General features: G+C 68.0%; 106 protein-coding genes, 1 other RNA gene and 1 pseudogene (2 of these 108 cut by a window edge). 63 read left to right on the top strand and 45 right to left on the bottom strand.

From position 1 onward, the window contains the following. The 3 genes in view from MMF98_RS12920 to MMF98_RS12910 are tightly spaced (at most 7 nt apart) and all read left to right on the top strand, a layout consistent with a single transcriptional unit that may run on beyond the window. Nucleotide 1, top strand: partial view of an ABC transporter permease gene (locus MMF98_RS12920; protein WP_243306678.1) — a 1-nt sliver only. The gene continues 773 nt to the left of window position 1, outside the view; only 1 of the gene's 774 nt is visible here; its start codon lies beyond the left edge, outside the window; its stop codon straddles the left edge of the window (only 1 of its three bases is visible, at nt 1). A gap of 7 nt (nt 2–8) precedes the next feature. After that, nucleotides 9–1,031, top strand: a complete 1,023-nt coding sequence (locus MMF98_RS12915) for an ABC transporter ATP-binding protein (RefSeq protein WP_243306677.1) — start codon at nt 9–11, stop codon at nt 1,029–1,031. Continuing rightward, nucleotides 1,031–1,975, top strand: a complete 945-nt coding sequence (locus MMF98_RS12910) for a nucleoside hydrolase (RefSeq protein ID WP_243306676.1) — start codon at nt 1,031–1,033, stop codon at nt 1,973–1,975. The genes MMF98_RS12915 and MMF98_RS12910 overlap by 1 nt, the downstream gene beginning before the upstream one ends. Before the next feature lie 36 nt (nt 1,976–2,011). On the opposite strand, the gene MMF98_RS12905 is transcribed toward MMF98_RS12910, so the two are convergent. Next, a complete protein-coding gene (locus MMF98_RS12905) occupies nt 2,012–2,926 on the bottom strand; it encodes a ribokinase (RefSeq protein ID WP_243306675.1) in 915 nt (304 codons plus the stop codon). A 139-nt stretch (nt 2,927–3,065) separates the two neighbouring features. On the opposite strand from MMF98_RS12905, the gene add reads away from it, so the two are divergent. From add to MMF98_RS12890, 3 genes are read left to right on the top strand one after another with little or no spacing between them, the layout of a single operon-like run. Then, nucleotides 3,066–4,154: an adenosine deaminase gene (add, locus tag MMF98_RS12900; protein WP_423837599.1), complete on the top strand. Its 1,089-nt coding sequence runs from the start codon at nt 3,066–3,068 to the stop codon at nt 4,152–4,154. Between the two features lie 39 nt (nt 4,155–4,193). Beyond that, nucleotides 4,194–5,165 (top strand): Bug family tripartite tricarboxylate transporter substrate binding protein, encoded by a 972-nt coding sequence (locus tag MMF98_RS12895; protein ID WP_243306674.1) that lies wholly within the window; start codon nt 4,194–4,196, stop codon nt 5,163–5,165. A 5-nt stretch (nt 5,166–5,170) separates the two neighbouring features. Further along, nucleotides 5,171–6,355, top strand: a complete 1,185-nt coding sequence (locus tag MMF98_RS12890; RefSeq protein ID WP_243306673.1) for a M20 aminoacylase family protein — start codon at nt 5,171–5,173, stop codon at nt 6,353–6,355. Here MMF98_RS12890 and MMF98_RS12885 read toward each other — a convergent pair. From MMF98_RS12885 to MMF98_RS12865, 5 genes are read right to left on the bottom strand one after another with little or no spacing between them, the layout of a single operon-like run. After that, nucleotides 6,344–7,039, bottom strand: a complete 696-nt coding sequence (locus MMF98_RS12885; protein ID WP_243306672.1) for a phosphoribosyltransferase — start codon at nt 7,037–7,039, stop codon at nt 6,344–6,346. The two genes, MMF98_RS12890 and MMF98_RS12885, sit on opposite strands and share 12 nt — an antisense overlap. Nucleotides 7,040–7,052: 13 nt before the next feature. Next, nucleotides 7,053–7,910 (bottom strand): sulfurtransferase, encoded by an 858-nt coding sequence (locus MMF98_RS12880; protein WP_243306671.1) that lies wholly within the window; start codon nt 7,908–7,910, stop codon nt 7,053–7,055. 28 nt (nt 7,911–7,938) lie between these two features. Next, entirely contained in the window at nt 7,939–8,829 is an 891-nt protein-coding gene (locus tag MMF98_RS12875; protein ID WP_243306670.1) for a DMT family transporter, read from the bottom strand. Further along, nucleotides 8,829–9,482: a 3-isopropylmalate dehydratase small subunit gene (gene leuD / locus MMF98_RS12870; protein WP_243306669.1), complete on the bottom strand. Its 654-nt coding sequence runs from the start codon at nt 9,480–9,482 to the stop codon at nt 8,829–8,831. Before leuD ends, MMF98_RS12875 begins: the two co-directional genes overlap by 1 nt. Continuing rightward, a complete protein-coding gene (locus tag MMF98_RS12865; protein ID WP_243306668.1) occupies nt 9,482–10,624 on the bottom strand; it encodes an aromatic ring-hydroxylating oxygenase subunit alpha in 1,143 nt (380 codons plus the stop codon). The genes leuD and MMF98_RS12865 overlap by 1 nt, the downstream gene beginning before the upstream one ends. A gap of 206 nt (nt 10,625–10,830) precedes the next feature. Here MMF98_RS12865 and MMF98_RS12860 point away from each other — a divergent pair, with 206 nt between their 5' ends. The 6 genes from MMF98_RS12860 (at nt 10,831) to MMF98_RS12835 (ending at nt 16,791) form a co-directional block, all read left to right on the top strand. After that, entirely contained in the window at nt 10,831–11,064 is a 234-nt protein-coding gene (locus tag MMF98_RS12860; protein WP_243306667.1) for an exodeoxyribonuclease VII small subunit, read from the top strand. Beyond that, complete coding sequence (locus tag MMF98_RS12855) at nt 11,061–11,996, top strand: polyprenyl synthetase family protein (RefSeq protein ID WP_243306666.1); 936 nt, start codon at nt 11,061–11,063, stop codon at nt 11,994–11,996. Before MMF98_RS12860 ends, MMF98_RS12855 begins: the two co-directional genes overlap by 4 nt. A gap of 74 nt (nt 11,997–12,070) precedes the next feature. Beyond that, nucleotides 12,071–13,963: a 1-deoxy-D-xylulose-5-phosphate synthase gene (dxs, locus tag MMF98_RS12850; RefSeq protein ID WP_243306665.1), complete on the top strand. Its 1,893-nt coding sequence runs from the start codon at nt 12,071–12,073 to the stop codon at nt 13,961–13,963. Beyond that, nucleotides 13,960–14,235, top strand: coding sequence for a hypothetical protein (locus MMF98_RS12845; protein ID WP_243306664.1), 276 nt, complete (start codon nt 13,960–13,962; stop codon nt 14,233–14,235). The genes dxs and MMF98_RS12845 overlap by 4 nt, the downstream gene beginning before the upstream one ends. Nucleotides 14,236–14,452: 217 nt before the next feature. Beyond that, nucleotides 14,453–15,532 carry a TRAP transporter substrate-binding protein gene (locus MMF98_RS12840; protein WP_243306663.1) on the top strand — a complete coding sequence of 360 codons (1,080 nt, stop codon included), beginning with the start codon at nt 14,453–14,455 and terminating at the stop codon, nt 15,530–15,532. 179 nt (nt 15,533–15,711) lie between these two features. Beyond that, nucleotides 15,712–16,791: a TRAP transporter substrate-binding protein gene (locus MMF98_RS12835; RefSeq protein WP_243306662.1), complete on the top strand. Its 1,080-nt coding sequence runs from the start codon at nt 15,712–15,714 to the stop codon at nt 16,789–16,791. Nucleotides 16,792–16,945: 154 nt separating this feature from the next. Here MMF98_RS12835 and MMF98_RS12830 read toward each other — a convergent pair whose 3' ends face one another. From MMF98_RS12830 to selD, 5 genes are all read right to left on the bottom strand, one after another. Continuing rightward, nucleotides 16,946–18,778: a hypothetical protein gene (locus tag MMF98_RS12830; protein WP_243306661.1), complete on the bottom strand. Its 1,833-nt coding sequence runs from the start codon at nt 18,776–18,778 to the stop codon at nt 16,946–16,948. A gap of 216 nt (nt 18,779–18,994) precedes the next feature. Beyond that, on the bottom strand, nt 18,995–19,486 hold the full coding sequence (locus MMF98_RS12825) for a hypothetical protein (RefSeq protein ID WP_243306660.1): 492 nt from the start codon (nt 19,484–19,486) through the stop codon (nt 18,995–18,997). 100 nt (nt 19,487–19,586) lie between these two features. Continuing rightward, nucleotides 19,587–21,143 (bottom strand): TRAP transporter large permease, encoded by a 1,557-nt coding sequence (locus MMF98_RS12820; protein ID WP_243306659.1) that lies wholly within the window; start codon nt 21,141–21,143, stop codon nt 19,587–19,589. Between the two features lie 70 nt (nt 21,144–21,213). Further along, nucleotides 21,214–21,753 (bottom strand): TRAP transporter small permease subunit, encoded by a 540-nt coding sequence (locus MMF98_RS12815; RefSeq protein ID WP_243306658.1) that lies wholly within the window; start codon nt 21,751–21,753, stop codon nt 21,214–21,216. Between the two features lie 150 nt (nt 21,754–21,903). Then, a complete protein-coding gene (selD, locus tag MMF98_RS12810) occupies nt 21,904–22,959 on the bottom strand; it encodes a selenide, water dikinase SelD (protein WP_243306657.1) in 1,056 nt (351 codons plus the stop codon). A 16-nt stretch (nt 22,960–22,975) separates the two neighbouring features. Between selD and senA the strand changes: the two genes are divergently transcribed. Then, on the top strand, nt 22,976–24,229 hold the full coding sequence (senA, locus tag MMF98_RS12805) for a selenoneine synthase SenA (protein ID WP_243306656.1): 1,254 nt from the start codon (nt 22,976–22,978) through the stop codon (nt 24,227–24,229). A 42-nt stretch (nt 24,230–24,271) separates the two neighbouring features. Here the strand turns inward: senA and MMF98_RS12800 are convergent, their stop codons facing one another. Then, nucleotides 24,272–25,369 (bottom strand): substrate-binding domain-containing protein, encoded by a 1,098-nt coding sequence (locus MMF98_RS12800; RefSeq protein WP_243306655.1) that lies wholly within the window; start codon nt 25,367–25,369, stop codon nt 24,272–24,274. Between the two features lie 50 nt (nt 25,370–25,419). Here MMF98_RS12800 and MMF98_RS12795 point away from each other — a divergent pair, with 50 nt between their 5' ends. The 4 genes from MMF98_RS12795 to MMF98_RS12780 all read left to right on the top strand — a co-directional run bounded on the left by MMF98_RS12795 (nt 25,420) and on the right by MMF98_RS12780 (nt 28,272). Then, nucleotides 25,420–26,154, top strand: a complete 735-nt coding sequence (locus MMF98_RS12795; protein ID WP_243306654.1) for an ABC transporter permease — start codon at nt 25,420–25,422, stop codon at nt 26,152–26,154. A gap of 55 nt (nt 26,155–26,209) precedes the next feature. Continuing rightward, nucleotides 26,210–26,929, top strand: a complete 720-nt coding sequence (locus MMF98_RS12790; protein ID WP_243306653.1) for an ABC transporter ATP-binding protein — start codon at nt 26,210–26,212, stop codon at nt 26,927–26,929. A 53-nt stretch (nt 26,930–26,982) separates the two neighbouring features. Further along, nucleotides 26,983–27,756 carry an ABC transporter substrate-binding protein gene (locus MMF98_RS12785; protein WP_243306652.1) on the top strand — a complete coding sequence of 258 codons (774 nt, stop codon included), beginning with the start codon at nt 26,983–26,985 and terminating at the stop codon, nt 27,754–27,756. A gap of 138 nt (nt 27,757–27,894) precedes the next feature. After that, the gene (locus MMF98_RS12780) at nt 27,895–28,272 is read left to right on the top strand and encodes a nuclear transport factor 2 family protein (RefSeq protein WP_243306651.1); all 378 of its coding nucleotides are present in this window, start codon (nt 27,895–27,897) and stop codon (nt 28,270–28,272) included. A 47-nt stretch (nt 28,273–28,319) separates the two neighbouring features. Here the strand turns inward: MMF98_RS12780 and MMF98_RS12775 are convergent, their stop codons facing one another. Together MMF98_RS12775 and MMF98_RS12770 are read right to left on the bottom strand one after the other, a co-directional pair. Next, nucleotides 28,320–29,153, bottom strand: coding sequence for a dienelactone hydrolase family protein (locus MMF98_RS12775; protein ID WP_243306650.1), 834 nt, complete (start codon nt 29,151–29,153; stop codon nt 28,320–28,322). A 90-nt stretch (nt 29,154–29,243) separates the two neighbouring features. After that, on the bottom strand, nt 29,244–30,392 hold the full coding sequence (locus tag MMF98_RS12770) for a helix-turn-helix domain-containing protein (RefSeq protein ID WP_243306649.1): 1,149 nt from the start codon (nt 30,390–30,392) through the stop codon (nt 29,244–29,246). A gap of 179 nt (nt 30,393–30,571) precedes the next feature. Here MMF98_RS12770 and MMF98_RS12765 point away from each other — a divergent pair, with 179 nt between their 5' ends. The 7 genes from MMF98_RS12765 (at nt 30,572) to MMF98_RS12735 (ending at nt 38,150) form a co-directional block, all read left to right on the top strand. Further along, complete coding sequence (locus MMF98_RS12765; RefSeq protein WP_243306648.1) at nt 30,572–31,045, top strand: (2Fe-2S)-binding protein; 474 nt, start codon at nt 30,572–30,574, stop codon at nt 31,043–31,045. A 21-nt stretch (nt 31,046–31,066) separates the two neighbouring features. After that, nucleotides 31,067–33,439 (top strand): xanthine dehydrogenase family protein molybdopterin-binding subunit, encoded by a 2,373-nt coding sequence (locus MMF98_RS12760; RefSeq protein WP_243306647.1) that lies wholly within the window; start codon nt 31,067–31,069, stop codon nt 33,437–33,439. Between the two features lie 22 nt (nt 33,440–33,461). After that, on the top strand, nt 33,462–34,253 hold the full coding sequence (locus MMF98_RS12755; protein ID WP_243306646.1) for an FAD binding domain-containing protein: 792 nt from the start codon (nt 33,462–33,464) through the stop codon (nt 34,251–34,253). A 10-nt stretch (nt 34,254–34,263) separates the two neighbouring features. Next, nucleotides 34,264–35,202, top strand: coding sequence for an AAA family ATPase (locus MMF98_RS12750; protein ID WP_243306645.1), 939 nt, complete (start codon nt 34,264–34,266; stop codon nt 35,200–35,202). 10 nt (nt 35,203–35,212) lie between these two features. Then, nucleotides 35,213–36,406, top strand: coding sequence for a vWA domain-containing protein (locus MMF98_RS12745; protein WP_243306644.1), 1,194 nt, complete (start codon nt 35,213–35,215; stop codon nt 36,404–36,406). 61 nt (nt 36,407–36,467) lie between these two features. After that, a complete protein-coding gene (locus MMF98_RS12740; protein ID WP_243306643.1) occupies nt 36,468–37,052 on the top strand; it encodes an SRPBCC family protein in 585 nt (194 codons plus the stop codon). A gap of 27 nt (nt 37,053–37,079) precedes the next feature. Beyond that, nucleotides 37,080–38,150: an XdhC family protein gene (locus tag MMF98_RS12735; protein WP_243306642.1), complete on the top strand. Its 1,071-nt coding sequence runs from the start codon at nt 37,080–37,082 to the stop codon at nt 38,148–38,150. A gap of 37 nt (nt 38,151–38,187) precedes the next feature. On the opposite strand, the gene MMF98_RS12730 is transcribed toward MMF98_RS12735, so the two are convergent. The 5 genes from MMF98_RS12730 to MMF98_RS12710 form a co-directional block, all read right to left on the bottom strand. Continuing rightward, complete coding sequence (locus MMF98_RS12730; protein WP_243306641.1) at nt 38,188–40,074, bottom strand: ABC transporter ATP-binding protein; 1,887 nt, start codon at nt 40,072–40,074, stop codon at nt 38,188–38,190. A 103-nt stretch (nt 40,075–40,177) separates the two neighbouring features. Then, entirely contained in the window at nt 40,178–40,552 is a 375-nt protein-coding gene (crcB, locus tag MMF98_RS12725) for a fluoride efflux transporter CrcB (RefSeq protein WP_243306640.1), read from the bottom strand. Between the two features lie 16 nt (nt 40,553–40,568). Next, complete coding sequence (locus MMF98_RS12720; protein WP_243306639.1) at nt 40,569–41,879, bottom strand: TRAP transporter large permease; 1,311 nt, start codon at nt 41,877–41,879, stop codon at nt 40,569–40,571. A 178-nt stretch (nt 41,880–42,057) separates the two neighbouring features. Beyond that, complete coding sequence (locus MMF98_RS12715; protein ID WP_243306638.1) at nt 42,058–42,591, bottom strand: TRAP transporter small permease; 534 nt, start codon at nt 42,589–42,591, stop codon at nt 42,058–42,060. Between the two features lie 9 nt (nt 42,592–42,600). Then, on the bottom strand, nt 42,601–43,566 hold the full coding sequence (locus MMF98_RS12710) for a TRAP transporter substrate-binding protein (RefSeq protein WP_243306637.1): 966 nt from the start codon (nt 43,564–43,566) through the stop codon (nt 42,601–42,603). 71 nt (nt 43,567–43,637) lie between these two features. On the opposite strand from MMF98_RS12710, the gene MMF98_RS12705 reads away from it, so the two are divergent. From MMF98_RS12705 to MMF98_RS12655, 11 genes are all read left to right on the top strand, one after another. Further along, nucleotides 43,638–44,339 (top strand): aspartate/glutamate racemase family protein, encoded by a 702-nt coding sequence (locus MMF98_RS12705; protein WP_243306636.1) that lies wholly within the window; start codon nt 43,638–43,640, stop codon nt 44,337–44,339. After that, the gene (locus MMF98_RS12700; RefSeq protein ID WP_243306635.1) at nt 44,336–45,301 is read left to right on the top strand and encodes a LysR family transcriptional regulator; all 966 of its coding nucleotides are present in this window, start codon (nt 44,336–44,338) and stop codon (nt 45,299–45,301) included. Before MMF98_RS12705 ends, MMF98_RS12700 begins: the two co-directional genes overlap by 4 nt. 93 nt (nt 45,302–45,394) lie before the next feature. Continuing rightward, nucleotides 45,395–46,660: an ABC transporter substrate-binding protein gene (locus tag MMF98_RS12695; protein ID WP_243306634.1), complete on the top strand. Its 1,266-nt coding sequence runs from the start codon at nt 45,395–45,397 to the stop codon at nt 46,658–46,660. 31 nt (nt 46,661–46,691) lie between these two features. Next, nucleotides 46,692–47,558, top strand: coding sequence for a branched-chain amino acid ABC transporter permease (locus MMF98_RS12690; protein WP_243306633.1), 867 nt, complete (start codon nt 46,692–46,694; stop codon nt 47,556–47,558). 16 nt (nt 47,559–47,574) lie between these two features. Then, complete coding sequence (locus MMF98_RS12685) at nt 47,575–48,600, top strand: branched-chain amino acid ABC transporter permease (protein ID WP_243306632.1); 1,026 nt, start codon at nt 47,575–47,577, stop codon at nt 48,598–48,600. After that, nucleotides 48,597–49,310, top strand: a complete 714-nt coding sequence (locus MMF98_RS12680) for an ABC transporter ATP-binding protein (RefSeq protein WP_243306631.1) — start codon at nt 48,597–48,599, stop codon at nt 49,308–49,310. Before MMF98_RS12685 ends, MMF98_RS12680 begins: the two co-directional genes overlap by 4 nt. Further along, nucleotides 49,310–50,014 carry an ABC transporter ATP-binding protein gene (locus MMF98_RS12675; RefSeq protein ID WP_243307392.1) on the top strand — a complete coding sequence of 235 codons (705 nt, stop codon included), beginning with the start codon at nt 49,310–49,312 and terminating at the stop codon, nt 50,012–50,014. The genes MMF98_RS12680 and MMF98_RS12675 overlap by 1 nt, the downstream gene beginning before the upstream one ends. 20 nt (nt 50,015–50,034) lie before the next feature. Further along, entirely contained in the window at nt 50,035–50,808 is a 774-nt protein-coding gene (locus tag MMF98_RS12670) for a putative hydro-lyase (RefSeq protein ID WP_243306630.1), read from the top strand. 50 nt (nt 50,809–50,858) lie between these two features. Next, a complete protein-coding gene (locus MMF98_RS12665) occupies nt 50,859–51,830 on the top strand; it encodes a TRAP transporter substrate-binding protein (protein ID WP_243306629.1) in 972 nt (323 codons plus the stop codon). Nucleotides 51,831–51,860: 30 nt separating this feature from the next. After that, a complete protein-coding gene (locus tag MMF98_RS12660) occupies nt 51,861–55,607 on the top strand; it encodes a hydantoinase B/oxoprolinase family protein (RefSeq protein WP_243306628.1) in 3,747 nt (1,248 codons plus the stop codon). A gap of 216 nt (nt 55,608–55,823) precedes the next feature. Continuing rightward, nucleotides 55,824–56,360 carry a DinB family protein gene (locus MMF98_RS12655; RefSeq protein ID WP_243306627.1) on the top strand — a complete coding sequence of 179 codons (537 nt, stop codon included), beginning with the start codon at nt 55,824–55,826 and terminating at the stop codon, nt 56,358–56,360. 228 nt (nt 56,361–56,588) lie between these two features. Here the strand turns inward: MMF98_RS12655 and MMF98_RS12650 are convergent, their stop codons facing one another. The 12 genes and pseudogenes from MMF98_RS12650 to gyrA form a co-directional block, all read right to left on the bottom strand. Beyond that, complete coding sequence (locus tag MMF98_RS12650; RefSeq protein ID WP_243306626.1) at nt 56,589–57,176, bottom strand: ComEA family DNA-binding protein; 588 nt, start codon at nt 57,174–57,176, stop codon at nt 56,589–56,591. Between the two features lie 118 nt (nt 57,177–57,294). Next, nucleotides 57,295–58,296, bottom strand: a complete 1,002-nt coding sequence (gene rfaD / locus MMF98_RS12645) for an ADP-glyceromanno-heptose 6-epimerase (RefSeq protein ID WP_243306625.1) — start codon at nt 58,294–58,296, stop codon at nt 57,295–57,297. Between the two features lie 52 nt (nt 58,297–58,348). After that, on the bottom strand, nt 58,349–59,281 hold the full coding sequence (gene rfaE1, locus MMF98_RS12640) for a D-glycero-beta-D-manno-heptose-7-phosphate kinase (protein WP_243306624.1): 933 nt from the start codon (nt 59,279–59,281) through the stop codon (nt 58,349–58,351). Nucleotides 59,282–59,351: 70 nt separating this feature from the next. After that, on the bottom strand, nt 59,352–60,488 hold the full coding sequence (lapB, locus tag MMF98_RS12635; protein WP_243306623.1) for a lipopolysaccharide assembly protein LapB: 1,137 nt from the start codon (nt 60,486–60,488) through the stop codon (nt 59,352–59,354). Then, complete coding sequence (locus tag MMF98_RS12630) at nt 60,478–60,768, bottom strand: LapA family protein (protein ID WP_243306622.1); 291 nt, start codon at nt 60,766–60,768, stop codon at nt 60,478–60,480. Before MMF98_RS12630 ends, lapB begins: the two co-directional genes overlap by 11 nt. A gap of 33 nt (nt 60,769–60,801) precedes the next feature. Continuing rightward, nucleotides 60,802–61,116: pseudogene (locus MMF98_RS12625) on the bottom strand (integration host factor subunit beta); the annotation flags it as partial. A gap of 77 nt (nt 61,117–61,193) precedes the next feature. After that, nucleotides 61,194–62,882, bottom strand: a complete 1,689-nt coding sequence (gene rpsA, locus MMF98_RS12620) for a 30S ribosomal protein S1 (protein WP_243306620.1) — start codon at nt 62,880–62,882, stop codon at nt 61,194–61,196. Between the two features lie 153 nt (nt 62,883–63,035). After that, nucleotides 63,036–65,111, bottom strand: coding sequence for a bifunctional 3-phosphoshikimate 1-carboxyvinyltransferase/cytidylate kinase (locus MMF98_RS12615; RefSeq protein ID WP_243306619.1), 2,076 nt, complete (start codon nt 65,109–65,111; stop codon nt 63,036–63,038). A 7-nt stretch (nt 65,112–65,118) separates the two neighbouring features. Next, on the bottom strand, nt 65,119–65,997 hold the full coding sequence (locus MMF98_RS12610) for a prephenate dehydrogenase (protein WP_243306618.1): 879 nt from the start codon (nt 65,995–65,997) through the stop codon (nt 65,119–65,121). Between the two features lie 6 nt (nt 65,998–66,003). Continuing rightward, the gene (pheA, locus tag MMF98_RS12605; protein WP_243306617.1) at nt 66,004–67,089 is read right to left on the bottom strand and encodes a prephenate dehydratase; all 1,086 of its coding nucleotides are present in this window, start codon (nt 67,087–67,089) and stop codon (nt 66,004–66,006) included. A 23-nt stretch (nt 67,090–67,112) separates the two neighbouring features. After that, nucleotides 67,113–68,219: a 3-phosphoserine/phosphohydroxythreonine transaminase gene (serC, locus tag MMF98_RS12600; protein ID WP_243306616.1), complete on the bottom strand. Its 1,107-nt coding sequence runs from the start codon at nt 68,217–68,219 to the stop codon at nt 67,113–67,115. A gap of 73 nt (nt 68,220–68,292) precedes the next feature. Next, nucleotides 68,293–70,938, bottom strand: coding sequence for a DNA gyrase subunit A (gene gyrA / locus MMF98_RS12595; RefSeq protein ID WP_243306615.1), 2,646 nt, complete (start codon nt 70,936–70,938; stop codon nt 68,293–68,295). A gap of 226 nt (nt 70,939–71,164) precedes the next feature. Here gyrA and ompA point away from each other — a divergent pair, with 226 nt between their 5' ends. From ompA to ssrA, 4 genes are all read left to right on the top strand, one after another. Further along, on the top strand, nt 71,165–71,809 hold the full coding sequence (gene ompA, locus MMF98_RS12590; protein WP_279343565.1) for an outer membrane protein OmpA: 645 nt from the start codon (nt 71,165–71,167) through the stop codon (nt 71,807–71,809). A gap of 72 nt (nt 71,810–71,881) precedes the next feature. Then, nucleotides 71,882–72,601 (top strand): bifunctional 2-polyprenyl-6-hydroxyphenol methylase/3-demethylubiquinol 3-O-methyltransferase UbiG, encoded by a 720-nt coding sequence (gene ubiG / locus MMF98_RS12585; RefSeq protein ID WP_243306614.1) that lies wholly within the window; start codon nt 71,882–71,884, stop codon nt 72,599–72,601. Between the two features lie 2 nt (nt 72,602–72,603). Beyond that, the gene (locus tag MMF98_RS12580) at nt 72,604–73,284 is read left to right on the top strand and encodes an HAD-IA family hydrolase (protein WP_243306613.1); all 681 of its coding nucleotides are present in this window, start codon (nt 72,604–72,606) and stop codon (nt 73,282–73,284) included. A gap of 12 nt (nt 73,285–73,296) precedes the next feature. Continuing rightward, nucleotides 73,297–73,669: a transfer-messenger RNA gene (gene ssrA, locus MMF98_RS12575) on the top strand. 171 nt (nt 73,670–73,840) lie between these two features. On the opposite strand, the gene MMF98_RS12570 is transcribed toward ssrA, so the two are convergent. Genes MMF98_RS12570 through MMF98_RS12555 form a run of 4 tightly spaced genes read right to left on the bottom strand, consistent with a single transcriptional unit; the run spans nt 73,841 to nt 78,055 of the window. Next, complete coding sequence (locus MMF98_RS12570; RefSeq protein ID WP_243306612.1) at nt 73,841–74,821, bottom strand: LysR family transcriptional regulator; 981 nt, start codon at nt 74,819–74,821, stop codon at nt 73,841–73,843. A 32-nt stretch (nt 74,822–74,853) separates the two neighbouring features. Beyond that, entirely contained in the window at nt 74,854–76,263 is a 1,410-nt protein-coding gene (locus tag MMF98_RS12565) for an aspartate ammonia-lyase (RefSeq protein WP_243306611.1), read from the bottom strand. Beyond that, the gene (locus MMF98_RS12560) at nt 76,260–77,249 is read right to left on the bottom strand and encodes a dipeptidase (protein ID WP_243306610.1); all 990 of its coding nucleotides are present in this window, start codon (nt 77,247–77,249) and stop codon (nt 76,260–76,262) included. The genes MMF98_RS12565 and MMF98_RS12560 overlap by 4 nt, the downstream gene beginning before the upstream one ends. A gap of 26 nt (nt 77,250–77,275) precedes the next feature. After that, on the bottom strand, nt 77,276–78,055 hold the full coding sequence (locus MMF98_RS12555; protein WP_243306609.1) for an alpha/beta fold hydrolase: 780 nt from the start codon (nt 78,053–78,055) through the stop codon (nt 77,276–77,278). A 249-nt stretch (nt 78,056–78,304) separates the two neighbouring features. On the opposite strand from MMF98_RS12555, the gene MMF98_RS12550 reads away from it, so the two are divergent. Beyond that, nucleotides 78,305–79,246: a Bug family tripartite tricarboxylate transporter substrate binding protein gene (locus tag MMF98_RS12550; protein WP_243306608.1), complete on the top strand. Its 942-nt coding sequence runs from the start codon at nt 78,305–78,307 to the stop codon at nt 79,244–79,246. A 24-nt stretch (nt 79,247–79,270) separates the two neighbouring features. Next, nucleotides 79,271–80,653 carry an MmgE/PrpD family protein gene (locus MMF98_RS12545; RefSeq protein ID WP_243306607.1) on the top strand — a complete coding sequence of 461 codons (1,383 nt, stop codon included), beginning with the start codon at nt 79,271–79,273 and terminating at the stop codon, nt 80,651–80,653. Between the two features lie 74 nt (nt 80,654–80,727). Here the strand turns inward: MMF98_RS12545 and MMF98_RS23730 are convergent, their stop codons facing one another. Further along, nucleotides 80,728–81,516: an IclR family transcriptional regulator gene (locus MMF98_RS23730; protein ID WP_243306606.1), complete on the bottom strand. Its 789-nt coding sequence runs from the start codon at nt 81,514–81,516 to the stop codon at nt 80,728–80,730. A 226-nt stretch (nt 81,517–81,742) separates the two neighbouring features. Between MMF98_RS23730 and MMF98_RS12535 the strand changes: the two genes are divergently transcribed. Genes MMF98_RS12535 through MMF98_RS12525 form a run of 3 tightly spaced genes read left to right on the top strand, consistent with a single transcriptional unit; the run spans nt 81,743 to nt 84,689 of the window. After that, nucleotides 81,743–82,687, top strand: coding sequence for an isocitrate lyase/PEP mutase family protein (locus MMF98_RS12535; protein ID WP_243306605.1), 945 nt, complete (start codon nt 81,743–81,745; stop codon nt 82,685–82,687). Beyond that, on the top strand, nt 82,684–83,649 hold the full coding sequence (locus MMF98_RS12530) for a Bug family tripartite tricarboxylate transporter substrate binding protein (RefSeq protein ID WP_243306604.1): 966 nt from the start codon (nt 82,684–82,686) through the stop codon (nt 83,647–83,649). Before MMF98_RS12535 ends, MMF98_RS12530 begins: the two co-directional genes overlap by 4 nt. 35 nt (nt 83,650–83,684) lie before the next feature. Continuing rightward, nucleotides 83,685–84,689 carry a dihydrodipicolinate synthase family protein gene (locus MMF98_RS12525; protein WP_243306603.1) on the top strand — a complete coding sequence of 335 codons (1,005 nt, stop codon included), beginning with the start codon at nt 83,685–83,687 and terminating at the stop codon, nt 84,687–84,689. Between the two features lie 27 nt (nt 84,690–84,716). Here the strand turns inward: MMF98_RS12525 and MMF98_RS12520 are convergent, their stop codons facing one another. Further along, a complete protein-coding gene (locus tag MMF98_RS12520) occupies nt 84,717–85,421 on the bottom strand; it encodes a LysR substrate-binding domain-containing protein (RefSeq protein ID WP_243306602.1) in 705 nt (234 codons plus the stop codon). Continuing rightward, on the bottom strand, nt 85,421–85,657 hold the full coding sequence (locus MMF98_RS12515; protein ID WP_243306601.1) for a LysR family transcriptional regulator: 237 nt from the start codon (nt 85,655–85,657) through the stop codon (nt 85,421–85,423). The genes MMF98_RS12520 and MMF98_RS12515 overlap by 1 nt, the downstream gene beginning before the upstream one ends. 83 nt (nt 85,658–85,740) lie before the next feature. Between MMF98_RS12515 and MMF98_RS12510 the strand changes: the two genes are divergently transcribed. Both MMF98_RS12510 and MMF98_RS12505 read left to right on the top strand, forming a co-directional pair. Continuing rightward, nucleotides 85,741–86,727, top strand: coding sequence for a Bug family tripartite tricarboxylate transporter substrate binding protein (locus tag MMF98_RS12510; protein WP_243306600.1), 987 nt, complete (start codon nt 85,741–85,743; stop codon nt 86,725–86,727). A 22-nt stretch (nt 86,728–86,749) separates the two neighbouring features. Then, nucleotides 86,750–88,372, top strand: coding sequence for an FAD-dependent monooxygenase (locus tag MMF98_RS12505; protein ID WP_243306599.1), 1,623 nt, complete (start codon nt 86,750–86,752; stop codon nt 88,370–88,372). Nucleotides 88,373–88,563: 191 nt separating this feature from the next. Here the strand turns inward: MMF98_RS12505 and MMF98_RS12500 are convergent, their stop codons facing one another. From MMF98_RS12500 to MMF98_RS12490, 3 genes are read right to left on the bottom strand one after another with little or no spacing between them, the layout of a single operon-like run. Then, nucleotides 88,564–89,577: a Bug family tripartite tricarboxylate transporter substrate binding protein gene (locus MMF98_RS12500; RefSeq protein WP_243306598.1), complete on the bottom strand. Its 1,014-nt coding sequence runs from the start codon at nt 89,575–89,577 to the stop codon at nt 88,564–88,566. Continuing rightward, nucleotides 89,574–89,912: a putative quinol monooxygenase gene (locus MMF98_RS12495; protein ID WP_243306597.1), complete on the bottom strand. Its 339-nt coding sequence runs from the start codon at nt 89,910–89,912 to the stop codon at nt 89,574–89,576. The genes MMF98_RS12500 and MMF98_RS12495 overlap by 4 nt, the downstream gene beginning before the upstream one ends. 31 nt (nt 89,913–89,943) lie before the next feature. Continuing rightward, nucleotides 89,944–90,294: a RidA family protein gene (locus tag MMF98_RS12490; RefSeq protein WP_243306596.1), complete on the bottom strand. Its 351-nt coding sequence runs from the start codon at nt 90,292–90,294 to the stop codon at nt 89,944–89,946. A gap of 181 nt (nt 90,295–90,475) precedes the next feature. On the opposite strand from MMF98_RS12490, the gene MMF98_RS12485 reads away from it, so the two are divergent. Then, the gene (locus tag MMF98_RS12485) at nt 90,476–91,093 is read left to right on the top strand and encodes a helix-turn-helix domain-containing protein (RefSeq protein ID WP_243306595.1); all 618 of its coding nucleotides are present in this window, start codon (nt 90,476–90,478) and stop codon (nt 91,091–91,093) included. A gap of 24 nt (nt 91,094–91,117) precedes the next feature. Here the strand turns inward: MMF98_RS12485 and MMF98_RS12480 are convergent, their stop codons facing one another. Continuing rightward, nucleotides 91,118–91,780 (bottom strand): FABP family protein, encoded by a 663-nt coding sequence (locus MMF98_RS12480; protein WP_243307390.1) that lies wholly within the window; start codon nt 91,778–91,780, stop codon nt 91,118–91,120. A 162-nt stretch (nt 91,781–91,942) separates the two neighbouring features. Between MMF98_RS12480 and MMF98_RS12475 the strand changes: the two genes are divergently transcribed. The 6 genes from MMF98_RS12475 (at nt 91,943) to amrA (ending at nt 98,291) form a co-directional block, all read left to right on the top strand. Further along, nucleotides 91,943–92,659, top strand: a complete 717-nt coding sequence (locus MMF98_RS12475; RefSeq protein WP_243306594.1) for a TetR/AcrR family transcriptional regulator — start codon at nt 91,943–91,945, stop codon at nt 92,657–92,659. A 50-nt stretch (nt 92,660–92,709) separates the two neighbouring features. Next, a complete protein-coding gene (locus tag MMF98_RS12470; RefSeq protein ID WP_243306593.1) occupies nt 92,710–93,498 on the top strand; it encodes a cyclase family protein in 789 nt (262 codons plus the stop codon). Nucleotides 93,499–93,535: 37 nt separating this feature from the next. After that, complete coding sequence (locus MMF98_RS12465) at nt 93,536–94,519, top strand: tripartite tricarboxylate transporter substrate binding protein (RefSeq protein WP_243306592.1); 984 nt, start codon at nt 93,536–93,538, stop codon at nt 94,517–94,519. Between the two features lie 6 nt (nt 94,520–94,525). Continuing rightward, nucleotides 94,526–95,812 (top strand): fumarylacetoacetase, encoded by a 1,287-nt coding sequence (gene fahA, locus MMF98_RS12460; protein ID WP_243306591.1) that lies wholly within the window; start codon nt 94,526–94,528, stop codon nt 95,810–95,812. A gap of 68 nt (nt 95,813–95,880) precedes the next feature. After that, nucleotides 95,881–96,603, top strand: coding sequence for a pseudouridine synthase (locus MMF98_RS12455; RefSeq protein WP_243306590.1), 723 nt, complete (start codon nt 95,881–95,883; stop codon nt 96,601–96,603). Continuing rightward, nucleotides 96,600–98,291 carry an AmmeMemoRadiSam system protein A gene (amrA, locus tag MMF98_RS12450; RefSeq protein WP_243306589.1) on the top strand — a complete coding sequence of 564 codons (1,692 nt, stop codon included), beginning with the start codon at nt 96,600–96,602 and terminating at the stop codon, nt 98,289–98,291. Before MMF98_RS12455 ends, amrA begins: the two co-directional genes overlap by 4 nt. Nucleotides 98,292–98,303: 12 nt before the next feature. Here the strand turns inward: amrA and MMF98_RS12445 are convergent, their stop codons facing one another. Further along, nucleotides 98,304–99,071 carry an alpha/beta fold hydrolase gene (locus MMF98_RS12445; protein ID WP_243306588.1) on the bottom strand — a complete coding sequence of 256 codons (768 nt, stop codon included), beginning with the start codon at nt 99,069–99,071 and terminating at the stop codon, nt 98,304–98,306. A gap of 78 nt (nt 99,072–99,149) precedes the next feature. Between MMF98_RS12445 and MMF98_RS12440 the strand changes: the two genes are divergently transcribed. From MMF98_RS12440 to ntrC, 9 genes are all read left to right on the top strand, one after another. Then, a complete protein-coding gene (locus MMF98_RS12440; RefSeq protein WP_423837598.1) occupies nt 99,150–100,133 on the top strand; it encodes a YncE family protein in 984 nt (327 codons plus the stop codon). After that, nucleotides 100,099–100,932, top strand: coding sequence for a polysaccharide deacetylase family protein (locus tag MMF98_RS12435; protein WP_243306587.1), 834 nt, complete (start codon nt 100,099–100,101; stop codon nt 100,930–100,932). The genes MMF98_RS12440 and MMF98_RS12435 overlap by 35 nt, the downstream gene beginning before the upstream one ends. Nucleotides 100,933–100,939: 7 nt before the next feature. Next, nucleotides 100,940–101,899 carry a sterol desaturase family protein gene (locus MMF98_RS12430; RefSeq protein WP_243306586.1) on the top strand — a complete coding sequence of 320 codons (960 nt, stop codon included), beginning with the start codon at nt 100,940–100,942 and terminating at the stop codon, nt 101,897–101,899. A 27-nt stretch (nt 101,900–101,926) separates the two neighbouring features. Next, the gene (locus MMF98_RS12425; protein ID WP_243306585.1) at nt 101,927–102,826 is read left to right on the top strand and encodes an EI24 domain-containing protein; all 900 of its coding nucleotides are present in this window, start codon (nt 101,927–101,929) and stop codon (nt 102,824–102,826) included. A gap of 21 nt (nt 102,827–102,847) precedes the next feature. Then, nucleotides 102,848–103,687 (top strand): competence/damage-inducible protein A, encoded by an 840-nt coding sequence (locus MMF98_RS12420; RefSeq protein WP_243306584.1) that lies wholly within the window; start codon nt 102,848–102,850, stop codon nt 103,685–103,687. 207 nt (nt 103,688–103,894) lie between these two features. Next, complete coding sequence (glnA, locus tag MMF98_RS12415; protein WP_243306583.1) at nt 103,895–105,310, top strand: type I glutamate--ammonia ligase; 1,416 nt, start codon at nt 103,895–103,897, stop codon at nt 105,308–105,310. Between the two features lie 142 nt (nt 105,311–105,452). Continuing rightward, on the top strand, nt 105,453–105,938 hold the full coding sequence (locus MMF98_RS12410) for a hypothetical protein (RefSeq protein WP_243306582.1): 486 nt from the start codon (nt 105,453–105,455) through the stop codon (nt 105,936–105,938). After that, nucleotides 105,935–107,014: a nitrogen regulation protein NR(II) gene (gene glnL, locus MMF98_RS12405; RefSeq protein ID WP_423837621.1), complete on the top strand. Its 1,080-nt coding sequence runs from the start codon at nt 105,935–105,937 to the stop codon at nt 107,012–107,014. The genes MMF98_RS12410 and glnL overlap by 4 nt, the downstream gene beginning before the upstream one ends. A gap of 34 nt (nt 107,015–107,048) precedes the next feature. Further along, nucleotides 107,049–108,590, top strand: coding sequence for a nitrogen regulation protein NR(I) (gene ntrC, locus MMF98_RS12400; RefSeq protein ID WP_243306580.1), 1,542 nt, complete (start codon nt 107,049–107,051; stop codon nt 108,588–108,590). Nucleotides 108,591–108,619: 29 nt separating this feature from the next. Here the strand turns inward: ntrC and xth are convergent, their stop codons facing one another. Continuing rightward, nucleotides 108,620–109,393 (bottom strand): exodeoxyribonuclease III, encoded by a 774-nt coding sequence (gene xth, locus MMF98_RS12395; protein WP_243306579.1) that lies wholly within the window; start codon nt 109,391–109,393, stop codon nt 108,620–108,622. A gap of 262 nt (nt 109,394–109,655) precedes the next feature. Beyond that, nucleotides 109,656–110,588 (bottom strand): LysR family transcriptional regulator, encoded by a 933-nt coding sequence (locus MMF98_RS12390; RefSeq protein ID WP_243306578.1) that lies wholly within the window; start codon nt 110,586–110,588, stop codon nt 109,656–109,658. A gap of 107 nt (nt 110,589–110,695) precedes the next feature. On the opposite strand from MMF98_RS12390, the gene MMF98_RS12385 reads away from it, so the two are divergent. Beyond that, nucleotides 110,696–111,499 carry the 5' portion of a Bug family tripartite tricarboxylate transporter substrate binding protein gene (locus tag MMF98_RS12385; protein WP_243306577.1) on the top strand. 183 nt of this gene lie beyond the right edge of the window, so only the first 804 of its 987 coding nucleotides appear in the window; the start codon lies at nt 110,696–110,698; its stop codon lies beyond the right edge, outside the window.

Genomic DNA, 111,499 nt, shown 5'->3' with positions numbered 1-111,499 from the left:
AACCCGCCATGTCCACACCGTTTCTTTCGCTCGACAAGCTCACGCTGGCCTATGGCGGCCAGGTGGCCGTGCCCGGCCTCGATCTGGCCATGGCCGAGGGCGAACTGCTGGCGCTGCTCGGGCCCTCGGGCTGCGGCAAGACCACCACCATGCGCGCCATCGCCGGCCTGCTGGCGCCGCAGGGCGGCAGCATCCACCTGGGCGGGCAGGACATCACCCGCGTACCGGCCAACCGGCGCGAAGTGGGGCTGGTGTTCCAGTCCTACGCGCTGTTTCCGCACCTGTCGGTGTTCGAGAACGTGGCCTTCGGCCTGCGGCTGCGCCGCGTGGGGTCGGACGAGCTGCGGCGCCGCGTGCTGGAGGCCATTGCACTGGTCGGCCTGGCCGGCTTCGAGAAGCGCCTGCCGCGCGAGCTCTCGGGCGGCCAGCAGCAGCGCGTGGCGCTGGCGCGCTCGGTGGTGGTGCGGCCGCGCCTGCTGCTGCTGGACGAGCCGCTGTCCAACCTCGACGCCCGGCTGCGCCTGGAGATGCGCAGTGAGCTGCAGCGCCTGCAGCGCGAACTCGGTGTGACCATGATGTACGTCACGCACGATCAGGTCGAGGCGCTGGCGCTGGCCGACCGCGTGGTGGTGATGCGCGCGGGCCGCATCGCCCAGCAGGGCACGCCGGCCGAGATCTACGAGCGTCCGGTCTCGGCCTTCGTCGCGCAGTTCGTCGGCATCGAGAACCTGTTCCGGGTGCGCGACGGCGCGCTGGCCGGCACCGCGGGTGCCCTGGCCCCGCAGGGCGCGGCGCTGCCCGCCGTGCATGCGCTGGCCTGGCGCCCGCGCAGCGTGGTGCTGGGGCAGGGGCCTTATGAGGGCCGGGTGGTGGGCGCGTCCTACCTCGGCGAAGCCGTGGAATACCTGATCGACTGCGCAGCCGGCCCGCTCAAGGCGCAGACGCTGCCGCAGGCGCCGCGCTTCGCGCTGCAGCAGAACCTGCGCTTCGACCTGCCGCTGGCCGAGGCGGTGCACTTGCGGGAAGACTGATGCCGCGCGTCTGGATCGACACCGACATGGGCTTCGACGACCTCGCGGCCGTGCTGACCGTGGCCGCCGCGCCGGGCTGGACGGTGGAGGGCCTGTCGCTGGTGGCCGGCAATGCGCCGATCGAGGTGGTGACCGACAACGCGCTGCGCGCCGCCGCGTTCTTCGGCTGGACCATGCCGATCCACCGGGGCCTGGACAAGCCGCTGGCCGGCGACCTGGTCACGGCACAGAACATCCTGGGCGAGGACGCGATGAAATCCGCCGGGCGTGGCCTGCCGCCCGCGCGCGCAGCGCTCGCCGCACGGGACGGCGTGAGCGCGCTGGCCGACTACCTGGCGCATGCGCCGCAGCCCGCCACCGTGCTGGCGCTCGGGCCCCTGACCAATATGGCCACCGTGCTGCGGACGCGGCCCGAGCTCGCAGCGCGCATCGGCCTGCTGATGTGGATGGGCGGCAGCGCCGGCCCCGGCAACCACACGGCGGTGGCCGAGTTCAACGCCGCGGTCGATCCCGAGGCCATCCAGCAGGTGCTGGACGCCAGCGTGCCGCTGCGCATGGTCGGGCTCGATGCCTGCCGCCAGGTGCGGGTGCATGCGGCCGATGCCGAGGCCCTGCGCGGCATCGGCACCGAACGCGCCGAGGTGCTGGCCGACCTGCTGCTGGGCTATGTGCGCATCGCCAGCCCCGACGGCAGCGCGCCGATGGCGCTGTACGACCCCACGGCCGCGGCAGCGCTGGTGGCGCCCACGGGCATGCAGTTCCGGCCGGCCCACATGGTGGCCGAACTCCAGGGCCAGCACACGCGTGGCATGACGGTGCTGGAGTGGCGCGTGCCGCGCCGCGCGGCGGCCAATGTGGAGGTGGCGAGCATCGCCGACGAGCCGCTGCTGCGCCGCGTGGTGCTCGACGCGCTGGCGCTTACGGCACGCCAGGGCGCCGCATAAGACGCACCCAAGGGTGTGTGGGGGGCGCGAGGCCCTTCAGAACGCCGGGTAGCGCTTCAACGCGGCTTCGATGTCGTCGCGGCCGGGCTGCGCGAGTTGTGCGCCGCGCTGCGTGCAGGCCAGGCCGGCAGCCACCGACGCCCGTGCCAGCGCATCGCGCAGGGGCTGCTGCTCCACCAGCGCCGCCGTGAAGACGCCGGCAAAGGTGTCGCCCGCGCCCGTGGTGTCCACCACCTCGACCTTGGTCGCGGGCAGGCGCAGCGTTTGCTCTGCCGTGCAGGCCAGCACGCCCTGGCTGCCCAGCGTCAGCACCACGGTCAGCGAGAAGCGTCGGGCCAGTTCCTGAACCCGCAGGGCGGGTTCCGGGCCAGGCGCAATGCCGGCGCCCAGCGCCGTCTGCGCGAGCTCGGATTCATTGACGATCAGCACGTCCAGTGCCTGCAGCAGCTCGGGCGGCGTGCGTTGCGCGGGCGCATTGTTGAGCACGGCCAGGCAGCCATGGCGCTTGGCGCGCGCGACCAGTGCCTGGTTCTCTGCGGGATCGGTTTCCATCTGCAGCAGCACCGCGCGCGCATCGGCCAGGGTGGGGTCTGCCACATGGCTGTGGCGCAAGGCGAGGTTGACGCCTGGCGCCACCACGATCTGGTTCTCGCCGCGTGCGTCGACCATGATGGCGGCGCAGCCGGTCTGGCCTGCCAGCCGCTGGATGCCCGTGAGGTCCACGCCAGCCGCTTCCAGGCTGGCCAGCGCGGGGGCCGCGAAGGCATCGTGGCCGACCGCGCCCACCATGCGCACCGGCAGGCCGAAGCGCCGCGCCGCGTGGGCCTGGTTGGCGCCCTTGCCGCCGGGCGAGAGCAGGTAGCCGTTGCCGAGCACGGTTTCGCCGGCGAGCGGCAGATGCCCGGCCTGGAAGGCGAGGTCGAGGTTGATCGAGCCGAAGACGAGGAGCATGGGCGCGGATGAAGAAGGCTTCGGCGCGAGTATAGGTCGCGCGTGCGGCCGGCGCGCCGTGGTTGGAGATAAATCAATTTGATCGATTTATCAAATTAATCCACTTCCCTTATGAACAGGCGGTGCCTAGGATGAGGTCATGACGCCTGATGCCGCCTCCGCCTCGTTTTCCCGCGCCGAGCCCGCGCCGGCCCTGCAGCAGTTGCTGCACGCCATGCCCAAGGTGGAGCTGCACTGCCACCTGCTGGGCACGGTGCGCCGCGAGACCTTCGCCGATCTCGCGCGGCGCGCCAAGGCGCCGCTGAGCAGCGAGGAGATCGAGGCCTTCTACACCCGCGGCGAGAAGCCGGTGGGCGTGCTGCGCGTGCTGCGCGCACTGGACGCGCATCTGCTCAAGCGCCCGGACGACCTGCACCGCATCGCCTACGAATACCTGCGGGATGCCGCGGCCCACCAGGTGCGCTATGCCGAGTTCTTCTGGAACCCGACCGGCACGGTGCGCGACTCGGGCATCCCGTACCCGCTGGCGCAGGCCGCGATCCTGCGCGCCGTCGCCGATGCTCAGGCCGATGCCGGCATCGTCGGGCGCCTCGTGCCGGCGATCGACCGTGAGGCCTCGCCCGAGGAGGCGGTGCAGATGGTGCAATGGGTGGCCGAGCACCGCAGCGACGAGGTGCCGGGCATCGGCATCGACTACCGCGAGGTGGACCGGCCGCCCGAGCTGTTCGCCGAGGCCTATGCCGTGGCGCGCCGCGCCGGGCTCAAGACCACGGCGCACGCGGGCGAGTTCGGCATGCCGTGGACCAACGTGCAGACGGCGGTGGAGCTGCTCAAGGTGGATCGCATCGACCACGGCTACACGGTGGTCGATGCGCCGGACTTCGCGCGCCGCTGCGCCGACGCCGGCATCGTGTTCACCGTGGTGCCTACCAACTCCTACTACCTGCGCACCCTCGCGCCCGAGCGCTGGGCGCTGGACCATCCGATCCGCCGCATGCCGGCGCTGGGCCTGCGCATCCACCCCAACACCGACGATCCCACGCTGCACCATGTGACGCCGACCCAGGCCTGGACCATGATGCTGCGCGACTTCGGCTTCTCGCTGGACGAGCTACGCGGCTTCATGCTCAATGGCGTGGATTCAGCCTGGGTCGACGAGGGCACGCGCCGCCTGTGGCGCGCCGAATTCAGCGCGCAGTTCGACCGGCTGCGCGCGGGACTTGTCTGACGCCCGTCTCATCCCTCACTTTCCTTTCGACCGACCTCCATGTTCAAACAACTCCTGTCCCTGGGCGCTGCCCTGGCCCTGGCCGCCGCCCATGCCCAGCCGGCCGCCTGGCCCGCAGCCAAGCCCATCACCATCATCGTGCCCTTCAGCGCGGGCGGCAACGTCGACACCACGGCCCGGCTGATCGGCCAGAAGTTGAGCGAGCGCCTCAAGCAGGCAGTGGTGATCGACAACGTGGCCGGTGCCGGCGGCGTGGTCGGCGTGACCAAGGCGGTCAATGCGGCGCCCGACGGCTACACGCTGGTGATGGCGTTCGACGGCCCGATCGGCATCACGCGGCTGGTAAGCCCCGGCGCGGTGCGCTATGACGCGGCCAAGGATCTGGTGCCCGTGGGATTGACGACCACCGCGCCGCTGGTGCTGATGGCGCGCCCCGGCCTGCCGGCCAACAGCCTGCAGGACGTGATCCGGCTGGCCAAGGCCGATCCGGGCCGCATGAGCTATGCGACGACCGGCGTCGGCACGGTGTTGCACCTGGCCATGGAGATGATCAAGGAGCGCGGCAACTTCTACGCCGTGCACGTTCCCTACCGGGGCGGCACGCAGGTTGTCACCGACGTGGTGGGCAACCAGGTGGACCTGGCGATGCTCGTGAGCCTGACGGCCACGCCGCACGTGCTGTCGGGCCGGGTCAAGGGATTGGTGGTCACGGGCGACAAGCGTTTGCCCAGTTTGCCCAACGTGCCGGCGCTTGGCGAACTGCCCGGCTTCAAGGGGCTGGACCTGGTGTCGTGGACCGGCCTGTTCGCGCCCGCCAGGACGCCGCCGGCGGTGGTGGAGCGCCTGAACCATGAGCTCGACGAGGTGCTCAAAATGGAGGATGTGCGCAACAAGCTGGCCGAGGGTGGCGCCCTGGTCGGCGGTGGCAGCACCGCGGCCTTCAGTGCCTTTTTGCAGCGCGAGAATGCCAAGTACGAGCGCATCGTGAAAGCCGCCAACATCAAGGAATGAAGCCCATGGACCACGCCGTCCTGCCCGGAATCCGCGACACCGCCGACGAGATGGTGGCGCTGCGCCGCCAGTTGCACGCCTGGCCTGAGCTTGGCTTCGAGGAATTCAAGACCAGCGAGCTGATCGCGCAGCGCCTGCAGTCCTGGGGCTACGAGGTGCACCGCGGCCTGGGCGGCACCGGCGTGGTGGGCACGCTGCGTGCGGGCAGCGGCAGCCGGCGCCTGGGCCTGCGCGCCGACATGGACGCGCTGCCGCTGACCGAGGCCACGGGCCTGCCCTATGCGAGCCAGAACCCCGGGCGCATGCATGCCTGCGGCCACGACGGCCACACCGCCACGCTGCTGGCCGCCGCGCAATTGCTGGCGCTCACGCGCGGCTTCAGCGGCACGCTGAACCTGATCTTCCAGCCCGCCGAGGAAGGCCTGGGCGGCGCGCAGCGCATGCTGGCCGATGGCCTGTTCGAGCGCTTTCCCTGCGATGCGCTGTATTCCTTCCACAACGTGCCGGGCTACCCGGCCGGGCTGCTCGGCTTTCGCCCGGGCGTGATCTACAACTCTTCGGATACGGTGATCATCACCGTGCACGGCAAGGGCGGCCACGGCGCGATGCCGCACACGGCGGTGGACCCGATCGTGGTGGCGGCGCACCTGGTGCTGGCGCTGCAGACCCTGGTGGCGCGCGAGGTCGATCCCAACGAGTTCGCGGTGGTGACGGTGGGCGCGCTGCATGCCGGCGATGCGCCGAACGTGATCCCGGCCAGCGCCGAGCTGCGCCTGTCGGTGCGTGCGCGCAGCCCGGCCACGCGAGCCCTGCTGCGCGAACGCATCACCGCCATCGCCACCGCCCAGGCCACGGTGCATGGCGCCACGGCTGCGGTGGACTACCGCTGGCGCTACCCGCCCACCATCAACGACGCCGCGGCCACCGCGTTCGCGCGCGGCGTGGCGCACGAGTGGCTGGGCGACAAGGGCCTGATCCCGGACCTGCCGCCGCTGTACGCGAGCGACGATTTTTCCTTCATGCTGGAGCAGGTGCCGGGCTGCTATTTCGTGGTCGGCAACGGCGACCTCACGGGCCGCCCCGAGAACGCCTGCACCGCGCACAACCCGGGCTACGATTTCAACGACCAGATCCTGCCGCTGACGGCGAGCTTCTTCGTCAAGCTCGCGCAGAAGTTCCTAGTCGCGTAGCACCCAGCCCTCGGGCACGGCGCGCAGCAGCGGGCTGTCGAACACGCCCACCAGCCGCGCCGCGCGCTGCGGGCCCAGCCGCTCGACCCAGCGCCGGCCCTGGCGCATGGCGACGCCGCAGGCAACCACCTCCACGCCCAGGCGTTCCAGCAGTTCCCAGGCCGCCAGCAGCGTGGTGCCGGTACTGACCGCGTCGTCCACCAGCGCCACGCGCCGGCCCGCGAGCAGTGGCAGCAGGTGCGGGTCGAGGTAGACCCGCTTGCCCGGGGTGGGCGAGGTGATCGACTGCACCGGCGCCGACAGCGCCTCGTCGTACCAGAATTTGCGCGAATAGCCCATGGGCACGAAGCGGCTGTGGCCCAACTGCCGCGCCACCGTCGCCGCCAGCGACAGGCCCAGCGTGGGTAGGCCGATCACGAGCTCGGGTTCGGCGGGCCGCAGCGCATCGGCCAGCAAGGCGCCGAGCACCTCCACCACCTCGAAGGACGCCTGGTTGACCAGCAGCGAGGCCACGGCATGGCCGGGCTCGCTGGCCAGCTCGCGGATCGGCAGCACCAGCACGCGGCCGTCGGGCAGGCGCGCCGGGTAGCCCAGGCGCCAGGGCGCCTCGGGCCGTGCAATGTCCTCGGGCTGGAGCAGTTGCTGCCAGTAGCCGGTGGTGGCTTCGGTGAAATGCGCGGCCATGGGCAATGGGCCCTCAGCCCTGGGCCGCGGGCAGGCCGGGCGTATTGCTCCATTCGCTCCAGCTGCCGGCATACAGCGCGGCCTGGCCCAGGCCGGCGAGCTCCATGGCCAGCACATTGGGCACGGCACTCACACCGCTGCCGCAGTGGTGCACCACGGTGGCCGGGTCGCGGCCCGCGAGCAGGGCCTCGAACTCGGCGCGTAGCTGGGCGGCCGGCTTGAATTTGCCGTCGGCGCCGATGTTCTGGCCGAACGGCCGGTTCAGCGCGCCGGGGATGTGGCCGGCCACCGGGTCCAGCGGCTCGACCTCGCCCTTGAAACGCGGCGTGGCGCGCGCGTCGATCAGGGTCTGGCCCGGGCGGCCCAGGTTGTCTACGATAGTTTTTGTGATGACCAGCGTGCGCAGCGCCGGGCCCAGCGTGAAGTGAGCCGGGGCAGAGGCGGGTTCTTCCCGGTCCGTGACGTCGCCGCCTGCGGCCTGCCAGGCCTGCAGGCCGCCGTCGAGCAAGGCCACCGCATCATGGCCGGCCCATTTGAGCATCCACCACAGGCGGCCGCAGTAGTTGGCGCCGTTGCGGTCATACACCACGGCCTGCATGCCGTTGGCAAAGCCCACGCTGGACAGCCAGGCGGCGAACTGCTCGCGGCTGGGCAGCGGGTGGCGGCCGCCCGAGGCCGCGTCCGGCGAACCCTTGGCGCTGAGCGCGGTGTCGAGGTTTGCATAGACCGCGCCGGGAATGTGCGCCTCGCGGTACTGCTGCCCGCCAACGGCGGGGTTCATGAGGTCGAAACTGCAGTCGAACAGCATCAGCGGCGCGCCTGCGGCCTGGAGCGCTTGCAGTTGCTCGACGGAGATCAGGGTGGTGTACATGGCAAGTCCTTCGATCGTGAACATGTTCTCAGTGGTCTTCGGCCGGCGAATGCGGGACGGCCCGCTCGCGCAGCACGGTGGCAGCGATGCCGCTGGCAATGATCAGGCCGATGCCGGCCCAGCCGGCCAGCGGCAACCGGTCGCCGAACAGCACGAGGCTGTAGATGGAGGCAAACACGATGCCCGAGTATTGCAGGTTGGCCACGACCAGGGTGGCGCCGTGGCTGTAGGCGCGGGTCATGCACAGCTGGCCCAGTGCCGCCAGCACGCCGATGGGCAGCAGCCACAGCGCGGCCGGCCAGGTCCAGGCGCTGGCGCCCGCGAACAGCATGCCCAGGGCGCCGGCCATGGTGGCGCCCAGCGAGAAATAGAACACGGTGCGCTCTTCGGGCTCGCCAGCGCGGCCCAGCGCCGTGACCTGCATGTAGGCGAAGGCCGAGGCCAGCCCCGACAGCAGGCCGATCAGCCCGGCGAACAGCTGGTTCTGTTCCAGGGTGGGCTGCAGGATCAGCACCACCCCGCCAAAGCCGGCCAGCACGGTGAGCACCACGGGGCCCTGGCGCACCAGGGTGGACGTCATATTGCCCAGCATCAGCGCGCCGCCGACCAGGAAGGCCGCGATCCAGACGCTGCTCATGTAGTTGAGCGTCATCGCGGTGGCCAGCGGCAGCTGCGCGATCGAGTAGAACCAGGCCACGAGTGCGAGCACCCCCACGATGCTGCGCCAGAAATGCATCATCGGGATCGGCGTGCGCACGCTGATGCCGCGCAGCCGCGCATACCAGGCCATGAAGCCAAGGCCGATCAGGCCGCGGTAGCAGACCATCTCGAAGGCGTTGAAATGGGCCGAGGCGTACTTGATGCACACCCCCATGGTGGCAAAGAACAGCGAGGCCAGCAGCATCCAGAGAGCCTGCATCAATCGTCCTTCAGGAGGCGGTCCAGCCACGGCTGTTGCGCAAGGTGCCGTGTTTCGAAGGCGGCAATGCGTTCGTGCTGCGCCAGCGTGGCGGCGATCCAGTCGCCGTCCCGGGTGAGCAGGTGGCGTTCGCGCGCGGACAGCGTGAAGCTAAAGCCGTGCGTGCCGGCCTGCACCCGGCCCGCGTCGAGGTCGATGTCGAGGTGCAGCACCTGGCCCGCGGCCAGCGCGAACAGCGCCTGCACGTCGGCCGCGCGCAGCGCGAGGGCGGCCACGCCGTTGAGCGGGCAGTTCTGCCGGAAGATGTCGCCGAAGCTGGGCGCGATGACGGCCCGGAATCCGTAGTCGCGCAGCGCCCAGACCGCGTGCTCGCGGCTGGAGCCGCAGCCGAAGTTGTCCAGGGCCAGCAGCACGGTGGCGCCGCGCAGCTCGGGCCGGTTGAGCACGAAGCCCGGGTCAGGGCGGCGGCGCGCATGGTCGCTGCCCAGGTCGCCCGGATCGAGGTAGCGCCAGCTGTCGAACAGCACGGGGCCGTAGCCGCTTTTGGCGGTGGAGCGGCCGTATTGCTTGGGGAATATTGCATCGGTGTCGACGTTGGCGCGCGCCAGCGGCACCACCGTGCCGCTGTGCCGGCCGGCCGGAAACGCCGGCATTAAAGCGCCGCGCCGCCGCCGTGGGCCATGCGCTGGCGATACCACTCGTGGAAGTGCTGCATGCCGTCTTCCATCGGGCTCTGGTAGGGGCCGACCTCGTTGTCGCCGCGCTGCATCAGCGCCAGCCGGCCGGCGTCCATGCGCTCGGCGATCTCGTCGTCCTCGACGCAGGTTTCCATGTAGGCGGCCTGCTGGGCCTCGATGAACTCGCGCTCGAAGGCGACGATCTCCTCGGGGTAGTAGAACTCCACCATGTTCAGCGTCTTCTGCGGGCTGATCGGGTGCAGCGTCGAGACGGTCAGCACGTGCGGATACCACTCGACCATGATGTGCGGGTAGTAGGTCAGCCAGATCGCGCCGTACTTCGGCGGCTCGCCGTTGCGGTAGGTCAGCAGCGCGTTGTGCCAGCGCTCGTAGACCGGGCTGCCGGCCTTGCCCAGGCGGTTGGCCACGCCGACGGTCTGCACCGAGTACTCGGGCTTGAACTCCCAGCGCAGGTCGTCGCAGGTCACGAACTGGCCGAGGCCCGGGTGGAACGGGCCGACGTGGTAGTCCTCGAGGTAGACCTCGATGAAGGTCTTCCAGTTGTAGTTGCACTCGTGCAGCTCCACGCGGTCGAACGCGTAGCCGCTGAAATCGAGTTCGGCGCGCGGGCCCATGCCGGCCAGGTCGGCGGCGATGTCGCGGCCGTTGTCCTCGAACAGCAGGCCGTTCCACTCGCGTAGCGGGTAGTTGTGCAGGTTCAGGCAGGGGTCTTCGGCGAAATGCGGCGCGCCCAGCAGGGTGCCGGCCGGCTGCGGCCCGCGCGCGCTGTAGGTCCAGCGGTGCAGCGGGCAGACGATGTTGCCGCCCGAGCCCGCGGCCAGCGCGCCCCGGTCCTTGAGGATCAGCGCCTGGCGGTGCCGGCAGACGTTGGAGACGAGCTCCACGCCCTGGTCGGTGCGCACCAGCGCGCGGCCCTGGTGCTCCTGCGGCAGCGTGTGGAAATCGCCCGCCTGGGGCACGGCCAGCTGGTGCCCCACGTAGCGGGGTCCTTGCCGGAACAGGGTCTCCATTTCGCGCTGGTACAGCGCGGCATCGAAATAGCTCGAAACGGGAAGTTGGCTGAAAGCCTGCTGAAATTGAAGACTTAAATCAGACATGGAAGACCTGACCTAAAGACTCCCCCTATGAAGGGACAGTGCTGGTAAACGCCATAGCGCGGGAAGTTGCCGGAGTGCGGCGAGGAAGGAGGGCCATTGTACCCCGGAGCGCCTGGTTTCCCCTGATGAATGTCAATTCCCCGCGGTTTTGCGGCGGGGGTCCGGCCACGTCCTAAAATCAAGGGTTGCAACAAAGAAGCCGTTCCATGCCCAAGGCCCCCGTTTCCCCCGCCGCACCGGCCAGCTATGAAGCTGCGCTGGAAGAGCTCGAACAGCTGGTGAGTCGGCTGGAGTCGGGCCAGATGCCGCTGGAACAGCTGCTCTCGGGCTACCAGCGCGGGGCCGAACTGCTCAAGTTCTGCCGCGACCGGCTGGAGGCCGTGGAAAACCAGATCAAGGTGCTGGACGAAGGCAGCTTCAAACCGTGGACGCAAGAGTGAATTCGAGTGACGCCGTGCTGCCCCGGGGGGCGCAGGTCCCTGCGGGGCCGTGGGACCTGGAGGCGTGGAGCACCAGGCATCTGGAGCGGGTCGAGCAGGCCCTCTCGCACTGGGTGGCGCAGGAGGCGCCGGCCGGCCTCGGCGACGCCATGCGCTATGCCGTGCTCGGCGGTGGCAAGCGGCTGCGCCCGCTGCTCGCGCTGGCGGCCTGCGAGGCGGTGCACGGCAACGGCGAGGCCGCGCTGCGCGCCGCCTGCGCCGTGGAGCTGATCCATGCCTACTCGCTGGTGCACGACGACATGCCCTGCATGGACAACGACGTGCTGCGCCGTGGCAAGCCCACCGTGCACGTGAAGTTCGGCCAGGCCCAGGCCCTGCTGGCGGGCGACGCGCTGCAGGCGCTGGCGTTCGAGCTGCTGGCGCCCGAGGATGCCGGCGTGCCGCCCGCGGTGCAGGCCGCGCTGTGCCGACTGCTGGCGAGGGCCGCAGGCTATGAAGGCATGGCCGGCGGCCAGGCGATCGATCTCGCCAGTGTCGGGCGCGCCCTCACGGAGGATGAGCTGCGCGCCATGCACCGCCTCAAGACCGGCGCGCTGCTGCAGGGCAGCGTGCTGATGGGCGCCGTCTGCGGCACCGTGCCGGCGCCGGCGCTGGAAGCCCTGAAGGCCTATGGCGCCGCGCTGGGGCTGGCGTTCCAGGTGGTGGACGATATCCTGGACGTGACGGCCGACTCCGTGACGCTGGGCAAGACGGCCGGCAAGGATGCGGTCCAGGACAAGCCCACCTATGTGTCACTGCTCGGGCTGGAGCGCTCGCAGGCCTATGCGCAGGAACTGCTGGCCCAGGCCTTGGCCGCGCTGGCGGCCAGCGGCCTGCCCGACACGCGCGCTCTGCGCGCGCTGGCGGACATGGTGGTGAACCGGGCGAATTGAGGGTTTTTTAAGGGAAAATGGCCAGAGGTCCGCGTGTGGTGGACCTGGCCAGCTATCAAAAGCGTAGCAAAATCATGTCATACCCACTGCTGCAGACGATCAACGATCCCGCCGAGCTGCGCCGGCTTCCGCGCGCCGAGCTCAAGGCCCTGGCCGACGAGTTGCGCGCCTATGTGCTGGACAGCGTCTCCAAGACCGGCGGGCACCTGAGCTCCAACCTCGGCACGGTGGAGCTCACCGTGGCGCTGCACTACGTGTTCAACACCCCGCACGACCGGCTGGTGTGGGACGTGGGCCACCAGACCTATCCGCACAAGATCCTGACCGGGCGGCGCGACCGCATGGCCACGCTGCGCCAGCTCGGCGGCCTGTCGGGCTTCCCGCAGCGCGCCGAGAGCGAGTACGACACCTTCGGCACCGCGCATTCCAGCACCAGCATCTCGGCCGCGCTCGGCATGGCGCTGGCGGCCCGGCAGAAGGGCGAGGACCGCCATGCGGTCGCCATCATCGGCGACGGCGCCCTGAGCGCGGGCATGGCGTTCGAGGCGCTCAACAATGCGGGCGTGCAGCACGACTGCAAGCTGCTGGTGATCCTGAACGACAACGACATGAGCATCAGCCCGCCGGTGGGCGCGCTCAACCGCTACCTGGCCCAGCTCATGAGCGGCCAGTTCTATGCCGCGGCCAAGAACGTGGGCAAGACCGTGCTCAAGCCGGTGCCGCCGCTGTTCGAGCTGGCCAAGCGCTTCGAGCAGCAGGCCAAAGGCATGGTGGTGCCGGCCACGCTGTTCGAGAAGTTCGGCTTCAACTACATCGGCCCGATCGACGGCCACGACCTCGACTCGCTGATCCCCACGCTGGAGAACCTCAAGCACCTGCAGGGCCCGCAGTTCCTGCACGTGGTCACCAAGAAGGGCCAGGGCTACAAGCTGGCCGAGGCCGACCCGGTGGCCTACCACGGCCCGGGCAAATTCGACCCGGCTGTTGGCCTGCAAAAGCCCAGCGCACCCCCGAAGCCCACCTTCACCCAGGTGTTCGGCCAGTGGCTGTGCGACATGGCGGCGCAGGACGAGCGCCTGGTCGGCATCACGCCGGCCATGCGCGAAGGCTCGGGCCTGGTGGAGTTCGAGAAGCGCTTTCCTGGCCGCTACTACGACGTCGGCATCGCCGAGCAGCACGCGGTGACCTTCGCCGCGGGCCTCGCCTGCGAGGGCCTGAAGCCGGTGGTGGCGATCTACTCCACCTTCCTGCAGCGCGCCTACGACCAGCTGATCCACGACGTGGCGATCCAGAACCTGCCCGTGGTGTTCGCGCTCGACCGCGCCGGCCTCGTCGGCGCCGACGGCGCCACCCATGCGGGCGCCTACGACATCCCGTACCTGCGCTGCATCCCGAATGTGAGCATCGCCTGCCCGGCCGACGAGAACGAATGCCGCCGGCTGCTGACCACGGCCTTCGGGCAGAGCCACCCGGTGGCCGTGCGCTACCCGCGCGGCGCCGGCGTCGGCACCGCGATGGACACCGATCTGCAGGCCCTGCCGTTCGGCAAGGGCGAAGTGCGGCGCGAGGGCAGCACCATCGCGATCCTGGCCTTCGGCACGCTGCTGTACCCGGCCTTGCAGGTGGCCGAGCGGCTCAACGCCAGCGTGGTCAACATGCGCTGGGCCAAGCCGCTGGACACCGCGCTGCTGCTGGACGTGGCTGAGCGCCACGACGTGCTGGTAACCCTGGAAGAGGGCGCCGTCATGGGCGGCGCCGGCAGCGCCGTGAGCGAGGCGCTGCAGGCCGCGGGCGTGGCCAAGCCCCTGCTGCAGCTCGGTTTGCCCGACCAGTTCATCGAGCATGGCGACCCGGCCAAGCTGCTGTCCCTGCAGGGGCTGGACGCCGCCGGCATCGAGGCCGCGATCCGGCAGCGCTTCGCGGCCCAGGTGGATCGGGCGCGCCCCGTTCTCAAAGTGGTGGCATGACCCTTGACGCCGCCGGCGCGGGCATGCCCGCCGTGCAGGCGCGCCGCGACCTGCGCGAGCTGGCCATCCAGCGCGTCGGCCTCACTTCGCTGCGCTATCCCTTGAGCGTGGTGGTGGGCGGGCAGGTGCAGCCCTCCGTGGGGCGGTGGACGCTCGATGTGGCGCTGGCGCTCGATACCGATGCCCGCATCGGCAGCTATGGCGTGGACGTGGCCAACCACGAGTCGATCCACGCGCACGACGTGTTCGCCAACCTGAGCGTCGAACGCTAGCCCGGCGTTTCTCCCCCGATTGCGCTGCCGTGCCGGCCTGGTGCGGCCGGCTTTCCGACGCGGCCCGGCCCCGTGGCTAGGGGTATTCCGCAAGGGAAAACCCCCGAAAGCCAAAGTGTTCGTTTTTCTAGAATCGCCCCTGGCTCTTCAATACGAAAGTGTTGATAACGAGCCAAAAAGCCTCGTGCATTTCTACTAAATGATTAGGAGCGAACTGATGGACCGTCGATCTCTCATCCAACAAGCCGGGGTCGCCGGTATCCTCGCCGCCGGGGTGGCTCCCGCGGTGCACGCACAGGCCACAGTGCGCTGGCGCCTGGCCTCGAGCTTCCCCAAGTCGCTCGACACCATCTTCGGTGCGGCGGATGTGTTCTCCCAGCAGGTCAAGGCCATGTCGGGCGGCAAGTTCGAGGTGTCGGTGCATGCGGCCGGCGAACTGATGCCGGCCTTCGGCGTGGTGGACGGCGTGCAGCAGGGCTCGATCGAGGCCTGCCACACCGCGCCGTACTACTTCTTCGGCAAGGACGAGTGCTTTGCACTGGGCTGCGCCATTCCGTTCGGCCTCAACAGCCGCCAGATGAGCGCCTGGATGTACGAGGGCAACGGCCGCAAGCTCATGAACGAGTTCTATGCCAAGTACAACATGGTCAGCTTTGCCGGCGGCAACACGGGCTCGCAGATGGGCGGCTGGTATCGCAAGGAAATCAAGACGGTCAAGGACATCAAGGGCCTGAAGATGCGCATCGGCGGCTTCGCAGGCAAGGTGCTGGAGCGCCTGGGCGGCGTGCCGCAGAACCTGCCGGGCGGCGACATCTACCCGGCGCTGGAGAAGGGCACGATCGATGCGGCCGAGTGGGTGGGTCCGTACGACGACCAGAAGCTGGGCTTCAACAAGGTGGCGCCGTACTACTACTACCCCGGCTGGTGGGAAGGCGGCCCCGAGCTGGACTTCTTCATCAACCAGAAGGCCTACGATGCGCTGTCGCCCGAGAACAAGGCCATCGTCGAAGCGGCCAGTGCCAGTGCCCACGTCAGCATGCAGGCCAAGTACGACGCGCGCAACCCGGCGGCGCTCAAGCAACTGGTGGGCGCGGGCACCAAGCTGCGCCCGTTCCCGGCCGACGTGATGACGGCCGCGTTCAAGGAATCGATGGCGCTCTATGAGGAGCTGTCGGCCAAGAACGAGAGCTGGAAAAAGATCTACGCCGACTACGACAAGTTCCGCGCCGACCAGAACCTGTGGTTCCGCTTCACCGAGGCCACGTTCGACAAATTCATGCAGGCACAGAAGCTGTAAGAGGCCTTTTGACTCAGCCGCAAACCGCGCTCCGGCGCGGTTTGCGGTTTTTGGTTCTAGATAGAAGTCCTAGGCCTTGCTGCAAGGAATATGAAAGCAACAGTATTCTTTTGAAAAGGAGTGAAAGCTATCATTCTTAAGTTGTATTTTCCAACAACACTTCATAGGAGATAGCTTTCATGGATCGTCGTTCCCTTATCAAGAATGCCGGCATCGCCGGTGTCCTGGCCGCCGGAGTTGCTCCCGCGGTGCACGCACAGGCCACGGTGCGCTGGCGCCTGGCCTCGAGCTTCCCCAAGTCGCTCGACACCATCTTCGGCGCAGCGGAGGTGTTCTCCCAGCAGGTCAAGTCCATGTCGGGCGGCAAGTTCGAGGTGTCGGTGCATGCGGCCGGCGAACTGATGCCGGCCTTCGGTGTGGTGGACGGCGTGCAGCAGGGCTCGATCGAGGCCGCGCACACGGTGCCCTACTACTTCTTCGGCAAGGATGAATGCTTCGCCATCGGCGGCGCCATTCCGTTCGGCCTCAACAGCCGCCAGATGAGCGCCTGGACCTATGAAGGCAACGGCCTGAAGCTGATGCGCGAGTTCTACGCCAAGTACAACATGATCAGCTTCCCCTGCGGCAACACCGGTTCGCAGATGGGCGGCTGGTTCCGCAAGGAAATCAAGACGGTCAAGGACATCAAGGGCCTGAAGATGCGCATCGGCGGTTTCGCGGGCAAGGTGCTGGAGCGCCTGGGCGGTGTGCCGCAGAACCTGCCGGGCGGCGACATCTACCCGGCGCTGGAGAAGGGCACGATCGATGCGGCCGAGTGGGTGGGCCCGTACGACGACCAGAAGCTGGGCTTCAACAAGGTGGCGCCGTACTACTACTACCCCGGCTGGTGGGAAGGCGGCCCGCAGGTCGACCTGTTCGTGAACCAGAAGGCCTACGACGCGCTGTCGCCCGAGAACAAGGCCATCGTCGAGGCCGCCAGTGCCTACGCCCACGTCAACATGCAGGCCAAGTACGACGCGCGCAACCCGGCGGCGCTCAAGCAACTGGTGGGTGCCGGTGCCAAGCTGCGCCCGTTCCCGGCCGACGTGATGGCGGCCGCGTTCAAGGAATCGATGTCGCTGTACGACGAGCTGTCGGCCAAGAACGAGAGCTGGAAGAAGATCTACGCGGACTATTCCAAGTTCCGCGCCGACCAGAACCTGTGGTTCCGCTTCACCGAGGCCACGTTCGACAAGTTCATGCAGTCGCAGAAGCTGTAAGTACGATTTCGCGCACCGGCACAGAGGGCTTGGAGGCCCCAGCCGGTGGCCCGCCGCATGGAACCCCCGAGGTTGAGCCTCGGGGGTTTTCTTCTTTTGCGTTACCGCGAGTGCCTACCGTGCGTGGCGTACGGGGGCGGCGCGGTGTCTCCAGTCACGGGAGACTCGGACTGGAAAAGAGCGTCAAGGAGAGGGAGGACGAACGCCTCGACGCCGAGGTGATGGCCACGCGACCCGGCAACCCAGTCGTCAATTGGCCGACGTCGGTGTAAAGATCGGACGAGCCGTAGCGCAGCGCCGACACCTCGCTCAATGTGGCGGGGTCTACGACGACGAGCAGGTTGCTCAATTCGTAGTTCCCAGCGGCCTCCAGGCGAAGGCACAGGATTCGAGAGCCAGCCGCACGGCAGTGGAAGCCCGGCAACTGACCCAACAGTCTCAGATCGGCAGAGGCATAGGCCGCAGACGAAGTCACCACCTGCCCGTTTGCCACGTCCATGGTGACGGATGCGGCGTCGCGCACGACCTGGACTTCCTGGAGCCCGTTGGCGAGCACCGCAATGCGCCTCAGCCCCGACTCCGTTGTCTCTGTATTGGATCCGACGAGCTCAACGCCATTGGGAGCAAAGGTAATCACATTGCTGCCGGTATGAGTCTGAGTGCGAACCGGCTGCTCGACCATGTTGCGGTAGAGCAGCACGCCCATGTGCCTGGGCGAGCAGCACCTGTTGGCAAGGGAGACGGCCACGACTGAAGCATCGACGGGCGAGACGGCGATGGACTCGGCATCAAGGGCACCTAAAAAGCTATCTGTTGGCAGCGTCACCCGACTCACTTCAGTGAGGGCCGGCAGACGGTAGCGAACCAGGGTACCTGACCCCGCCACATACAGTGTCGAACCATCGCCGGAGATCGCAATGGACCGTGGATTCAGGTTGAGCTTTGCCGTATAGGAAACTGTGCCGGAATTCGCATTGACTGTGGCAATCGAGTCTGCGCCGGTCTCGGCAAATGCCGGAACGGTTGCGTAGTACACCCCTCGAAGTGGGTCTGCGACGATGGCATTGTGTTCGAGGGATACGACGAAGGTGGTCGTGGCTTGATCCCTGAGCGCGTTGAGGTGGTCGCTCCACAGTTTTCCGGCCACCGTTGCCGATGTCAGCTTCAGGGTGTGGCGGGCCGTGATGACCTTGCCATTGCCATCATGGGCTTCGCGAACGGCCTGCACCATGCCGAACTGGCTTGCGAAATAGGTTTCTTCCGTTGCAATGATGGGCGGCGCGACGGGCACTGCCGCATTGGACGACACGATCGCGAGGGTGAGCGTGTTGCTGAAATGGGCGGTGGAAAGGTTCTTTCCTGAAAAGGTCAGTGTTTCGAAACCTCGGAAGATTTGTGTGAAGGTCAGCCGGAATCCTTCGGGGACGCCGTCGCCGTTGAGGTCGGCTCCCCAGGAGCCCTCCCGACGGATGGTGCGCAAGGAGCCTTCCGGGTACAGCACGTCGGGGTATTCGGTGATGGTGCGGATAACGTTGCGGGCGGCAGCCGGAATGCTCGTGTCGGGGAGTCCGACGATGGTCAGGCCGGAGCTTGACTTCGAGTAATGGGTGACATTGCTGCCTTCGCCGTCGGTTTCGGTGACCGTGACATAGCTGGGGTTCGATGTCGCAGCTGGCTGAGCAAACTCTCGAACGCCGGTGGGTGCACTGGTATCGAAGGCTACGGATCGGATGACCGTATCGAAGGTATTCCCGTTCGCCGCCAACTTGGCATAGATCCATTGGTCTCCATGCGCCAGTGGAAACAAGTTCAGGGAGCGGACATCGGTGGTCGGGCCCGCGGGGTTGTTGTCTTCGTACAGCGTGGCCACCGGGCTTTGCGTGGCATTTGGAGTCGATGCGCCTCCACCGCCTCCCCCGCATGCCGCGAGGCCAATACTCAGGGCGGTCGCGAAGATGCCCGCCAGTTTTCTGATGATTCCCTTCATGGGTTCCCTCTTGTTGATATAGATGTGGATCGAGGCACGGCGTCGCGGTTCTGCGGCGAATGACCTGGCGCACCGCTCCATCGATGCGTTGGGTCCAAGGCGAGCTGTGCCGTCCGGGATTCTCGAATCACGCGTGGTGCGTGAAATCCATTGATGCATGCCCGTGGATGTTCAGGCAAAGTCTCCTTTCCTGATGGTTGACCAATTGGGGCCGGCCTACTTCAGGCCGCGGAACGCCTTCAGCTCCTGGATCAGGCGTTCGAACTCCATCAGCATGACGGGGTCGGCGGCGTAGAAGACCGCGAACTTGCCCATCAGCGTGCGCACGTAGAGGCGCGGTGCGATCAGCCAGTCGAGTCCGCGCACACGCACCATTTTTCCGTAGGCCAGCTCGCGCAGCTCCATCTTCTTGTCCCAGACCCAGGACTGGTGCAGCGCGCCGGCGTCCAGCCGCGTGGTGCTGCGCAGGATGTGCCACCACGTGTACAGCATGAGCGCCAGTCCGGCGAGGAACCAGGTCATGAGCGGCCGGCTTCCGGCCTGGCCCTGCAGCCACAGGTTGATGAACCAGCCCGCCGTGCCGAACACCACCAGCGTGGCCAGCAGCTTGAAGAAGGGCGAGAAGGCCGGTCCGTGCAGCGAGGCGCCCAGCGCGGGGGTGAAACGGAACGGCGGCGGCCCGAGGGATTCGATCGGGGAAGGATTCATGTCGCGTGGCGGCCGCAGGGGCTTCCAATCAAAAAAGCCCCGCGCAGGCGCCTTGGGCGCTGCGCAGGGGCCTGGGCCCGGCGTGGTGGACGGGGGTGGCTTATTTCTTTTCCTTGAACAGGTCGTCTATTTTCTTCTGCTCGTCATCTTCGGCCTTGGCGGCAGCCTTTTCCTGGTCGGCGGCGCTGGGCGCTGCTTCGCCGGGCTTGAGGTCTGCGTCGGGCTTGGGGGCATCGGCCGGGTCTTCGGGCATCTCGATCTTGACCTTGTCGATGTCGATCTTCTGCTCCTTGTCCAGGAACATGGTGACCGACTGGGGCACGAAGATCACGATCACCACCAGGATGAGCTGCATCAGCACCCAGGGGATCGAGCCGAGGTAGATGTCGTTGGACTTGACCGGCTTCTCGATGCGTCCTTCCTTGAACAGCGTGTCGGCGATGCCGCGCAGGTAGAACAGCGCGAAGCCGAACGGCGGGTGCATGAAGCTGGTCTGCATGTTCACGCACAGCAGCACGCCGAACCAGATCAGGTCGATGCCCATCTTGTCGGCCACCGGCCCGAGCATCGGCAGGATGATGAAGGCGATCTCGAAGAAGTCGAGGAAGAAGGCCAGGAAGAAGATGAAGATGTTGACGACGATCAGGAAGCCCGTCTGGCCGCCCGGCAGGCCCGTGAGCATGTGCTCGACCCACTTGGCGCCGTCCACGCCCTGGAACACCATCGAGAACACGCGCGAGCCGATCAGGATGAACACCACCATGGCCGTCAGGCGCATGGTGCCCACCATGGCCTCCCACAGCAGTTGGAGGCTCAGGCGGCGGTGGATGGCGGCCAGCACCAGCGCGCCCACGCAGCCCATGGCGCCGGCCTCGGTCGGCGTGGCGATGGCGGTGTCGATGCCGGGCAGGCCGCCCATGGAGCCGAGCACCGCGAAGATCAGGATGGCCGAGGGGATGATGCCGCGCAGGCACTTGACCCACAGCGCCCAGCCGCTCATGGTGCGGGCTTCCTTGGGCACGCCGGGCACGTGGTGCGGCTTGACGATGCTGAGCGCGAAGGTGTAGAGCGCGAAGATCAGCACCTGCAGGATCGACGGGCCCCAGGCGCCCTTGTACATGTCGCCCACCGAGCGGCCGAGCTGGTCGGCCAGCACCACCAGGATCAGCGAGGGCGGCACCAGCTGCGTGATGGTGCCCGAGGCCGCCAGCACGCCGGTGGCGTAGCGCATGTTGTAGCCATAGCGGATCATCACCGGCAGCGAGATCAGCGCCATCGCGATCACCTGGCCGGCCACCGTGCCGGTGATGGCGCCGAGGATGAAGCCCACGATGATCACCGAGTAGCCCAGGCCGCCGCGCACCGGACCGAACAGCTGGCCCATGGAGTCGAGCATGTCCTCGGCCAGGCCGCACTTCTCGAGGATGGCGCCCATGAAGGTGAAGAACGGGATCGCCAGCAGCAGGTCGTTGCTCAGGATGCCGAACACGTTGAGCGGCAGGTTGGCCATGAAGCTGGGCGGAAACCAGCCCATCTCGATGGCGAAGAAGCCGGAGGCCAGGCCCAGCGCGGCCAGGGAGAACGCGACCGGGAAGCCGATCAGCATGATGAACACGAGCGCGCCGAACATGAACGGCGCAAAGTTTTCCATTTGCATTTTTATTGTTCCGGAAAGCGGTGAGGGGGCAGGAGGCGGGATGCGGGGGCGGCGTCAGCGGGGGCGCGGCTCACTGCACCGGCTTTTCGTAGTGGGTGTCCATCTGGAACCTGCCCTGCAGGTAGGCGATGCGCTTGACGATCTCGCTCAGCCCCTGCAGGAACATCAGGCCGAAGCCCAGCGGCAGCAGCAGCATCGCGGGCCAGCGGATCAGGCCGCCGGCGTTGCTGGACATCTCGTGCGTGAGGAACATCTTCACCAGCAGCGGCCAGCTCAGCCAGGCCAGCAGCCCCATCACCGGCATCAGGAAGAAGATCAGGCCGAACAGGTCCACGTAGACCGGACCATTGCCCTTGAGCTTGCCGTAGAAGATGTCGACCCGCACGTGCTCGTTGAGCTTGAGCACCACCGGGGCGCCCAGCATCACCGTGGCGGCAAACAGGTACCACTGGATTTCGAGCCAGCCATTGGAGCTCATGTCCATGAGGTAGCGGACGAAGGCGTTGCCCGCGGAAATGAGGGCGGCCATGAGCACGGTGACGGCGGCGATCCGTCCGAACTTGTCGTTGATCCAGTCGACGCCCAACGCGAATTTGAGTAATCCTGACACGGTGTGTCTCCGAGGTGTTTTTGACTCTGCGGGAAAAGAGGACAGGCGCCTTCTGATGCGCCCGTCATCCTGTCAGGAATGTTACCTTTCGACTACTGAATTTACCCTGACAGAGCAGGTCCGGGATTACCCTTAAGCCCGCGGCGGTGCCTACCGCAGTTCCAGGCCGCGGCCTTCGGTGAGATCGCCGATCCGGGCCGCATCGGCGAAGCCGCCCTGGCGGAACAGGGCCAGCACCTCATCGGCTTTCCCGGGCGCGCAGGCCACCAGCAGGCCGCCGCTGGTCTGCGGGTCGGTCAGCAGCGCGCGGTCGGCGTCGCTCCAACGGGCGGGCAGCTCGATGTCGTGGCCGTAGCTGGTCCAGTTGCGGCCCGAGGCGCCGGTCACGAGGCCTTGCTCCGCCATCGCGCGCACCCCCGGCACCAGCGGCACGCGATCCCACTGGATGCGGGCCTTCAGGCCGGCGCCGCGCGCCATCTCCAGCGCATGGCCGGCCAGGCCGAAACCCGTCACGTCGGTCAGCGCATGCACCTCGGGCAGCGCGGCCAGCGCGATGCCGGGCTTGTTCAGGCGCGTGGTGTGCTCCATCAGCGCGGCATAGCCCGCGGCGTCGAGTTGGTTCTTCTTCAGCGCCGCCGACAGCACGCCCACGCCCAGCGGCTTGCCCAGGATCAGCGCATCGCCGGCGCGCGCGCCGCTGTTGCGCTTGATGCGCGAGGGATGCACCAGCCCCATCACCACCAGGCCGTAGATCGGCTCGACCGAATCGATGGTGTGGCCGCCCGCGATCGGAATGCCCGCGTCGCGGCACACGTCCTGGCCGCCGCGCAGGATCGCGCCGATGGTTTCCAGGGGCAGCACGTTGATGGGCATGCCGACCAGGCCCAGCGCCATGATGGGCGTGCCGCCCATGGCGTAGACGTCGCTGATGGCATTGGTGGCGGCGATGCGGCCGAAGTCGTACGGGTCGTCGACGATGGGCATGAAGAAATCGGTGGTGGCGATCAGCGCCTGCTCGTCGTTGAGCAGGTAGACCGCCGCGTCGTCCGAGGTCTCGATGCCGACCAGCAGCTCGGGCGGCACCGGGAACGCGGCCGTGGACTGGAGGATCTGGCTGAGCACGCCGGGCGCGATCTTGCAGCCGCAGCCGCCGCCATGCGACAGCGAGGTCAGGCGCGGGACAGGGGAAGGAGTGGGTTCGGACATGGGTGAATAATAAGCAATGCCCTCGGTTTCCCCTTCCGTCACGCCCGCCGACATCGATTCGCCCGACATGCGCCATGCCGGGCGCGACCTGCTGTCGCTGGCGCTGATGGACGCGCGCAACCACACGCTGCACCTGCTGGGCCAGTACGAAAGCGCCCTGGCGCAGACCCGCTTCGCCGTGCCCGTGCTGCCCGAGGTCGAGCCGCCGCTGTGGCTGGCCGGCCACGTGGGCTGGTTTGCCGAGTTCTGGATCGGCCGCAACACCCAGCGCGCGCTGGGGCCGCGCTGCGGCCCCGAGCCGACCCGGCTGGCTTCCATCGAGCCGGAGGCCGACCGCTGGTGGAACCCGGCCCTGCTGCCGCATGCGCAGCGCTGGATGCCGGCATTGCCCGGCCTCGACGCCACCCGCGCCTACATGCTGGAAACACTCGAGGGCACGCTCGAGCTGCTGGAGAAAACCCCCGACGGCGACGACGCGCTGTACTTCTACCGGCTGGCGCTGTTCCATGAAGACCTGCGCGGCGAGCAGCTGGTGGCGATGGCGCAGACGCTGGGCCTGCCGCTGCCCCTGGGCCTGCCCGGTGCCGTGGCGCCGCGCGAGCCGCTGCCGATGCCTGCCACGCGCTGGCTGCTGGGCTCGCCGGCGGGCGGCTTCGTGTTCGACAACGAAAAGTGGACGCACGAAGTGGCGGTGCCCGAGTTCGAGATCGACGCTCAGCCCGTGAGCTGGGCGCAGTTCGTCGAGTTCGTCGACGACGGCGGCTACGACCGTCCCGAACTGTGGCAGCCCGAGGGCTGGCAATGGCTGCAGGACAAGGCCGGCAGCGAGGGCCGCCGCGGCCCGCGCCACGTGGAGCAGATCGGCGTGGCCAGCGGCGCGGTGCTGCAGACCCATTTCGGCCAGGCGGTGCGCATGGCCGGCAGCCAGCCGGCCATGCACCTGAGCTGGTGGGAGGCCGAGGCCTGGGCCCGCTGGGCCGGGCGGCGGCTGGCCACCGAGGTGGAGTGGGAGATCGCGGCCCACACCGCCGTGCGGCGCGGCTTCCGCTGGGGCGACGTGCAGGAATGGATGGCCGGCACGCTGCGGCCCTGGCCCGGTTTCAGCCCCGACCCGTGGGCCGCGTACTCCCAGCCGTGGTTCGGCCAGGCCCGGGTGCTGCGCGGCGCCTCGTTCGCGGCACGGGCGCGCATGAAGCATCCGAAATTCCGCGGCTTCGCGCTGCCCGGGCGCGACGACGGCTTCGTGGGCTTTCGCACCTGCGCACTCTAGGTGCTATGAAAATAAGAGCAGCCAATGACCGTGGGACACGGACTATGGCCTCTTTTTGGGCCTGAAATCCCACCAGGGCAGCAATTTGCTCAGCGACAGCACTTCGCCGCACTGCGCCGGCGCATAGCCGGCCACGCGGGCCAGTTGCTGCTGCCAGGCCGGGCTGCGCAGCAGGCGCGTCAGGGCCTGCGTGGCGGGTTGCTCCAGCATCGACTTGAGGCACACCAGGTGGTAGCGCTCCTGCACCAGCGGCACGAAATGCAGGCCCCGCGCCACCGCCGCGGCCTCGGTGCCCAGGCCCGCATCGGCCTGGCCGCTGGCCACGGCCTGCGCCACCGCGGCGTGCGAGGGCTCGGTGCGCTGGTAGCCCGCGATGCGGTCGCCCGGCAGCCCTTGCTGCGCCAGCATCTCGTCGAGCAGCACGCGCGTGCCGGTGCCCAGGTCGCGGTTGACGAAGCGCACGCCGGGCCGGGCCAGGTCCGCCAGCGACGCGATGCCATGCGGGTTGGCCGGCGCCGTCATCAGGCCCTGGGTGCGCCGGGCGTAGCCGATGATCTTGTGCAGGCCCGGTTCGAGCAGCGGCTTGTAGGTGCGCGCGGCCAGCGTGCCGGGCCCGGGCTGCTCCAGCGTGTGAAAGCCCGCCATTTCGCAGCGGCCCTCGTTGAGCGCGCTGATCGCGTCCACGCTGCCTGTGAAGCGGATGTCCAGGTGCAGCCGGGCGTGCTGGGCCGCGTAGCCGCGCAGCGCGGCCAGGCCGTCGTCATGGCTGGCGTACAGGCCCAGCACATGGGCCCCGTCGTCGAACGCCACGGCGAAGACGCGCTCCAGGTCGGCGCGCAGCGATTCGATCTGCGGTGCCAGCCGCGCCTGCGCCTGGCGCTCGGCCCACAGCAGCTTGGCCCCGAATTCGGTGAGCCGGGCCGATTGGCCTTTTTCCCAGACGATCAGCTCGTGGCCAAGCTCCTGCTCCCAGCGCTTGAGCTCGCCCCACACATGGCGGTAGGACAGCGACAGCGCGCGCGCCGCGGCCGAGATCGAGCCCCCGGCGGCTACCGCCTGAAGCAGGTCGAGCAGCGGGTTGCGGATCAGGTTGGCATCGTTGTCGCGGGCCAGCGAATAGTTGAGCTGGACCTTATGCACTGGAATTCATATGGCGGTGATCAAGGGGCTTGCCTACGATACCCGAACTTATGAATTCCTTTGCCGAGAGCGCGGCCACCGCGCTGGCCCTCATCACCTCGCTGGACGCCGGCCTGTGGGCCATCGTGGCGCGCTCGCTGCAGGTCAGCGCGCTGGCCTGTGCGCTGGCCTGCGGCCTGGGCGTGCTGCTGGGCGGCTGGCTCGCGGTGGCGCGCTTTGCCGGGCGCGGCGCGGTGCTGGCGCTGCTCAACACGCTGTTGGCCCTGCCCTCGGTGGTGGTGGGGCTGGTGGTCTACCTGCTGCTGTCGCGCAGCGGCCCGCTCGGCTTCCTGGGCTGGCTGTTTTCCTTCAAGGCCATGGTGCTGGCGCAGGCCGTGCTGGTGCTGCCGGTGGTGACGGCGCTGGTGCGCCAGACGATCGAGGACGCCGACCGCGCCCATGGCGAGCAATTGCAATCGCTGGGCGCGGGCGCGCTGCTGCGCAGCCTGCTGCTGGCCTGGGACGAGCGCTACGCGCTGCTCACGGTGCTGATCGCCGCTTTCGGCCGCGCCGTGTCGGAGGTGGGCGCGGTGATGATCGTGGGCGGCAACATCGACGGCTTCACGCGCGTGATGACCACCGCCATCGCGCTGGAAACCAGCAAGGGCGACCTGCCGCTGGCGCTGGCGCTCGGGCTGGTGCTGCTGGGCGTGGTGCTGGGGCTCAACGTGCTGATCGCATTGATCGGCCGCTGGCGCGAAAGCGCCCTGGACGGCCGGCCCCTGATGCGGGCGGCCGCGGCATGAGGCCTGCAGGCACGCCCATCCGCCGACCGGCGGCCCGCAGGCCGGAGCCGGCGCCGTGAGCGGCCTGGTGCAGCTCAGCGCGGTGGGCGTGCGCTTCGGCCGCCTGCAGGCGCTGCAGGACATCAGCCTCAAGGTGTCGGCGGGTGAGCGGCTGGCGCTGATCGGCGCCAACGGCAGCGGCAAGAGCACGCTGCTGCGCGTGCTCCACGGCCTGGTCCGGCCCGACAGCGGCTCGGTGCTGCGCGACGTGGCGGCGCGCCAGGCCATGCTGTTCCAGCGGCCGCACATGCTGCGCGCCAGCGCGCTGGCCAATGTGGCACTGGGCCTGTGGTTGCAGCAGGGCCTGCGCTGGCGCGAGGCGCGGCGCCAGGCGCTGCGGGCGCTCGAGCGCGTGGGCCTGGCCGAGGAGGCGCAGCGCAACGCGCGCGCGCTGTCGGGCGGCCAGCAGCAGCGGCTGGCGCTGGCGCGGGCCTGGGCCGTGCGGCCCGACATGCTGCTGCTCGACGAGCCCACGGCCAGCCTGGACCCGCATGCCAAGCGCGAGGTCGAGGCGCTGATGGCCGAGTTCGCCCGGCCGGGCGAGCTTGGCGGCGCGATGACGCTGGTGTTCGCCAGCCACAACCTCGGCCAGGTCAAGCGCCTGGCCACGCGCGTGGTGTACCTGGAGCACGGGCGGGTGCTGGCCGATTTGCCCGTGCATGAGTTTTTCAACGGTCCGACGCTGGGCGCCGTCTCGCGCGAGGCCGATCTGTTCGTCAAAGGAGAGCTGGCATGAGGTTTTTGAAGCGTTTTCGGGCGGGGGTCCTTGTCGTATGGACATCGGCTGCTATGAATTTGGTAGCGTCCGCGCCGGTGGCGGCACAGTCCATCACCATGGCTTCGACCACCTCGACCGAGCAGTCGGGCCTGTTCGGGCACCTGCTGCCCGAGTTCAGGAAGGCCAGCGGCATCGACATCAAGGTGGTGGCCGTGGGCACCGGCCAGGCCATCGACATGGCGCGCCGCGGCGACGCCGACGTGCTGTTCGTGCACGACCAGGCGGCCGAGGAGAAATTCGTGGCCGAGGGCGGCGCGGTCAAACGCTATCCGGTGATGTACAACGACTTCGTGCTGGTCGGCCCCAAGGCCGATCCGGCCGGCGCGCGCGGCAGCGACATCGTGGAGGCGCTCAGGAAGCTGGCCGCCGCCAACGGTGCCTTCATTTCGCGCGGCGACAAGAGCGGCACGCACGCGGCCGAGCTGCGCTACTGGGCCCAGGCCGGCCTGGCGGACAGGAAGGGCGGCGGCTACAAGGAATGCGGTTGCGGCATGGGGCCGGCGCTGAACATCGGCTCGTCGGCCAACGCCTACGTGCTGACCGACCGCGGCACCTGGCTGAGCTTCAAGAACCGAGGTGACCTCGTGATCCTGGTGGAAGGCGACAAGCGGCTGTTCAACCAGTACGGCGTGATGGTGGTCAACCCCGCGAAGTTTCCGCACGTGAAAGCGGCCGAAGCCCAGAAGTTCGTGGACTGGGTGATTTCACCGGCCGGGCAGGGCGCGATCGCGGCCTACAAGATCGGCGGCGAGCAACTGTTCTTTCCCAACGCCGGCAGCCAGTGAGCGGTCCCGGTCGGCGCTGCTGCAAAGGCGCCCGGTGAGCGCCGCGATGACCTCCCGCGTCATGGACGCGCCGCCGGTGGGTGCCGATCATGGCCATACCCGCGATCGGCGGGTGAGCCAAGACCCAAGGAGCCGACCATGACCATCCCCGCCTTCGATGCCACCACCGTGGCCGAACACTACATCACCGCCTGGAACGAGACCGATGCCGCACGCCGCGAAGCGCTGCTGGCGGCAAGCTGGACCGATGACGCGACCTACGTGGACCCGCTGATGCAGGGCCGCGGCCGCGAGCAGATCAGCGCGCTGATCGGCGCCGTGCACGCGCGCTACCCGGGCTTTCGCTTTGTGCGCGATGGCCAGGCCGACGGCCACGGCGAGCACCTGCGTTTCTCGTGGACGCTGGGGCCGCAGGCCCAGCCCGACCTGATCAAGGGCACCAACTATGCGCGGCTGTCGGGCAGGCGCCTGCAGGCCGTCACGGGCTTTCTGGACCGGGTGCCGGCCGGCGCGTGAAGCGCAGGCGGGCCGCCCGTTTCGGCGGGCAGAGGCCCTGGCGCCGCTCAGGGGCCGATGTGCTGCGCCAGGAACGCGCGCAGCCGGTCGATCGACTGCCTGGCCGCCTCGGGCTGGTAGGCCATCAGGTAGCCGGCGACGCGCCGCGGCGGCTGCAGGTCGATCCAGTCGAAGCCATGGTGGGCGTCGGGGTAGACCACCAGTTCCAGCGGCGCGCCGCGGCCGGCGCGGCGCTCCAGCATCTGCTGGCAGCGGCTGGCCGGCGTCCAGTCGTCGCGCTCGCCGGTCATGATCAGGGTGGGCATGTCGACTTCGCTGAAATAGGCCCGGCAATCGGGGTAGTAGGCGGCAGCGGCCTTGAAGCGCAGCGGCGGAGGAAGCGCGAACGCGGGTGTCGCGCGCGACTGCGCCAGCTCCAGCGCAACCCAGGCGCCTTGCGAATAGCCCAGCAGCGCAACGCGCTTGGGGTCCACGTCGGCCCGCGTCGCCAGGTAGCGCAGGCCGCTCACGGCATCGGCGGGGCGCTGGTCGGCACGGCTGCGGGCGCGGTCGGCGCCGCAGGCGGACTTGACGTCCTGGTAGGCAAAGCTGTCGATCACCAGCACCGCGTAGCCCCAGGCCGTGAGGCGGTCGGTCATCTCCTGCAGGAAGCGCGGCGACATGCCGCCGCAGCCGTGCAGGGCCACGACGGCGCCGAACGGGCCGGGGCCCCGCGGTTTGGCGAAGTAGGCCTTGATGTCGTCGCCGGCCACCGAGGGCGTGGCGGCTGGCGAGGCCGCTCGCAGGGTCACGGTCTCGACATCGGTGGCGGCGAGGCCCGGCCGCAGGGCCAGCACCATGGCGGCAATGGCCAGCAGCGGCCGGAAGCGGGGAAGCAGCATGCGTGGTCTCCTTGGGGATCTCAGGCGATGCGGCATCGTAGGACGAAAGTATGGCGGCAAGCCTGAAGCCGCGCTGACGGCGCTGCGGCTTCAGCGCGGCGGCTGGCGGCCCAGCTTGCGGTAGACGGTGGCCCGGCTGATGCCCAGGGCGCGGGCGGCCTTCATCACGTTGCCGCGGGCATCGTCCACGGCCTTGCGGATCAACGCGATCTCCACGTCCTTGAGCGGCAGGCTGTCGGCGGTGGCGGGGGGTGGCGTGCGCGGCAGCGGAGCGGCCTGTCCCGGGCGCAGCGGCAGGGCCTGCAGCCGCAGGCCGGACCACAGCGGCAGCTCCAGCGGCGGCGGCGCGCCGCCGCCGTGGCGCCGCGCGGTATCGAACAGTAGCTCGTGCGGCGCGGCGAACAGCTCGCTGCAATGCAGCGGGGCGGTGCCGGCGACGAGCTGGGCGATCATCTGCCGCGCCATCTGGTTGGCGCCGGTGACCCAGCCGTCGGCATTGAGGCAGACCAGGCCATCGGCCTCGTCGCCCAGCAGGTGGCCGGGCCAGTTCAGGCGCACCAGCAGGCTGTGCGGCCGGCTGAGCGTGAGCGCGTTCTCGATGCTGCGCGCCGATTGCATGACCAGGTGCTGGAGCTCGGGGCGCTCCGCGGCCTCGATGCCGGTGAGGTCGAGCATGCCCACGCAGTGGCCGTCGGGGCCGAACAGCGGGGCGCCGGCGCAGCTGTAGACCGCGGTGTCGGCAAAGAAGTGCTCGCCGCGGTGCAGCCACACCGGCCGCAGCTCGGTGAGGGCGGCGCTGATGGCCGAGGTGCCGATGCTGCGCTCGGAGAGGTCGACGCCGATGCGGGCGATGGCCTGGGCGCGCCGGTCGGAGTGATCGACGGGCCCGCCCACGTCGATCACGGTGCCCTCGGCGTCGGTCAGGATGGCGAAGTAGCGCGTGCTGGCGATGGCGCGGCCCAGCCGGTCCAGCACCGGCTTGGCCGCCTGCACCAGCGAATGGCTGGCCTCGCGGGTGCGGCGCATCGCCTCGGCGGGAATCACGTCGAACGCCACATGCTGCTCGGGGCGCTGGCCCTGGGCCAGGCAGCGGCGCCAGGAGCGCTCGATCCAGGAGCGCTCGAACCAGGCGTCCACCAGGGTGTCGGTGAGCGAACGCCCTTCCTGCATCACAGTCTCGCGGGCCTGCTCGATCTGCTGCAGTCGTTGCTCCGCGAAGGCGGTCGGTACCGGTTTCATGGCTTGCCCGGATCGTGGTTCGTGGGGGTGGCGTCATGATGACAGCCACAATGTTGCATTTTGAGAATTTCAGGGGCTTGACGCAACCGAACTAGGGTTTAGCCTAGGTAAGTGGGGGAGGGCGGGGTCAACAATTTCATCACCCCCAGACACGGCCTTGCGGCTACAGGAGACCCGCCATGCAAGTTCAGTTCAAGGTCAACGGCCAGCCCGCGAGCGTTGACGTCCCCCCCAACACGCTGCTGGTGCACGCCCTGCGCGAGCACCTCCAGCTCACCGGCACCCACGTCGGCTGCGACACGGCGCAGTGCGGCGCCTGCACCATCCTGCTGAACGGCCGCGCCATCAAGTCGTGCAACACGCTGGCCGTGCAGCACCACGGCGCCGAGATCACCACCATCGAGGGCCTGGCTCAGCCCGACGGCACCATGCACCCGATGCAGGCCGCGTTCAAGGAATGCCATGGCCTGCAGTGCGGCTTCTGCACCACCGGCATGGTCATGAGCGCGGTGGATCTGTGCAACCAGCGCCCCAAGGCCGGCGAGGCCGAGATCCGCGAGCTGCTCGAAGGCAACCTGTGCCGCTGCACGGGCTACCAGAACATCGTCAAGGCCGTGCAGCAGGGCCAGGCCGCCATGGCCGCGGCCTCCTGAACGAAGCGAAGGAGACAGAACATGGGTGCTTCCGATTTTTCCAGGCTGCCGCACATCGGCGAGGCGGTCCGCCGCAAGGAGGACTACCGCTTCCTCACCGGCGCCGGCCAGTACACCGACGACGTGACGCTGGCCCACCAGGCCCATGCGGTGTTCGTGCGCTCGCCGCATGCGCATGCGGCCATCAAGGGCATCGACACGGCGCGGGCCGCCGCCATGCCCGGCGTGCTCAGGGTCTTCACCGGCAAGGACGTGGAGGGCAAGATGGGCGGCCTGCCCTGCGGCTGGCTCATCACCAGCACCGACGGCCAGCCGATGAAGGAGCCGCCGCACCCGATCCTGGCCCAGGGCAAGGCGCGCTATGTCGGCGACCACGTGGCCATGGTGGTGGCCGAGTCGCTGCAGCAGGCCAAGGATGCGGCCGAGGCGGTGGAGGTCGACTACGACGTGCTGGCGCCCGTGGTGGGCGTGAGCGATGCGAAGAACGGCCCGGCGCTGCATGATGCGGCGCCCGACAACCATTGCTACAAATGGGCCATCGGCGACAAGTCGCAGGTGGACGCGGCCTTCGCCAAGGCCGCGCACGTCACCCGGCTCGACCTCGTGAACAACCGCCTGATCCCCAACGCCATGGAGCCGCGCGCGGCCATCGGCTCGTACAACCGCGCCAGCGACGAGTACACGCTCTATGTGGCCAACCAGAACCCGCACGTCGAGCGCCTGCTGATGACAGCCTTCGTGCTCGGCCTGCCCGAGCACAAGGTGCGCGTGATCGCACCCGACGTGGGCGGCGGCTTCGGCTCCAAAATCTTTCTGTATGCCGAGGACGTGGCGTTGACCTGGGCCGCCAAGCAGCTCAACCGCAACATCAAGTGGACGGCCGAGCGCAGCGAATCCTTCCTGTCCGACGCCCATGGCCGCGACCATGTGAGCCATGCCGAGATGGCGATGGACAAGGACGGCAAGTTCCTCGCGATGCGCGTGCATACCGACGCCAACATGGGGGCCTACCTGTCCACCTTCTCGACGGCCGTGCCCACCATCCTCTATGCCACGCTGCTGGCGGGGCAGTACACCTGCCCGCAGATCTACGTGGAAGTGGACGCCTGGTTCACCAGCACCGCGCCGGTGGATGCCTACCGCGGCGCCGGCCGGCCCGAGGCCACCTACCTGCTGGAGCGCCTGGTCAGCCGCTGCGGCTGGGAGATGGGCCTGGGCCAGGACGAGATCCGCCAGCGCAACTTCATCACCAGCTTCCCCTACCAGACGCCGGTGGCGTTGCAGTACGACGTGGGCGACTACCACGCCTGCATGGACAAGGCCAGGGCGCTGGCCGACGTGGCCGGCTTCGACACACGCAGGAAGGCGAGCGAGGCCCGGGGCCTCAGGCGCGGCATCGGCTACAGCAGCTACATCGAGGCCTGCGGCATCGCGCCCTCCAACATCGCGGGCGCGCTGGGCGCGCGCGCCGGCCTGTTCGAGTGCGGCGAGGTGCGCGTGCACCCCACGGGCAGCGTGACGGTGTTCACCGGCTCGCACAGCCATGGCCAGGGCCATGAAACCACTTTCGCGCAGGTGGTGGCGGCGCGGCTGGGCATCCCGGTGGAGAACGTGGACGTGGTGCACGGCGACACCGGCCGCGTGCCGTTCGGCATGGGCACCTACGGCTCGCGCTCGATCTCGGTCGGCGGCGCGGCCATCATGAAGGCGCTCGACAAGATCGAGACCAAGGCCAAGAAGATCGCGGCGCACCTGATGGAGGCGAGCGATGCCGACGTCGAGTTCGCCAACGGCGAGTTCACCGTCAAGGGCACCGACAAGAAGATCACCTTCGGCCAGGTGGCGCTCACGGCCTACGTGCCGCACAACTACCCGCTGGACAAGCTCGAGCCGGGCCTGAACGAAACCGCGTTCTACGACCCGACCAATTTCACCTTCCCCGCAGGCACCTACATCTGCGAAGTGGAGATCGACCCCGCCACCGGCAGCACGCGGGTGGACCGCTTCACCGCGGTGGACGATTTCGGCACCATCATCAACCCGATGATCGTCGAGGGCCAGGTGCACGGCGGCCTGGTGCAGGGCATCGGCCAGGCGCTGCTGGAGAACTGCGTCTACGACAAGGAAACCGGCCAGCTGCTGACCGGCAGCTTCATGGACTACGCCATGCCGCGCGCCGACGATTTCCCGCAGTTCAAGCTCGACACCGTGTGCACGCCGTGCAGCCACAACCCGCTGGGCACCAAGGGCTGCGGCGAGGCCGGCGCCATCGGCTCGCCGCCGGCCGTCATCAACGCGGTGCTCGACGCACTCCACCCGCTGGGCGTGAAAGAGTTCGACATGCCGGCCTCTCCCAGCCGGGTCTGGGAAGCCATTCAAACCGCCAAGGCCTGACCGACCCGAGGAGATATCCACCATGTATGCATTCACCTTCGAACGTCCCGCCACCACGGCCGATGCGGCGAAGCTCGCCGCCGGGGGCGCCAAGGTCCTGGCCGGCGGCCAGACCCTGCTGGCCTCGATGAAGCTGCGCCTCTCCAACCCCGAGGCGCTGGCCGACCTGGGCGGCATCAAGGAGCTGGTCGGCATCCGCCAGGAGGGCAGCGCCCTCGTGATCGGGGCCATGACCTGCCATGCCGACGTGGCAGCCAGCGCCGTGGTCCAGGCCGCGATTCCCGCGCTGGCCGACCTTGCCGCCCACATCGGTGACAAGCAGGTACGTGCCATGGGCACGCTGGGCGGCTCGGTGGCCAACAACGATCCCGCGGCCTGCTACCCGAGCGCGGTGCTGGCGCTGGGCGCCACGGTCCAGACCACGAAGCGCAAGATCGCCGCCGACGATTTCTTCCAGGGCATGTTCGCCACCGCGCTGGAAGACGGCGAGCTGATCACCGCGATCAGCTTCCCGGTTCCGAAGCGCGCGGCCTACATGAAGTTCAAGCAGCCGGCCTCGCGCTTTGCGCTGGTCGGCGTGTTCGTGGCCCAGACCGATGGCGGCGTGCGCGTGGCGGTGACCGGCGCGGGTAACGGCGTGTTCCGCCACCCCGGGCTGGAGGTCGCACTCGGCAAGAGCTTCACGCCCGAGGCCGCGGCGGCCGTCAAGATCGACGCGACCGACCTCAACAGCGACATCCATGCCTCGGCCGCCTACCGGGCCAACCTGATCAGCGTGCAGGCCCAGCGCGCGGTGGCCAAGGCGCTGGGTTAGCCTTCGCTTCATGACGACCCTCCCTGCAGTCCCCACCTTCTCAACGATCGATGCTGTCACGCAAGCCCTGGAACAAGGCGGCTACTTTGCCGATCGCCGGCTGGCCGCCGCCGTGTTCCTGGCGCTGCGGCTGCAGCGCCCGCTGCTGCTGGAGGGCGAGCCGGGCGTAGGCAAGACAGAGCTGGCCAAGGCGCTCGCGGCGGCATTGCAGCGCCCGCTGCTGCGGCTGCAGTGCTACGACGGGCTGGAGCTGCGCGAAGCGCTCTACGAATGGAACTACGCGGCGCAGCTGCTGCACATGCGGGCCGCCGAGCTGCGCGCGCAGGGGCAGGGCCCCGATGACGCGGCAGAGGTCGAGCGCGAGGTCTACCAGGACCGCTACCTGATCCGCCGCCCGCTGCTGCAGGCGCTGCAGGCGCCCGCGCCCGGCGCCGTGCTGCTGATCGACGAGGTGGACCGCGCCGACGAGCCGTTCGAGGCCTTCCTGCTCGAATACCTGGGCGAATACCAGGTCAGCATTCCCGAGATCGGCACCGTGCGCGCCGAGGCGGCGCCCGTGACCATCCTCACCAGCAACCGCACGCGCGAGCTCAACGACGCCGTCAAGCGCCGCTGCCTCTACCACTGGCTCGACTACCCCGAGCGCGAGCGCGAGCTGGCCATCGTGCGCGCCCGCGTGCCGCAGGCCGGCGAAGCGCTGTCGGCCCAGGTGGCCGAGTTCGTCGGGCGGCTGCGCAGCCAGCCCTTTGCCAACGCCTTCCAGCGCGCGCCCGGCATCGCCGAGAGCGTGGAATGGGCCAAGGCGCTGGTGGCGCTGGACACGCTGGCGGTCGACCCCGAGGTGGTGGCCGACACGGCAGGCGTGCTGTTCAAGCAGCGCGAGGACGTGGCCGCGCTCACGCGCGACCTGGCCGAGCAGCTGCTCAAGCCCGAAGAAGCCGCGTCCTGAAGGGGCAACGATGCTGCTCGGAGATGCACGCACCGGCAAGCTGGCCGACAACATCGCGGGCTTCGGCCGCGCGCTGCGCCGCGCCGGCGTGCGCATGGACAGCTCGCGCCTTGCGCTGGCCTGCGATGCCGCGCTGGCCGTGGGTGTGCACGACCGCGCCGACCTCGGCGCCGCGCTGGAGGCCGTGATGGTCAGCCGCGAGCAGGACCGCGGGGTGTTCCGCGAACTGTTCGACGCCTATTTCCGCAACCCCGACGTGGCCCACAAGCTGCTGGCCCAGATGCTGCCGAGCGCCGAAGGCAAGGCCGAGCCGTCCCGGCGCCGCCCGCGCGTGCGCGAGGCGCTGTCGCCGCAGCAGGGCTTCGGCCGCCAGGCGCCGAAGCCGGCCGAAGACACCGTGGATTTCGACGCCGCCATGACCGCCAGCGACCTGCAGCGCCTCAGGCACGCCGACTTCAACGCCCTGGGCGCCAGCGAATACCGCCTGGTCGAGCGCCTGGCGCGCGACATTGCGCTGCCCGTGCCGCAGGTGGCGGCGCGCCGCACGCGGCCCGGCGCGGCCGGCGCCCGCATGCACTGGCCCGGCGTGATGCGCCACGCGGCGCGCACCGGTGGCGAACTGCTGCGCCTGCCCCGGCTGACGCGGCGCGAACAGCCGCTGCCGCTGCTGGTGCTGGTGGACGTGTCGGGCTCGATGGAGCGCTACGCGCGGCTGCTGCTGGCCTTCCTGCACGCGGCCACGCGCAGCCTGGGCGGGCACCGGGGCCGGCGCGACGTGTTCGCCTTCGGCACCCACCTGACCGATCTCACGCCGGCCTTCCGGCTGGCCGACACCGACGACATGCTGCGCGCCGCCGGCGCGCTGATCGAGGACTTCGCAGGCGGCACGCGGCTGGGCGAGTCGCTGGCCAGCCTGCGCACCCAGCATGCGCGCCGGCTGGTGGGGCGGCGCACGCTGGTGCTGGTCATCAGCGACGGGCTGGACACCGGCGAGCCCGCGCAATTGGAGGCCGAACTCGCCTGGCTGGGCCGGCGCAGCCGCCGCCTGCTGTGGCTCAACCCGCTGCTGCGCTTTGACGGCTACGCGCCCGTGGCGCGCGGCGCGGCCGTGCTGCACCGCCATGCGCAGGGCATGCTGGCGGTTCACAATCTGAGCCGGCTCGAGGAGCTGGCAGCCGGCCTCGCGGCCCTGATGAAACACTGAGGCGCGCGCTTCCACGCTGCGCGATCGTTCCCGACACCACCGAAACACAAGGACTCACAACATGGACATGCAAGGCAGCCGCCAGCTCGCGGTGACGCAACAACAGGCCTGGGACGCGTTGAACGACCCCGAGGTGCTCAAGGCCTGCATCCCGGGCTGCGACAAGGTCGAAGCCACGGGCGAGAACCAGTACGCGGTGGGCATGGCGCTGAAGATCGGGCCGGTGTCGGCGAAGTTCGCGGGCAAGATCACGCTGTCCGACATCCAGCCGCCGAGCAGCTACACGCTGGCCTTCGACGGGCAGGGCGGCGCGGCCGGCTTCGGCAAGGGCAGTGCCAAGGTCGCGCTCACGCCCGGCGAGGGCGGCTGCGAGCTGGCCTACAGCGTCAACGCCCAGGTCGGCGGCAAGGTGGCGCAGCTCGGCCAGCGGCTGATCGACGGCGCCGCCAAATCGATGGCCGAAGACTTCTTCAAGCGCTTCGACCAGGAAATGCAGCGCCGCCACCCGGCACCGGATGCTATTGAATCGATAGCATCCAATGACCAGCCGACAAGGACCTCCGCCGGAAATGATGCAAAAATTCCGGTCTGGATCTGGATTGTGGTGGCGATCGCGCTGGCAGCAGGGATTTTGCTGCTGCGCTAAGGTCGGTCCGGGCTGCAAGGAGCGTTCATGGAAAACCTCGACGTCATGGTGCTGCGCACGCTGCGCGACTGGCGGCTGGCGGGCCGGCGCGCGCTGCTGGCCACGGTGGTGCGCACCTGGGGCTCGTCGCCGCGCCCGATCGGCTCCATCATGGCGCTGTGCGAGGACGGCGCGGTGGTCGGCTCGGTCTCGGGCGGCTGCATCGAGGACGACCTGATCTACCGCTTCACCCAGGCCTATGCCGGCAAGGACGGGGAGCACCGCATTCCCTCGGGCGCGCCGGGCTTCGTCAAGTACGGCATCACGGCCGACGAGGCGCACCGCTTCGGCCTGCCCTGCGGCGGCACGCTGGAGCTGCTGCTCGAATACGACCCGGACGGCGCCGGCCTGGCCGAGCTGGTGGGCCAGCTGGAGGCCGGGCGGCTGGTGCAGCGCACGGTGCGGCTGGCCGACGGCGCCGCGCAGCTGGCCGAGGCGCTGCTGCCGGCGGAACTCGCGCTGAGCGACGACGAGCTGGTCAACACCTTCGGCCCGGAGTACCGCATGCTGCTGATCGGCGCCGGCCAGCTCACCGAGTACCTGGCCACCATGGCGCTGTTCAGCGGCTTCGCGGTCACGGTGTGCGACCCGCGCGAGGAATACCGCGGCGTCTGGAGCGTGCCGGGCGCCACCGTGGTGAGCGACATGCCCGACGACGTGGTGATCGCCTTCAACCCCGACCGCCGCAGCTGCGTGGTGGCGCTCACGCACGACCCCAAGCTCGACGACCTGGCCCTGCTGGAGGCGCTCAAGACCGAGGCCTTCTATGTCGGCGCCATCGGTTCGCGCCGCAACAACGAGGCGCGCCACGCGCGCATGATCGAGCACTTCGAGCAGACCACGGAGAGCCTGGCGCGCCTGCGCGGGCCGATCGGCATCTACATCGGCAGCAAGACGCCGTCCGAGATCGCGGTGAGCGTGATGGCCGAGATCCTGGCCGTGAAGAACGGCGTGGCCCTGCCGCACGACGTGGACGTGGCCCAGGCCAAGAACGAGCGCGACCTGCCGGCCAACGACCCGGGCGTGCTGGTGTGCGGCGTGCCGCGCACGGCGGCCTGAGAGCCTGTGAGCAGGCTCTGAGACGTGCCGCGCGGGCTCAGGCCGCGACGGCTTCGGGCGCCTCGTCCTCGCCGAGGTCGGTGGCCAGGAAGCCGCCGGACTGGCGGCGCCACAGCTTCGCGTAGTGGCCGCCAAGCTGCAGCAGTTCCTGGTGCGTTCCCTGCTCGACGATGCGCCCCGCGTCCATGACCACCAGGCGCTCCATGCGCGCAATGGTGCTCAGGCGATGGGCGATGGCGATCACGGTCTTGCCCTGCATCAGCGACGTCAGCTGCTCCTGGATCGCGGCCTCGACCTCGCTGTCCAGCGCCGAGGTGGCCTCGTCCAGGATCAGGATGGGCGCGTCCTTGAGCACGACGCGCGCCAGTGCCACCCGCTGGCGCTGGCCGCCCGAGAGCTTCACCCCGCGTTCGCCCGCATGGGCCTCGTAGCCGGTGCGGCCTTTCCAGTCGTTCAGCTCCTCGATGAACTCGTGCGCATGGGCGCGCGCGGCCGCGGCCTGCACCTGGGCCAGCGTGGCCTCGGGGCGGCCATAGCGGATGTTGGCGGCGATGGAGCGGTGCAACAGCGAGGTGTCCTGCGTCACCGTGCCGATGGCCGCGCGCAGGCTCTCCTGCGTCACCTCGCGCAGGTCCTGGCCGTCGATGCGGATGTGCCCGCCCTCGACGTCATGAAACCGCAGCAGCAGGTTCATCAGCGTGGACTTGCCCGCGCCCGAGCGGCCCACCAGCCCGACGCGCTCGCCTGCGCGGATGTGCAGGTTCAGGCCGTCGATCACCGGCCGCCCGCTGCCGGCCTGGCGGCCGTAGCTGAAGCGCACGTTCTCGAAGCGGATGTCGCCATGCGGCACGCGCAGCGCGCCGGCCTGCGGCGCGTCCACCAGGCTGTGCGGCACGGCGATGGATTCGATGCCCTCCTGCACCACGCCGACGTTCTCGAAGATGCCCGAGACTTCCCAACTGACCCAGCCGGCCATGTTGGCGATCTGCCAGACCAGCGGCAGCGCCGTGGCCACCACCGCGGGGCTGATCAGGTGGCTGGCCCACAGCCACAGGCCGATGCCGGCGGTCGACACCAGCAGCAGTGCATTGAGCAGCGTGAGCGTGAACATGAAGCCCGTGGTCATGCGCATGTGGGCGGCGATCTTGCCGCGGTGGTCGTCGATGGCTTCGCGCACGTAGGCATCCTCGGCCTGCGCGCGCGAGAACAGCTTGACCGTCAGGATGTTGGTGTAGCTGTCCACCACGCGGCCCATGACCAGCGAGCGGGCCTCGCTGCTGACGCGCGACAGGTCGCGCATGCGCGGCACGAAATGGCGCAGGAATAGCAGGTAGCCGAGGATCCAGGCCAGGGTGGGCAGGGCCAGCCGCCAGTCGAAGGCCAACATCAGCGACATCGCGCCGAGGCCGTACACCATGATGTACCAGACGGCGCGCACCGCCGCCACCACGCTCTCGCGCAGCGAGTTGGCGGTGTTCATCACGCGGTTGGCGATGCGCCCGGCGAAGTCGTTCTGGAAGAACGGCGCCCCCTGGCGCACCACGTGCCAGTGGCTCTGCCAGCGGATCAGCGTCGTCACGCCGGGGATGACGGCGTTGTTGCGCACCAGGCTGTCCAGCAGGATCACCAGCGGCCGCCCCAGCAGCAGGACCAGCGCGATGCCCGCCAGCACGTGGGCCTGGGCCTGCAGTGCCTGCGCCGGATCGGCCGCGGTCATCAGGCCCACCAGCTTGCCGATGAACACCGGGATCAGGGTGTCGATCAGCGCCACGCACAGGCCGGTGGCCAGCATCGCGAGGTACAGGCCCCGGGTCTGGCGGATGAAGTGCCAGTAGAAGGCCAGCAGATCCCGGGGCGGTCCGCTGTCGGCGACGCCAGGCGGTGCGGTGACGTCGGCGACGCGGGTTTCGAAAAACTTGAACATGGCGGGCGAATCCGGAGGAAGGCGGCCCCCGATGCTAGCAAGCGCAGGCCGCTGCCGTGCGGCGGCGGCCGCCCTATGCCGATCCGAAACCCGGCCCGTCTGGTCAGTGGATCACCAGCATCGTGGACCGCATGCCCACGATGGTCAGCAGCAGCGAGCCGCCGACATGCAGCAGGGCTGTGCCCAGCGCCAGGCCGTAGCGCTGCTGCTGCAGCATGGCCACGACCTCGGCCGAGAAGCTCGAGAAGGTGGTCAGGCCACCGAGAAAGCCCGTGATGATGGCCAGCCGCCAGGCCGGGTCGAGCTGGGGCAGGGCCTGGAACACGGCCACCGACACGCCGACGAGGTAGCCCCCGATCAGGTTGGCCGCGAGCGTGCCCCAGGGCAGGACGCCGCCGGGGCTGAGCCACAGGCCGAGCCCCCAGCGGGCGAGGGCGCCCACGCTGGCACCGATGCAGATGGCGAGAACGGCAAGCATGGCGTGATCCTGGCGGCTATTTGTCCTTGCCCATCACCAGATCGGGCAGGATGGTCACGATCTGCGGAAAGACCGTGATCAGCACGATGCACACCACCAGGCAGGCGAAGAACGGAATCGCGGCGCGCGCGATGGTGTTGCTGTCCTTGCCCGTCATGTTCTGCAGCACGAACAGGTTGAAGCCCACCGGCGGCGTGACCTCGGCGATCTCGACCAGCAGCACGATGAAGATGCCGAACCACACCAGGTCGAAGCCGGCCTTCTGGATCATGGGCAACACCACCGCGCTGGTCAGCACGATCATCGAGATGCCGTCCAGCGCCGTGCCGAGCACCAGGTAGACCAGGGTCAGCACCGTGATCAGCGCGAACGGCGACAGGTGCATGTGGTCCACCCATTCGGCCAGCTCGCGCGGGATGCCGGTGAAGGCCATGGTCTTGGTCAGGAAGGCCGCGCCGGCCAGGATGAACATGATCATGCAACTGGTGCGCGTGGTGCCCATCAGGCCCTCGCAGAAGTTCTTCCAGGTCAGCGTGCGGCTCCACAGCGCCAGGCCGAGCGAGCCGACCACGCCGTAGGCCGCGCACTCGGTGGCGGTGGCGTAGCCGGCCACCAGCACCCAGACGATGAAGACGATCAGCGCCGCGCAGGGGATCAGGTTGCCCGACTGGCGCACCTTCTGCACGAAGCTGCTCGGCGGATCGGCCGCGGGCACCTGCTCGGGGTGGCGCAGGCTCCACCAGATGATGTAGCCGCTGAAGAGCGCCATCAGCAGGAAGCCCGGCAGGAAGCCCGCGAGGAAGATGCGGATGATGGAGGCGTCGGCCGCCACCGCATACACCACCATGGTGATCGAGGGCGGGATCAGGATGCCCAGCGTGCCGGCCGTGGCCAGCGAGCCGAGCGCGATCTTCTCGCTGTAGCCGCGCTTGAGCAGCTCGGGTAGCGCCACCTTGCTGATGGTGGCGCAGGTGGCCGCCGACGAGCCCGAGACCGAGCCGAAGATGCCGCAGCCCAGGATGGTGGTGTGCATGAGCCGGCCCGGCACGCGGTTGAGCCAGGGGCGCAGGCCCTCGAACATCTCCTCGCTGAGCTTGGTGCGGAACAGGATCTCACCCATCCAGATGAACAGCGGCAGCGCCGCCAGCTCCCAGCTCGCGTTGCTTTCCCAGAACGCCGAGAACAGGTTGTTGCCCGGCGAGGTGGTGGTGAAGAAGGCCTGGCCGACCCAGCCGCAGATCGCCAGCGTCATCGCGATCCAGACGCCGCCCGAGAGCAGCACCATCATGATCAGCAGCAGCAGGCCGCCGACAAGCAGGATATCCATGTTGTTATATGTTGAGTTGTTGGGGGAAAGGGGTCAGTCGCCTAGCCGAACGCATTGCAGCCAGCCCCGCACCCAGGCGAGGCCCGTTCCAGGGCCACCGCGGAGCCGGCTTTGCCGGGCCGCTGGTGGCACCCCCTGGAGGGGGAGGCGCCGCAGGCGCTTCGGAGGTGGGCCCATCTCATACGTCAGAGGAGAAGTCGCCCTTGGCGTGCCGTTCCTCGACGGCGACGACATAGCTCGGCTTGCCGCCGCGCAGCACGATGATGAGTTCGTCGGCCACGGCCACCAGCAGCAGCAGCGAGCCGAGCGCGAAGCTGGCCTGCGGAATCCAGATCGGGATCGGCAGCAGGCCCTGGGCCATTTCGTGGAACATGTAGCTCTCGTAGGTGAACTTGTTGGCCCACCAGGCCAGGTAGCCCACGCAGACGGTGCCGATGGCCAGGCAGGCGATCTCGAGCGTGCGGCGCCAGCGCGCGGGCACCGCCTCCAGCAGCAGCGTGACGCGCACGAAGTCGCCATGCTTGAAGGCATGCGCCATCGCGAAGAACGAGGCGGCGGCGCAGCTCCAGGCCACCAGGTCGTTGACCGCGCCGGTGCGCACGCCGAACTCGCGCAGCACGCTCTGCGCGATCATCAGCACGCAGATCAGCGCAACAAAAAGGGCGCCGACGGCGCCCGAAGCCAGGTAGAGACGGTCCAGGAACCGGCGCATGGGGCTTCCTTACTTCCTGAAGGCGTTGATCACCGCCGCGCCGTCGGCGCCGGCCTTCTTCTGCCAGTCGGCCAGCATCACGCTGCCGACCTGCTTCAGGTCGGCCACCAGCTTGGGCGGGGGCACCATGATCTTCATGCCCTTGTCGGCCAGCGCCTTCTTGTACCACTCGTTCTTCTCTTCGCTGAGCTTCCAGCCGCGTGTCTCGGCCTCGGCCGCGGCCTTGAGCAGGGCGTCCTGCGTGGGCTTGTCGAGCGCCTCGAAGGACTTCTGGTTCACCAGCACGGCGTTCTTGGGCAGCCAGGCCTGGGTGTCGTACCAGTACTTGATGCTTTCATAGGTCTTGGAGTCGTAGCCGGTGGAGCCCGAGCTCATGTAGCTGTTGACCACGCCGGTGGCCAGCGCCTGCGACAGCTCGGCGGCCTGGATGGTGACCGGCTGGGCGTCCACCAGCTCGGCGATCTTGGCGGTGGCCGGGCTGTAGGCGCGCCACTTGAGGCCGCGCATGTCGGCCACGGCCGTGAGCTCCTTGTTCACATAGATGCCCTGCGGCGGCCAGGCCACCGTGAACAGCAGCTTCATGCCCTGGGCGCCCAGCAGCTTGTCGAGCGCGGGCTTCTGGGCGGCGGCGAGCTTCTTCGACTCGGCGTAGCTGGTGGCGAGAAAGGGGATGCCGTCGACGCCGTAGAGCGGGCTCTCGTTCTCGAAGTTGACCAGCAGTACTTCGCCGATCTGGGCCTGGCCGCTCTGCACCGCGCGCTTGATCTCGTTGGCCTTGAACAGCGAGGCATTGGCGTGCACCGTGATCTTGAGCTTGCCGCCGGTGGCCTTGTCCACGTCGCTGGCGAACTGAGCCAGGTTCTCGGTGTGGAAGTTGGTGGCGGGGTAGGCGGCCGGAAGGTCCCATTTGGTCTGGGCGAAAGCCGTGCTACCGAGCGCCAGGACGGCAACCGTCAATCCATGTTTGAGTTTCATGTGCTCTCCAGGACAATAGAAAAATGAGTGAGAAATCGAGGATAAATGCAATTAGCGGGCCAGCACCCTCGGTGTTTCCCTTCCCCGGCTTCCTCGGCATCGTCATGCTGGACACCCGCTTCCCCCGGCCCCTGGGCGACATCGGCAACCCGGAAACGTTCCGGGTGCCGAGCCGGCGCGTCGTGATCGAGGGCGCCTGGCCCGAGAAGGTGGTGCAGACCGCCGCGGGCCTGCGCGCCAACAGGCTGCAGGTGGCGTTTGCCCGCGTGGTGCAGCAGCTCGAGCGCGACGGCGCGGCGGCCATCACCACCAGTTGCGGCTTCCTGGTGCTGCTGCAGCGCGAGCTCCAGTCGGTGGTCAAGGTGCCCGTGGTGACCTCCAGCCTGCTGCTGCTGCCCGGCCTGCTGGCCCGGGAGCCCCGGGTGGGCGTGCTGACCATCAGTGCGAGCCGGCTGGAGCCGGCGCACCTGCGCAGCGCCGGCGTGCCGCGCGACCGGCTGAAGGACGTGGTGGTGCAAGGCGTCGACCCGAAGGGCGAATTTGCCTTGTCGATCCTGGGCAACCGGGCCGAGATGGACCTTGCGCGGGCCCAGGCCGAGGTCGTGGCCGCCGCCCAGGCGCTCAAGGCGCGCGCCCCCGCGTTGCGCACCGTGGTGCTGGAATGCACCAATATGCCGCCCTATGCACCGGCGATCGAGCAGGCCACCGGGCTGCATCCCCTGTCGCTGCTGGACTCGGCCGCCCTGTTCAAGCCATTTGGAGCCGCGCCATGAACCTGCGCTTCGTCGAGGCGTTCTACTGGGTGGTGTCGCTCAAGAGCGTCACACGCGCGGCGGAAAAGCTCTTTCTCACGCAGTCCGCCATGTCCAGCCGCATCGCCGCGCTCGAGGAGGAGCTGGGCGTGCTGCTGCTGGACCGGCGCGACAAGCAGTTCCGCCTCACGGTGGCGGGCCTGCGCTTCTTCACCTACGCGCAGCGGCTGCTGGAGCTGCAGCGCGAGGTCAAGGCCGAGATCGGAGCCGGCGGGCCGCAGCCGATGTCGCTGCGCATCGGCTCGATCGAGTCGGTGCTGCATTCCTGGCTGATTCCGATGGTGGAAAAACTGCGCAACGACTACCCGGAACTGGAGCTCGAGCTCAACGTCGAAACCACGCCGGTGCTGATCGACCAGGCGCGCCGCGGCACGCTCGACCTGGTGTTCGCCGCGCTGCCGGCGTCGGCCGACGGGCTGCGCAGCCGTGCGCTGCCGCCGATGGAGATGGTGTTCGTCGGCAATGCGCGGTTGCACCGGCGGCGGCTGTACAGCCTGGCCGACCTGGGCGAGCTCGACCTGCTGACCTTCCAGCGCGGCTCGCAGCCACATGTCGCGCTGCTGGACATGTTTCGCCAGGAGCAGCTCGAACCCCGGCGCGTGCACACGATCTCCTCGATCTCGGCGATGACGCAGCTCGTGGAAGGCGGCTTCGGCGTTGCCACCCTGCCGCGGGCCGCCGCGCAGCGCCTGCTGCAGCACCGCGAGCTCAAGCTGCTGCAGTGCGGCGCCACGCTGCCGCCGCTGCCGGTGTTCGCCAGTTTCCGTAGCGACCCGACCTCGTCCGCCGTGGAGACCGTGGTCAAGGAGGTGTTCAGTTTCATCGGCCAGCAGGAGCCGCTGGCGGCGCGCAGGCGCGGCGTGCGCCGGCTTCAGGGTAAACCAGGGGTCTCCCTCGGAGCATCGAAAAAATCGATGAGCTGAGTGAAATATTTTCTGTTTGATTCGCGTGGGCGGAGCAAACACAATTCCTCACATGTCATCGCGGTGACGCCTTTTTTTGTGAGGAGACCTGGTATGAAACTGTTTTCGAAGGCCGGACTGGCCGCCATCTTGATAGGCCTGGGCCTGGGTGCTTCGGCGCAGGCGCAGCAGGAAATCAAGGTCGGGGTGATCTATCCCCTGACCGGCCCCGGGGCCGCCGTGGGCGCCGAGCTGCGCAATGCGCTGGAGCTGGCGGCCGACATCATCAACAACGGCGCCAAGGACATCCCGGAGCTGCCGTTCTCGGCCGGCAAGGGGCTGCCCAACCTCAAGGGCGCCAGGATCAAGCTGGTGTTCGCCGACCACCAGGCCAATCCGCAGGTGGGCGCCACCGAGGCCGAGCGCCTGATCACGCAGGAGAAGGTGGTGGCCCTGGTCGGCGCGTACAACAGCGCCGTGACCGCCACCGCCAGCCAGATCGCCGAGCGCGCCGGCATCCCGTTCCTGAACCCCGAGTCGTCCTCGGCCTCGCTGACGCAGCGCAACTTCAAGTGGTTCTTCCGCACCACGCCGCATGACGACCTGTTCGTGCACAACGCGTTCGAGTTCCTCAAGGAACTGGAAGCGAAGAAGGGCATCAAGCCCGGCACCATCGCCACCTTCAACGAGAACGGCCTGTGGGGCACCGAGACCACCAAGCTGCAGGCCAAGCTGGCGCCCGAGTTCAAGTACAGCCTGGTCAAGCAGGTCATCTACCCGGCCAAGACCACGCAGCTCACCTCCGAGGTGCAGACGCTCAAGGCGGCCAACCCCAGCCTGGTGCTGCAGTCGTCCTACACGCCCGACGCCATCCTGTCGATGAAGACCTACAAGGAGCTCGGCTTCAGCCCCGACATGATCCTGGCCAACAACGCCGGCTTCACCGACACCGACTTCATCCGCACGCTGGGCAAGGACGCCGAGTACGTCATCACCCGCGAGGTGTGGGCGCTCGACCTGGCCTCGCGCAACCCGCTGATCAAGCAGGTCAACGACCTGTTCAACAGCCGCTACAAGATCAACTTCACCGGCAATTCCTCGCGCACCTTCACCGGCCTGATGGTGATGGCCGACGCGATCAACCGCGCCGGCTCGACCGAGCCCGAGGCGATCCGCAAGGCGCTGGCGGCCACCGACATCCCGGGCAGCCAGCTCATCATGCCGTGGAAGGGCGTGAAGTTCGACGCATCGGGCCAGAACACGCTGGGCTCGGGCATCCTGGTGCAGATCGTGGACGGCAAGTACAACACCGTCTGGCCCTTCAACATGGCCTCGCGCGACGTGATCTGGCCGATGCCCAAATGGGACCTGCGCAAGTAAGCGCCGCGCGCCTCACGTCCAGAGAACGACCATGACCACGGAAATTCTGCTTCAGACACTCGCCTCGGGTGTGCTGATCGGGCTGATCTACGCGCTGGTGGCCATCGGCCTGACCATGATTTTCGGCGTCATGGACATCGTGAACTTCGCGCACGGCGAGTTCCTGATGCTCGGCATGTACTCGACCTTCTGGCTGTTCGCGCTGTATGCGCTGGACCCGATGCTGACCCTGCCGCTCACGGTGCTGATGCTGTTCGCCTTCGGCGTGCTGCTGTACCGGCTGGTGATCGTGCGCATCATCAATGCGCCCATGCTGTCGCAGATCTTCACGACCTTCGGCCTCATGATCCTGCTGCGCGGCGTGGCCCAGTTCCTCTGGAAGCCCGACTTCCGCTCGATCGAGAATTCGGCCGTCAGCGGCAGCGTCAAGCTCGCGGGCCTGCAGCTCGGCAAGCCGCAGCTGGTGGCGGGCCTGGGCGCCATCGTCGTCACGGCCATCATCTACTTCTTCCTGAACCGCACCCGGCTCGGCGCGGCGCTGGAGGCCACGGCCTCGGACAAGGAGGCGGCGCGCCTCATGGGCATCGACTCGAACCGCATGTTCTCGCTGGCCTGGGGCATCGGCGCGGCCTGCGCCGGCGCGGCCGGGGTGCTGCTGTCCACCTTCTTCCCGATCTTTCCCGACGTCGGCGCCAACTTCATCCTGCTGGCCTTCGTGGTGGTGAACCTGGGCGGCTTCGGCAGCGTGACGGGCGCGTTCTGGGCCGGCATCCTGGTTGGCGTGATCGAGGTCATGGGCGGGTTGCTGCTCGGGCCGCAGTACAAGACGGCCATCGTGCTGGTGCTGTTCCTCGGCGTGCTGATGTTCCGCCCGCAGGGCCTGATGGGCAAGGCCTGAACCGCAGGACGCTTTCATGAACCACAAGAACCTCTATTTCTCCGTGCTCGCGCTGGCCGCCGCCCTGGTGGTGCCGATGGTGACGGATGCCTCGCACCTCAACCTGGTGATCCTGGTGCTGCTGGCGGCCCAGACCGGCGTGGCCTGGAACATCGTCGGGGGCTACGCAGGCCAGGTGTCGCTCGGCCACGCCGCGTTCTATGGCCTGGGTGCTTACGCCTCTACGCTGCTGCTGCTCAAGTTCGGCGTCAACCCCTGGATCGGCATGCTGGCCGGCGGCTTGGTCGCCGCGCTGCTGAGTCTGGCCTTCGGCTGGTCGTGCTTCCGGCTCAAGGGCCATTACTTCGCGATGGCCACCATCGCCGTGGCCGAGCTGGTGCAGATCTTCTTCACCGAATGGGACTACGCGGGCGCGGCCGTCGGCCTGTACGTGCCGATGGACCGGCAGGGCTGGCTGTGGGTGAACTTCCCCACCAAGCAGCCCTACTACTGGATCGCCCTGGCGCTGCTGGCCCTCACGCTCGCGGCCAATGCCTGGATCGAGCGCAGCTTCCTGGGCTACTACTTCCGCGCCATCAAGGACGAGCCGGATGCCGCGCGCAGCATCGGCGTCAACATTGCGCGCTACAAGCAGGTGGCGCTGTCGGTCAGCGCCTTCTTCACGGCCCTGGGCGGCAGCCTCTATGCGCAGAAGGAGCTGTACATCGACCCGGGCTCGGTGCTGTCCACGGCGCTGTCGATCAAGATGGCGCTGGTCTCCATCCTCGGCGGTGTGGGCACGCTGTTCGGGCCGGTGGTGGGCTCGGTGGTGCTGACCAGCATCGAGGAGTTCACGCGCATCCTGTTCGGCGGCACCGGGCGCGGCACCGACACCATCATCTATGCCGGCCTCATCATCGTGATCGCGGTGTTCTACCCGAGCGGCGTCATGGGCTGGTTCAACAACTGGACCCGGCGCCGGCGCGAGGCGCGCCAGCCGGCGTCCGACGCCGCGGCGCAGCGCCCGGCCGTGGCCCAGGCACCTGCCGGAGAAGCGTCATGAGCCTGCTGCAAGTCAACCAGGTCAGCAAGCGCTTCGGCGGGCTGACGGCCAACGAGAACGTGTCGTTCAGCGTCGGCACCGGCCAGATCGTGGGGCTGATCGGCCCCAACGGCGCGGGCAAGACCACGCTGTTCAACTGCGTGGCCGGCTTCTTCGCGCCCTCGGCCGGCACCATCACGCTGGGCGGCCGCTCCATCGCGGGCCTGCCGCCCGAGGCCTGCGCCCGGGCTGGCGTGGGGCGCACCTTCCAGATCGCGCGCACCTTCGGCAGCATGACGGCCTGCGAGAACGTGATGACGGCGGCCATGCTGTCGCAGCGCCATGTGGGCCGGGCCCGGGAGCGGGCGATGGACTGGCTGGCCTTCGTGAACCTGGACCGCTTTGCCGACAAGCCCGCGGCCAGCATGACGATCAGCGAGCAGCGCCGCCTGGCGGTGGCGCGGGCCCTGGCGATCCAGCCCAAGATCCTGCTGATGGATGAGGTCATGGCCGGGCTCAATCCGTCCGAGGTACGCGAGGCCGTGGACGTGGTGCTGCGCATCCGCGAGTACGGCATCGCCTGCCTGATCGTGGAGCATGTGCTGGAGGGCATCATGCCGATCGCCGACAAGATCGTGGTGCTGGACCGCGGCAGCAAGATCGCCGAGGGCACGCCCGCCGAAGTCTCGAACGATCCGCACGTGATCGCCGCCTACCTGGGAGACGCATGATGCTGGAAGTCAGCCAACTCAAAGTCAGCTACGACCGCGTGCTGGCGCTGTCCGACGTGAGCCTCAAGGTGCCGCAGGGCCAGATCGTGGCGCTGGTCGGCGGCAACGGCAACGGCAAGTCCACCACGCTGCGCGCCATCGCGGGGCTCAACGGCGCGGATGCCGGCCGGATCCTGTTCAACGGCGAGCCGATCCATGCCAAGCCGGCGCACCACCGCGTGCCGCTGGGCCTGTCACTGGTGCCCGAGGGCCGGCGGCTGTTCCCGCGCCTGAGCGTGCGGCGCAATCTCGAGCTCGGCGCCTTCACGCGGCGCGATGCGCACGAGGTGGCGGCGGGCATTGACGAGATGTTCGGCCTGTTTCCCATCCTCAAGGAGCGCGCGTCGCAGCTGGCCGGCACCATGAGCGGCGGCGAGCAGCAGATGCTGGCGATCGCGCGCGGCCTGATGGCGCGGCCGAAGCTGCTGATGCTGGACGAGCCCTCCTGGGGCATCGCGCCGAAGTTCGTGGCCAAGGTGCTGGAGGTGATCCAGCAGGTCAACCAGGCCGGCGTATCCATCCTGCTGGTCGAACAGAACCTGCAGAAGGCGCTGGGCATCGCCCACTACGGCTACGTGATCCAGACCGGCCGCATCGTCATGGAAGGCACGGGCCAGGACCTGCTGCATGACGACCAGATCAAGAAGGCCTATCTCGGGCTTTGACATTCGGAACCGACCACACCATGATCCTCACAAGCTACCACCAGCAGCCGCAGGCGCTGCGCCAGGCCGCCCGCTCGGGCCGCTTCACGCAGCCCACGGCCGGGCACGCCCCGGGCTACCTGCAGGCCAACCTGATGATCGTGCCGCAGGCGCAGGCCTTCGACTTCCTGCTGTTCTGCCAGCGCAACCCCAAGGCCTGCCCGCTGATCGAGGTGCTGGAGCCCGGCGCCACCGCGCCGGCCTGCGCGAGCGGCGCCAGCATCGCCACCGACATCCCGGGCTACCGGGTCTACCGCGACGGTGAGTTTTCCGAGGAGCGGGCCGAGGTGGCCGCCCTCTGGCAGCCGGACTTCGTGAGCTTCCTGATCGGCTGCAGCTTCTCGTTCGAGGCCGCGCTGGCGCAGGCCGGCATTGCGCTGCGCCATGTGGTGCAGGGCCGCAACGTGGCCATGTACCGCACCAACCTGCCTTGCGTGCCGGCCGGCCCGTTCAGCGGCGAGACGGTGGTCAGCATGCGCCCGATCCGCAGCCGCGATGTGGCGAAGGTGGCCGAGATCTCCGGCCGCTTTCCGCTGGCGCACGGCGCGCCGCTGCATGTGGGCAACCCGCAGGCCCTTGGCATCGCCGACCTGTCGCGGCCCGACTACGGCGATGCGGTGGAGATCCTGGACGACGAAGTGCCGGTCTTCTGGGCCTGCGGCGTCACGCCCCAGTGGGTGGCCCAGCGCAGCCGGCTGCCGCTGTGCATCACGCATGCGCCGGGCAAGATGTTCGTGACCGATCTCATGGGATGAGGCCCATGCATCCGCCGGACTGACTTTTCCTCAACTCGCAGGAGCTCATCATGAAGCATTGGTGGTTCGCCGTGCTGTGCACGGCGCTGTCGGCGCACGCCCAAACGGACTGGAAACTGGCCACGGGCTACCGCGCGGAGTCGTTCCACACCGAGAACATCGTGCAGTTCGCCCGGGAGGTGGATCAGGCGACCGCGGGCCAGCTGCGCATCGAGGTGCACCCGAACAACACGCTGTTCAAGCTCGGCGAGATCGGGCAGGCCGTGCGCGACGGCAAGGCCCAGGCCGGCGAGAGCATCATGACCAGCCTGGTCAAGGACATTCCGATCGCCGGCGCGGACTCGGTGCCCTTCGTGGTCAACAGCTATGCCGACGCGCGGCGCCTGTGGGGGCTGCAGCGCCCGCTGATCGAGAAGCACTTCGCGCAGCGCGGCCTCAAGATGCTGTACTCGGTGCCCTGGCCGCCGCAGGGCCTGTTCGCGTCGCGCCCGATCCGCAGCCCGGCCGATTTCAAGGGCAGCCGCATGCGCACCTACAACCCGACCACCGAGCGCATCGCCGAACTGGTGGGCGCGCAGGCGGTGGACGTGCCGATGGTGGACGTCAACAAGGCGCTGGCCGAAGGCCGGATCGACAGCATGATCACCTCGGCGGTGACCGGCGTGGAGAACCAGGTCTGGGGGCAGATCAAGTACTACTACGAGATCAACGCCTGGTTCCCGAAGAACGTCGTGTACGTCAACCGCAAGGCGTTCGACGCACTGCGGCCGCCGCTGCAGAAGGCCGTGCTGGAGGCCGCCCAGGCGGCAGAGGCCCGGGGCTGGACGAAAAGCGAGGCCGTGATGCAGGACTCCACGCGCGAGCTGCGGGCCCACGGCATGAAGGTGGAGCAGGCCTCGGCCGAATTCGACAGCGAGTTCAAGCGGCTGGGCGAGCGCTTCTCTCGGGAATGGGTACGATTGACGGGCAATGAAGCCAACGACATCTTCGTGCCGTACTACACCCGCAACAGCACCCGGTAAACACAAGCATTCACTACCTCATTGAATACCATGCAAGACAACATTTCACAGGCAGGCGGCGGTCGTTGGCAGTTCTGGATCGACCGCGGCGGCACCTTCACCGACATCGTGGCGAAGCGGCCCGACGGCTCGCTCGCCACCCACAAGCTGCTGAGCGAAAACCCCGAGCAGTACCGCGATGCTGCCGTGGCCGGCATCCGCCATCTGCTGGGCCTGCGGGCCGGCGAGCCGGTCACGCCGGCGCTGGTGGAGTGCGTGAAGATGGGCACCACGGTGGCCACCAATGCGCTGCTCGAGCGCAAGGGCGAGCCCACGCTGCTGGTGACCACGCGCGGCTTTCGCGATGCGCTGCGCATCGCCTACCAGAACCGCCCGCGCCTGTTCGACCGCAACATCGTGCTGCCCGAGCTGCTGTACAGCGAGGTGGTGGAAGCCCGCGAGCGCCTGGGCGCGCACGGCGAGGTGCTGCAGCCGCTCGAGGAGGCGCCGCTGAAGGCGGCGCTGGAGGCGGCCCATGCGCGCGGGCTGCGCAGCGTGGCCATTGTCTTCATGCACGGCTACCGCTACGTCGAGCACGAGAAGGCCGCGAAGCGGCTGGCGCTGGAAGCCGGCTTCACGCAGGTCAGCACCTCGCACGAAACCAGCCCGATGATGAAGTTCGTGAGCCGCGGCGACACGACGGTGGTCGATGCCTACCTGTCGCCCATCCTGCGCCGCTATGTGGAGCAGGTGGCCGGCGAGATGCCGGGCGTCAAGCTGTTCTTCATGCAGTCGTCGGGCGGGCTGACCGACGCGCGCGCGTTCCAGGGCAAGGACGCCATCCTCTCCGGCCCGGCTGGCGGCATCGTCGGCATGGCGCGCACCGCGGCGCTGGCGGGGCAGGAGAAGGTGATCGGCTTCGACATGGGCGGCACCTCGACCGACGTGTCGCACTATGCGGGCGAGTTCGAGCGCGAGTTCGAGACCCAGGTGGCCGGCGTGCGCATGCGCGCCCCGATGATGAGCATCCACACCGTGGCGGCCGGCGGCGGCTCGGTGCTGGCGTTCGACGGCGCGCGCTTTCGCGTCGGCCCGGAGAGTGCCGGCGCCAACCCGGGCCCGGCCTGCTACCGCCGCGGCGGGCCGCTGGCCGTGACCGACGCGAACGTGATGGTGGGCAAGATCCAGCCGCGCCACTTTCCCCGGGTGTTCGGCCCGCGCGCCGACGAGGCGCTGAGCTACGAGGCGGCGCAGGCCCTGTTCAACGAGATGGCCGGCCGCACCGGGCGCAGCGCGGAGGTGGTGGCCGAGGGCTTCATCAACATCGCGGTGCAGCAGATGGCCAACGCCATCAAGAAGATTTCGGTGGCGCGCGGCTACGACGTCACGCGCTACACGCTGCAGTGCTTCGGCGGGGCCGGCGGCCAGCACGCCTGCCTGGTGGCCGATGCCCTGGGCATGACGCGGGTGTTCGTGCACCCGCTGGCCGGCGTGCTCAGCGCCTACGGCATGGGCCTGGCCGACCAGAACGTGATCCGCGAACAGGCGGTGGAAATGCCGCTGGCCGCGGCCTCGCTGCCGCTGGTGGCCGAGAAACTCGACGCGCTGGGCGCGGCGGCCCACGCGGAGCTGGAGCGCCAGCAGGTGAGCACCGGCGCCGTCGTGGTGCACCCGCGCGTGCATGTGCGCTACGAGGGCAGCGATTCGGCGCTGGTGGTGCCGTATCCGCAGGCCGGCGTCGCTGCGTCGGCGGGTGATCTGATCGCGGCCATCACCGCGGGCTTCGAGGCGGCCTACCGCCAGCGCTTTGCCTTCCTGATGCAGGGCAAGGGCCTGGTGGTGGAGGCCGTGTCGGTGGAGGCGGTGGTGGCGGGCGATGCCCCGGCCGAGCAGCGCCACGCCACCCACGAGCCGCGCGAGGTGCCGCGCCGCGAGACGGTGCGCATGTACTCAGGCGGCCAGTGGCACGAGGCGGCGCTGGTGGTGCGCGAGGACCTGCGCCCCGGCGACGTGATCCCGGGCCCGGCCATCATCGCCGAGAAGAACGCCACCACGGTGGTGGAACCCGGCTGGGAGGCCGCGCTGACCGCGCTCGACCACCTGGTGCTGGACCGCCGCATCCCGCGCGCCGTCAAGTTCGCCGCGGGCACCACGGTGGACCCGGTGCTGCTGGAGGTGTTCAACAACCTGTTCATGAACATCGCCGAGCAGATGGGCCTGCAGCTGCAGAACACGGCCTACTCGGTCAACATCAAGGAACGGCTCGATTTCTCGTGCGCGCTGTTCGACGCCGGCGGCAACCTGATCGCCAATGCGCCGCACATGCCGGTGCACCTGGGCTCGATGGGCGAGAGCATCAAGACGGTGATCCGCGAGAACGCCGGCCGCATGCAGCCGGGCGACGTCTACGTGCTCAACGACCCCTACCACGGCGGCACGCACCTGCCCGACGTGACCGTGATCACGCCGGTCTACCTGGGCAGCGGCGCCAGCGACACGCCGCTGTTCTACGTGGGCAGCCGCGGCCACCATGCCGATATCGGCGGCACCACGCCGGGCTCGATGCCGCCGTTCTCCACGCGCATCGAGGAGGAGGGCGTGCAGATCAACAACGTCAAGCTGGTGGACCGCGGCGTGCTGCGCGAGGCCGAGATGATTGCCCTGCTGAGTGGTCGTGCCGTCGCCGGGCCGCCCCAAGACGGCACAGCCCCCTCGGGGGGCAGCGCAGCACACGAAGTGGCAAGCGTGGGGGCCAAATACCCGAGCCGCAACCCGCAGCAGAACATGGCCGACCTCAAAGCCCAGATCGCGGCCAACGAGAAAGGCGTGCAGGAACTGCGCAAGATGGTCGAGCACTTCGGGCTGGAGGTGGTGCAGGCCTACATGGGCCATGTGCAGGACAACGCCGAGGAGTCGGTGCGCCGCGTCATCACGCGGCTGAAGGACGGCGCCTTCACGCTGCCGCTGGACAATGGCGCGCAGATCCAGGTGGCGATCCGCGTCGATGCGAAGGCGCGCAGCGCCGAGATCGACTTCACCGGCACCTCGGCCCAGCAGACCAACAACTTCAACGCGCCCACGGCCGTGTGCATGGCCGCCGTGCTCTACGTGTTCCGCACCCTGGTGGACGACGACATCCCGCTCAACGCGGGCTGCCTCAAGCCGCTCAAGGTCATCATCCCGGCGGGCTCGATGCTCAACCCGAACCCGCCGGCCTCGGTGGTGGCGGGCAACGTGGAAACCTCGAGTTGCATCACCAATGCGCTGTACGGCGCGCTGGGGGTGATGGCGGCCAGCCAGTGCACCATGAACAACTTCACCTTCGGCAACGCACGGCACCAGTACTACGAGACGATCTCGGGCGGCAGCGGCGCGGGCGCCGTGATCGACGCCGCGGGCTGGGTGGTGGGCGGCTTCCACGGCACGAGCGTGGTGCAGACCCACATGACCAACTCGCGCCTGACCGATCCCGAGGTGCTGGAGTTCCGCTTCCCCGTGCAGCTTGAGAGCTACGAGATCCGCCAGGGTTCGGGCGGCGCGGGGCGCTGGCACGGCGGCGACGGCGGCGTGCGGCGCGTGAAGTTCCTGGAGGCCATGACGGCCAGCATCCTGTCGAACGGGCGCAGGCATGGCGCCTTCGGCATGGCCGGCGGCCAGCCGGGGCAGGTGGGCGTCAACCGCGTGGTGCGCAGCGACGGCCGCAGCGAGGAGCTGGGCCACATCGGGCAGGCCGACATGCAGCCGGGCGACGTGTTCGAGATCCACACGCCGGGCGGCGGGGGCTATGGTTCTACCTGAAATGAAACACCCCCGAAGCGCCTGCGGCACTTCCCGCTCCAGGGGGCGCACCAGCGGTCCGGCAATGCCGGTTCCGCGGTGGCCCTGGCCTGGGCCGCGCCGGCTTTCATGTGTTGCGGGCGGTGCATGCACCATGAAGAACTGATTTCTGAGTGAAAATGCCCGTATGTCCGCGTCCCGTGGACATAGGTTGCTATCAATTCAGGAGTCAAGGCGATGGCGCAGGCGTTTCTCGACAACTACCGCTTTCTGGCGCGCTACAACCGCTGGTTCAACGAGCGGCTCTACGCGGCCTGCGCCGGCCTGAGCGACGAGGAGCGCCGGCGCGAGCGCGGCGCGTTCTTCGGCTCGATCCATGGCACGCTCAACCACCTGGTCTGGGCCGATGCGATGTGGCTCGGGCGCTTCGCGCAGCAAGGCGAGGGCTTTGCCGCGCTCACGCCCGAGCTGCTGGCGCTGCCGGCCGGCGCCAGCTATGGAACCCCGGTGTGCGAAGACTTCGCGGTCCTGCGCGGGCGCCGCGAGGCCATGGACGCCGCGATCGAGGCCTGGCTGGCGCAGATGGCGCCGGAGTTTCCGCTCTGCACCATGCGCTACAGCAACACCAAGGGCGTGCGGCGCGAGCACCCGGCCTGGCAGGCCCTGACGCATTTCTTCAACCACCAGACCCACCATCGCGGCCAGACCACCACGCTGCTGATGCAGGCGGGCGTGGATGTGGGTGTGACCGACCTGATCGCCCTGGTGGGTTAGCGCCCCTGCCGAAGCGCCCAGGCCCGTTCCCGGGGCGCGCGTCTTCACCCGCTCGGGAAACTCGCCGCGACGGGCGGCCCTTCTGCCGTCCTTTCCGAGTCGCTCTCATTTTGATAGCAAGCTATGTCCGCAGGGCAAGGACCTCCGTCTGAAAAGGCATGAAAAAACCCGCCGAAGCGGGTTGTGGGCATGGAGGGCGGGCGGAGGCCCGCGCCACGGCCGGCGGGCTTACTTCTTGGGGGCGCTGGCCGCGCTGGCGGCGGGCTTGGCGGCATCGGCGGCCTTGGCCTTCTTGGCGTCGTCCTTGGCTTTCTTGTCAGCTTCCTTCTTCGCCTTGGCGTCTTCCGCCTTCTTGGCCGCGGCTTCTTCCTTGGCCTTCTTGTCGGCATCCTTCTTGGCCTTGGCTTCCGCCTTCGCGTCCTTCTTGTCGTCCTTGGCGGCCGGTGCGGAGGCTACGGCGGCGGCAGGCTTGGCCATATCGGCTTTCTTGTCGTCGGCCTTGGCGGCGGGCTTGTCGTCCTTCTTGGCAGCCGGTGCGGCAGCGGCGGCGCCCTTCATGCTCGTGCCGTTGACCGTCAGGCCTTCGGCGGAGAACTTGCCGGCGGTGATTTCACCGACGCCCTTGACGCGCGAGATGAAGTCGTTCCAGTCCTTGAAATCGCCTTTCTTGCGCTCGTCGACGATGCGGTTCGAGATGCCGGGGCCGATGCCCTTGAGGGCGTCGAGTTCGGCGGCGGTGGCCTTGTTGACTTCGACGGCAGCGAACGACAGGCTCGCGTACAGCATGACCAGGATGGCCAGAATCTTCTTCAGCATGGAGAATCTCCTCAAGGGCGTATGAAGCCCGGCGGGATGCCGGGCGGGCCCGTCTATAACGGCGGCCGCCCGGCCGCCGTTGACCGGCCGCGCGCGGGGCGGGCCGCGCGGGCCGGCGTCAGCCCTGTAACAGGCGCGTCACATACTGCGCCACGCCGGTCTGCACGTCGGCGAAGGCATGCTCGCAGCCGGCGGCGCGCAGGGCCGTGAGGTCGGCCTGGGTGTAGCACTGGTACTTGCCGCGCAGCGCGTCGGGGAAGGGGGTGTATTCGACCAGGCCCTGCGCGTGCAGTTCGGCGATGCTCTGCCGCGACGTGCCCGGCTGGACGGCGAGCGCGTTCAGCACCGCCTCGGCCACGTCGTTGAAGGGCTGGGCGCGCCCGCTGCCCAGGTTGAAGATGCCCGATTTCTCGGGATGGTCGAAGAACCACAGGTTGACCGCCACCACGTCGTCGATGAAGACGAAGTCGCGCATCTGCTGGCCCGGCCCGTAGCCGCCGTAGTCGCCGAACAGCTTGACCTTGCCCTCGGCCCGGAACTGGTTGAACTGGTGGAAGGCGACGCTGGCCATGCGGCCCTTGTGCTGCTCGCGCGGGCCGTAGACGTTGAAGTAGCGAAAGCCGGCCACCTGGCGCTTGGTGCGCTTGAAGTCGGCGCCGCATTCGCGCCGCATGCGCTGGTCGAACAGCAGCTTGGAGTAGCCGTAGACGTTGAGCGGGCGCTCGAACGCGGGTTCCTCGCGGAAGGTGTCGGAGCCGCCGTAGGTGGCGGCCGAGGAGGCGTAGAGCAGCCGCGTGCCGCGCTGCTGGCAGGCGTTGAACAGGCCACACGAGAGCGTGTAGTTGTTGTCCATCATGTACTTGCCGTCGGGCTCCATGGTGTCGCTGCAGGCGCCTTCATGGAACACGGCCTCGACCTTGCCGAACGCACCCTCGGCGAACAGCTCGTAGAACGCATCGGCGTCCAGGTAGTCCGCGATGGCGAGGTCGGCCAGGTTGCGGAATTTGTCGCCCTGGGTGAGGTCGTCGACCGCGATGATGTTGTCGATGCCGCGCGCGTTCAGGCCGCGCACGAGGTTGGAGCCGATGAAGCCTGCGGCACCGGTCACGACGACTCTCATGTCAAACTCCTTGTGCAGCCCCGTTCGGTGGCTGGGGTGGCGGCGAGGCGGGTCATGCGAACAGCTCCTCGTAGGACACGGTGGCGGTGCCGAACTTGCCCACCACGATGCCGCCGGCACGGTTGGCCAGCGGCAGGGCCTCGCGCAGCGAGAGGCCGGCGGCCACCAGCGCGGCGAGGGTGGCGATCACGGTGTCGCCGGCGCCGGTGACGTCGAACACCTCGCGCGCCTGCGCGCTCACATGCAGGTGCCCCTGGGCGTCGAACAGCGTCATGCCTTCCTCGCTGCGCGTGAGCAGCAGGGCGTCCAGGCCGAGCTGCGTGCGCAGGTTCTGCGCGCGGGCCTGCAGGTCGTCCTCGTCGCGCCAGGCGCCGATCACCTGCTGCAGCTCGGCGCGGTTGGGCGTGATGACGCTGGCATTGCGATAGCGCGAGTAATCGCTGCCCTTGGGGTCGATCAGCACGGGCTTGCCGGCCGCGCGGGCGGCGCCGATCATCTGTCCCACGTGGGCCAGGCCGCCCTTGCCGTAGTCGGAGAACAGCACGGCCTGGTGCTGCGGCAGCAGGGCGGCGAAGGCGGCCGACTGCGAGGCCAGCACCTCGTTCTGCGGGGCGTTCTCGAAATCGACGCGCAGCAGCTGCTGCTGGCGGCCGATCACGCGCAGCTTGACGGTGGTCTGCAGCAGCGCGTCACGCCCGAAATGCGGCGAGATGCCGGTCTGCGCCACCAGCGCTTCCAGCTTGTGGCTGGCGTCGTCGTCGCCCACCACCGTGAGCAGCGAGGCGCGCGCGCCCAGCGTGACCACGTTGTAGGCCACGTTGGCGGCCGCGCCGATGCGCTCTTCCTCGCGCGTGACGCGCACCACGGGCACCGGCGCTTCCGGGCTGATGCGGTCCACCGCGCCGTACCAGTAGCGGTCCAGCATGGCGTCGCCGACCACCAGCACCTGGGCCAGCGCGAGTTGTTGTTTGCTGAGAACGATCATCTGAAATGCTCCGCTGCGCACCGCGCAGCCCGTACCTTGGCTCGCGCCCACCGGCCGCCTGGGCAAAGGCTCATAGCTCTTCCACCCGCCGCGCCGGGTAACTGTCCCAGGCCTGGCAGCCCGGGCATTGCCAGAAATGCTGCTGGGCCTCGAAGCCGCAGGCCGCGCAGCGGTAGCGCAGCAGCGGCCGGGCCGCATGCTCGAGCGCGCGCTGCACCTGGGGGTGGAACTGTTCGCGCTCGAATTTCTCGCCCTCGATCCAGCGGGCGGCGGCCACCAGCGAGGGCTCGTGCTCCAGATGCCGCACATAGCCGTCGCGCGGCGTGGCCGAGCTGGCGTCGAGCGCCACGATGGCGTCCAGCACATCGAGCGAAGGGGCCTGCGCGTAGCTGGCCTGCAGCACCTGCAGCGCGCGCTGCGGCTGCTGGCTGGCGCGCGCCGCCTCCAGCAGCGGCCGGGCGATCAGGGGCACGGCCAGGGGCGCGCGGTCCATCAGGGCGACCAGGGTGTCCAGCGCGCCGGCCGGCTCGCCGCAGCGGTGCTGCAGGGCCGCCAGGTCGAGGCCGGGGCGCGCCGCCTGCGGGGCCAGTTCGAGGGCCTGGCGCAGCAGGCGCTCGGCCTCCTGCGGCTCGGCACCGATCGCCTGCTCGCAAAGGTAGTGCGCGAGCCGGCCGCTGAAATCGCCCTGGCCGGCGGTCTGCAGCTTGCGGCTGATCTCGGAGGCCTGCAGCCAGTCGCGCGAGCGCTCGTAGATGGCCAGCAGCGCCAGCCGGGCCTGGGCTTCGAAGGGCGTGCCTTCGAGCTTGCGCAGCGCGTCTTCGGCGCGGTCGAGCAGGCCGGCCTTGAGGAAGTCCAGCGCCAGCGCGTGCTGGGCGCGCTCGCGGTCGACGCGGCCGAGGTCGCCGCGCGACAGCAGGTGCTCGTGCACCCGCACGGCGCGCTCGTACTCGCCGCGGCGGCGAAACAGGTTGCCCAGGGCGAAGTGCAGCTCGGAGGTGTCGGGGTCGTTCTGCACGGCCTCGATGAAGGCATCGATGGCCTGGTCCTGCTGCTCGTTGAGCAGGAAGTTCAGGCCCTTGAAGTAGGCCTTGGGGGCCTGGCGGTTCTCGATGCGCAGCTGGCGCAGGTCCAGCCGCGAGGCGATCCAGCCCAGCACGAAGGCCAGCGGCAGGCCCAGCAGAATCCAGCTGAAATAGTCAAAGTCCATGGTGCGAGGTGTCGGGCGCGCTGCCAGCCGGGAGGACGGACGCGTCCGTGCCCTGGCGGGCCTTCTGCGCGGCGCTGCGGTGCTTCCACCAGCGCGGCACCATGCCCAGGGCGCCGATGGCCACGCCGAGCGCGAAGGCCGCCAGCACCACCAGCACCAGCGGAGCCTGCCACCGGGTGCCGAAGAAGAAGTGCACCGTGGTGTCCTGCTGGTTGTTCAGGGCGAATGCGAACAGGGTAAAAAAAATGGCTGCCTTGAGCAGCCACATGAGGTATTTCATGCATCTCCTCAGTGACGAGGAGGATTCTAAACGTCAAGCTTTGGCTTTCGCCTCGATTTCCGCGGTGCGCTTGTCCACGGCTTCGCGCAGGGCCTTGCCCGGCTTGAAGTGCGGCACGCGTTTTTCGGGGATCGCGACGCTTTCGCCGGAGCGCGGGTTGCGTCCCATGCGCGGCGGGCGGCGGTTGATCGAGAAGCTGCCGAAGCCGCGGATCTCGATGCGATGCCCGCGCACCAGGGCGTCGCTCATCGCGTCAAGAATGGTCTTGACGGCGTATTCGGCATCGCGGTGCGTGAGCTGGCTGAAACGGGCTGCCAGTTCTTCAACGAGGTCGGAACGTGTCATCTTGCCTGAAGCGAAGCGGGAAGCGGGGCCCGGGAAGGCAGCCTGGCCGCCGCCCCGGAACCCGCCCCCGCCGGGGCAGCTTAATTGTTATTGTTGTTGTCCAGCTTGGCGCGCAGCAGGGCGCCCAGGCTGGTCGTGCCGGCGTTCTCGCGCGCGGACTGCTGGCTCAGGCTCGACATGGCTTCCTGCTGGTCGGCCATGTCCTTGGCCTTGATCGACAGCTGGATGTTGCGGGTCTTGCGGTCGATGTTGACGACCACGGCCGTGACTTCGTCGCCTTCCTTGAGCACGTTGCGGGCATCTTCCACGCGGTCGCGGGAGATTTCGCTGGCGCGCAGGTAGCCGACGATGTCGTCGCCCAGGTCGATTTCAGCGCCCTTGGGGTCGACCGACTTGACCTTGCCGGTCACGGTCTGGCCCTTGTCGTTGACCGACACGAAGGTGGTGAACGGGTCGCTGTCGAGCTGCTTGATGCCCAGGCTGATGCGCTCGCGGTCCACGTCGACGGCCAGCACGATGGCTTCGACTTCCTGGCCCTTCTTGTAGTTGCGCACGGCGGCTTCGCCGGTTTCGTTCCAGGACAGGTCGGACAGGTGCACCAGGCCGTCGATGCCGGCTGCCAGGCCGACGAACACGCCGAAGTCGGTGATTGACTTGATCGGGCCCTTGACGCGGTCGCCGCGCTTGGTGTTCTGCGCGAATTCCTGCCACGGGTTGGCCTTGCACTGCTTCATGCCCAGGCTGATGCGGCGCTTGTCTTCGTCGATCTCGAGGACCATGACTTCGACTTCGTCACCCAGCGACACGATCTTGGAAGGCGCCACGTTCTTGTTGGTCCAGTCCATTTCGGAGACGTGCACCAGGCCTTCGATGCCGGGCTCGAGTTCCACGAACGCGCCGTAGTCGGCGATGTTGGTGATCTTGCCGAACATGCGCGTGCCTTGCGGGTAGCGGCGGTTGACGCCCATCCAGGGGTCGTCGCCCATCTGCTTGAGACCCAGCGAGACACGGTTCTTCTCGGTGTCGAACTTGAGGATCTTGGCGGTGATTTCCTGGCCAGCCTGCACCACTTCGCTCGGGTGGCGCACGCGGCGCCAGGCCATGTCGGTGATGTGCAGCAGGCCGTCGATGCCGCCCAGGTCCACGAACGCACCGTATTCGGTGATGTTCTTGACCACGCCGCGCACGACGGAGCCTTCCTTCAGGGTTTCCATCAGCTTGGCGCGCTCTTCGCCCATGGAGGCTTCGACCACGGCGCGGCGGCTCAGCACCACGTTGTTGCGCTTGCGGTCGAGCTTGATGACCTTGAATTCGAGGGTCTTGTTCTCGTAGGGCGTCAGGTCCTTGATCGGACGGGTGTCGATCAGCGAGCCGGGCAGGAAGGCGCGGATGCCGTTCACGAGCACCGTGAGGCCGCCCTTGACCTTGCCGCTGGTCGTGCCGGTGACGAATTCGCCGGATTCCAGGGCCTTTTCCAGGGCCAGCCAGGAGGCCAGGCGCTTGGCCTTGTCGCGCGACAGGATGGTGTCGCCGTAGCCGTTTTCGATGGCGTCGATGGCCACCGACACGAAGTCGCCGACCTGGACTTCGACTTCGCCCTTGTCGTTCTTGAACTCTTCGATGGGCACGTAGGCTTCGGACTTGAGGCCGGCATTCACGACCACGAAGCTGTGCTCGATGCGCACGACTTCGGCGGTGATCACTTCGCCTGCGCGCATTTCGGAGCGTTGCAGCGATTCTTCAAACAGGGCGGCAAAAGATTCAGACATGTGGGTTCCTTGCACGTCAATAGGGTTCCAGCAGCACCATTGCTACTGTTTTTATAGCTAGAGACGGCGATTGGGTGCGGACTTAGCCGCGGTTAAGTTATAGAACCACGCTGCCGGCCGCGCTTTGCGCGCGAAGGGGGCGGCGTGGGCCCGTCAGTCGTGCGGGACGGCCCCGAACGGCTGTTTGTCCTGCCACCAGCTCAACACCAGATCGACGGATTGGTCGACCGTGAGGTCCGAGTTGTCCAGCAGCAGGGCATCCTGCGCCGGCTTCAGAGGCGCCACGCTGCGGGACGAGTCCCGTGCGTCGCGCGCCTCCAGGTCGGCGCGAAGACTTTCCATTGTAGTCGAAAAACCCTTTGAAATCAACTGCTTATGGCGCCGCTCCGCACGGTGGGCGGCGCTTGCCGTGAGGTAGACCTTGAGCCGGGCGCCGGGGAAGATCACCGTGCCCATGTCGCGCCCGTCGGCCACCAGGCCGGGCAGGGTGCGGCAGCTGTGCTGGAGCGCGACCAGGGCCGTGCGCACGGCCGGCAGGGCCGACACGCGCGAGGCGTCCATGCCGGCCTGCTCGGAGCGGATCAGGTCGGTCACGTCCTCACCGGCCAGCAGCACGCGGTGGTCGGCCGTGAAGCGCACGGGCAGCTTGCGGGCCAAGGCGGCGATGGCGTCCGCGTGGGTGGCTTCCGGCTCCAGCCCGGCGCGGCGCGCGGCCAGGCCGCTCAGGCGGTACAGCGCGCCGGAGTCCAGCAGGTGGTAGCCCAGCCGCTCGGCCACGGCCGCCGCCAGCGTGCCCTTGCCCGAGGCGGTGGGGCCGTCGATGCACAGCACCGGCACGGCGTCGGGCTGCGGCGCGGTGACCGAGAACAGGGCCTCGAAGTAGTCGGGGAAGGTCTTGCCCACGCATTTCGGGTCGAGGACGCGCACCGGCAGGCCCGCCGGGTTGAAGGCGGCGAGGGAGAAGCACATGGCGACGCGGTGGTCGTCGTAGGTGTGGACGGCGGCCGCCTTCCAGTGCGAAACCGACGCCGGCGGCGTCACGCGCAGGAAATCGGCCCCTTCTTCCACCGTGGCGCCGAGCTTGCGCAGTTCGGCGGCCATGGCGGCCAGCCGGTCGGTTTCCTTGACGCGCCAGCTTGCGATGTTGCGCAGCGTGCTGGTGCCGTCGGCGTAGAGCGCCATCACGGCCAGCGTCATGGCGGCGTCGGGGATGTGGTTGCAGTCGAGGTCGATCGCCTTGAGCGGCCAGGCGCCGCGCGACACCTCGAGCCAGTTCGGGCCGCCCGTCACCTGCGCGCCCATCAGGCGGGCCGCGTCGATGAAGCGGATGTCGCCCTGGATCGAATCCGCGCCCACGCCCTGGATTTTGAGGCCATTTGAGCCGGAGGTCCGCGCCGCCAGGGCGCCGAGTGCTATGAAATAGCTAGCAGACGAAGCGTCGGCCTCGACGTGGATGCGGCCCGGCGAGCGGTAGCGCGCGCCGGCGGGAATGGTGAAGCGCTGCCAGCCCTCGCGCTGCACGTCGATGCCGAAGCGCGCCAGCAGCTTGAGCGTGATCTCGATGTAGGGCTTGGAGATCAGCTCGCCCACCACTTCGATCACGATGTCGCGTGGCGCCCCTTCGGGGGGGGGCGAGGACGCGCCGGTGCCGGTCGCGGGGCTCCCGTGCATCGCGGCCAGCGGCAGCGCCATCAGCAGCGCGGTGAGGAACTGGCTGGACACGTCGCCGCGCACGCGGATCGGCGCGTCGAGCGCGAGCGCCGGGCGGCCGAGGCGCAGCGGCGGATAGCCCTCATTGCCGAGGTAGTCGATGCGGCAGCCGAGCTGGCGCAGCGCGTCCACCAGGTCGCCGATCGGGCGCTCGTGCATGCGCGGCACGCCCGACAGCTCGAAGTCGCCGCCCAGCACGGCCAGCGCCGCCGTGAGCGGGCGCATGGCGGTGCCGGCGTTGCCGAGGAAGAGTTTCGCGCCGGGCACGCCCAGGCGGCCGTCCAGGCCGTCGATCTGCACCTGCGCGCCGTTGCGCCGCACGCCGCAGCCCAGCGCCTGCAGGGCGTCGAGCATCACGCGCGTGTCGTCGGAGTCGAGCAGGTCGTGCACCGTGGTGGTGCCGCCGCTGAGCGCCGCCAGCAGCAGCACGCGGTTGGAAATGCTCTTGGAGCCGGGCAGCGTGACGGTGCCTCCCGCGCTGGCCAGAGGGGGGAGGTCCAGGAACTCGGTGGAAAACATGGGGCGCCTACTTGTGCGGCCGGGAGGAAGCCATGCGCCAGTGGGCGCGCGTCTCGCTGGCCTGGCCGATCAGGTCCTCCAGCGCGTCGCCGTTGCCGCTGGCGATCATGAGCTCCATGGCCTGCAGCGTGCGCTGGAAGATCTTCGACTGGGCCAGCAGCTCTTCCTTGTTGGCGATCATGATGTCGCGCCAGACCTTGGGGTCGCTGGCGGCGATGCGCGTGAAATCGCGAAAGCCCGGGCCGGCCAGCGAAAGGTAGTCGCGGCCCTTGTCCTGGCTGGAGATGCCGTTGATCATCGCGAACGCGATCAGGTGCGGCAGGTGGCTCACGGCGGCGAAAGCGGCGTCGTGCGACTCGGGCGACATCTGGAGCACGTTGCAGCCCAGCGCCGACCAGACCTCGGTGGCCCGCTGCAGGTGCGCGGTGAGCGTGCGCTCGATCGGCGTGAGGATGACCTGCTTGCCCGCATAGAGGTCGGGGTCGGCATGCTCCACGCCGGCCACTTCCTTGCCCGTGATCGGGTGCGCCGGCACGAACGAGCCCACGTGCTCGCGCAGCACGCGGCGCGCGGCGTCGACCACGTCGCGCTTGGTGGAGCCCACGTCCATGATCAGCGTCTGCGGCGTGACCAGGTGCTTGATGGCCTTGAAGGTGGCCTCGGTGGCGGCCACCGGCACGGCCAGCAGCACGATGTCGGCGCCCGAGACGGCCAGCAGGGCCGACGGCGCCTCGACGTCGATCACGCCCATCTGGCGCGCGCGCTCGGTGGTGGAGGGCGACTTGCTGTAGCCGACCACGCGCTTGACCAGGCCGGCGCGCTTGAGCGCCAGCGCGAACGAGCCGCCCATCAGGCCGCAGCCGATCAGTCCCAGTTGCTCGAACATCGCGGCTTACTCATTGACCGGGCAGGTGCCCAGCACTTTGTAGAACGCGCACAGGCCCTGCAGCTCCTTGAGCGCGGCGGCCACGTGGGGCTGCGAGGGGTGGCCCTGGATGTCGATGTAGAAGTAGTACTCCCACTGGCCCGAGCGGGCGGGGCGCGACTCGAAGCGCGTCATTGACACGCCGTGCGTCTTCAGCGGCACCAGCAGGTCGTGCACCGCGCCCGGACGGTTGGGCACCGAGACCACCAGGCTGACCTGGTCCTTGCCCGTGGCCGCCGGCGCGTCCAGCACGCTGGGCAGGCAGATCACGGCGAAGCGGGTGCGGTTGATGGCCTGGTCCTGGATGCCGCGCGCCACCAGGTGCAGGCCGAACTCGGCGCCGGCGCGCTCGCCCGCGATGCCGGCCCAGGCCGGGTTGGTGGCGGCCAGGCGGGCGCCCTCGGCATTGCTGGAGACGGCGCGGCGCTCGGCCTGCGGCAGGTGGGTGCCGAGCCAGCCCTGGCACTGCGCGAGCGCCTGCGGGTGGGCGCAGACCACCTCGATGCCTTCGAGCGAGTCGCTCAGGCGCAGCAGGTTGTGGCGCACCATGAGGCTGATCTCGCCCACGATGTGCAGCGGCGATTCGAGGAACAGGTCGAGCGAGCGCGCGACCACGCCCTCGGTCGAGTTTTCCACCGGCACCACGCCGAACTGGGCGCCGCCGCCGGCGGCGCTGCGGAACACCTCGTCGAAGCTGGCGCAGGGCACGCGCTCGATGCTGCCGCCGAAGAACTCGACCGCGGCCTGCTCGCTGAAGGTGCCGGCCGGGCCCAGGTAGGCCACGCGCACCGGCGCTTCGAGCGCCAGGCAGGCCGACATGATCTCGCGCCAGATGCCGGCCACATGCTCGCTGCGCAGCGGGCCGGTGTTGGCGGCCTGCATCTTCTGGATGACCTGGGCGGCGCGGTCGGGCCGGAAGAACGGGGAGCCTTCGCGCTTCTTGACTTCTCCCACCTGCTCGGCCACATGGGCACGGCGGTTGAGAAGGGTGAGGATTTCCTTGTCGAGGGCGTCGATCTGGACGCGCAAATCAGAGAGGTTGGCTGTCGTCATGTAGGGGTCGTGGGGACGTTGTCTCAGGCCTGGGTACGCTCGAATTCTCGCATGTAGCCCACCAGCGCCTGCACGCCGGCCAGCGGCATCGCGTTGTAGATGCTGGCGCGCATGCCGCCCACCGATTTGTGGCCCTTGAGCTGCAGCAGCCCGGTGGCCTTGGCGCCGGCCAGGAAGGCGTCGTTGCGCGACTCGTCGCGCAGGAAGAAGGGCACGTTCATGCGCGAGCGGCAGTCCTGGGCGACCTTGTTGACGTAGAGTTGCGAGCCGTCGATGAAGTCGTACAGCAGCTTCGCCTTGGCGATGTTGCTCTGCTCCATGGCGGCCACGCCGGTCAGGCCGTTCTCGGTCTGGCGCTTGAGCCACTGGAAGGTGAGGCCCGCGATGTAGATGCCCCAGGTGGGCGGGGTGTTGTACATCGAGTCGTGCTCGGCCACGATGCGGTAGTCGAAGGCGCTGGGGCAGGCGGGCAGGGCGTGGCCCAGCAGATCGTCGCGCACCACCACCAGCGTCAGGCCGGCCGGGCCGAGGTTCTTCTGGGCGCCGCCGAAGGCCAGGCCCACGCGCGACCAGTCCACCGGGCGCGAGGCGACGTGGGAGGAAAAGTCGATCGCCAGCGGCGCGTTGCTGCCCAGGCGCTTGAGGTCGGGCAGCTCGTGGAACTCGATGCCATTGATGGTTTCGTTGGTGCAGGCATGCACATAGCTCGCGTCGGCGCTGAGCTGCCAGCCCGAGGGCGCGGGCAGGGTGGTGTGGCCGTCGGCCTCGTTGCTGGCGGCGATGTGCACGTTGCCGTACTTGCGCGCTTCCTTCTGCGACTTCTGGCTCCAGCTGCCGGTGACCACCACGTCGATGCGGCCGCCGCGCGAGAGGTTCAGCGGCACGATGGCGTTTTCGCCCAGGCCGCCGCCTTGCATGAACAGGATGCGGTAGTTGGCCGGCACGGCCAGCAGCTCGCGCAGGTCGGCTTCGGCCCGCTCGTAGATCGAGATGAACTCCTTGCCGCGATGGCTCATCTCCATCACGCCCATGCCGCTGCCGTGCCAGTCGAGCATCTCGGAGGCCGCTTCGCGCAGCACCTCTTCGGGAATGGCGGCCGGGCCGGCGGAAAAGTTGTAAGGGCGGTTCATCGGGTGATTTTTCAATGAAAATGCCTCGATGTCCGTGCCGGGCGGTCTTGAGGCGCTACTAAAACAATAGCAATCAGGCGTCGGCGGTTCCGGGTTCTGCATCCGGTCCGGCGTCGCTCTCGGCATCGGCGGCGTTGGCGTCGTTTTCCACAATGCGCTGCAGGCCGCTGAGCTTGGCGCCTTCGTCCAGCGCGATCAGCGTGACGCCCTGGGTGGCGCGGCCGAGTTCGCGGATCTCGCTGACGCGGGTGCGCACCAGCACGCCCTTGTCGGTGATCAGCATGATTTCGTCGTCTGCGTGCACCAGCGTGGCAGCCACCACCTTGCCGTTGCGCTCGCTCTGCTGGATCGCGATCATGCCCTTGGTGCCGCGGCCGTGGCGCGTGTACTCGGCGATGCTGGTGCGCTTGCCGTAGCCGTTCTCGGTGGCGGTCAGCACACTCTGCGTTTCGTCCTCGGCCACCAGCATGGCGATCACGCTCTGGCCGTCGGGCAGGTCCATGCCGCGCACGCCGCGCGCCTGGCGGCCCAGCGGGCGCACGTCGTTCTCATCGAAGCGAACGGCCTTGCCGCCGTCGCTGAACAGCATCACGTCATGCTTGCCGTCGGTCAGCGCGGCGCCGATCAGGTAATCGCCATCGTCGAGGTTGACGGCGATGATGCCGCCCTTGCGCGGGTTGTTGAACTCGTCCAGCGCGGTCTTCTTGACCGTGCCCATGCTGGTCGCCATGAACACGTAGTGATCTGCGGGGAAGCTGCGGAACTCGCCGGTGAGCGGCAGCACCACGTTGATCTTCTCGCCTTCCTGCAGCGGGAACATGTTGACGATCGGCCGCCCGCGCGAGCCGCGCGAGCCTGCCGGCACCTCCCAGACCTTGAGCCAGTACAGCCGGCCGCGGTTGGAGAAGCACAGGATGTAGTCGTGCGTGTTGGCGATGAAGAGCTGGTCGATCCAGTCGTCTTCCTTGGTCGCCGTGGCCTGCTTGCCGCGGCCGCCGCGCTTCTGGGCGCGGTACTCGGACAGCGGCTGGCTCTTGATGTAGCCGCTGTGGCTGAGCGTGACCACCATGTCGGTGGGCGTGATCAGGTCTTCGGTGGACAGGTCGAAGGAGCTGTGCTCGACCAGGCTGCGGCGCGCGCCCAGCTTGTTCTGGCCGAATTCCTGCCGGATGGCGGTGAGTTCCTCGCCGATGATGGCGGACACGCGCTCGGGCTTGGCCAGGATGTCGAGCAGGTCCTCGATCTCGGCCATCACTTCCTTGTACTCGGCGACGATCTTGTCCTGCTCCAGCCCGGTGAGGCGCTGCAGGCGCATCTGCAGGATTTCCTGGGCCTGGGTGTCGGACAGGCGGTACAGGCCGTCATGGCCCATGCCGTAGGACTTTTCCAGCCCTTCGGGGCGGTAGTCGTCGGCATTGACCACGCCGCCGTCGGCGCGCGTGCGGGTGAGCATCTCGCGCACCAGCTTGCTGTCCCAGGGGCGGGCCATCAACTCGGCCTTGGCCACCGGCGGGGTGGGCGACTCGCGGATGATGCGGATGAACTCGTCGATGTTGGCCAGCGCCACCGCCAGGCCTTCGAGCACGTGGCCGCGCTCGCGCGCCTTGCGCAGCGTGAACACCGTGCGGCGGGTCACCACTTCGCGGCGGTGCTCCAGGAACACCTCGATCAGGTCCTTCAGGTTGCACAGGCGGGGCTGGCCGTTGATCAGCGCCACCATGTTGATGCCGAAGGTGTCCTGCAGCTGGGTCTGCTTGTACAGGTTGTTCAGCACCACTTCGGGCACTTCGCCGCGCTTGAGCTCGATCACCAGGCGCATGCCGGACTTGTCGGACTCGTCCTGGATGTGGCTGATGCCTTCGATCTTCTTCTCGTGCACCAGCTCGGCCATGCGCTCCTGCAGCGTCTTCTTGTTGACCTGGTAGGGCAGCTCATCGACGATGATGGCCTGGCGCTGGCCGCGGTCGATGTCCTCGAAGTGGCAGCGGGCGCGCATCACCACGCGGCCGCGGCCCGTGCGGTAGCCTTCCTTCACGCCGTTGATGCCGTAGATGATGCCGGCGGTGGGGAAGTCGGGCGCCGGGATGATCTCCATCAGCTCGTCGATCGAGGCCTGCGGGTTGCGCAGCAGGTGCAGGCAGGCATCCACCACTTCATTGAGGTTGTGCGGCGGGATGTTGGTGGCCATGCCCACGGCAATGCCGCCCGAGCCATTGACCAGCAGGTTGGGCAGGCGGCTGGGCAGTACCAGCGGCTCCTTCTCGCTGCCGTCGTAGTTGGGGCCGAAATCGACGGTTTCCTTGTCGATGTCGGCCAGCATCTCGTGGGCGATCTTGGCCAGCCGGATTTCGGTGTAGCGCATGGCCGCCGCGTTGTCGCCGTCGACCGAGCCGAAGTTGCCCTGGCCGTCCACCAGCATGTGGCGCATCGAGAAGTCCTGGGCCAGGCGCACGATGGTGTCGTAGACAGACTGGTCGCCGTGCGGGTGGTACTTACCGATCACGTCGCCCACGATACGGGCCGACTTCTTGTAGGCGCGGTTCCAGTCGTTGTTGAGCTCGTGCATCGCAAAGAGCACGCGCCGATGCACCGGCTTGAGCCCGTCGCGCGCATCAGGCAGGGCTCGGCCCACGATCACGCTCATCGCGTAATCGAGGTAGCTGCGCCGCATTTCCTCTTCAAGACTGATGGGCAGGGTTTCTTTGGCGAACTGGGTCATGAGGAGGAACGTTACGGCGGAAGAAGGTCGATTTTACGGGCAAGAAGCTGTCGCGAAGCAGCAACACATGCCGGGCAATGCGCTTTTGTCCTACGCCGCATAGCGCGAAATGGCGTTGATTGTGCAGGGACGTGTGGCACAATTGGCTCAACGTTTTTGGTGATGGTCACTTAAGACGTCCCTTGTTTCGCAGCGCGGCTGCGGCTTTTTCCCCAAGAGGAGAACCATGAAGAAACTGAATAAAGTGGCAATGCTGTTGGCTGCTTCAGCGCTCGCTACCGCCGCCGGCGCCCAATCTGTGGACAACTGGCGCAATGGTACCGGCGAATACGTCTGGAAGAACGGTACGAACGAACTGTGCTGGCGCGATGCCAGCTGGACGCCCGCCACCGCCGCAGTGGGCTGCGACGGCGCCATCGTGGCTCCCGCTGCTGCTCCGGCTCCGGCTCCCGCCGTGGCTCCGCGCGCTGCCGCCCCGGCTCCGGCCCCGGCTCCCGCTCCCCAGCCCCCGGCTGCCACCAAGGTGACCTACGCTGCCGACGCTTTCTTCGACTTCGACAAGTCCGTCCTGAAGCCCGAAGGCAAGGCCAAGCTGGATGATCTGGTCGGCAAGATCAAGGGCATCAACCTGGAAGTCATCATCGCCGTGGGTCACACCGACTCCATCGGTTCCGATGCCTACAACCAGAAGCTGTCGGTGCGTCGTTCCGAAGCCGTGAAGGCTTACCTGGTGTCCAAGGGCATCGAAAAGAACCGCGTGTATACCGAAGGCAAGGGCAAGAAGCAGCCCGTGGCCGACAACAAGACCGCCGAAGGCCGCGCCAAGAACCGCCGCGTGGAAATCGAAGTGGTCGGCACCCGCGCCAACTAAGCAATTCGCTAGAACTGCTTCAGAAAGCCCCGGCAACGGGGCTTTTTTTATGGCTTCGAGGAAAATAGGCGCATGAGCGAAACACTGAATGCCGATCCGGCCGAGCTGGCCAAGTTCTCCGATCTGGCGCATCGCTGGTGGGACACGGAGAGCGAATTCCGCCCCCTGCATCAGATCAACCCCCTGCGGCTGGACTGGATCAACGCCCAGGCGCCACTGGCGGGCAAGCGGGTTCTGGACGTGGGATGCGGCGGCGGCATCCTGGCCGACTCGATGGCGCGCCAGGGCGCCGACGTGCTGGGCATCGATCTGGCCACCAAGGCACTGAAAGTGGCCCAATTGCATGCGCTGGAGGCCCAGACCCCGCGGGTGCAGTACCGTGAAATCAGTGCCGAGCAACTGGCCGCCGAGTCGCCGGAGAGCTTCGATGTGGTGACCTGCATGGAGATGCTGGAGCATGTGCCCGATCCAGGATCGGTGGTCCGGGCCTGCGCTACGCTCGTCAAACCCGGCGGCTGGGTGTTCTTCTCCACCATCAACCGCAATGCCAAGGCGTTTCTGTTCGCCATCGTCGGAGCGGAATACGTGCTCAACCTGCTGCCGCGCGGCACGCACGAATACGCCAAGCTGATCCGTCCCAGCGAGTTGGCCGGCCACTGCCGCTCGGCCGGGCTCGACCTGTGCCGAACCCGCGGCATGGAGCACAACCCGATCACGCGCCGCTACTGGTTGAGCGATGACACCAGCGTGAACTACCTGTTTTCGACCCAAAAGCCGCTGGCCGGCGCCTGATGATGACCCGTGATTCCCTGTTTTCCGGAGCCAAGGCCGTGCTGTTCGACCTCGACGGCACCCTGATCGACAGCGCCCCTGACCTCGGCGCCGCTGTCGACAAGATGAGAACCGACCGGGGCCTGGCCTCCCTGCCGCTCGAGCGCTACCGGCCGCTGGCAGGCGCGGGGGCCCGCGGCATGCTCGGCGTGGCTTTTGGCCTGACACCCGAGGACCCCGAGTTCGCGGCCCTGCGTGAGGAGTTCTTCGTCAACTACGAACGCCGCATGACGCAGGACACCTTTGCATTCGAGGGGGTGGAGCACCTGATCGGCCGGATCGTGGGGCAGGGCCTGCCCTGGGGCGTGGTCACCAACAAGGCGTCGCGCTTCACCGATCCGCTGACCCGCGCCATGCCTCTGTTCGCCAGCGCCGGCGCGGTGGTGAGCGGCGACACCACGCCGCATGCCAAGCCGCATCCGGCGCCGTTGCTGGAGGCCGCACGGCGCCTGGGGCTGGAGCCCGCGCACTGCATCTATGTGGGCGACGACGAGCGCGACATCATGGCCGGCCTCGCTGCCGGCATGGGCACCGTGGCGGCGACCTACGGCTACCTGGGCCGCCAGGCCGATACGGCGCAATGGGGCGCGCACGCGCAAATCAATTCACCCCTGCAGCTCTTGCAATTGCTCTCCATCGCCTAAAATAGAAGACTTGGGGCTGCACTGGTTTCGACGCGGGTTCGGAATCGCTGTGGTGCATGTCGAGCTCAGTGCGCTCGTAAAACAGACTGAAACAAACTAACTGCAAACGACGAACGTTTCGCACTCGCTGCTTAAACACCAGTGAGCCTTACAACAGCAGGCCGATGGGCTGGGCAAGGGGTGCAAGCTCCCGGCTGTAAGGTTATTCACATCGGCTGGTCCTGAATCGGGTACCTTGGTTCGGGACGAGACAATAGGGTGCTGGCGGCCGGTGTAGCGTGCGACTGCGCGACACCGGTGGCGAGACTCAAATCAGACCGCTAAACATGTAGATCTGCTCGAAGAAGGCTTGCGGACGCGGGTTCAAATCCCGCCAGCTCCACCACTCAAGATGCCGCCACACTCTGGAAACTCCAGGTTGTGGCGGTTTTTCTTCGCCATGAAGTGTCTGGCCGGTGCCGGGGAATTCGCACCGATTTCGCACATCCATCGCACCGGCCCGTGGTGTTCCGGAGCAATAGGGCAAAGCAGCGAAGTGCTACCGGGCGAGCCCGGCTCAAGCCGGCGAGCCGGCAACTTCAATCAGCCCGGCAACTCCGGGAGCCACTCTTCGCAGGGTTGGAATGAGGGTGAGATTGACGGCTTCCAGGGCGGCCTCATAAGAGGCTTCAAACAGCCTCTCATGCTCGCCTGCGCGCCCGACCAGGTAGATCGCCCGGCTGGCGTTGATGCCGGACAGGTGCCCCACGCTGATCTCGCTGATGTGCAGCATGCCCTGGGCGAGGCAGCTTGGCGTGGTGATGGCCCAGCCCAGACCTGCGGCGACCATCGCCACCAAGGTGTCGGCGGTATCCACTTCCAGGCGCGGCGCAGCCCGCACACCGATACGGCGCAGCATGGTTTCGACCTGCGCGCCCAAATGGGATTGGGTATTGAAGCGAATGAGCGAGGCCGATGCCGCGAGCACCCGCAACGCGTCCCGCGTATACAGCTTCGTCTTGGTGCCCTTGGGCGTCAAGACGATGAATTGCTCGGAGTAAATGCGCCGATCCACCTTCCCGTCCAGCCCTTCGAACGGATCGGTCGTTACCGCGATGTCCAATTCTCTCGCGAACAGCCGCTCGCCCTGATAGGGGGTCAGGCCCGTGCGCACGGCCAAGCGCACGGTTTTCTCCAGCATGCGCTTGATGAAGGGCGGCCCGCAAGTCGCCGCAAACGAGTCGACGAGCCCGATGGTGACTTCCGGCGCAATGCCTTGGCTGGCCTCCAGAACCTCGGAGCGAATCTGTGCCCCTTCCGCGAGCAACACCCGCCCGCGGTTGAAGAGCGTCAGGGCCGCCGCCGTGAGCTGCAGCGGGCGGTGCTTTCTATCGAAAAGCACGACTCCCAAATACTCCTCCAGATGCCGGATGCTTTGCGACACGGCAGATTGCGTCGTGCCGAGCCGTGCGGCCGCCGCGGACATGCTGCGCTCCTCGGCGGCGGCTACGAACATCTGGAGCATCTGGAGGTCGAGAAGTTTCTGGCGCGATTGCAAGGCAAAGTCCTTTTTGATGCGCCATTCTCGCCCTAGTTGCGCGTCGGCACGACCTTGGCTGCCTGTCGCACCAGTTCCCGGGAGTCTTTCTCATTGATGAGCCCCTGTTGCGCCATCAGCCCGATGAAGCTGCGGCCTTCGGTGACCGCCTGATGGACTTTGGCGGCAACGGCGTCATACCCGAACTGAGGAATGAAGGCTGTTGCGATCGCAGATGATTCAAGCGCGAGCGTTTCATTTCGGTGTGCATTGGCTTGCAGCCCGCCAATGCATTTCTCGCGGAACAGCCGGGCTCCGCGTTGCAGCAGCGAGATGGAGTCCGACACACGCGACAGGACTGCCGGCTCGAAGTGGTTGATCTCCAACTGGCCAGCCTGGATGGCCTGGGCGACACACACGTCGTTGCCGACGATGGCGAAGCCCACTTGCACCATGCCCATGGCCACCACCGGATTGACCTTGCCAGGCATGATGGACGAGCCGGCCTGCACGGCGGGCAGCATCACTTCGCCCAAGCCACCCACGGGGCCGGAGCTCTGCACGATCAGGTCGGATGCGATCTTTGCCATCGATGTCGCGGCAGTGCGCAGTTCTGCGGAAACGCGCGAGAACACGTCCATGTTCTGCATCGCGTCAAACGGATTCTCCGCTGGCTGGAACGGCACGCCGGTCATCGTCGAGAGGTGGGAGAACACCGTGGACTTGTATCCAGGAGGCGAACCCAGACCGGTTCCGATCGCTGTGCCACCCAGCGGCAGGTCCAGCAGCTGAAGCTGCACCTGCCGCAGCGATGCGGCCAGCCGCCGAGTCAGCGACGCATAGCCTCCGAAAGCCTGGCCAAGGTACATGGGCTGCGCGTCCTGCATGCAGGTGCGGCCCAGGTGCAGTACATCCCCGAACTCGAGCGCCTTCGCGTCCAGGCTTTTCGCAAGCTGCTCAATCTCCTCGGCCAGCACGCCCAGCTTTCCGTGCACGGCTATCTTCATGGCAGACGGATAGACATCATTGGTGGACTGCGACCGATTCACATGGTCGTTGGGATGGACCAGGTCGTACTTGCCGAGCGAGCCCCCCAGGTGCTGTTGCGCGCGGTTGGCGATGACTTCGTTGAAATTCATGTTGGTGGAGGTTCCCCCCGATCCCTCCATGATGTCCACGACCAGCCATTGCCGGTGCTGGCCCGAGATCAACTCCTCGCATGTCCTCGCGATGGCACCGGCGACCCGTTCGCTGATCACCCCATGGTCCCGATTGGCGTAGGCGGCCGCCAGCTTGCACTGGGCAAACGCAGTCGCAAACTCGGGTTCTTCTTGGAGGGGGCATCCGGAAAACGCCAGGTTCTGCGCGCCTCTCCACGTATTGACGCCATAAAGCGCTTCGGCCGGAATGTCGACCGTGCCCAGGTGGTCGCTTTCCTGGCGGGTGGTTTCTGTGCCGATCATGCTTGCACCTCGAGGCTCTCGCCCAGGAACCTCAACCAGTTCTCTCCGAGCACGGCTCGGATGCGGGTTTCGGTCCACCCGCGCCGCTCCATCGCTGCGGTCAGGCGCGGATAGTCGGCCAGTGTCTCCATGCCCTTGACGGAAGGCGCGCGGCCACGGCCTGGGTTGGCGCGGCGGGCATAGCCCTTGTCCTGGCGCAGCCAGTCGAAATAGGCGTCGTCATGGCCCTGGGTGAAGTCGGTGCCGATGCCGATGTTGCCTTCACCGCAAAGATTGATCATGTACTCGAACAGATCGATGCAATCGTCAACCGTTGTATCGGCGCCCGTCTTCATGAACGGGGGGTAGGTGGCAACGCCGACGAAGCCGCCGCGCTCGACAATCTCGCGCAGCTGCGCGTCGGATTTGTTGCGCGGGTTGTTGAACGCCCCGAGCGCGGCGACATGGGTGTATGCGCAGGGCCGCCTGGAATGGGCGATGGCGTCGGATGACGTCTTGGGACCCACGTGCGACAAGTCCACCAGGATGCCAAGCCGATTCATCTCGTGGATCACTTCGCGGCCAAACCCCGACAGGCCGCCGTCGCGGTCTTCCCAGCAACCTGAGCCGACCAGGTTCTGCGTGTTGTACGTCAATTGCATCACGCTCACGCCCATGTCCTTGAACAGGGGCAGCATGTCGAGCCGGTCCTCGAATCCCGTCGTGTTCTGCCAGCCCAGGATGATTCCGACTTTGCCCACCTCCTTGGCCTTGCGGATGTCCGCCGCGCTGCGCACCTGCATGATCAGGTCGGCATGGTCGATGAACGCCCGCTTCCAGCGCGCGAGGTTGATCATGGTGTCGCGCAGCCCTTCCCAGATGGAGCAGGTGCAATTGACGGCGGTCAGGCCGCCTCGGTGCATGTCCTCGAAAACCTGGCGGCTCCAGCGGGACACGACCAGGCCGTCAATGACGATGGCGGATGTGTGCAGGGTGTCTTGAGACATGGTGTATTCCTGAAATTGTTGGCCTGTCAGGCGAGGAAGGGGAGGACGGCGCCCAGAAATTCGTCGGTGCGCGTCTCGGGGAACAGGTGGCCGCCGCCATCCAGTTCCACCAGCCGGGCACCGCGAATGGCGCGGGCGGCATCCCGGGCGAACCAGATGGGCATGACTAGGTCGTCGCGGGCGCCCAGGACCAGGGTCGGGCAGGCAATGCGCCCATACAGCGGCCGTGCATCGAACGCAAGGATGGCGTCCAGGCGCTGGGAGATGCCTTGTGCATCCTGAAGCGCAGCTTCCCTGGCCAATTGGGTGAAGCGCGCGGCATGCTGGCGCCGATACTCGGGCGGGTAGATCAGCAGCGAGTTGAAGTGCGTGTAGTGCTCGGGGGGCATGGTCCGCGCCGCGGCCTTGCGCAGGTTCTGCAGCACGTGCAGATCGTCATCTCCGTGTGTCCATGGCGCACCGAGCACGAGGCGTGTCACTCGATCGCCGTGGTGGGCCGCGAGTGCGGTGGCTTTGCCGGTGCCGGTGGAAAGGCCCATGACGTGCGCCTGCGCGAAGCCGGCCACATCCATGAGCCCCAGCAGGTCATGCGCAAGTTCTTCCATCGACTGGCCTTGCGGAACCCGCTCGCTGCGGCCGGTGCCGCGTTGATCGTACGAGAGGACGCGATGCCGGCGGGCGAGGCCGTCAATGAGTTGGGCGCGGGCTTCAGGGCCCGTGCCCTGGCCTGTGGTGAGAACGAGGGGCGGGCCCTGTCCCACGACTTCGTAGTGAATCTGCGCTCCACCGATATTGGCTTTTGGCATGTTGAGTCTCCTTGGCTGGCGCACATCATGATCGGCGGGGGCGGCAAAAGCCATCTGCGGCAACCTACTATCAGCCACCCTAAGCCGAAGCATCAGTGTTTCTAATGATGCGCGGCAAAGTCATGCAAATCCGCTGCGCCAAACCTACCATGCGAGCGTCAATAACATCGCCGGAGACAAACTGTGACCCCCCAAAAGTTACTGCGCCGCGTGCGCCCGCATCCCGTCCGCCCTGTGAGCCGGGTCCTCATGACCCTGGCCGCCCTGGCGTTCTCCGGACTGGCTGCAGCGCAGGCCTATCCCAACCGCAATGTGACTCTGCTTGTGCCGTTCGCCGCGGGCAGCTCCACGGACATCATGACCCGGCTGATCGCCAAGGGACTGAATGAGCGCCTGAAGACGGCTTACTTCATCGTCGACAACAAGCCCGGGGCGAACGGCACGATCGCCAGTGAGGTGGTGGCGAAGGCCAAGCCGGATGGATACACCATCCTCGTGGGCACGGGAACCACGCACACCCAGGTGCCCTGGATGATGAAGTCGCTGCCGTACGACCCGGTCAAGGACTTCGAGCCGGTCGCAGGGATCGGCGGTGTTCCTCTGGCGGTGATGGTCGCCAACAACTCGCCCATCAGGTCCATGGACGACCTGCGCAAGACCGTGAGTGCCAGCCCGGGCAAGTACGCATACGGCACGGCTTTCGGCATGGCAACCGTCTGCGGCGAAAACATCCGGCGCGGTTTCAGCATCGACCTGGTACAGGTGCCCTACAAAAGCAGCCCGCAGGCCATTACCGACCTGATCGGCGGACGCACCGTGATGATGTGCTCGGACTTCAACACCGCCATGGGGCCGATCCGCAACGGCCAGGTCCGCGCCATTGCGGTGACCACCAACAAGCGGAATGCGCAGCTGCCGGACGTGCCCGCGCTGATCGAGTCCATTCCAGGCTTCCCCGAGATGCGCTCCTGGGTCGGTGCATTTGCCCCGAAGGGCACACCGCCAGAGGTGATCCAGGTGCTGGCGCCGGCGATTCTGGCCATCACCGAATCGCCCGATTTCCTGAAGACACTCGTCCCGAACGGCTTCGAGCGACTGCCGCTGAGCGGCGCGCAGCTCACCGCGTTCGTGCAATCGGAACTGGTCAAGTGGGAAAAGCTGATCGAGCAGGCCGGCATCCAGCGCGAATGAAGCAACGCAACAGCGGAGAGCGTCATGAGCAACACGGGATTTACGGCGCGGCTGGCACAGTGGATCGCGCAGGCGCCGCGCAACTGGCAAGCGGACGCGATGGACCAGGCGCAGCGCGCCATCGCGGACACCATCGGCTGCATCATTGCCGGTGTCGATGACGAAGCGGTGCGGCGCGTGCGGGCCGGCCTGGGTCGATGGGGCGGTGGCGGCGAGGCCAGCCAGGCAGGTACAGCCGGCGGCGTCGATGCGCCATGGGCGGCGCTGCTCAACGGAACATCGGCCCATGCGCTCGACTTTGACGATGTTCTGGATCCGGCCGCTTCTCACGTCAGCGCCGTGATGGTGCCCGCGCTGCTGGCGTTGGGCGAGCAGATGGACGCGAGCGGCGCCGACCTGGTGGACGCGTACATCGTTGGCGTGGAAGTGCAGGAGTGCCTGGCGGAAGCCGTCAACATGACGCATTATTCGCGCGGCTGGCACACCACCCTGACGCTTGGCGCGCCGTCTGCCGCAGCGGCATGCGCCCGGCTGCTCCGGCTGGATGCGCAGCAGTCCTGCCATGCCATGAGCATAGCCACCAGCATGGCTGCGGGCTTCAAGCGCCAGTTCGGCACCAACACCAAGCCATTGCACGCGGGCCTGGGTGCGAAGAACGGCATCCTCGCCGCGCAGATGGCTGCGGCCGGCGTGACGGCAGACCCCGCAATCTTCGAGGGTGAACGGGGCTTCCTGGATCTGATGGCGGGTGATGGTGCCGCTGGTTTTGGCTCCGTCCTCCAACGTCTTGATGGGCCGCCTGCCATCGTGTCGCCCGGCGTCTGGCTCAAGCGTTACCCCTGTTGCGCCAGCACCCATCGTGTGGTGGATGCGGTCATCGGCATGATGCAGGCGAACGGGCTGGCTGTGGCCGACATCGTGGGCATCGACACTCAGGTTTCCGAGCCGGCTGTCCGCAACCTGATGTACGTGCAGCCGCGCGACGAGATGCAGGCTCGCTTCAGCATGGCCTACTGCGTTGCTGCCGCAGCCCTGGACAAAGACCTGCGTTTGGCCACATTCCGGCGCACGGCCATGGACCGATCCGATATCGCCGATTTCATCCCGCGTGTAGCGATGTCGCCCGATCCGGCGCAGCCGGGCGACATGCCTTCGACGACCAGGAGCTGGGCAACCACCACCCTCCACATGGGCGATGGCCGCAGCTTCACCCGCAAGGTCGTGGATCCCAAGGGCTATCCCGGCAACCCGCTGTCCGAGCAGGAGCTGGAGGCGAAGTTTCGCGATTGCGCCAGCGCGCAAGCTGCCGACGTTGCTGCCTCTTACGCTGATTGGCGAGGCATTGCGTCCACTGCGAAGATTCGCCCGTTGTGTGCGGGTCTTCGCACGCTTGCCAAAGAAGTTTGAAGGAAACGACCCCCCGGGAAAATCAAAGCTGGCGCGGGATGGCCGGCCGCAGGCCGTGACCGTGCCTTGCAGCGTCAGGCGCTGCGGTTGCCCAATTGCAGCGAGGCCGCTCGACCTGCGGCGACCAGGCGCGCCTGTGCCTCGTTCGGGAGTTGGATCAGCGCGGGATCGGGGCTCAGCAAGGTCAGGGAGCAGCGGATTTCTCCGAACATGTCGAGCACAGGCGCCGAAACGCCTCGGAGCCCCGTGCCCATCCTGCCGTCCACCCAGGCAAAACCCTGGGTGCGGATCTGCCTGAGTTCGGGCTCCAACTCGTCGTAGGCCAGGGTGTGGGCCGCCGTCCAGGTCTTCACGAGATGGACCGGCAGGTAGGCAGCGAAGATCAGGCCGGAGGAAGACTCCCGAAGCGGCAGCACGCTTCCGACGCCCGCCATGGTCATGATCACGCGCCGGCCGTGGAACCAGCGCACGATCATCGGGCCGTCTTCGCTCCAGATGGAAACGAAGCAGGCTGTTCCCGTTTCCACCGCCAGTTGCGCCGCATGCCGCTGAGCCACCTCCACCGAATCCATGCGCCTGAGGGCCGCCAGGCCGAGTTGCAGCGCTGAAGCTCCAAGGTCGTACCACCCTGTGCTGGGGTCCTGGCGGACCAGCCCCCCGCGTTGCAGGCTCACCAGATACCGGTGGGTCGTGCTGGCTGAATTGGCCGATGCCTTGGCGATGGCGGTGAGCGGCTGGGGGCCTGCCGCGGAGGCCACCACATTGAGGATGGCGACGGCGGCGTCAACCGACTGGATGCCGCGCTTGTCCTGGGCGGCTGGCTCGTCCGCGGGGAGGGGGGGAATAGGGGGATTTCCGCTCACGCAAACAAGTGTATCAGGGTTCTAAGTGTATTCCACAATAACCAAATGATTGTCCAATGTGGAAAATCTGCTTTGAATCGGGCGCTGGAAGTCCTTGAAGCAGAGGGAATGGCCAGCGGGTCTGCACGGATTCATGGGAATCGGTGCGCATTGACAGGCCTTGCCAGGCCTTTTTGGGGAAAGACACATGGAAGCTTTGAATGAAGCCACACGCAAGCGCAGGCGCATGCGCGAGCTGCTCGCACGAAACGAGATCCTGGTGATGCCTGGCGGATTCAGTCCGTTGCTGGCGAAGATGGCGCAGGAAGCGGGCTTCGAGTCCTTCTTTCTTGCCGGATCGCAGCTCTCGGCGTTCCTGTACGGCTACCCGGATACCGGGGTTGTGGGGCTGCGCGACTTTGTCGACCATGCCCGCCACATCGCCGCCCGCGTGGACATTCCCGTGCTGGTGGATTTCGACACGGGCTTTGGCAACGCCGTGAATGTCTGGTACGCCGTGCAGGAGTGCGTGCGCTCCGGGGCCGCAGCCCTCCAGATCGAAGACCAGGAGGCGCCCAAGAAGTCCGGCACCCTGGCCGGGCGCCGCTGCATCAGTCAGCGCGAAGCGGTTGGCAAAATCCGCGCCGCCATCGACGCGCGCCAGGCCATCGACCCCGAATTCGTGGTGTGCGCGCGCGTGGATGCGCTCGGTGCCGAAGGCGAAACCTGGGAATCGACGCTCGCGCGCTGCCAGGCCTATGCCGATGAAGGCGGTGCCGACCTGATCTGGCTGAACTCCTCCCAGACACGCGAACAGCTCGAAGAAGTGTGCCGCAAGGTGAAGGTGCCGGTTCTCACGATCTGGGGCGGCGCCGGTCCGCCACCGACGCCGAAGGAGCTTGAAGCCCTGGGCGTGCGGGTCGCGCTGTACCCGACCATCACGGCATCGGTCGGCATGCAGGCTGCCTGGCACGTGCTGCACGACTTCAAGGCACGCGGCTTGCCGGCCATCGCGGAATGGCAGGCGCAGATGCGCAACGGCCCCTATGGCGTGCCCAACCTCGCTGCCCTCACGGGCCTGCCCAAGGTGCGGGAACTGGAGGCAAGCTTCATTCCGCCCGAAAGCCAGCGCGACTACGAAACCACCTGGGGCCATCGCCCGGCCCAGGAAGCCTCGGAGAACCAGCGATGAAGCGCAGGCAACTTCTGAGCCTGGCCTTGGCCGGGGCTGCCGCACGCCCGGCGTTTGCCGAGGCCTACCCCAGCCGGCCCATCGTCCTGGTCATGCCGTTCCCGGCGGGCGGCTCCGTGGATGTGTTCGGGCGGGCCATCGCCCTGCATCTTTCCACCGCTCTGAAGCAGCCGATCGTCGTCGACAACCGTGCGGGTGCAGGCGGCCTCATCGGCGCCGGCGCGGTGGCCAAGGGGAAGAAGGATGGCTACATGCTGCTGCTGTCTTCCAGCAGCACGCACTCGCTGGCCGCGGCGCTCAGGTCGAACTTGCCGTACGACCCCGAGAAGGACTTTGCCCCGGTGGTCAATCTGGGCTCGGGCATCAGTTCGCTGCTGATCCCCGCGTCTTCATCGGTACGCACGGTGGCAGAGCTGGTCGCCGCGATGAAGCAGCGGGGGGACCAGAACAGCTTTGGATCCGCGGGCATCGGCACCATTGCGCACTTGTCCGCCGAAGACTTCATGCTGGCCACCGGCGTGCGCGCCACGCATGTGCCGTACAAGGGAACCTCCCTGGCGGTGCAGGACCTGGCCGCAGGCCGCCTGAGCTTCATGTTTGACAGTTCCGTCTCGGCGGAGGGCTATGTGCGCGGCGGCCTGGCGCGCATGCTGGCCGTGACCGGCCGCACCAGGCTGCACGGCATGCCGGACGTGCCCACGATGGCGGAGGCGGGGATCAAGCTCGCCAACCCCGAGGGTTATTTCGGGGTATGGGCGCCGGCCGGCACGCCGCGCGAGATCGTGCTCGCGCTCAACGGCGCGCTGAACGACGTGCTCAAGAGCCCCGAGGTGGTGGCCCTGATGCAAAAGCTGTCCATCACCGCGCGGGGCGGCACACCCGAAGACTTCGCGCAGCGCGTGGCGGCCGACTCCCTGCAGTGGAAGAAGGCCGTCCAGCGGGCCAACGTCCCGCTTGAATAGCACGTGAACACATTCGTACCCTGGAGCGTTCAACAATGAAGACATCCCTCTCGCGCCGGCTCTACTCGGCGCTCCTGCTACCCCTGCGGCCCGACCTGAAGATTGACGAAAGCGGATTGCGGAACCTGATTCGCCAGCATCTGAAGAACCCCATCTTCAAAGAACGCGGAGGCCTGGTGGCGAACCCCGAGGCGGGCGAGATCTACTACCTGACCCGCGCTGAAAAGCAGCGCGTGCTGGAGATCGTCCTCGAAGAAACCAACGGCCTGGTGCCGGTGATTGCCGGTACCTTCGGCTGGACGACTTCCGACACGGTCGATGGTGCGAAGGACGCCAAGCAGATGGGCGCCCAGGGGCTGTTTGTCTCGCCGCCGGCCGGTTCGATGGACGTGAGCTCCGCGTGGGATCCGCTCAAGTACCCCGAGGTCTGGCTCGACCAGATCCTCGAGCAGGACCGGGCCACGGACCTGCCGATCTTCGTGCACCCCGTGGTGACGCCTTCCCAGCCCTGGGGCATCGGGCTGCCCTTGCAGGCAGCGCTGCGCTACTGCCGGGAGGTTCCCAACATCGTGGGCTGGAAAACGACCTATGCCTATCCAGGCCATCGCATTCTTTCGCGCGCTTTCCGGCAGAGCCTTCCGGACGTCGCATTACTCTGCTCGAGCGCGCAGTTTTTCCATGAGTACCTGGCAACGGGCTGCATCGACGGAACCATCACAGGCTCGTGGAACTACGGCATGGAGCCGATGCTCGCCCATATGGCCGCATGGGAGCGCAACGACGCCAACGCAGCGCGGGCGCTGTGGGACAGCGGGTTGGCGGAACTCCAGGAGTACATCTACGCCGAGCCGGGGCGCCTGCATGTGCGCTACAAGGTGGCGTCGTGGCTGCGCGGGTGGATCGACTCCCCCGTGATGCGCCCCCCGATGCCCGCGCCGCGGCTCGAGGAAATCCAGACCATCGCCGCACGGCTTGCCGCGTGCGGCATCGAGGTGCGGTCCGGGGCAGAAGTCAACGCCGTTGCGACGTCGCGGGCTTGAGGCCTGAAGGCCTGCGGTGCCTGCCGGTCAGTGGGCCAGGCGGGTGGCCGCCCGCTTGACCGCGGCCGCGAATTCGAGCGCAGCGGGCTTGGGCCGCGCGCCGCGGCGCGAGACGACGAACAGATCGAGGTGGACGGCGGGCTCCACCAGCATGGACACGCTCAGCCCATGGCGCAGGCATTCTTCGAGCGCGAAGGCCGGGACGATGGCATGGCCCAGTCCGGCGCCGACCATGGCAATCAGGGTTCCCATGAAGTTCATCACGGGCCTGTCCTCATGGCCGCGTCCGATGCGGGAGAGGTGGTCCTCGATCACGGCCTGGATGGGGTTGTCCGGAGGCAGGCTCACCAGCGGCAGCTCCGCCAGGCTGCTCCAGGGCTGGCTCGGGCCGATGCCGGCCGGCCCCTGGCTCGGCGGGTCGACACGCATCAGCCGGAACTTGCACAGCGGCTCGCGCAGCAGCCCCACCGCGGGCTTCACAAAGAACCCCAGCCCGATGTCGGCCTCGCCCTCCAGCACGGCGCGGCGCACCTGGGTGACATCCAGATCCGCCAGATGCACGCGCACCTGCGGGTGGCTTCGCCCGAACTCGCTCACGACGCGGGGCAGCAAGCTGGTGGAGACCGTCGGCGTGGCCGCGACGTGGAGGCGCGAACGCACGGCGGCCTCCGCTCCGCCGATCTCGGCGTCCAGCGCGCGAAGCTCGTTGACGATTCTTTCCGCAGCCGGCATCAGGCGGCGGCCGGCATCAGGCGGCGGCCGGCATCGGTCAGGGTGACCGAGCGCGTGGTCCGCTCGAACAGCCGGGCGCCCACCTGGTCTTCCAGCTCCTTGACGAGCATGCTCATGCCCGAGGGGGACAGGTGGATGCGCTCGGCGGCCTTGGCGAAACTCTTGAGACGGCTGATCTCCAGAAATGCCAGCAACTGCCGGCCATTCAGATTCATCAATTTGGCTGAGGAATTCATCAGAATCTTCCGCTTGATTCAAGTCAGGAAACCAGTTTGAATTGTCGGCTAACACCGCTTTGCCCATTGACATGAAGAAGACCATGCATCCATCACCTCTCTTTTCCTCGCAGCGCCGCCGCCAGTTCGTGGCGGGCGGGTTGGGCCTGCTCGCGGCGCCGTTCGTGCGGGCGCAGGCCTCTGCCGGATCCGTGCGCCTCGTGGTGCCGTTCACGCCGGGCACCGGCATCGACCTGATCGCCCGGCTGGTCGCACCGCAGCTGGCCGAGCGCCTGAAGCGCCCGTTCTTCGTGGACAACAAGGCAGGCGCTTCCGGCAACATCGGCACGCAGGAGGTGGCGCGCGCCGCGCCGGACGGCAACACGCTGCTGGTGACGGTCAGCACGCTGGTGATGGCGCCGGCCCTCTACCCCAAGCTGGGTTTCGATCCGCTCACGGATCTGGCGCCGGTCAGCCTCACGAGCCGCGGCCAGCTCCTGCTGGTGGCGGGACCCACGGCCAAGGTGGATTCCCTGAGCGGGCTGATCGCCTATGCCAAGAGCCATCCCGGCGAGCTCAACTACGGCTCGCCCGGCGCCGGCACGCCGCACCACCTGGCCATGGAGTTGCTGAAGAACCGGGCCAGGATCTCGCTGACGCACATCAGCTACCGCGGCACGGCCCCGGCCGTGACCGACCTGCTGGGCGGCCAGATCGACGTGATGTTCCTGCCGATCCACGTGGCCTTGCAGCACGTCAAGACGGGCAAGCTGCGCGCGCTGGCCATCAGCTCCGACCAGCCGAGCCCGCTGCTGCCCCAGGTGCCGCCGCTGCGCACGCTCAACCTGGGCGACCTCAACGTCGACATGTGGTACGGCGTGCTCGCGCCCGGCGGCACACCCCGCGCCATCATCGAGCCACTGAACAAGGAACTGCGCGAGATCCTGGCCAAGCCGGCCATCGCCTCGGCGTTCGAGGTGCAGGGCATGACGCCGGAGTCCAGCACGTCCGAGGCGTTCAAGCAGCTCATGACGGCGGACGCCAAGCGTTGGGGCGACCTGATCAAGGCCCAAGGGATCACCGCGGAGTGATGAGCGCATGACCTTGAACGCAATGACTGAGAAAGAAGAAATGCCGCAGCACGACGACGCCGAAGTCGCGATCATCGGCGGCGGGCCGGTCGGCATGGGGCTGGCCATCGAGCTGGGCCAGCGCGGCATCCGCTGCATCGTGGTGGAGCGCCATCCGCAGCCCCAGCCCATCCCCAAGGGGCAGAACCTCACGCAGCGCACGATGGAGCATTTCCATGCCTGGGGCGCCGAGAAGCAACTGCGCGCCGCGCGCACCATTCCACCCGAATACGGCATCGGCGGCCTCACGGCCTATGGCACCTTGCTGGGCGGCTACCACTACGACTGGCTGCAGCGCGACCTGGTCAAGCCCTACTACTACACGGCCAACGAGCGCCTGCCCCAGTACGCCACGGAGGCGGTGCTGCGCCGCCGCGCGGCCGAACTGCCGACGGTGCAGACGCTGTACGGCTGGGGTGCCGAAACCGTGGAGCAGGGCGCCGAGGGGGTGACCGTGACGGTGGCGCAGCGTGGCGGCGAGGGCCGGCGCACCCTGCGCGCGGCCTACGCGGTGGGCTGCGACGGCGCCCGCTCGCGGGTGCGGGAGCAGGCCGGGCTGGCGCAGACGCGCACCGACCACGACCGCCTGATGGTGCTGCTGGTGTTCCGCTCACACGGCCTGCACGAGCTGCTGGCGCGCTACCCGGGCAAGTCCTACTACAACGTGCTGCAGCCCGAACTCAAGGGCTACTGGAAGTTCTTCGGGCGCGTGGACCTGGGCAGCACCTGGTTCTTCCATGCGCCGGTGCCCCCGGGCACGACGGCCGACAACTTCGATTTCCGCGCCTATCTCCAGGAGGCCGTGGGCGCGCCGTTCGACATCGAGTTCGAGCACATCGGGTTCTGGGACCTGCGCTTCATGCTGGCAGACAGCTACCGCAACGGGCGCATCTTCATCGCGGGCGACGCGGCGCACAGCCATCCGCCCTATGGCGGCTACGGCGTCAACTCGGGTCTGGAAGACGCACGCAACCTGGGGTGGAAGCTGGCCGCGGTGCTGCGGGGTTGGGGCGGCGAGCACTTGCTGGATTCCTACGACGCGGAGCGCCGGCCGGTGTTCCAGTCCACCATCCGCGATTTCATCGCGAAGTCGATCGAGACCGACCACGGGTTCCTCGACGCGCACGATCCCGCACGCGACCGCGAAGCCTTCGAGGCGGCCTGGCAGGCGCGCGCGCAGGGGGCGGTTGGGGAAGTCCATGCCTTCGAGCCCCACTACGAAGGCTCGCCGGTGGTCTGGCAGGAAGGATCGGCCGAGCGGGCCAGCAGCGCCAAGGGAGCGCATCGCTTCGAGGCGCAGCCCGGCCATCACCTGGCGCCAGCGGCTCTTTCGTCGGGCGGCAACGTGTTCGAGGCGCTGGGCGCGGGCTTCACGCTGCTGGCGCTGGGCGCGCCGCCGGCGAGCGTGCAGGCGTTCCGGGAGGCCGCTGCGGCCCTGCAACTGCCGCTCGAGGTGGTGGAAGCCTCGTCGGAGGGAGAGGCCGCGCGCTACGGTGCGCCGCTGGTGCTCGTGCGGCCGGATGAGTTTGTGGCCTGGGTGGGATCGGAGGCCAATGTCGGCCTGACGCAAGCGCAAAAGATCCTGGCCCTGGCTCAGGGCCAGTAGGCCGCGCGCGCCTAGCCTGGGGCAGCGGCTTTGCTATCGCACGGAGATGGCCGGCAGGGGCGGGGCCACCTGCCATGCCGGCGCACCGAGTTCCTGGGCGCGCTTCACTTTTGATAGCAAGAAATGACCGCTGCACGAGGACATTGGCGGTATTTCCCTGATATTTTCCGTTTTTGCGGCGCGCGGCCGGCTCAATCGGTCTTGGCGTGCGTGGTCTGGATCACGTTGGCCCAGTAGGCGGTCTCCTCGCGGATGCGCCGGCCAAACTCGTCGGGCGTGAGCGCCATGGGCTCGGCGGCCTGGTTGGACACCAGGGCCTGCATCTCGGGCGTGGCCATGATCTTGCTGATCTCCGCGTACAGGCGGTCCACCACGGGCCGCGGCGTTTTGGCGGGCGCCAGCAGCCCGACCCACGAGTTGATGTTGTCCATGCCGGTGATGCCCTGCTCGGCCAGCGTCGGCACGCCGGGCAGCACGGCGCTGCGGCGCGCGGTGGTCAGCCCCAGGGCGACCAGGCTGCCGTCCTTGACGTAGCCGTAGGTGCTCGGCCCGCCCGCGCAGTAGAGCTGCACGCGGCCGGCCAGCAGGTCGGCCGTGGCCTCCGAGCCGCCCTTGTAGGGGATGTGCGTGATGTCGATGCCCGCCTGCTTGCGGAACACCTCGCCGCACAGGTGCGGGGTGGTGCCGTTGCCCGAGGAGACGAAGTTGAGGCTGCCGGGCCTGGCCTTGGCCAGCTTCACGAAATCCCGCGCAGTGCGCGCGCCGGCCGAGGGCGGCGCCACCAGCATGTAGGGCACCAGCGCGAACAGCGAGACCGGCTGCAGGTCGGCCTGCACGTTGAAGGGCATCCTGGCGCCATACAGCGTCGGCGCGATCGTGATGGTGCCGCTGGCGGCCAGCAGCAGGGTGTAGCCGTCGGCCGGGGCCTTGGCGACGAGGTCGGCCCCTACCGTGCCGCCCGCGCCCGAGCGGTTTTCCACATAGACCGGCTGGCCGAACACGCGGCTCAGGCGGTCGGCCAGCGCCCGGCCGAACACGTCGCTGCTGGTTTGCCCCGGCGGGAAGGGGATGATCATGCGGATCGGCTTGGCGGGCCAGTCGGCCGCGCCCGCGGGGCCGATGCAGCCCAGCAGGAGCGCCAGCGCGGCGGCAAACCGGCCGATGCGCCGGCGGGCCAGGCTCGGGGGCGAGGAGGGGGTTTTCATGTGGGCGTCCTTGTCGCGGGGGCCTGGCCGCGAGGGGCGGCCGGTTTGCCGGGGGAGGCGATCACCCTGGACACGCGCACGCGCTTGCTCCCCACCAGCGGCTCCTGCCAGGTGTGCGAGTGCCCGGGCTTGTTCTTGTGGTCTTCCAGCGCCTGGGCATCGCGCCAGAGTTCGCTGAGCGTGACCCAGCCCTCGGCAGACTCAGGAACCCCCAGCTCCATGCGCAGGCAGCCTTCGTCCTCGTCGATGCAGGTCTGGGATTCCTCGCGCAGGCGGGCGACGAGTTCGTCAAAGCGGCCCGGCCGGGCCTCGTACTCGATGTGGATGCTGATCACGGCGGGCTCCTGAAGCGGTGGTGCGGCGGGGTCAGGCGGCGGCCTGCAGCGCGATCTCGATCAGCATCGTCTCGGGCCCCACGAGCGGCGAGCCCACGGTGGCCCGCGAGGGCGCGCAGCCCTCGGGCACCCAGGCCTCCCAGACCTGGTTCATGGCGTCGAAGTGCTCGCCGTGGCGCAGCCAGATGTTGGCGTACAGGACCTTGGATTTGTCCGAGCCCGCGACGGCCAGCAGCCGGTCGATGCTGTCCAGCACTTCGCGGGTCTGCCCGGCAATGTCCTGCGACAGGTCTTCGGCGGTCTGGCCGCTGATGAACACCCGGCCGTCGTGCACCAGGGCCTGGCTGAGCCGCCGTCCGCTTTCATACCGTTGAATCGTCATGAGGCCTGTCTCCATGAAGGCTGGGGTGGTTGATTGATCGTATTGAAAATCTTGCTTCTTTTGAGCTTTAATTTATTCTGATATTGAAATTTTCAGGATGAATCAGGGAAAACACCAGATTTCATTCAACTAGAATGAAATTTTCCTTCTGCTTGCGATGCCTTGAACAGGGAGGGCCGAATTGCTGACCACTGACCCGACCGCCTCCTTGCCCGACGAGGAGGCTGCTTCCTCCGCCACCTTGAACCAGCTCGGTTCACGGCTGCGCGAGCTTCGCGCGGAGAAGGGCATGACCCTGGCCGAACTGTCCCTGCGCAGCCAGGTGTCCGTGGGAATGCTCAGCCACATCGAGCGCGGCCAGACCTCCCCTTCGCTGAAGACGCTGGAGCGCCTGCGCCTGGCGCTCGAGGTTCCCCTGGCCCGGTTCTTCGAGGTGGAGTCGGCAAGGCCCAAGGACGACGGGATCGTCATGCGGGCCGCCCACCGCCGCAGCCTGCCGTTTCCCAAGCTCGGCCTGACCAAGGAACTGCTGTCGCCCTCAGGGCACGCGGGCCTGGAATTGTTGATGCTGGTGATCGAGCCTGGGGGCGGCTCCGGCTCGGAGCCTTGGTCCCGCATCGGTGAAAAAGGCGGGCTCGTGCTGCAGGGAAGCTTCGAGCTGCACGTGGGCGACCAGATTCACATGCTGAACGAGGGCGACAGCTTCCAGTTCGACAGCAGCCAGCCGCACTTCTTCCGCAACATCGGCAAGGGCCAGGCGCAGGTGCTCTGGGTCATCAAGTCCGACGAGGCCGGGTAGCGCGGGCCAGCCGCTCGGGGTGTCCTATCGCCCCTGCGGTGTTCCCCGCTTCGCAGCCGCCGCCTGCGCCGTGGGGTTGGGCGTCGGCTCGCCGATCTTGCGCAGCGTGTTGCGGTCCGTGTGGTGGAACGGCTCGGCTTGTCCCGGGATGATCAGGACGGTGTCCTGCTCGTAGGACCAGGTTCCATCGACGTTGATCGTCACCGTGATGGTGTAGCTCTCCGTCCTGAAGGCGTACTCCAGGAACGGGTTGGACACGATGCCGTTCGTCTCGGACCCTCGCACCGCCTGGAGGCGAAACTCCCTCGCATCAGCCGTGGTGCGGCCGGCCGCCATCGCCGTTTGTCCGCGCGGGATCGACAGCGTCTGGAGCACGGCGCCCGTCGCCGGCTCCCACAGCCAGTAGCCGACCTGGTCGTGGAAGGTCTCGACGTCGTCGGGCTTGACGATCCGCGTGTGGTAGCGCAGCCCGTAGAACAGCTGCGGCCCATTGGTCTGGGCATCGATCGGCTGCAGCTCCATGTGCTCGATGAACGCCTGCTTTTCGGGGCCATCGGGCTTGGGGTTGACGTCGAGTCCGCGCGTGCCGGTCCAGATGCCGGCCATGCCGGTGAGCGGCCCCAGGTTTGCGAGCGTGTCCACATCCGGCTCGGGTTCCGTGTAGATGTCTTTGGGGAAGTTTTCCATGCTCAATCCCTCGGGTGAATGTGAAGGCCGTCGGCGATCTGCGCCAGGACGCCGCCCAGGCAACCGGCCGATGGTACCAAGCCGCTTCGGGCCATTAGTGGAAATGCGTAGCGGGCGAATCCAAAATCAAATACAAAATTCAATCATAAATTTGAATTCCTGATGCCTGCCTCATCCCCCAAGACCCGCGCCGCCCGCCAGCCCGGCAACGCGCCCGGCGTGCCCCTGTCGCCCTCCCGCTTCGGCGACGAGAAGGCCACCCGCGCCCGCATCCTGTATGCGGCGCTGCAGGTGTTCGCGGCGCGCGGCTTCGAGGCCGCGTCGCTGCGCGAGATCACCGAGAAGGCCGGCGTGAACGTGGCGGCCATCCACTACCACTTCGGTTCCCGCGAGATCCTGGTGCAGGAACTGATGCGCGCGGTGGCCGGGCCGCTCAACCAACTGCGGCTCGATGCGCTGGACCGCGCCTGCGCGCAAGGGGCGCCCGGGCTGGAGGCGGTGGTGGAGGCGCTGGTGGGGCCGCCGGTGCGGCTGAGCTTCGAGGCCACTGGCGAGCCGCGGCTGTTGATCCGCCTGTTGATTCAGGCGCGCGCGCTGCCGCAGGAGGCGACCAACCACGCCATCTTCGAGCAGTACGACGCGCTGGCGATCCGCTTCGTCGACGCCATGCTGCAGGCCGAGCCGGCACTGCCGCGCGAGGAGGCGTTCTGGCGCTATGCCTTTGCCATCGGGGCGCTGATGTACATCGTGAGCGACTCCGACCAGCAGTACCACCGCCTGCACCGCATCTCGGGCGGGCTGTGCAACACCGACGACCCGCAGGCCATCGTGCGGCAGCTGGTGGCCTTCATCACGGCCGGCATCCGCGCGCGGCCCTGATTCGTTCGCCGGCTGCTTTCCCGATCCGCCTTTTCTCCCACAGGACTCCCATGCCACGCCAGATCATCGACCTTTCCGTCACCCTGGAAGACAAGCCGACTTCGCCCGCGCACCACCGGCCGAAGATCCACTACACCGACCACGACGCCTCCTGGGAGCTGTTCGGCAAGCTGCTGCCCGGCGTCGGGCCCGAGCACATGCCCGAGGGCAAGGCCTGGGCCGTGGAGCAGGTGACGCTGTCCACCCACGCCGGCACGCACATGGATGCGCCCTGGCACTACCACCCCACCAGCGATCACGCGCTGGCGCCGGGCGGCCGCCCGGCGCCGGGCATCGACGAGGTGCCGCTGGACTGGTGCCTGCGCGACGGCGTGAAGCTCGACTTTCGCCACTTCGAGGCCGGCTACGTGGTCACGCCCGCCGACATCGAGGCCGAGCTCCAGCGCATCGGCTACACCCTCAAGCCGCTCGACATCGTGCTGGCCAACACCAGCGCCGGCGCGCGCCACGGCGAGGAGAACTACTGGAAATGCGCCTGCGGCTTCGGCCGCGCCGCCACGCTGTGGCTGCTGGAGCGGGGCGTGCGCGTGGTCGGCACCGACTCCTACAGCTGGGACCCCGCGTTTCCGTTCGTGATCGAGCGCTTCCGCGAAACTGGCGACGCCTCCGTGATCTGGGAAGGCCACAAGGCCGGCCGCGACATCGGCTACTTCCAGATGGAGAAGCTCATCAACCTGGAACAGCTGCCCTCGCACGGGTTCACCGTGAGCTGCTTCCCGATCAAGATCAAGCATGGTTCGGCCGGCTGGTGCCGCGCCGTGGCGATCCTGGAATCCTGAGGCATTTTTTTCAAACGCAACGTCAAGGAAACACACCGTGAACGAATTCCGCCTCACCCGCCGCCAGCCTCTGCGCTTCGGTCTCGCCGCCGCCGCGCTCGCCCTGGCCGGGCCGGCGCTGCATGCGCAGACCTGGCCCGCCAAGCCGATCCAGATCGTCGTGCCCTTTCCGGCCGGCGGCATCGTGGACAACGTGGCGCGCGCGATGCTGCCCAAGCTCACCACCTCGCTGGGCCAGCCCCTGGTCATCGACAACAAGGCCGGCGCGGGCGGCTCCATCGGCACCGCGCAGGTCGCCAAGGCCAAGGCCGATGGCTACACGCTGCTGATGGCGTTCGACACCCATGTCGTGAACCCGATGCTCTACAAGCTGTCCTTCGATTCCGAGAAGGACCTCACGCCGGTGGCGCTGGTGGGCACCTCGCCGCTGATTGTCGTCGTGCCCAAGGACTCGCCGGCGAACTCGCTCAAGGAGCTGGTGGCGATGGCCAAGAGCAAGCCCGGCGTGCTCAATTTCGCCTCCACCGGCGCGGGCAGCTCCAACCAGCTCGCGGCGGAGCTGTTCAAGACGACCGCCGGCGTGGAGATGACCCATGTGCCCTACAAGGGCGGCGCGCCGGCCATCACCGACGTGCTGGGCGGCCGCGTGGACGTGATGTTCGTCAGCGCGCCCTCGGTGCTGACGCACATCAAGGCCGGCACGATGAAGGCGCTGGCGGTGACCACGCGCGAGCGCATTGCGCAGTTGCCCGAGGTGCCCACGGTGGGCGAGACCTACCCGGGCTACGAGGTGCAGAGCTGGGTCGGCATGCTGGCTCCGGGCAAGACCCCGCCCGACATCGTGAAGCGGCTGAACGCCGAGGTGCGCGCGGCGCTGCAGGTGCCCGAGACCAAGGCGCTGCTGCAGGCCCAGGCATTGCGGCTGGCCAGCGGCGGCCCGGAAGACTTCGGCCATTTCCTGCAGGTCGAGGGCGAGCGCTGGGGCGCGGTGATCCGCAAGGCGAACATCAAGGTCGACTGAGGGTTCATGAGCGACGCACTCGACGCCACCCTCAACGCCACGCATGACCCGGCGCTGTGCAGCTGGGTCGCCTCGGCCAATGCCGCAGGCTGCGACTTCCCGATCCAGAACCTGCCTTTCGGGCGCTTTCGCCGCGCCGGCAGCGGCGAGGCCTGGCGCATCGGCGTCGCCATCGGCGACCAGGTGCTGGACCTGAGGGCCGTCGGCCTCACCGAAACCGACGACATGAACCGGCTGATGGCCGCCGATCCCGGCGAGCGCCGGGCGCTGCGCCAGGCGCTCTCGCGCGGCCTCGCCGCCGGCAGCGGCGCCGAGGGCGCCTGGCGGGCCGCGCTGCTGGCGCAGGCGGCGGCCGAGATGGCCGTGCCCTGCCGCATCGGCGACTACACCGATTTCTACACCGGCATCCATCACGCCACCACCGTGGGCCGGCTGTTCCGCCCCGACAACCCGCTGCTGCCCAACTACAAATGGGTGCCGATCGGCTACCACGGGCGGGCGTCGTCGATCGGCGTGAGCGGCCAGGCGGTCCGCCGTCCGATGGGCCAGCTCAAGGGCGAGGCCGATGCGCCGGAGCTGGGGCCGTCGCGGCGGCTCGACTACGAGCTGGAACTGGGCTACCTCGTCGGCGCGGGCAACGCGCCCGGCTGCCCCATCGGCATCGGCGAGGCCGAGCGGCACCTGTTTGGCGTGTGCCTGCTCAACGACTGGTCGGCGCGCGACATCCAGGCCTGGGAGTACCAGCCGCTCGGCCCGTTCCTGTCGAAGAACTTCGCCACCACGCTGTCGCCCTGGATCGTGACGATGGAGGCGCTGGCGCCGTTTCGCGCGCCTTTCGAGCGGCCGGCCGGCGATCCGCCGCCGCTGCCTTACCTCGACGCGCCCGGCCACCGCGCGCACGGCGCGCTCGACATCGTGCTCGAAGTCTGGCTGCAGACGGCCAGGATGCGCGCGGCCGGCGGGCCCGCGATGCGGCTCACGCGCGGCGGCACTCGGCAGGCGGCCTACTGGACGCCTGCGCAGCTGGTGGCGCACCACACCGTCAACGGCTGCAATCTGCAGCCGGGCGACCTGCTGGGCTCGGGCACCCTGTCGGGCCCGGCGCGCGAGGAGGCCGGCTCGCTGCTCGAACTCACGCTGGGCGGCCAGCAGCCGCTCGCGCTGCCCGGCGGCGACACCCGCGCCTGGCTCGAAGACGGCGATACGCTGGTGATGCGCGGCTACTGCGAGCGCGCCGGCGCCGCGCGCATCGGGTTCGGCGAGGTCTGCGGCACAGTGGTCGCGGGCGCCTGAGCGGGGCAGGGCGCGCGGGCGTGCGAGGCCCTGCCGCCGCCGCTGCCCGCTTTGCGATACTCGCTCCCATGCAACTCCAGGACATTCTCTATTCCCAGGGCTTCGGCACGCGGCGCGTCTGCGCGGGGCTGATCCAGCAAGGCTTCGTGAGCCTCGATGATGGCGCCGTGACCGATGCCGCGATGGAGGTCGAGGCTGCCGGCCTGCGCTTTCGCGTGCAGGGCGTCGAGTGGCCGTACCACGAGCGCGCCTACCTGATGCTGCACAAGCCCGCGGGCACCGAGTGCTCGCAAAAGCCGTCCACCTACCCGAGCATCTACACGCTGCTGCCCGCGCCGCTGCGCCAGCGCCCGCAAAAAGGCCCGGTGCAGGGCGTGCAGGCTGTGGGCAGGCTCGATCAGGACACCACCGGCCTGCTGCTGCTCACCGACGACGGCAAGTTCATCCACCGCATGAGCTCGCCCCGGCACCATGTGCCCAAGGTCTACGAGGTGACCGCCAAGCACCCGATCGACGAAGCGCAAGTGCAAAAGTTGTTGCAAGGCGTGGTGCTCGACGACGACCCGAAACCGGTGCGCGCCGCTGCCTGCGAGGCCGTGGGCGAGCACCACCTGCGGCTCACGCTCACAGAGGGGAAATACCACCAGGTCAAGCGCATGCTGGCGGCCGTGGGCAACCGCGTGGAGGCGCTGCATCGCTCGCAGATCGGCGCGCTCGTGTTACCGCCAGCGCTGCTGCCGGGCCAGTGGTGCTGGTTGAGCGCGGAGGACCTCGCTAAGATTTCTGGATGACCTCTGCTTTCCCGGTGGACCAGGCCCTGGCGCAGGCGGCCGCGGGCTGGAAAACCGGCGACAAGGCGGCCGCGCGGCAGCTGGTGCACCGCGTGCTGCGCGTGGCGCCCGACCATCCCGGCGCGCTCAACCTGGCGGGCTGCGCCGCCTTCGACGATGGCCTCGCGGGCGTGGCGCTGGCGCTGTTCGAGAAAGCCGCCGCCGGAGCGCCGGGCGACACCGCGATCCAGGGCAATCTGGCCCGCAGCCAGTTCGTGCTGGGGCGCATCGAGGCCGCCCGCCGCCGCGCCGACTACCTGGCCTGCCTGGCGCCGCCGGCCGGCGCCGCCTCCCGCGAATTCGAGGAAAAACTGCTCAAGGTCCGCAGCGCGTGGACCTCGGGTGCTACGTTTTTGGAAGCAGACCCGGCTCGCCTGAGGGCACTGCTCGACGCGGGGCTGCCGGCCGCGGACGAGGCGCTGCTGCGCTCGCGGCCGCCCAAGGCGCTGGTGGTGCCGCCCATCGCCGACGCGGCAGCGAGCCGCGCAGCCGGGCCGGCCTATGCGCGGCTGCGCTCATCGGCGCGGCTGCCGGCGTGGCGGATCCGCCGCGTGGTGCTGCTCGGCAGCGCGGCGCAGCCGGCTGCCTTCCGGGGCGTGGCGCTGGCGGGGCCGGGCGCCTGCGTGTCGCCGCTGGGCGCGGTGCCGGCCGACACGCTGGCGGCCGACGTGCTGGCCGGCCTGCCTTTCGTGGCCGTGCGGCCCGAGGCGTATGCGGGCGGGCACGATCTGGGCATGCACTTGCCGTTGCTGCAATCGGTGCTGGGCGAGTTCGACCTGCTGCCGCTCTTGGTGGGCGAGGCCGCGCCGCACGAGGTGGCGCAGGTGCTGGACCGCCTGTGGGACGGGGCGCAGACGCTGATCGTGGTCAGCGCCCCCTTGCCACCGCCGCGCGGCGCCGAGGGCGGCCGGCAGGCGCCGGAGGCCGTGCCGCTGCAGGCCCTGCGGCAGGTGGCTGCCGCGCGGGGCCTGCGCTGCGAGCTGTCCGGGCCGGACGGCGAGGGCGTCGTCTTCCGCCCACTGGATGCTATGGAATTCATAGCAACTGATGACCACGGGACACGGACCTCCGAGCCATTGGAGCCCGAAATCACGCTGGAGCAGGGGCTCGCGCTGGTGCAGCTCGCGCGGGCCGGCCTGCACGAGGCAACGGGCGCACCCAGGGAGCCGAGCCCGGGCACCAAGAGCTTTCAGTCGGCGGGCGCGGCTTATGTGACGCTCACGCAGGACGGCCGGCCGCGCGGCTGTGCCGGCAGCCTGCGGGCCATCCGCCCGCTGGCGGAGGACGTGCGCGCCAATGTGGCGGCCGCGGCGCAGAACGATGCGCGCTTCACCGCCGTGACGGCGGCCGAGGCGCCGGGGCTGGTGGTCACGGTGTCGGTGCTGGGCGAGCCCCGGTTGCTGCACTTCGCCAACGAATCGCATGCGCTGTGGCAGCTCGAACCAGGCCGGGACGGCGTGATCCTCGAATGCCTGCACGAGGGCCGGCTGCACGCCGGCCTGCTGCCGCCGAAGGCTTGGGAGCAGTTGCCTTCGCCGCGCGCCTTCCTGGCCCGCCTCAAGGTCCAGGCCGGGCTGCCGTTCGATTTCTGGTCGCCTGAAGTGCGGCTCCGGGTCTGCCGCGTGCAGACCTTTTCCGAGGCGGACTGACGCCTTTGCCCCTCAATCCTGCGTCTGCAGAAAACCGGCGATGCGCTGCGTCACCCGTGCCGCCTGGTCGCGGTGCGGCGAATGGCCGCACTGCGCCAGGGTTTCCAGCGTGACGCTGCCGCGCGTGGGGGCGATCTGCTCAATCTGCGCCAGCGTGCCATAGGGGTCGTCCAGGCCCTGGATCGCCAGCACCGGCGCATCGATGCGCCGGCAGTCGGGGCGGATGTCGAAGCTGCGGAAGGCCTCGCTCAGCCAGATGTCGTTCCATTGCCAGAACGCGCCGTCCACGTCGGCGTGGTAGCGCGCCAGGCGCTCGCGCAGGCCACCGCTTTCGAAGGCGGTGCGGGCTTCGGCGATCGAGCGCACCGAGAGCTCTTCCACGATCACGTGCGGCGCCATCGCGAGGCAGGCCGCCACCGCGTGCCGGCTGGCGTGCAGCAGGGCGATGCTGCCGCCGTCGGAATGGCCCAGCAGCACCGGGCGCTCGATGGCCAGGGCCTGCAGCAGCGCGGGCAGCACCTCCCAGGCTTCGCGGTGCATGTAGTCGGGCGCCAGGCGGCCCGTGCCGCGCACGTCGGGCACCGGGTCGGAGCCGCCGTAGCCGCGGCGCGAATAGACCACGCCGGCGCGCCCGGTGGCGGCGCAGACCTCGGCCGGCCAGTCCTTCCACATGGCCACCGAGCCCAGGCCTTCATGCAGGAAGACGAGCGGCGAGTGGGCGCTGGAGCCCTCCAGGCGCTGGACTTCGAGCCGCACGCCATTGACATTGATCAATTCCATGCCGGGATGTTACGGGATGAGACCGGGCCGCTGCGGCGGGGCGGCTACACTTCATGGTTGCCCCCAAAGTGGTGTTTTGTGAAGTCTTTTGTTCGCCTTGCCGCCTTTCTGACCGTCTCGCTCGCTGCCGCCGCCCCCTGGGCCGCCCGGGCCCAGACCACCCCGGTGTTCGTCCTCAATTCGCTCGACGCGAACGTGAGCGTGATCGACCCGGTGGCCTGGAAGGAGATCAAGCGCATCCCCACCGGCAAGGAGCCGCACCACCTGTACCTGACGCCGGACGAGAAGTCGCTGATCATCGCCAACGCGCTGGGCGATTCGCTGACCTTCATCGACCCGCGCACCGCCGAAGTCCAGCGCACCGTGCGCGGCATCCCCGACCCCTACCAGCTGCGCTTTTCGCCCGACATGAAGTGGCTGGTGATCGCGGGCAACCGGCTCAACCACATCGACCTCTACCGCTGGGACGGCAAGGACCTCACGCTGGCCAAGCGCATCGCGTCCAGCAAGACGCCCAGCCACGTCTGGATCGACAGCAAGAGCACCACGGCCTACCTCTCGATGCAGGACAGCGACGAGCTGGTGGCGGTGGACCTGCCGACGCAGACCCTCAAGTGGCGCGTCAAGACCGGCGCCACGCCGGCCGACGTGTTCGGCACCGCCGACGACCGCCACCTGCTGCTGGCCCTGACCGGCGGCAACGGCGTCGAGGTCTACGACGTGACGGGCAAGGAGCCGCGCCGCACCAAGATCATCGCCACCGGCGACGGCGCCCACGCCTTTCGCGCCGCCGGCGACAAGCGCCACGTCTACGTGAGCAACCGCGTGGCCAACACCATCAGCAAGATCGACCTGCAGGCGCTGGAGGCCGTGGCCAGCTACCCCGCGCCCGGCGGGCCCGACTGCATGGACGTGTCGGCCGACGGCCGGCTGATCCTCGTGACCTCGCGCTGGGCCCGCAAGCTCAGCGTGATCGACACCCAGACGCGCCAGGTCATCCGTCAGGTCAAGGTCGGAAAATCGCCGCATGGAGTCTGGACCCTCGACCACGCGCCGCGCTGAGCGCCGGCGCCCGCTGTTGGCTGCTATCGTTTTCGTAGCGGCCGGCGTCCAGCCCGCCTGGACATCGGCCGCAAATGCCTGCGAAAAACCGGTCTACCTCACGTTCGACACCGGCCACATGGAGGTGGCGCCGCTGATTGCCGACATCCTGCGTCGGCAGAATGTCCGCGTGACCTTCTTCGCCGCCAACGAACGCACCAAGACCGGCGACGGCAGCCTGGGTGAGCACTGGGCGCCGTGGTGGAAGGCGCGCGCCGCCGAAGGCCATGAATTCGCCTCGCACACCTGGGACCACGCCTACTGGCGCGCCGACGTTCCAGGGGCGGTGCCGCGCTTTCGCATCCGGCCCTCGGCCGGTCCGGAGGAGGGGCGGGAGCTGACCTGGGACGCGAAGCAGTACTGCGAGGAGATCGGCCGCTCGGCCGAGCGCCTGCAGCAGATCACCGGCAGGAAGCCGCTACCGTTGTTCCGCGCGCCCGGCGGCAAGACCTCGCCCGCGCTGCTGGCGGCGGCCAGAAGCTGCGGCTACGCGCACGTGGGCTGGTCGCCGGCCGGCTTCCTGGGCGACGAGCTGCCCAGCGAGACCTATCCCAATGACGCGCTGCTCAGGAAAGCGCTGCGCGACATCCGGCCCGGCGACATCCTGCTGGCCCACCTGGGCATCTGGTCGCGCAAGGACCCGTGGGCGCCGGCCGTGCTGGAGCCGCTGATCGTGGGCCTGAAGGAGCGGGGCTTCTGCTTCCAAACCCTGCGCGAGCATCCCGGCTACCGGGCCTGGATCGCCGCGCGACCCGGATGACTCCGACATGATGGACTGGCTGGCCGACACCTTCTCCGCCGTGCAGCAGTGGCTGTTCGAGACCCTGCTGCAGCCGGCGGCCTTCGCGCTCGGGCTGGGCGGGCGGCTGGAGGACGCCTACGACGCCACCGGCTGGCTGCTGGTGGGCGTGCTGCAGATCGCAGTGCTGCTGGTGCTGATCGGCCCGCTGCAGCGCTGGCGGCCGGTGGAGCCGGTGACCGACCGCGCCGCCATCCGCACCGACATCCTCTACACCCTGATCCACCGGCTGGGCCTGTTCCGCGTGGCGCTGTTCCTGGGCGTCGCGCCGCTGTTCGACGACCTGTTCGGCTGGCTGCGCATGCAGGGCCTGACCACCTTCCAGATCGACGCGCTGTGGCCCGGCGTGACCGACCATGCGGTGGTGAGCTTCGCGATCTACCTGGTCGTGTTCGATTTCGTCGACTACTGGATCCACCGCGGCCAGCACCAGTTCAACTGGTGGTGGAGCCTGCACTCGCTGCACCATTCGCAGCGCCAGATGACGATGTGGAGCGACAACCGCAACCACCTGCTGGACGACCTGATCCGCGACAGCCTCATCGTGGTGGTGGCGCAGCTCATCGGCGTCGCACCGGGCCAGTTCATCGCCATCGTGGCCTTCACCCAGCTCAGCGAGAGCCTGCAGCACGCCAACCTGCGGCTGTGGTTCGGCCGCATCGGCGAGCGGCTGTGGATCAGCCCGCGCTTTCACCGCATGCACCATGCGATCGGCATCGGGCATGAGTCGGCCGGCCGCGACACGCTGGGGGGCCGCAACTTCGGCGTGCTGCTGCCCTGGTGGGACATGCTGTTTCGCACCGCCGACTTCGAGCTGCGCTACGAGCCCACCGGCGTGCGCGACCAGGTGGAGCAGGGGCGCGACTACGGGCGCGGCTTCTGGGCGCAGCAGTGGCTGGGGCTCAAGCGCCTGCTGGGCCGCGCCTGACGGCGGCGTCCCGGTTATGCTTGGCGCATGAGCCTGCTCCTCGATTCTTTCTGGCGCGCCGTGGCTTACTGCCTGCACCCGCGCGTGATCGCCCTGTCGTTTCTGCCGCTGGTGCTGATGGTGGCGCTGTCGCTGGGCCTGGGCTACTTCTATTGGGACGCGACGCTCGAATGGGTGCGCGGCGCGCTCGACTCCTACTCGCTGCTCAACAATCTGTGGAGCTGGCTGCAGGGCATCGGCGCCGGCAACCTCAAGACCGTGGTGGCGCCGTTGATCGTCATCTTCGTGGTGACGCCGGCGATCGTGCTGCTGTCGCTGCTGGTGGTGGCGGTGATGATGACGCCCGCGCTGGTGTCGATGGTGGCCGAGCGCCGCTTCCCGGCGTTGGAGCGCAAGAAGGGCGGCTCGCTGCTGGTCAGCATCTTCTGGTCGCTCGGCTCCACGCTGCTGGCGGCGATCGCGCTGGTGGTCTCGGTGCCGCTGTGGCTGGTGCCGCCGCTGATCCTGGTGCTGCCGCCGCTGATCTGGGGCTGGCTGACCTACCGCGTGATGACCTTCGATGCGCTGGCCGACCATGCCAGCAAGGAGGAGCGCCGCGAGATCTTCCGTAGCCACCGCGGCTGGCTGCTGGGCATCGGCATCCTCACCGGCTACCTTGGCGCCGCGCCCAGCATCGTCTGGGCCTCGGGCGCGCTGTTCGCGGCGGCCTTCGTGATCCTGGTGCCGGTGGCGATCTGGATCTACACGCTGGTGTTCGCGTTCTCCTCGCTCTGGTTTGCGCACTACTGCCTGGCAGCCCTGGAAGAGTTGCGCAGAAGCCGTGCCGCCGCGGCGCCCGAAGAGGCCGCGCCGCCGCTGTCGTTGCCCGCCGCTCAGCCGGCGGGCGACAACCCTGTTCCGCGGATCGGCGCCGACGCGCCTTTCTAGCGGTATTTCACCCTGGCCACCATGAACGCACCCCAACATCCGCCCGCGCCCAGCTTCGGGCTCATCATCGTCGGCGACGAAATCCTTTCCGGCAAGCGCGCCGACAAGCACCTGCCCAAGGTGATCGAGCTGCTCAACGCGCGCGGGCTGTCGCTGGCCTGGGCCGAGTACGTGGGCGATTCGCCCGCGCGCATCACCGCCACGCTGGCGCGCGCCTTTGCCTCGGGCGACGTGGTGTTCTCCACCGGCGGCATCGGCGCCACGCCCGACGACCACACGCGCCAGTGCGCCGCGGCGGCGCTGGGCGTGCCGCTGCAGCTGCACCCGCAGGCCGAGGCGCTGATCCGCGAGCGCATGCAGGACACCGCGCGCGAGCAAGGCATTGCCTACGAGCCCGACCGCGCCGACAACGTCCACCGCCTCAACATGGGCGTGTTCCCGCAGGGCGCGCAGATCATTCCCAATCCCTACAACAAGATTCCCGGTTTTTCCTGCGCCGGCGCGGCGGGCGGGGCGGTGCATTTCGCGCCGGGCTTCCCGGTGATGGCCTGGCCCATGATCGAATGGGTGCTCGACCACCACTACGCGCACCTGTTCCAGCACGCGGCCTGGATCGAGAAGTCGGTGATCGTGTTCGGCGCCATGGAGGCCACCCTGACGCCGCTGATGGAGGACATCGAGCGCATCCACGCCGGGGTCAAGGTGTTCAGCCTGCCCAGCGTGGACCACCCGACCTACGGGCGGCACATCGAGCTGGGCGTCAAGGGCGAGCCGGGCCTGGTCGAGCAGGCCTATCCGGCGCTGCTGGCGGGCCTGCACGGCTTCAAGGCCAGGCTTGGCCCCGAATTGGTGCGCTCATAAAAACGCACCTTGAAGGTGCGTTGGCGAAATGCACCAAAATGGGTCTCAAATGCGGGCTTTTTAGCACGATCCCATGCGAAAACCAGGGTCGCATCAAGGCACAATGGCTGGTTTCGCGAGCCGGGGGAATGCACCAGCTTTGGCACAAAAACTGCATTCCCAGGCGCATCCGCAAATTTTCAGCAACCATCCAACCAGGAGAACCTGATGGCCAAGACCGTCGCAGACGTGATGAAACTGGTGAAGGAAAACGAAGTCAAGTTTGTCGACTTCCGCTTCACCGATACCCGTGGCAAGGAACAGCACGTGACCGTGCCCGTTTCCCACTTCGACGAAGACAAGTTCTCGTCGGGCCATGCGTTTGACGGTTCGTCCGTTGCCGGCTGGAAGGGCATCGAAGCCTCCGACATGCTGCTCATGCCGGACCCGAACACGGCCAACATCGATCCCTTCTTCGAAGAAACCACGCTGTTCCTGACCTGCGACGTGCTCGAACCCGGCGACGGCAAGGCCTATGACCGCGACCCGCGTTCCATCGCCAAGCGCGCCGAAGCCTACCTCAAGGCCTCCGGCCTGGGCGATACCGCCTTCTTCGGCCCGGAACCCGAATTCTTCATCTTCGACGACGTGCGCTGGGCCAACGACATGTCGGGCTCGTTCTACAAGATCGACGAATACGAAGCCCCGTGGAACACCGGTAAGAAGCTCGAAGGCGGCAACAAGGGCCACCGCCCCACCGTCAAGGGCGGCTACTTCCCCGTGCCCCCGGTCGACAGCACGCAGGACATGCGCGCCGAGATGTCGCTGATCCTCGAATCGCTGGGCATCCCGGTCGAGGTGTTCCACCACGAAGTGGCGGGCGCCGGCCAGAACGAGATCGGCACCAAGTTCAGCACGCTGGTGCAGCGCGCCGACTGGACCCTGCTGCTCAAGTACGTGGTGCAGAACGTCGCCCACGCCTACGGCAAGACCGCGACCTTCATGCCCAAGCCCATCGTGGGCGACAACGGCTCCGGCATGCACGTGCACCAGTCGATCTGGAAGGACGGCAAGAACCTGTTCGCCGGTGACGGCTATGCCGGCCTGAGCGATTTCGCGCTGTACTACATCGGCGGCATCATCAAGCACGCGCGCGCGCTGAATGCCATCACCAACCCCGGCACCAACAGCTACAAGCGCCTGGTGCCCGGCTACGAAGCCCCGGTGAAGCTGGCCTACTCGGCCAAGAACCGCTCGGCCTCGATCCGCATCCCGTATGTGGCCAACCCGAAGGGCCGCCGCATCGAGGCGCGCTTCCCCGATCCGCTGGCCAACCCGTACCTGTGCTTCTCGGCGCTGATGATGGCCGGCCTGGACGGCGTGGAAAACAAGATCCACCCGGGCGAAGCCGCCACCAAGGACCTGTACCACCTGCCGCCCGAGGAAGACGCGAAGGTGCCGACCGTGTGCCACAGCCTCGATCAGGCGCTGGACTACTTGGACAAGGGCCGCAGCTTCCTGACCAAGGGCGGCGTGTTCACCGACACCATGATCGACGCCTACATCGAGCTCAAGATGCAGGAGGTCACGCGCTTCCGCATGGCGACCCACCCGGTGGAATTCGACATGTACTACTCGCTGTAATCCGGCGCGTTGCCTGTGGCATGAAAAGGACGGCATATGCCGTCCTTTTTCTTTTTGAATCAAAGGGTTATTTTGTATTTCTAAGGAAAAGCGCGATACTGGCAGACCGTCCCTGCATTTTTTGCAATGCGAGGAGAAGAGCATGAGATACGCGTTATTGATTCCCGTGCTTGCTGCATTTTTCACAGCAGGCAGTCACAGCCAGGACCGCATCTACCGCTGCGGCAATGAATACACCAACAATGCCGCCGAGGCCCAGTCCCGCGGCTGCAAGGTGGTGGAAGGCGGCAACGTCACCGTGGTGCAGGGCACGCGCGTGCCGGCCGGGCAGGTGCGCGTGGCCGCGGCGCCGGCGGCGGCCGGGCCGCGCGTGGATTCGGCCGACCAGCGCGCGCGCGATTCCGAAGCCCGCGCCATCCTCGAGGCCGAACTCAAGAAGGCCGAGGCCCGCCAGGCCGAGCTGCTCAAGGAATACAACGACGGCGAGCCCGAGAAGCAGGGTGCCGAGGGGCGCAACTACCAGAAGTACCTGGACCGCGTGGCCGAGCTCAAGGCCAGCATCGCCCGCAACGAAAGCGACATCGCGGGCATCAAGCGCGAGCTGGGCCGCGTTCCTGCGTCAAAATAAGTGGCTTGAACAAGCCCACTTCCCCGCCCGCGTACTTTCAACCGTTCGATCTCCTGGCCACGCTGGTCGCCGTGGTGCGCAGCGATGGCTCGGTGCTGTTCGCCAACTCGGCACTCGAAGACGCCCTGGGCACCTCGCGCCGCACCATCGAAGGCTCGCAACTGCCCGACTGCTTCACCGAACCGCAGATCCTGCAGAACGCGCTCGAAGGCGCGGGCAGCAATGAGTTCGCCGCGCTGCGCTACGACGCTTGGCTCAAGCGCCTGAACCACGATCCGCTGCCCGTGCATGTGATCGTGGCGCAGACCGAGCGGCCGGGCGAGATCATCGTGGAGCTGCTGCCGCTCGAAGCCCAGGCCAAGCAGGACCGAGAGGAGCGCCTGATCGACCAGGCCCAGGCCAACAAGGAGCTGATCCGCAACCTCGCGCACGAGATCAAGAACCCGCTGGGCGGCATCCGCGGCGCGGCGCAGCTGCTGCAGATGGAGATTGACTCCAGGGACCTGACCGAGTACACCCAGGTCATCATCCACGAGGCCGACCGGCTGCAGACGCTGGTCGACCGGCTGCTGGCGCCGCACCGCCGCCCGCACGTGGTGGGCGACGTCAACATCCACGAGGTCTGCGAGCGGGTGCGCTCGCTGATCCTGGCCGAGTTTCCACGCGGGCTGAAGGTGGTTCGTGAATACGACATTTCGATTCCCGAGTTCCGCGGCGACCGCGAGCAGCTGATCCAGGCCGTGCTCAACATCGCCCACAACGCCTGCCAGGCCCTGGCCGAACGCATCGCGGCGGGCGATGCGCAACTGGTGTTCCGCACGCGGATCGCCCGGCAGGTGACATTCGGTAAGCAGCGCTATCGACTGGCATTGGAATTGCATGTCATCGACAACGGGCCCGGCGTGCCGGACTCGATCAAAGACCGCATCTTCTACCCGCTGGTGTCGGGCCGGGAAGGCGGCTCAGGGCTGGGGCTGACGTTGGCGCAAACCTTCGTGCAGCAGCACCATGGCTTGATCGAGTGCGAAAGCGTGGCGGGCCGGACGGATTTCAAGATACTGATTCCGCTGCCCTGACTGATTGAGTTCGATACCAAGGTGACTAAAACACATGAAGCCGATCTGGATAGTAGACGACGACCAATCCATCCGCTTCGTGCTGGAGAAGGCCCTGCTCCGCGAAGAACTGCCCACGCGCAGCTTCACCAACCCGCGTGAAGTGCTGCAGGCGCTCGAAGACGCCACGGACGAGGACGGCCCGCAGGTCCTGGTGAGCGACATCCGCATGCCGGGCGGCTCGGGGCTGGAGCTGCTGGACAAGGTCAAGGAGAAGCTGCCGGGCCTGCCCGTCATCATCATGACCGCGTTCTCCGACCTCGACAGCGCCGTCTCGGCTTTCCAGGGCGGCGCGTTCGAATACCTGCCCAAGCCATTTGACCTGCCCAAGGCGGTGGAGCTGATCCGCCGTGCGGTGGAAGAGAGCCAGCGCGAGGAAGTGGCCGAGGAGCGCATGGCTGCCGCGCCCGAGATGCTGGGCCAGGCCCCGGCGATGCAGGACGTGTTCCGCGCCATCGGGCGCCTCTCGCAGAGCAACGTCACGGTGATGATCACCGGCGAATCGGGTTCGGGCAAGGAGCTGGTGGCGCGCGCGCTGCACAAGCATTCGCCGCGCGCCAGCGGGCCCTTCGTGGCGATCAACACCGCGGCCATCCCCAAGGACCTGCTGGAGAGCGAGTTGTTCGGCCACGAGCGCGGCGCCTTCACTGGCGCGCAGACCATGCGCCGCGGCCGCTTCGAGCAGGCCGAGGGCGGCACGCTGTTCCTTGATGAGATCGGCGACATGCCGTTCGATTTGCAGACGCGCCTGCTGCGCGTGCTCAGCGACGGCCACTTCTACCGCGTGGGCGGCCACAACGCCGTCAAGGCCCATGTGCGCGTGATCGCCGCCACGCACCAGGACCTGGAGCAGCGCGTCAAGGAAGGCGTGTTCCGCGAAGACCTGTTCCACCGCCTCAACGTGATCCGCCTGCGCCTGCCGGCGCTGCGCGAGCGCAGGGAAGACGTGCCCATGCTCACGCGCCACTTCCTGCAGCAAAGCGCCAAGCAGCTCGGTGTGGAGCCCAAGCGCATTTCCGATGCTGCGCTGGCCTTGCTCGGCGCCTTTGGTTTCCCGGGCAATGTGCGGCAGCTCGAAAACATCTGCCACTGGCTGACCGTGATGGCGCCGGCGCAAGTGATCGAGCCCAAGGACCTGCCGCCCGAGGTGGCCGGCACCACCGGCGATGCCCCGGCCTTGCGAACATTGGCCGCACCCGGCGCCGAGGCCGCGCCGCGCCTGGCCGAGCTGGCCGCGAAGCCCGCGGTCAAGGCGCTGGAGGCGGATGCGGCGGGCGACGCGCTGCCGGCGCCGACAGCGAACGCCGTGCCGGCACCCGGCGCGGGCAGCTGGGAATCAGGGCTCGAGGCCGAGGCGCTGGCCCTGCTGGCCACGGGCCGGCACGACGTGTGGGACGAACTGACCCGCCGTTTCGAGTCCAAGCTGATCCTGACCGCGCTGGCCAACACGCGGGGGCGGCGCATCGAGGCCGCTCAAAAGCTCGGCATCGGGCGCAACACCATTACGCGCAAAATTCAGGAACTGGGTCTGGAGTAGAGAGCGCCCGCCGATTCACGGCCGCGGGCTCACAGCTCCACGATCACCGGCGCGTGGTCGCTGGGCTGCTTGTTCTTGCGCGGCGCGCGATCCACGGTGCAGGACTTCACCCCGGGCTTGAGCGCCTCGCTCACCAGGATGTGGTCGATGCGCAGGCCTCGGTTCTTCTGGAAGCCGAGCATACGGTAGTCCCACCACGAGTAGCTTTTCTCGGGCTGCTCGAACAGGCGGAAGGCATCGGTCAGGCCCAGGCCCAGCAGCGCCTTGAAGTGGTCGCGCTCGGCCGTCGTGTGGTGGATGGTCTCGCGCAGGCCCTCGGGATCGTAGGAGTCGCGGTCCTCGGGCGCGACGTTGAAGTCGCCCAGCAGCACCAGCCGCGGATGCACGGCCAACTCCGCGCGTACCTGTTCGCGCAAGGCATCGAGCCAGCGCATCTTGTAGGCGAACTTCTCGCTGCCCGGCTCCTGGCCGTTGACGAAGTAGCCGTTGACCACGCGCAGCGCGCCCTCGGGCGTGTCCAGCGTGGCGGTGATCACGCGCGACTGATCGTCGGCAAAGCCCGTGATGTTCTTCACCACGTCGCGCGCCGGGGTGCGGCTCAGGATGGCGACGCCGTTGTAAGTCTTCTGGCCGAACACGGCACTGTGGTAGCCCGCGGCCTCGAGCTCGGCCTGCGGGAACTTGTCATCGGTGAGCTTGAGCTCCTGCAGGCACAGCGCGTCCACCGGGTTGGCGGCCAGCCAGTCCAGCACTTGGGGCAGGCGCACGGCCAGGGAGTTGACGTTCCAGGTGGCAAGTTTCATGGTGTCGGCTTCGTTCACGTTGCAGGGGTGAGGGCGGCAGCGAGGGCCGCGTTCAAGAATGGCATTGTGCCCGCGTGCGTCGATGCGAGGCCCGTTAGAGGTGAATTTTGGATGATTTAAGCCGGATGTCCAGGTGCAGTGGTCATTGTTTGCTATCAAATAAGTAGCAAATGGTTGCGGCCAACAGGCGCGAGCCTTGCCTGTTCATGCCCGGCGTGTTGCGCCCGCCACCGTCGTCCCGCTGGATGGGAGCGTCGTCCCGTCACCTAGCCTTCTCGAAACTCAGCAGGAACGCCTGAAGTTTCTGCGTCGCCAAGCCTGATGAATCGATCGGCGTCATCATTCCTATCGGCTCGAACGCATAAGGCACGGCTATGTTCAGCCGCACCAGTTGCCCCGCGTCCAGCAACTGGCTGGCGATGCTGAGGGGCACGAGGCACACGCATCGCTCGTGCACGAGGGCCGCCCACACGATAGCCATCGAGCGGGTGCTAATCAGGCGCTGCCTGGGCTCGATGCCTTGCGCGGCGCTCCACTGGTCGAGGGTCCGGCGCGGCGCAGATGCAACGGGCGAGGTCAGCCAGATTTCGTCGCGTAGCGCCTTGAAGGTCAGCCGCTTCCTGCCGGCAAGCGGATGGTGTGGCGCGGCGATGACCACGAACTCATCGTCGAGCAGCGGCTCGAAGCGCCAGCCCTCCGTGGCAACAGGGGGTTGCCGGCAGAAGACCATGTCGAGGCCGCCGCCCGCCATCAAGGCGCCGATCTGTTCGATGTCTGCTTCCTGAATCTGCAGCAGGATGTCCGGGTGCTGCTGGCTGAAGACCGGCAAGGCCTTGGCCAGGATGCCCGTCACGGCGCCAGACAGGGCCGCGATGCGCACCAGGCTGCGGCCCTCGGCCGAGAAGGCCACCACCGCCTCCGCGCAGTCGTTGAGCGCGTCGAGCATCCTGCGCGCGAGCGGCAGAACCGCGAGGGCGATGGGCGTCGGATGCATGCCTCGCGCATGCCTGTCGAACAGCGTGCACTCGAGCAGTTGTTCCAGATCCGCGAGCGCCTGGGTCGTGGAGGGCTGCGTGAGCCCGATGGCTTCCGCAGCCCGCTTGACGCTCCCCAACTCCGCCACTTTCACGAGCACCTGAAGATGGCGCAAGCGCGCCCGCACCACAAGCCGCGAAGCGAGAACGGAGGCTGACACGGCCACGGTATAGAAGATTCAAATAGGAGGAGCCGATATTCTATTTGTTCTCTATCACTCGTACGATGAAGATCGCTCCCATCGAGACAACGCACGGAGACAAGAAGATGAACCGAAGAAAGCTCTTCAAGCTGATGCCTGGCGCCGCCGCCGTCCTGGCAACCGGCCCGGCCGCCTGGGCGCAGGCAGCCGACTACCCCAGCAAGCCGGTGAAGGTGGTGGTCGGCGTCAACGCGGGCGGTGCTGCCGACTATTTCGCGCGCATCTTCGCGCAGAAGATGACGCAAGCCACCGGGCAGAGCTTCTTCGTGGACAACCGGCCGGGAGCGGGTGGAACCCTGGCGGCCGACTATGTGGCCAAGTCCGCTGCGGACGGCTACACCTTGCTGATCACCGCGCCCACGGTGATGATCGTCGCGCCCTATCTGTACAAGCAGTTGAACTTCGTGCCGGAGCGCGATTTCGCCCCCATTGCGCTCCTGGCAGGCGGGCCCGTGGTGCTGGTCGTCAATGCCCAGGTGCCTGCGCGCAGCGTTGCCGAGTTGATCGCACTGGCCAAACAGAAGCCCGGCGAGCTGTCCTTCGGGTCCGGCGGGCAAGGCACGAATTCACACCTGTCGGGCGAGCTGTTCGCCAGCATGACGGGCACCCGGCTGACCCACGTGCCCTACAAGGGAGACGGCCAGGCCCTGACCGATCTGCTCGGCGGGCAGGTGCAGATGATGTTCACGGGCTACAACCTGGTGGAGCCTCACGTCAAGAGCGGAAAGCTGCGCCTGCTGGGCGTGACCGGCGACACCCGCCTCGCCCCGTTGCCGGACGTGCCCACCGTTGCCGAAGCCGGCGTGAAGGGTTTTCACTCCACCGGATGGATCGGTCTCTACGCGCCCAGACATGCGCCCGCGCAGGCC

Source organism: Variovorax terrae, assembly GCF_022809125.1.
GTDB classification, from domain to species: Bacteria; Pseudomonadota; Gammaproteobacteria; order Burkholderiales; family Burkholderiaceae_C; genus Variovorax_A; species Variovorax_A terrae.
Note: the sequence above shows the minus strand (reverse complement) of the source record. Positions and strands in the feature narration are given on the sequence as shown.

What these genes read in the sequence shown, in the direction of transcription:
- MMF98_RS12910 (WP_243306676.1), top strand. Translation starts at nt 1,031, where the DNA reads ATGCCGCGCGTCTGGATCGACACCGACATGGGCTTCGACGACCTCGCG.
- rfaE1 (WP_243306624.1), bottom strand. Translation starts at nt 59,281, where the DNA reads ATGATCGTTCTCAGCAAACAACAACTCGCGCTGGCCCAGGTGCTGGTG.
- MMF98_RS12775 (WP_243306650.1), bottom strand. Translation starts at nt 29,153, where the DNA reads ATGCTGCTTCCCCGCTTCCGGCCGCTGCTGGCCATTGCCGCCATGGTG.
- ntrC (WP_243306580.1), top strand. Translation starts at nt 107,049, where the DNA reads ATGAAGCCGATCTGGATAGTAGACGACGACCAATCCATCCGCTTCGTG.
- amrA (WP_243306589.1), top strand. Translation starts at nt 96,600, where the DNA reads ATGACCTCTGCTTTCCCGGTGGACCAGGCCCTGGCGCAGGCGGCCGCG.
- MMF98_RS12915 (WP_243306677.1), top strand. Translation starts at nt 9, where the DNA reads ATGTCCACACCGTTTCTTTCGCTCGACAAGCTCACGCTGGCCTATGGC.
- MMF98_RS12845 (WP_243306664.1), top strand. Translation starts at nt 13,960, where the DNA reads ATGACCCTTGACGCCGCCGGCGCGGGCATGCCCGCCGTGCAGGCGCGC.
- MMF98_RS12445 (WP_243306588.1), bottom strand. Translation starts at nt 99,071, where the DNA reads ATGGAATTGATCAATGTCAATGGCGTGCGGCTCGAAGTCCAGCGCCTG.
- MMF98_RS12670 (WP_243306630.1), top strand. Translation starts at nt 50,035, where the DNA reads ATGATCCTCACAAGCTACCACCAGCAGCCGCAGGCGCTGCGCCAGGCC.
- MMF98_RS12755 (WP_243306646.1), top strand. Translation starts at nt 33,462, where the DNA reads ATGTATGCATTCACCTTCGAACGTCCCGCCACCACGGCCGATGCGGCG.
- pheA (WP_243306617.1), bottom strand. Translation starts at nt 67,089, where the DNA reads ATGACGACAGCCAACCTCTCTGATTTGCGCGTCCAGATCGACGCCCTC.
- MMF98_RS12695 (WP_243306634.1), top strand. Translation starts at nt 45,395, where the DNA reads ATGAAACTGTTTTCGAAGGCCGGACTGGCCGCCATCTTGATAGGCCTG.
- MMF98_RS12615 (WP_243306619.1), bottom strand. Translation starts at nt 65,111, where the DNA reads ATGTTTTCCACCGAGTTCCTGGACCTCCCCCCTCTGGCCAGCGCGGGA.
- MMF98_RS12730 (WP_243306641.1), bottom strand. Translation starts at nt 40,074, where the DNA reads ATGTTCAAGTTTTTCGAAACCCGCGTCGCCGACGTCACCGCACCGCCT.
- MMF98_RS12530 (WP_243306604.1), top strand. Translation starts at nt 82,684, where the DNA reads ATGAAGCGCAGGCAACTTCTGAGCCTGGCCTTGGCCGGGGCTGCCGCA.
- MMF98_RS12780 (WP_243306651.1), top strand. Translation starts at nt 27,895, where the DNA reads ATGACCATCCCCGCCTTCGATGCCACCACCGTGGCCGAACACTACATC.
- MMF98_RS12820 (WP_243306659.1), bottom strand. Translation starts at nt 21,143, where the DNA reads ATGCAAATGGAAAACTTTGCGCCGTTCATGTTCGGCGCGCTCGTGTTC.
- MMF98_RS12410 (WP_243306582.1), top strand. Translation starts at nt 105,453, where the DNA reads ATGAGATACGCGTTATTGATTCCCGTGCTTGCTGCATTTTTCACAGCA.
- MMF98_RS12890 (WP_243306673.1), top strand. Translation starts at nt 5,171, where the DNA reads ATGGACCACGCCGTCCTGCCCGGAATCCGCGACACCGCCGACGAGATG.
- glnA (WP_243306583.1), top strand. Translation starts at nt 103,895, where the DNA reads ATGGCCAAGACCGTCGCAGACGTGATGAAACTGGTGAAGGAAAACGAA.
- xth (WP_243306579.1), bottom strand. Translation starts at nt 109,393, where the DNA reads ATGAAACTTGCCACCTGGAACGTCAACTCCCTGGCCGTGCGCCTGCCC.
- MMF98_RS12875 (WP_243306670.1), bottom strand. Translation starts at nt 8,829, where the DNA reads ATGCAGGCTCTCTGGATGCTGCTGGCCTCGCTGTTCTTTGCCACCATG.
- MMF98_RS12720 (WP_243306639.1), bottom strand. Translation starts at nt 41,879, where the DNA reads ATGGATATCCTGCTTGTCGGCGGCCTGCTGCTGCTGATCATGATGGTG.
- MMF98_RS12835 (WP_243306662.1), top strand. Translation starts at nt 15,712, where the DNA reads ATGGATCGTCGTTCCCTTATCAAGAATGCCGGCATCGCCGGTGTCCTG.
- MMF98_RS12885 (WP_243306672.1), bottom strand. Translation starts at nt 7,039, where the DNA reads ATGGCCGCGCATTTCACCGAAGCCACCACCGGCTACTGGCAGCAACTG.
- MMF98_RS12675 (WP_243307392.1), top strand. Translation starts at nt 49,310, where the DNA reads ATGCTGGAAGTCAGCCAACTCAAAGTCAGCTACGACCGCGTGCTGGCG.
- MMF98_RS12500 (WP_243306598.1), bottom strand. Translation starts at nt 89,577, where the DNA reads ATGAAAACCCCCTCCTCGCCCCCGAGCCTGGCCCGCCGGCGCATCGGC.
- MMF98_RS12740 (WP_243306643.1), top strand. Translation starts at nt 36,468, where the DNA reads ATGGACATGCAAGGCAGCCGCCAGCTCGCGGTGACGCAACAACAGGCC.
- ompA (WP_279343565.1), top strand. Translation starts at nt 71,165, where the DNA reads ATGAAGAAACTGAATAAAGTGGCAATGCTGTTGGCTGCTTCAGCGCTC.
- MMF98_RS12430 (WP_243306586.1), top strand. Translation starts at nt 100,940, where the DNA reads ATGATGGACTGGCTGGCCGACACCTTCTCCGCCGTGCAGCAGTGGCTG.
- MMF98_RS12680 (WP_243306631.1), top strand. Translation starts at nt 48,597, where the DNA reads ATGAGCCTGCTGCAAGTCAACCAGGTCAGCAAGCGCTTCGGCGGGCTG.
- MMF98_RS12770 (WP_243306649.1), bottom strand. Translation starts at nt 30,392, where the DNA reads ATGAAACCGGTACCGACCGCCTTCGCGGAGCAACGACTGCAGCAGATC.
- MMF98_RS12525 (WP_243306603.1), top strand. Translation starts at nt 83,685, where the DNA reads ATGAAGACATCCCTCTCGCGCCGGCTCTACTCGGCGCTCCTGCTACCC.
- MMF98_RS12550 (WP_243306608.1), top strand. Translation starts at nt 78,305, where the DNA reads ATGACCCTGGCCGCCCTGGCGTTCTCCGGACTGGCTGCAGCGCAGGCC.
- MMF98_RS12660 (WP_243306628.1), top strand. Translation starts at nt 51,861, where the DNA reads ATGCAAGACAACATTTCACAGGCAGGCGGCGGTCGTTGGCAGTTCTGG.
- MMF98_RS12865 (WP_243306668.1), bottom strand. Translation starts at nt 10,624, where the DNA reads ATGTCTGATTTAAGTCTTCAATTTCAGCAGGCTTTCAGCCAACTTCCC.
- MMF98_RS12795 (WP_243306654.1), top strand. Translation starts at nt 25,420, where the DNA reads ATGAATTCCTTTGCCGAGAGCGCGGCCACCGCGCTGGCCCTCATCACC.
- ubiG (WP_243306614.1), top strand. Translation starts at nt 71,882, where the DNA reads ATGAGCGAAACACTGAATGCCGATCCGGCCGAGCTGGCCAAGTTCTCC.
- crcB (WP_243306640.1), bottom strand. Translation starts at nt 40,552, where the DNA reads ATGCTTGCCGTTCTCGCCATCTGCATCGGTGCCAGCGTGGGCGCCCTC.
- selD (WP_243306657.1), bottom strand. Translation starts at nt 22,959, where the DNA reads ATGTCCGAACCCACTCCTTCCCCTGTCCCGCGCCTGACCTCGCTGTCG.
- MMF98_RS12565 (WP_243306611.1), bottom strand. Translation starts at nt 76,263, where the DNA reads ATGATCGGCACAGAAACCACCCGCCAGGAAAGCGACCACCTGGGCACG.
- MMF98_RS12630 (WP_243306622.1), bottom strand. Translation starts at nt 60,768, where the DNA reads ATGAAATACCTCATGTGGCTGCTCAAGGCAGCCATTTTTTTTACCCTG.
- MMF98_RS12785 (WP_243306652.1), top strand. Translation starts at nt 26,983, where the DNA reads ATGAATTTGGTAGCGTCCGCGCCGGTGGCGGCACAGTCCATCACCATG.
- gyrA (WP_243306615.1), bottom strand. Translation starts at nt 70,938, where the DNA reads ATGACCCAGTTCGCCAAAGAAACCCTGCCCATCAGTCTTGAAGAGGAA.
- MMF98_RS12880 (WP_243306671.1), bottom strand. Translation starts at nt 7,910, where the DNA reads ATGTACACCACCCTGATCTCCGTCGAGCAACTGCAAGCGCTCCAGGCC.
- MMF98_RS12505 (WP_243306599.1), top strand. Translation starts at nt 86,750, where the DNA reads ATGACTGAGAAAGAAGAAATGCCGCAGCACGACGACGCCGAAGTCGCG.
- MMF98_RS12665 (WP_243306629.1), top strand. Translation starts at nt 50,859, where the DNA reads ATGAAGCATTGGTGGTTCGCCGTGCTGTGCACGGCGCTGTCGGCGCAC.
- serC (WP_243306616.1), bottom strand. Translation starts at nt 68,219, where the DNA reads ATGAACCGCCCTTACAACTTTTCCGCCGGCCCGGCCGCCATTCCCGAA.
- MMF98_RS12490 (WP_243306596.1), bottom strand. Translation starts at nt 90,294, where the DNA reads ATGACGATTCAACGGTATGAAAGCGGACGGCGGCTCAGCCAGGCCCTG.
- lapB (WP_243306623.1), bottom strand. Translation starts at nt 60,488, where the DNA reads ATGGACTTTGACTATTTCAGCTGGATTCTGCTGGGCCTGCCGCTGGCC.
- MMF98_RS12825 (WP_243306660.1), bottom strand. Translation starts at nt 19,486, where the DNA reads ATGAATCCTTCCCCGATCGAATCCCTCGGGCCGCCGCCGTTCCGTTTC.
- MMF98_RS12860 (WP_243306667.1), top strand. Translation starts at nt 10,831, where the DNA reads ATGCCCAAGGCCCCCGTTTCCCCCGCCGCACCGGCCAGCTATGAAGCT.
- MMF98_RS12555 (WP_243306609.1), bottom strand. Translation starts at nt 78,055, where the DNA reads ATGCCAAAAGCCAATATCGGTGGAGCGCAGATTCACTACGAAGTCGTG.
- MMF98_RS12685 (WP_243306632.1), top strand. Translation starts at nt 47,575, where the DNA reads ATGAACCACAAGAACCTCTATTTCTCCGTGCTCGCGCTGGCCGCCGCC.
- MMF98_RS12515 (WP_243306601.1), bottom strand. Translation starts at nt 85,657, where the DNA reads ATGAATTCCTCAGCCAAATTGATGAATCTGAATGGCCGGCAGTTGCTG.
- MMF98_RS12510 (WP_243306600.1), top strand. Translation starts at nt 85,741, where the DNA reads ATGCATCCATCACCTCTCTTTTCCTCGCAGCGCCGCCGCCAGTTCGTG.
- MMF98_RS12905 (WP_243306675.1), bottom strand. Translation starts at nt 2,926, where the DNA reads ATGCTCCTCGTCTTCGGCTCGATCAACCTCGACCTCGCCTTCCAGGCC.
- MMF98_RS12560 (WP_243306610.1), bottom strand. Translation starts at nt 77,249, where the DNA reads ATGTCTCAAGACACCCTGCACACATCCGCCATCGTCATTGACGGCCTG.
- rfaD (WP_243306625.1), bottom strand. Translation starts at nt 58,296, where the DNA reads ATGAGAGTCGTCGTGACCGGTGCCGCAGGCTTCATCGGCTCCAACCTC.
- add (WP_423837599.1), top strand. Translation starts at nt 3,066, where the DNA reads ATGACGCCTGATGCCGCCTCCGCCTCGTTTTCCCGCGCCGAGCCCGCG.
- MMF98_RS12535 (WP_243306605.1), top strand. Translation starts at nt 81,743, where the DNA reads ATGCGCGAGCTGCTCGCACGAAACGAGATCCTGGTGATGCCTGGCGGA.
- MMF98_RS12895 (WP_243306674.1), top strand. Translation starts at nt 4,194, where the DNA reads ATGTTCAAACAACTCCTGTCCCTGGGCGCTGCCCTGGCCCTGGCCGCC.
- MMF98_RS12610 (WP_243306618.1), bottom strand. Translation starts at nt 65,997, where the DNA reads ATGTTCGAGCAACTGGGACTGATCGGCTGCGGCCTGATGGGCGGCTCG.
- leuD (WP_243306669.1), bottom strand. Translation starts at nt 9,482, where the DNA reads ATGCCGGCGTTTCCGGCCGGCCGGCACAGCGGCACGGTGGTGCCGCTG.
- senA (WP_243306656.1), top strand. Translation starts at nt 22,976, where the DNA reads ATGCCCTCGGTTTCCCCTTCCGTCACGCCCGCCGACATCGATTCGCCC.
- MMF98_RS12520 (WP_243306602.1), bottom strand. Translation starts at nt 85,421, where the DNA reads ATGCCGGCTGCGGAAAGAATCGTCAACGAGCTTCGCGCGCTGGACGCC.
- MMF98_RS12475 (WP_243306594.1), top strand. Translation starts at nt 91,943, where the DNA reads ATGCCTGCCTCATCCCCCAAGACCCGCGCCGCCCGCCAGCCCGGCAAC.
- MMF98_RS12715 (WP_243306638.1), bottom strand. Translation starts at nt 42,591, where the DNA reads ATGCGCCGGTTCCTGGACCGTCTCTACCTGGCTTCGGGCGCCGTCGGC.
- MMF98_RS12480 (WP_243307390.1), bottom strand. Translation starts at nt 91,780, where the DNA reads ATGGAAAACTTCCCCAAAGACATCTACACGGAACCCGAGCCGGATGTG.
- MMF98_RS12745 (WP_243306644.1), top strand. Translation starts at nt 35,213, where the DNA reads ATGCTGCTCGGAGATGCACGCACCGGCAAGCTGGCCGACAACATCGCG.
- MMF98_RS12455 (WP_243306590.1), top strand. Translation starts at nt 95,881, where the DNA reads ATGCAACTCCAGGACATTCTCTATTCCCAGGGCTTCGGCACGCGGCGC.
- MMF98_RS12710 (WP_243306637.1), bottom strand. Translation starts at nt 43,566, where the DNA reads ATGAAACTCAAACATGGATTGACGGTTGCCGTCCTGGCGCTCGGTAGC.
- MMF98_RS12735 (WP_243306642.1), top strand. Translation starts at nt 37,080, where the DNA reads ATGGAAAACCTCGACGTCATGGTGCTGCGCACGCTGCGCGACTGGCGG.
- MMF98_RS12760 (WP_243306647.1), top strand. Translation starts at nt 31,067, where the DNA reads ATGGGTGCTTCCGATTTTTCCAGGCTGCCGCACATCGGCGAGGCGGTC.
- MMF98_RS12420 (WP_243306584.1), top strand. Translation starts at nt 102,848, where the DNA reads ATGAACGCACCCCAACATCCGCCCGCGCCCAGCTTCGGGCTCATCATC.
- MMF98_RS12650 (WP_243306626.1), bottom strand. Translation starts at nt 57,176, where the DNA reads ATGCTGAAGAAGATTCTGGCCATCCTGGTCATGCTGTACGCGAGCCTG.
- MMF98_RS12655 (WP_243306627.1), top strand. Translation starts at nt 55,824, where the DNA reads ATGGCGCAGGCGTTTCTCGACAACTACCGCTTTCTGGCGCGCTACAAC.
- MMF98_RS12580 (WP_243306613.1), top strand. Translation starts at nt 72,604, where the DNA reads ATGACCCGTGATTCCCTGTTTTCCGGAGCCAAGGCCGTGCTGTTCGAC.
- MMF98_RS12470 (WP_243306593.1), top strand. Translation starts at nt 92,710, where the DNA reads ATGCCACGCCAGATCATCGACCTTTCCGTCACCCTGGAAGACAAGCCG.
- MMF98_RS12765 (WP_243306648.1), top strand. Translation starts at nt 30,572, where the DNA reads ATGCAAGTTCAGTTCAAGGTCAACGGCCAGCCCGCGAGCGTTGACGTC.
- MMF98_RS12830 (WP_243306661.1), bottom strand. Translation starts at nt 18,778, where the DNA reads ATGAAGGGAATCATCAGAAAACTGGCGGGCATCTTCGCGACCGCCCTG.
- MMF98_RS12435 (WP_243306587.1), top strand. Translation starts at nt 100,099, where the DNA reads ATGGAGTCTGGACCCTCGACCACGCGCCGCGCTGAGCGCCGGCGCCCG.
- rpsA (WP_243306620.1), bottom strand. Translation starts at nt 62,882, where the DNA reads ATGTCTGAATCTTTTGCCGCCCTGTTTGAAGAATCGCTGCAACGCTCC.
- MMF98_RS12425 (WP_243306585.1), top strand. Translation starts at nt 101,927, where the DNA reads ATGAGCCTGCTCCTCGATTCTTTCTGGCGCGCCGTGGCTTACTGCCTG.
- dxs (WP_243306665.1), top strand. Translation starts at nt 12,071, where the DNA reads ATGTCATACCCACTGCTGCAGACGATCAACGATCCCGCCGAGCTGCGC.
- MMF98_RS12545 (WP_243306607.1), top strand. Translation starts at nt 79,271, where the DNA reads ATGAGCAACACGGGATTTACGGCGCGGCTGGCACAGTGGATCGCGCAG.
- MMF98_RS12690 (WP_243306633.1), top strand. Translation starts at nt 46,692, where the DNA reads ATGACCACGGAAATTCTGCTTCAGACACTCGCCTCGGGTGTGCTGATC.
- MMF98_RS12840 (WP_243306663.1), top strand. Translation starts at nt 14,453, where the DNA reads ATGGACCGTCGATCTCTCATCCAACAAGCCGGGGTCGCCGGTATCCTC.
- fahA (WP_243306591.1), top strand. Translation starts at nt 94,526, where the DNA reads ATGAGCGACGCACTCGACGCCACCCTCAACGCCACGCATGACCCGGCG.
- MMF98_RS12700 (WP_243306635.1), top strand. Translation starts at nt 44,336, where the DNA reads ATGAACCTGCGCTTCGTCGAGGCGTTCTACTGGGTGGTGTCGCTCAAG.
- MMF98_RS12750 (WP_243306645.1), top strand. Translation starts at nt 34,264, where the DNA reads ATGACGACCCTCCCTGCAGTCCCCACCTTCTCAACGATCGATGCTGTC.